Source organism: Microbulbifer maximicatervae (SeqCode) (genome assembly GCF_052468295.1).
The window spans coordinates 1,440,020-1,555,362 of record NZ_CP174340.1 but is presented as its reverse complement, the minus strand read 5'-3'; the positions used below and the strand labels follow the sequence as shown (position 1 = coordinate 1,555,362).

98 protein-coding genes and 1 riboswitch (2 of these 99 running past the window's edge) are annotated in these 115,343 nt (G+C 48.2%); of the genes, 32 read left to right on the top strand and 66 right to left on the bottom strand.

Features of this window, described 5'->3' with window-relative positions; all coding sequences use genetic code 11:
- The 3 genes from ACJJIQ_RS07145 to ACJJIQ_RS07135 all read right to left on the bottom strand — a co-directional run.
- Positions 1 to 1,056 carry the 5' portion of a S8/S53 family peptidase gene (locus ACJJIQ_RS07145; RefSeq protein ID WP_445364144.1) on the bottom strand. It extends 249 nt beyond the left edge of the window, so 1,056 of the gene's 1,305 nt are visible here — the first part of the coding sequence; its start codon is at positions 1,054 to 1,056; its stop codon lies off the left edge, out of view.
- A 256-nt stretch (positions 1,057 to 1,312) separates the two neighbouring features.
- Positions 1,313 to 2,521: an ABC transporter permease gene (locus ACJJIQ_RS07140; protein WP_445364143.1), complete on the bottom strand. Its 1,209-nt coding sequence runs from the start codon at positions 2,519 to 2,521 to the stop codon at positions 1,313 to 1,315.
- Positions 2,511 to 3,248: an ABC transporter ATP-binding protein gene (locus tag ACJJIQ_RS07135; RefSeq protein ID WP_444908153.1), complete on the bottom strand. Its 738-nt coding sequence runs from the start codon at positions 3,246 to 3,248 to the stop codon at positions 2,511 to 2,513. The genes ACJJIQ_RS07140 and ACJJIQ_RS07135 overlap by 11 nt, the downstream gene beginning before the upstream one ends.
- An 86-nt stretch (positions 3,249 to 3,334) precedes the next feature.
- Between ACJJIQ_RS07135 and ACJJIQ_RS07130 the strand changes: the two genes are divergently transcribed.
- Positions 3,335 to 3,958 carry a DUF3299 domain-containing protein gene (locus tag ACJJIQ_RS07130; protein ID WP_445364142.1) on the top strand — a complete coding sequence of 208 codons (624 nt, stop codon included), beginning with the start codon at positions 3,335 to 3,337 and terminating at the stop codon, positions 3,956 to 3,958.
- A 51-nt stretch (positions 3,959 to 4,009) separates the two neighbouring features.
- Here the strand turns inward: ACJJIQ_RS07130 and ACJJIQ_RS07125 are convergent, their stop codons facing one another.
- Positions 4,010 to 6,235: a S46 family peptidase gene (locus tag ACJJIQ_RS07125; protein ID WP_445364141.1), complete on the bottom strand. Its 2,226-nt coding sequence runs from the start codon at positions 6,233 to 6,235 to the stop codon at positions 4,010 to 4,012.
- Positions 6,236 to 6,848: 613 nt separating this feature from the next.
- On the opposite strand from ACJJIQ_RS07125, the gene ACJJIQ_RS07120 reads away from it, so the two are divergent.
- The 4 genes from ACJJIQ_RS07120 to ACJJIQ_RS07105 all read left to right on the top strand — a co-directional run bounded on the left by ACJJIQ_RS07120 (position 6,849) and on the right by ACJJIQ_RS07105 (position 11,395).
- Positions 6,849 to 7,571, top strand: a complete 723-nt coding sequence (locus ACJJIQ_RS07120; RefSeq protein WP_445364140.1) for a DUF1826 domain-containing protein — start codon at positions 6,849 to 6,851, stop codon at positions 7,569 to 7,571.
- Positions 7,572 to 7,613: 42 nt separating this feature from the next.
- Positions 7,614 to 9,926, top strand: coding sequence for a TonB-dependent receptor (locus ACJJIQ_RS07115; RefSeq protein ID WP_445364139.1), 2,313 nt, complete (start codon positions 7,614 to 7,616; stop codon positions 9,924 to 9,926).
- A gap of 165 nt (positions 9,927 to 10,091) precedes the next feature.
- Positions 10,092 to 10,307, top strand: coding sequence for a hypothetical protein (locus ACJJIQ_RS07110; RefSeq protein WP_445364138.1), 216 nt, complete (start codon positions 10,092 to 10,094; stop codon positions 10,305 to 10,307).
- 530 nt (positions 10,308 to 10,837) lie between these two features.
- Positions 10,838 to 11,395 carry a hypothetical protein gene (locus ACJJIQ_RS07105; protein ID WP_157953999.1) on the top strand — a complete coding sequence of 186 codons (558 nt, stop codon included), beginning with the start codon at positions 10,838 to 10,840 and terminating at the stop codon, positions 11,393 to 11,395.
- 170 nt (positions 11,396 to 11,565) lie between these two features.
- Here ACJJIQ_RS07105 and ACJJIQ_RS07100 read toward each other — a convergent pair whose 3' ends face one another.
- The 6 genes from ACJJIQ_RS07100 to ACJJIQ_RS07075 all read right to left on the bottom strand — a co-directional run bounded on the left by ACJJIQ_RS07100 (position 11,566) and on the right by ACJJIQ_RS07075 (position 17,036).
- Positions 11,566 to 12,051: a DUF6702 family protein gene (locus ACJJIQ_RS07100; protein ID WP_445364137.1), complete on the bottom strand. Its 486-nt coding sequence runs from the start codon at positions 12,049 to 12,051 to the stop codon at positions 11,566 to 11,568.
- Between the two features lie 107 nt (positions 12,052 to 12,158).
- Entirely contained in the window at positions 12,159 to 14,522 is a 2,364-nt protein-coding gene (locus ACJJIQ_RS07095) for a M1 family metallopeptidase (protein WP_445364136.1), read from the bottom strand.
- Positions 14,523 to 14,643: 121 nt separating this feature from the next.
- Positions 14,644 to 15,684 (bottom strand): CobW family GTP-binding protein, encoded by a 1,041-nt coding sequence (locus ACJJIQ_RS07090; protein WP_445364135.1) that lies wholly within the window; start codon positions 15,682 to 15,684, stop codon positions 14,644 to 14,646.
- Positions 15,684 to 16,151 carry a Fur family transcriptional regulator gene (locus ACJJIQ_RS07085; protein ID WP_282933007.1) on the bottom strand — a complete coding sequence of 156 codons (468 nt, stop codon included), beginning with the start codon at positions 16,149 to 16,151 and terminating at the stop codon, positions 15,684 to 15,686. Before ACJJIQ_RS07085 ends, ACJJIQ_RS07090 begins: the two co-directional genes overlap by 1 nt.
- A gap of 3 nt (positions 16,152 to 16,154) precedes the next feature.
- Complete coding sequence (locus tag ACJJIQ_RS07080; protein ID WP_445364134.1) at positions 16,155 to 16,664, bottom strand: ZrgA family zinc uptake protein; 510 nt, start codon at positions 16,662 to 16,664, stop codon at positions 16,155 to 16,157.
- A 9-nt stretch (positions 16,665 to 16,673) separates the two neighbouring features.
- Positions 16,674 to 17,036, bottom strand: a complete 363-nt coding sequence (locus ACJJIQ_RS07075; protein WP_445364133.1) for a MerC family mercury resistance protein — start codon at positions 17,034 to 17,036, stop codon at positions 16,674 to 16,676.
- 124 nt (positions 17,037 to 17,160) lie between these two features.
- Here ACJJIQ_RS07075 and ACJJIQ_RS07070 point away from each other — a divergent pair, with 124 nt between their 5' ends.
- Positions 17,161 to 17,580, top strand: a complete 420-nt coding sequence (locus ACJJIQ_RS07070) for a TraR/DksA family transcriptional regulator (RefSeq protein ID WP_445364132.1) — start codon at positions 17,161 to 17,163, stop codon at positions 17,578 to 17,580.
- 49 nt (positions 17,581 to 17,629) lie between these two features.
- On the opposite strand, the gene ACJJIQ_RS07065 is transcribed toward ACJJIQ_RS07070, so the two are convergent.
- The gene (locus ACJJIQ_RS07065; protein ID WP_445364131.1) at positions 17,630 to 18,880 is read right to left on the bottom strand and encodes an anthrax toxin-like adenylyl cyclase domain-containing protein; all 1,251 of its coding nucleotides are present in this window, start codon (positions 18,878 to 18,880) and stop codon (positions 17,630 to 17,632) included.
- A gap of 732 nt (positions 18,881 to 19,612) precedes the next feature.
- Positions 19,613 to 20,518, bottom strand: a complete 906-nt coding sequence (locus ACJJIQ_RS07060) for a LysR family transcriptional regulator (protein WP_445364130.1) — start codon at positions 20,516 to 20,518, stop codon at positions 19,613 to 19,615.
- 345 nt (positions 20,519 to 20,863) lie between these two features.
- On the opposite strand from ACJJIQ_RS07060, the gene ACJJIQ_RS07055 reads away from it, so the two are divergent.
- From ACJJIQ_RS07055 to ACJJIQ_RS07040, 4 genes are all read left to right on the top strand, one after another.
- Positions 20,864 to 21,745, top strand: a complete 882-nt coding sequence (locus tag ACJJIQ_RS07055) for an LLM class oxidoreductase (protein WP_445364129.1) — start codon at positions 20,864 to 20,866, stop codon at positions 21,743 to 21,745.
- A gap of 3 nt (positions 21,746 to 21,748) precedes the next feature.
- Positions 21,749 to 22,567 carry an SDR family NAD(P)-dependent oxidoreductase gene (locus tag ACJJIQ_RS07050; protein ID WP_444927987.1) on the top strand — a complete coding sequence of 273 codons (819 nt, stop codon included), beginning with the start codon at positions 21,749 to 21,751 and terminating at the stop codon, positions 22,565 to 22,567.
- A 33-nt stretch (positions 22,568 to 22,600) separates the two neighbouring features.
- On the top strand, positions 22,601 to 23,446 hold the full coding sequence (locus ACJJIQ_RS07045; protein WP_444913179.1) for an enoyl-CoA hydratase/isomerase family protein: 846 nt from the start codon (positions 22,601 to 22,603) through the stop codon (positions 23,444 to 23,446).
- An 89-nt stretch (positions 23,447 to 23,535) separates the two neighbouring features.
- Entirely contained in the window at positions 23,536 to 24,546 is a 1,011-nt protein-coding gene (locus ACJJIQ_RS07040; RefSeq protein ID WP_445364128.1) for a zinc-dependent alcohol dehydrogenase family protein, read from the top strand.
- A 154-nt stretch (positions 24,547 to 24,700) separates the two neighbouring features.
- On the opposite strand, the gene ACJJIQ_RS07035 is transcribed toward ACJJIQ_RS07040, so the two are convergent.
- The 9 genes from ACJJIQ_RS07035 to ACJJIQ_RS06995 all read right to left on the bottom strand — a co-directional run bounded on the left by ACJJIQ_RS07035 (position 24,701) and on the right by ACJJIQ_RS06995 (position 34,802).
- Complete coding sequence (locus tag ACJJIQ_RS07035; protein WP_445364127.1) at positions 24,701 to 25,036, bottom strand: DUF6488 family protein; 336 nt, start codon at positions 25,034 to 25,036, stop codon at positions 24,701 to 24,703.
- A gap of 45 nt (positions 25,037 to 25,081) precedes the next feature.
- A complete protein-coding gene (locus ACJJIQ_RS07030) occupies positions 25,082 to 25,630 on the bottom strand; it encodes a hypothetical protein (protein WP_445364126.1) in 549 nt (182 codons plus the stop codon).
- Positions 25,631 to 25,694: 64 nt separating this feature from the next.
- A complete protein-coding gene (locus ACJJIQ_RS07025; RefSeq protein WP_445364125.1) occupies positions 25,695 to 26,390 on the bottom strand; it encodes a HupE/UreJ family protein in 696 nt (231 codons plus the stop codon).
- A gap of 62 nt (positions 26,391 to 26,452) precedes the next feature.
- Positions 26,453 to 29,608, bottom strand: a complete 3,156-nt coding sequence (locus ACJJIQ_RS07020) for an efflux RND transporter permease subunit (protein WP_445364124.1) — start codon at positions 29,606 to 29,608, stop codon at positions 26,453 to 26,455.
- Between the two features lie 9 nt (positions 29,609 to 29,617).
- Positions 29,618 to 30,847, bottom strand: a complete 1,230-nt coding sequence (locus ACJJIQ_RS07015; protein WP_445364123.1) for an efflux RND transporter periplasmic adaptor subunit — start codon at positions 30,845 to 30,847, stop codon at positions 29,618 to 29,620.
- The gene (locus ACJJIQ_RS07010; protein WP_445364122.1) at positions 30,844 to 32,079 is read right to left on the bottom strand and encodes a TolC family protein; all 1,236 of its coding nucleotides are present in this window, start codon (positions 32,077 to 32,079) and stop codon (positions 30,844 to 30,846) included. Before ACJJIQ_RS07010 ends, ACJJIQ_RS07015 begins: the two co-directional genes overlap by 4 nt.
- An 88-nt stretch (positions 32,080 to 32,167) precedes the next feature.
- A complete protein-coding gene (locus ACJJIQ_RS07005) occupies positions 32,168 to 33,121 on the bottom strand; it encodes a M56 family metallopeptidase (protein ID WP_445364121.1) in 954 nt (317 codons plus the stop codon).
- The gene (locus ACJJIQ_RS07000) at positions 33,121 to 33,504 is read right to left on the bottom strand and encodes a BlaI/MecI/CopY family transcriptional regulator (RefSeq protein WP_445364120.1); all 384 of its coding nucleotides are present in this window, start codon (positions 33,502 to 33,504) and stop codon (positions 33,121 to 33,123) included. The genes ACJJIQ_RS07005 and ACJJIQ_RS07000 overlap by 1 nt, the downstream gene beginning before the upstream one ends.
- A gap of 551 nt (positions 33,505 to 34,055) precedes the next feature.
- Positions 34,056 to 34,802 (bottom strand): cysteine hydrolase family protein, encoded by a 747-nt coding sequence (locus tag ACJJIQ_RS06995; protein WP_445364119.1) that lies wholly within the window; start codon positions 34,800 to 34,802, stop codon positions 34,056 to 34,058.
- A gap of 169 nt (positions 34,803 to 34,971) precedes the next feature.
- Between ACJJIQ_RS06995 and ACJJIQ_RS06990 the strand changes: the two genes are divergently transcribed.
- Positions 34,972 to 35,877, top strand: a complete 906-nt coding sequence (locus ACJJIQ_RS06990; protein WP_445364118.1) for an AraC family transcriptional regulator — start codon at positions 34,972 to 34,974, stop codon at positions 35,875 to 35,877.
- A gap of 70 nt (positions 35,878 to 35,947) precedes the next feature.
- Here ACJJIQ_RS06990 and ACJJIQ_RS06985 read toward each other — a convergent pair whose 3' ends face one another.
- The 13 genes from ACJJIQ_RS06985 to ACJJIQ_RS06925 all read right to left on the bottom strand — a co-directional run bounded on the left by ACJJIQ_RS06985 (position 35,948) and on the right by ACJJIQ_RS06925 (position 48,517).
- Positions 35,948 to 36,460: a hypothetical protein gene (locus ACJJIQ_RS06985; RefSeq protein ID WP_445364117.1), complete on the bottom strand. Its 513-nt coding sequence runs from the start codon at positions 36,458 to 36,460 to the stop codon at positions 35,948 to 35,950.
- Between the two features lie 110 nt (positions 36,461 to 36,570).
- On the bottom strand, positions 36,571 to 37,494 hold the full coding sequence (locus ACJJIQ_RS06980) for a cobalamin-binding protein (protein WP_445361724.1): 924 nt from the start codon (positions 37,492 to 37,494) through the stop codon (positions 36,571 to 36,573).
- 30 nt (positions 37,495 to 37,524) lie between these two features.
- Positions 37,525 to 38,358, bottom strand: a complete 834-nt coding sequence (gene cobS / locus ACJJIQ_RS06975; RefSeq protein WP_444927998.1) for an adenosylcobinamide-GDP ribazoletransferase — start codon at positions 38,356 to 38,358, stop codon at positions 37,525 to 37,527.
- A complete protein-coding gene (locus ACJJIQ_RS06970; RefSeq protein ID WP_445364116.1) occupies positions 38,342 to 38,947 on the bottom strand; it encodes a histidine phosphatase family protein in 606 nt (201 codons plus the stop codon). Before ACJJIQ_RS06970 ends, cobS begins: the two co-directional genes overlap by 17 nt.
- On the bottom strand, positions 38,937 to 39,983 hold the full coding sequence (cobT, locus tag ACJJIQ_RS06965) for a nicotinate-nucleotide--dimethylbenzimidazole phosphoribosyltransferase (RefSeq protein ID WP_445364115.1): 1,047 nt from the start codon (positions 39,981 to 39,983) through the stop codon (positions 38,937 to 38,939). Before cobT ends, ACJJIQ_RS06970 begins: the two co-directional genes overlap by 11 nt.
- Positions 39,984 to 40,270: 287 nt before the next feature.
- Positions 40,271 to 40,819 (bottom strand): bifunctional adenosylcobinamide kinase/adenosylcobinamide-phosphate guanylyltransferase, encoded by a 549-nt coding sequence (gene cobU / locus ACJJIQ_RS06960; RefSeq protein ID WP_445364114.1) that lies wholly within the window; start codon positions 40,817 to 40,819, stop codon positions 40,271 to 40,273.
- The gene (locus ACJJIQ_RS06955; protein WP_445364113.1) at positions 40,812 to 41,594 is read right to left on the bottom strand and encodes a heme ABC transporter ATP-binding protein; all 783 of its coding nucleotides are present in this window, start codon (positions 41,592 to 41,594) and stop codon (positions 40,812 to 40,814) included. Before ACJJIQ_RS06955 ends, cobU begins: the two co-directional genes overlap by 8 nt.
- A complete protein-coding gene (locus ACJJIQ_RS06950; protein ID WP_445364112.1) occupies positions 41,594 to 42,616 on the bottom strand; it encodes a FecCD family ABC transporter permease in 1,023 nt (340 codons plus the stop codon). The genes ACJJIQ_RS06955 and ACJJIQ_RS06950 overlap by 1 nt, the downstream gene beginning before the upstream one ends.
- On the bottom strand, positions 42,613 to 44,121 hold the full coding sequence (locus ACJJIQ_RS06945) for a cobyric acid synthase (RefSeq protein WP_445364111.1): 1,509 nt from the start codon (positions 44,119 to 44,121) through the stop codon (positions 42,613 to 42,615). The genes ACJJIQ_RS06950 and ACJJIQ_RS06945 overlap by 4 nt, the downstream gene beginning before the upstream one ends.
- A 12-nt stretch (positions 44,122 to 44,133) precedes the next feature.
- On the bottom strand, positions 44,134 to 44,748 hold the full coding sequence (cobO, locus tag ACJJIQ_RS06940) for a cob(I)yrinic acid a,c-diamide adenosyltransferase (RefSeq protein ID WP_444894041.1): 615 nt from the start codon (positions 44,746 to 44,748) through the stop codon (positions 44,134 to 44,136).
- 35 nt (positions 44,749 to 44,783) lie between these two features.
- Entirely contained in the window at positions 44,784 to 46,640 is a 1,857-nt protein-coding gene (locus tag ACJJIQ_RS06935) for a TonB-dependent receptor plug domain-containing protein (protein WP_445364110.1), read from the bottom strand.
- A gap of 103 nt (positions 46,641 to 46,743) precedes the next feature.
- Positions 46,744 to 46,891, bottom strand: a riboswitch (cobalamin riboswitch).
- Positions 46,892 to 47,092: 201 nt separating this feature from the next.
- Entirely contained in the window at positions 47,093 to 47,701 is a 609-nt protein-coding gene (locus ACJJIQ_RS06930; RefSeq protein WP_413662195.1) for an SMI1/KNR4 family protein, read from the bottom strand.
- 189 nt (positions 47,702 to 47,890) lie between these two features.
- Entirely contained in the window at positions 47,891 to 48,517 is a 627-nt protein-coding gene (locus ACJJIQ_RS06925; protein ID WP_445364109.1) for a LysE family translocator, read from the bottom strand.
- A 563-nt stretch (positions 48,518 to 49,080) separates the two neighbouring features.
- Here ACJJIQ_RS06925 and ACJJIQ_RS06920 point away from each other — a divergent pair.
- Positions 49,081 to 49,449 (top strand): hypothetical protein, encoded by a 369-nt coding sequence (locus ACJJIQ_RS06920; protein ID WP_444913958.1) that lies wholly within the window; start codon positions 49,081 to 49,083, stop codon positions 49,447 to 49,449.
- A 218-nt stretch (positions 49,450 to 49,667) separates the two neighbouring features.
- On the opposite strand, the gene ACJJIQ_RS06915 is transcribed toward ACJJIQ_RS06920, so the two are convergent.
- The 3 genes from ACJJIQ_RS06915 to ACJJIQ_RS06905 all read right to left on the bottom strand — a co-directional run bounded on the left by ACJJIQ_RS06915 (position 49,668) and on the right by ACJJIQ_RS06905 (position 52,669).
- The gene (locus tag ACJJIQ_RS06915) at positions 49,668 to 50,021 is read right to left on the bottom strand and encodes a DUF1428 domain-containing protein (protein ID WP_413662197.1); all 354 of its coding nucleotides are present in this window, start codon (positions 50,019 to 50,021) and stop codon (positions 49,668 to 49,670) included.
- Between the two features lie 106 nt (positions 50,022 to 50,127).
- Positions 50,128 to 50,880, bottom strand: a complete 753-nt coding sequence (locus ACJJIQ_RS06910) for a class I SAM-dependent methyltransferase (RefSeq protein ID WP_445364108.1) — start codon at positions 50,878 to 50,880, stop codon at positions 50,128 to 50,130.
- 919 nt (positions 50,881 to 51,799) lie between these two features.
- Positions 51,800 to 52,669 (bottom strand): SPFH domain-containing protein, encoded by an 870-nt coding sequence (locus tag ACJJIQ_RS06905; RefSeq protein ID WP_445364107.1) that lies wholly within the window; start codon positions 52,667 to 52,669, stop codon positions 51,800 to 51,802.
- 514 nt (positions 52,670 to 53,183) lie between these two features.
- On the opposite strand from ACJJIQ_RS06905, the gene ACJJIQ_RS06900 reads away from it, so the two are divergent.
- Both ACJJIQ_RS06900 and ACJJIQ_RS06895 read left to right on the top strand, forming a co-directional pair.
- A complete protein-coding gene (locus tag ACJJIQ_RS06900) occupies positions 53,184 to 54,470 on the top strand; it encodes a hypothetical protein (protein ID WP_413662200.1) in 1,287 nt (428 codons plus the stop codon).
- A 545-nt stretch (positions 54,471 to 55,015) separates the two neighbouring features.
- Positions 55,016 to 56,290 (top strand): hypothetical protein, encoded by a 1,275-nt coding sequence (locus ACJJIQ_RS06895; RefSeq protein ID WP_444928032.1) that lies wholly within the window; start codon positions 55,016 to 55,018, stop codon positions 56,288 to 56,290.
- A gap of 288 nt (positions 56,291 to 56,578) precedes the next feature.
- On the opposite strand, the gene ACJJIQ_RS06890 is transcribed toward ACJJIQ_RS06895, so the two are convergent.
- The 4 genes from ACJJIQ_RS06890 to ACJJIQ_RS06875 all read right to left on the bottom strand — a co-directional run bounded on the left by ACJJIQ_RS06890 (position 56,579) and on the right by ACJJIQ_RS06875 (position 62,848).
- Entirely contained in the window at positions 56,579 to 59,725 is a 3,147-nt protein-coding gene (locus tag ACJJIQ_RS06890; RefSeq protein ID WP_445364106.1) for an efflux RND transporter permease subunit, read from the bottom strand.
- Positions 59,726 to 59,738: 13 nt separating this feature from the next.
- Positions 59,739 to 60,980, bottom strand: coding sequence for an efflux RND transporter periplasmic adaptor subunit (locus tag ACJJIQ_RS06885; protein ID WP_445364105.1), 1,242 nt, complete (start codon positions 60,978 to 60,980; stop codon positions 59,739 to 59,741).
- A gap of 14 nt (positions 60,981 to 60,994) precedes the next feature.
- Positions 60,995 to 62,371 carry a TolC family protein gene (locus ACJJIQ_RS06880; RefSeq protein ID WP_445358228.1) on the bottom strand — a complete coding sequence of 459 codons (1,377 nt, stop codon included), beginning with the start codon at positions 62,369 to 62,371 and terminating at the stop codon, positions 60,995 to 60,997.
- Between the two features lie 84 nt (positions 62,372 to 62,455).
- Entirely contained in the window at positions 62,456 to 62,848 is a 393-nt protein-coding gene (locus ACJJIQ_RS06875; protein WP_444908108.1) for a hypothetical protein, read from the bottom strand.
- Between the two features lie 222 nt (positions 62,849 to 63,070).
- Between ACJJIQ_RS06875 and ACJJIQ_RS06870 the strand changes: the two genes are divergently transcribed.
- Entirely contained in the window at positions 63,071 to 64,003 is a 933-nt protein-coding gene (locus tag ACJJIQ_RS06870) for a DUF2092 domain-containing protein (protein ID WP_444908107.1), read from the top strand.
- A complete protein-coding gene (locus ACJJIQ_RS06865) occupies positions 64,000 to 64,488 on the top strand; it encodes a hypothetical protein (RefSeq protein WP_413662207.1) in 489 nt (162 codons plus the stop codon). Before ACJJIQ_RS06870 ends, ACJJIQ_RS06865 begins: the two co-directional genes overlap by 4 nt.
- A gap of 39 nt (positions 64,489 to 64,527) precedes the next feature.
- Here the strand turns inward: ACJJIQ_RS06865 and ACJJIQ_RS06860 are convergent, their stop codons facing one another.
- Together ACJJIQ_RS06860 and ACJJIQ_RS06855 are read right to left on the bottom strand one after the other, a co-directional pair.
- On the bottom strand, positions 64,528 to 64,731 hold the full coding sequence (locus ACJJIQ_RS06860; RefSeq protein ID WP_282933051.1) for a zf-HC2 domain-containing protein: 204 nt from the start codon (positions 64,729 to 64,731) through the stop codon (positions 64,528 to 64,530).
- 2 nt (positions 64,732 to 64,733) lie between these two features.
- A complete protein-coding gene (locus ACJJIQ_RS06855) occupies positions 64,734 to 65,351 on the bottom strand; it encodes an RNA polymerase factor sigma-70 (protein WP_445364104.1) in 618 nt (205 codons plus the stop codon).
- 403 nt (positions 65,352 to 65,754) lie between these two features.
- On the opposite strand from ACJJIQ_RS06855, the gene ACJJIQ_RS06850 reads away from it, so the two are divergent.
- Positions 65,755 to 66,801 carry a methyltransferase domain-containing protein gene (locus ACJJIQ_RS06850; protein WP_445364103.1) on the top strand — a complete coding sequence of 349 codons (1,047 nt, stop codon included), beginning with the start codon at positions 65,755 to 65,757 and terminating at the stop codon, positions 66,799 to 66,801.
- Between the two features lie 25 nt (positions 66,802 to 66,826).
- Here ACJJIQ_RS06850 and ACJJIQ_RS06845 read toward each other — a convergent pair whose 3' ends face one another.
- Together ACJJIQ_RS06845 and ACJJIQ_RS06840 are read right to left on the bottom strand one after the other, a co-directional pair.
- A complete protein-coding gene (locus tag ACJJIQ_RS06845) occupies positions 66,827 to 67,819 on the bottom strand; it encodes a hydrolase (RefSeq protein ID WP_444897503.1) in 993 nt (330 codons plus the stop codon).
- 34 nt (positions 67,820 to 67,853) lie between these two features.
- Positions 67,854 to 69,107 carry an MFS transporter gene (locus ACJJIQ_RS06840; protein ID WP_413662210.1) on the bottom strand — a complete coding sequence of 418 codons (1,254 nt, stop codon included), beginning with the start codon at positions 69,105 to 69,107 and terminating at the stop codon, positions 67,854 to 67,856.
- 77 nt (positions 69,108 to 69,184) lie between these two features.
- Here ACJJIQ_RS06840 and ACJJIQ_RS06835 point away from each other — a divergent pair, with 77 nt between their 5' ends.
- Positions 69,185 to 70,432, top strand: coding sequence for an ArsB/NhaD family transporter (locus ACJJIQ_RS06835; RefSeq protein ID WP_413662211.1), 1,248 nt, complete (start codon positions 69,185 to 69,187; stop codon positions 70,430 to 70,432).
- Positions 70,433 to 70,441: 9 nt separating this feature from the next.
- Here ACJJIQ_RS06835 and ACJJIQ_RS06830 read toward each other — a convergent pair whose 3' ends face one another.
- The 4 genes from ACJJIQ_RS06830 to ACJJIQ_RS06815 form a co-directional block, all read right to left on the bottom strand.
- Positions 70,442 to 70,936 carry a DUF411 domain-containing protein gene (locus tag ACJJIQ_RS06830; RefSeq protein WP_444897506.1) on the bottom strand — a complete coding sequence of 165 codons (495 nt, stop codon included), beginning with the start codon at positions 70,934 to 70,936 and terminating at the stop codon, positions 70,442 to 70,444.
- Complete coding sequence (gene egtD, locus ACJJIQ_RS06825; protein WP_444897507.1) at positions 70,920 to 71,888, bottom strand: L-histidine N(alpha)-methyltransferase; 969 nt, start codon at positions 71,886 to 71,888, stop codon at positions 70,920 to 70,922. Before egtD ends, ACJJIQ_RS06830 begins: the two co-directional genes overlap by 17 nt.
- Before the next feature lie 2 nt (positions 71,889 to 71,890).
- On the bottom strand, positions 71,891 to 73,195 hold the full coding sequence (gene egtB / locus ACJJIQ_RS06820; protein ID WP_445364102.1) for an ergothioneine biosynthesis protein EgtB: 1,305 nt from the start codon (positions 73,193 to 73,195) through the stop codon (positions 71,891 to 71,893).
- A 361-nt stretch (positions 73,196 to 73,556) separates the two neighbouring features.
- Complete coding sequence (locus tag ACJJIQ_RS06815; RefSeq protein WP_444913971.1) at positions 73,557 to 76,106, bottom strand: TonB-dependent receptor; 2,550 nt, start codon at positions 76,104 to 76,106, stop codon at positions 73,557 to 73,559.
- A 325-nt stretch (positions 76,107 to 76,431) separates the two neighbouring features.
- On the opposite strand from ACJJIQ_RS06815, the gene ACJJIQ_RS06810 reads away from it, so the two are divergent.
- Positions 76,432 to 78,759 carry a penicillin acylase family protein gene (locus ACJJIQ_RS06810; RefSeq protein WP_445364101.1) on the top strand — a complete coding sequence of 776 codons (2,328 nt, stop codon included), beginning with the start codon at positions 76,432 to 76,434 and terminating at the stop codon, positions 78,757 to 78,759.
- A 22-nt stretch (positions 78,760 to 78,781) separates the two neighbouring features.
- Here ACJJIQ_RS06810 and ACJJIQ_RS06805 read toward each other — a convergent pair whose 3' ends face one another.
- The 8 genes from ACJJIQ_RS06805 to ACJJIQ_RS06770 all read right to left on the bottom strand — a co-directional run bounded on the left by ACJJIQ_RS06805 (position 78,782) and on the right by ACJJIQ_RS06770 (position 87,991).
- Positions 78,782 to 79,045, bottom strand: coding sequence for a hypothetical protein (locus ACJJIQ_RS06805; protein WP_444908100.1), 264 nt, complete (start codon positions 79,043 to 79,045; stop codon positions 78,782 to 78,784).
- Between the two features lie 64 nt (positions 79,046 to 79,109).
- Complete coding sequence (gene cysG, locus ACJJIQ_RS06800; protein WP_445364100.1) at positions 79,110 to 80,504, bottom strand: siroheme synthase CysG; 1,395 nt, start codon at positions 80,502 to 80,504, stop codon at positions 79,110 to 79,112.
- A gap of 92 nt (positions 80,505 to 80,596) precedes the next feature.
- Positions 80,597 to 81,880, bottom strand: a complete 1,284-nt coding sequence (gene serS, locus ACJJIQ_RS06795; RefSeq protein ID WP_282933066.1) for a serine--tRNA ligase — start codon at positions 81,878 to 81,880, stop codon at positions 80,597 to 80,599.
- A gap of 47 nt (positions 81,881 to 81,927) precedes the next feature.
- Positions 81,928 to 82,302, bottom strand: a complete 375-nt coding sequence (gene crcB, locus ACJJIQ_RS06790) for a fluoride efflux transporter CrcB (protein ID WP_282933067.1) — start codon at positions 82,300 to 82,302, stop codon at positions 81,928 to 81,930.
- A gap of 23 nt (positions 82,303 to 82,325) precedes the next feature.
- A complete protein-coding gene (locus tag ACJJIQ_RS06785; RefSeq protein WP_413662219.1) occupies positions 82,326 to 83,669 on the bottom strand; it encodes a replication-associated recombination protein A in 1,344 nt (447 codons plus the stop codon).
- Positions 83,662 to 84,273 (bottom strand): outer membrane lipoprotein periplasmic chaperone LolA, encoded by a 612-nt coding sequence (lolA, locus tag ACJJIQ_RS06780; RefSeq protein WP_282933069.1) that lies wholly within the window; start codon positions 84,271 to 84,273, stop codon positions 83,662 to 83,664. The genes ACJJIQ_RS06785 and lolA overlap by 8 nt, the downstream gene beginning before the upstream one ends.
- Before the next feature lie 93 nt (positions 84,274 to 84,366).
- Positions 84,367 to 86,709, bottom strand: coding sequence for a DNA translocase FtsK (locus tag ACJJIQ_RS06775; protein ID WP_444957879.1), 2,343 nt, complete (start codon positions 86,707 to 86,709; stop codon positions 84,367 to 84,369).
- 226 nt (positions 86,710 to 86,935) lie between these two features.
- Positions 86,936 to 87,991, bottom strand: coding sequence for a methyltransferase domain-containing protein (locus ACJJIQ_RS06770; RefSeq protein WP_282933071.1), 1,056 nt, complete (start codon positions 87,989 to 87,991; stop codon positions 86,936 to 86,938).
- A gap of 410 nt (positions 87,992 to 88,401) precedes the next feature.
- On the opposite strand from ACJJIQ_RS06770, the gene trxB reads away from it, so the two are divergent.
- The 4 genes from trxB (at position 88,402) to infA (ending at position 91,186) form a co-directional block, all read left to right on the top strand.
- A complete protein-coding gene (gene trxB, locus ACJJIQ_RS06765; RefSeq protein ID WP_444917332.1) occupies positions 88,402 to 89,349 on the top strand; it encodes a thioredoxin-disulfide reductase in 948 nt (315 codons plus the stop codon).
- 88 nt (positions 89,350 to 89,437) lie between these two features.
- On the top strand, positions 89,438 to 90,130 hold the full coding sequence (aat, locus tag ACJJIQ_RS06760) for a leucyl/phenylalanyl-tRNA--protein transferase (protein ID WP_444959403.1): 693 nt from the start codon (positions 89,438 to 89,440) through the stop codon (positions 90,128 to 90,130).
- Complete coding sequence (locus ACJJIQ_RS06755; protein WP_444957880.1) at positions 90,123 to 90,842, top strand: arginyltransferase; 720 nt, start codon at positions 90,123 to 90,125, stop codon at positions 90,840 to 90,842. Before aat ends, ACJJIQ_RS06755 begins: the two co-directional genes overlap by 8 nt.
- 125 nt (positions 90,843 to 90,967) lie before the next feature.
- Entirely contained in the window at positions 90,968 to 91,186 is a 219-nt protein-coding gene (gene infA, locus ACJJIQ_RS06750; protein WP_010130378.1) for a translation initiation factor IF-1, read from the top strand.
- A gap of 96 nt (positions 91,187 to 91,282) precedes the next feature.
- Here infA and clpA read toward each other — a convergent pair whose 3' ends face one another.
- Together clpA and clpS are read right to left on the bottom strand one after the other, a co-directional pair.
- Complete coding sequence (gene clpA / locus ACJJIQ_RS06745) at positions 91,283 to 93,562, bottom strand: ATP-dependent Clp protease ATP-binding subunit ClpA (RefSeq protein ID WP_413662223.1); 2,280 nt, start codon at positions 93,560 to 93,562, stop codon at positions 91,283 to 91,285.
- 134 nt (positions 93,563 to 93,696) lie between these two features.
- Entirely contained in the window at positions 93,697 to 94,077 is a 381-nt protein-coding gene (gene clpS, locus ACJJIQ_RS06740; RefSeq protein WP_413662224.1) for an ATP-dependent Clp protease adapter ClpS, read from the bottom strand.
- Between the two features lie 265 nt (positions 94,078 to 94,342).
- On the opposite strand from clpS, the gene cspD reads away from it, so the two are divergent.
- Positions 94,343 to 94,642 (top strand): cold shock domain-containing protein CspD, encoded by a 300-nt coding sequence (gene cspD, locus ACJJIQ_RS06735; RefSeq protein ID WP_413662225.1) that lies wholly within the window; start codon positions 94,343 to 94,345, stop codon positions 94,640 to 94,642.
- Positions 94,643 to 94,746: 104 nt separating this feature from the next.
- Here the strand turns inward: cspD and icd are convergent, their stop codons facing one another.
- On the bottom strand, positions 94,747 to 95,997 hold the full coding sequence (gene icd, locus ACJJIQ_RS06730; RefSeq protein WP_020415259.1) for an NADP-dependent isocitrate dehydrogenase: 1,251 nt from the start codon (positions 95,995 to 95,997) through the stop codon (positions 94,747 to 94,749).
- Between the two features lie 149 nt (positions 95,998 to 96,146).
- Between icd and ACJJIQ_RS06725 the strand changes: the two genes are divergently transcribed.
- The 6 genes from ACJJIQ_RS06725 to ACJJIQ_RS06700 all read left to right on the top strand — a co-directional run bounded on the left by ACJJIQ_RS06725 (position 96,147) and on the right by ACJJIQ_RS06700 (position 101,733).
- The gene (locus ACJJIQ_RS06725) at positions 96,147 to 96,749 is read left to right on the top strand and encodes a pseudouridine synthase (RefSeq protein WP_445364099.1); all 603 of its coding nucleotides are present in this window, start codon (positions 96,147 to 96,149) and stop codon (positions 96,747 to 96,749) included.
- A 97-nt stretch (positions 96,750 to 96,846) separates the two neighbouring features.
- A complete protein-coding gene (mnmA, locus tag ACJJIQ_RS06720) occupies positions 96,847 to 97,992 on the top strand; it encodes a tRNA 2-thiouridine(34) synthase MnmA (protein ID WP_445364098.1) in 1,146 nt (381 codons plus the stop codon).
- Positions 97,993 to 97,998: 6 nt separating this feature from the next.
- Positions 97,999 to 98,637, top strand: coding sequence for a high frequency lysogenization protein HflD (gene hflD / locus ACJJIQ_RS06715; RefSeq protein WP_413665869.1), 639 nt, complete (start codon positions 97,999 to 98,001; stop codon positions 98,635 to 98,637).
- Positions 98,638 to 98,652: 15 nt separating this feature from the next.
- Positions 98,653 to 100,026, top strand: coding sequence for an adenylosuccinate lyase (gene purB / locus ACJJIQ_RS06710; RefSeq protein ID WP_445364097.1), 1,374 nt, complete (start codon positions 98,653 to 98,655; stop codon positions 100,024 to 100,026).
- 128 nt (positions 100,027 to 100,154) lie between these two features.
- Positions 100,155 to 101,309 (top strand): JmjC domain-containing protein, encoded by a 1,155-nt coding sequence (locus ACJJIQ_RS06705; protein WP_445364096.1) that lies wholly within the window; start codon positions 100,155 to 100,157, stop codon positions 101,307 to 101,309.
- 1 nt (position 101,310) lies between these two features.
- Positions 101,311 to 101,733 carry a GNAT family N-acetyltransferase gene (locus tag ACJJIQ_RS06700; RefSeq protein ID WP_445364095.1) on the top strand — a complete coding sequence of 141 codons (423 nt, stop codon included), beginning with the start codon at positions 101,311 to 101,313 and terminating at the stop codon, positions 101,731 to 101,733.
- 49 nt (positions 101,734 to 101,782) lie between these two features.
- On the opposite strand, the gene ACJJIQ_RS06695 is transcribed toward ACJJIQ_RS06700, so the two are convergent.
- Positions 101,783 to 102,388, bottom strand: a complete 606-nt coding sequence (locus ACJJIQ_RS06695) for a TMEM175 family protein (protein WP_444908093.1) — start codon at positions 102,386 to 102,388, stop codon at positions 101,783 to 101,785.
- 463 nt (positions 102,389 to 102,851) lie between these two features.
- Here ACJJIQ_RS06695 and ACJJIQ_RS06690 point away from each other — a divergent pair, with 463 nt between their 5' ends.
- The gene (locus ACJJIQ_RS06690; protein WP_445364094.1) at positions 102,852 to 104,180 is read left to right on the top strand and encodes an MFS transporter; all 1,329 of its coding nucleotides are present in this window, start codon (positions 102,852 to 102,854) and stop codon (positions 104,178 to 104,180) included.
- Here the strand turns inward: ACJJIQ_RS06690 and ACJJIQ_RS06685 are convergent.
- Positions 104,142 to 104,729: a flavodoxin family protein gene (locus tag ACJJIQ_RS06685; RefSeq protein WP_445364093.1), complete on the bottom strand. Its 588-nt coding sequence runs from the start codon at positions 104,727 to 104,729 to the stop codon at positions 104,142 to 104,144. The genes ACJJIQ_RS06690 and ACJJIQ_RS06685 overlap by 39 nt on opposite strands.
- Complete coding sequence (locus tag ACJJIQ_RS06680) at positions 104,726 to 105,571, bottom strand: arylamine N-acetyltransferase family protein (RefSeq protein WP_445364092.1); 846 nt, start codon at positions 105,569 to 105,571, stop codon at positions 104,726 to 104,728. Before ACJJIQ_RS06680 ends, ACJJIQ_RS06685 begins: the two co-directional genes overlap by 4 nt.
- A gap of 191 nt (positions 105,572 to 105,762) precedes the next feature.
- On the opposite strand from ACJJIQ_RS06680, the gene ACJJIQ_RS06675 reads away from it, so the two are divergent.
- On the top strand, positions 105,763 to 106,719 hold the full coding sequence (locus ACJJIQ_RS06675; protein WP_445364091.1) for an MBL fold metallo-hydrolase: 957 nt from the start codon (positions 105,763 to 105,765) through the stop codon (positions 106,717 to 106,719).
- 235 nt (positions 106,720 to 106,954) lie between these two features.
- On the opposite strand, the gene ACJJIQ_RS06670 is transcribed toward ACJJIQ_RS06675, so the two are convergent.
- The 3 genes from ACJJIQ_RS06670 to ACJJIQ_RS06660 all read right to left on the bottom strand — a co-directional run.
- On the bottom strand, positions 106,955 to 108,904 hold the full coding sequence (locus ACJJIQ_RS06670) for a BamB-related PQQ repeat family beta-propellar protein (RefSeq protein WP_445364090.1): 1,950 nt from the start codon (positions 108,902 to 108,904) through the stop codon (positions 106,955 to 106,957).
- A 280-nt stretch (positions 108,905 to 109,184) separates the two neighbouring features.
- Positions 109,185 to 109,688, bottom strand: coding sequence for a hypothetical protein (locus ACJJIQ_RS06665; protein ID WP_445364089.1), 504 nt, complete (start codon positions 109,686 to 109,688; stop codon positions 109,185 to 109,187).
- Positions 109,678 to 115,343, bottom strand: the 3' portion of a protein-coding gene (locus ACJJIQ_RS06660; protein WP_445364088.1) for an RHS repeat-associated core domain-containing protein. Its footprint extends 2,764 nt past the window's final position; only the last 5,666 of its 8,430 coding nucleotides appear in the window; the start codon falls outside the window, past its right edge; it ends in the stop codon at positions 109,678 to 109,680. Before ACJJIQ_RS06660 ends, ACJJIQ_RS06665 begins: the two co-directional genes overlap by 11 nt.

Here is a 115,343-nt window from a genome sequence, read left to right as displayed (position 1 = left end):
TACTGCATCGCCGGCAATAGCAAAGCTCTGCCTAATAGCCAAGGGGTTGTAACCCGGAACCGTCGCCGTAAGTGAGATCTCATTTGAGAATGGCTGGAGGTTGATTGCAAAAAACAAATTCTCAGCACCGGCCTGCCCTTCGTTCTGAGCAAGGAATGCCCTGATTAAATCCAGGTCATAGGTAAAGAAGCTGCCGAGTGGTGGTAGCTCCAAGCGCTCTCTCACATCGGTGTTGTTATGCTCAAGATCTGTACCTGTATTCCCCAGTGACTTGGTAAAAATCTTACTTTGTAAAATAGCGGAAAGATGCTCTGCAAACTCTGGGTCGAGTTGGTCATTGGTGATATGAAATGCACGGCTCATATTGATCACACTAATGTCATCTCGATACCGCATATAGGCCATTGCATCATTATAAGTTTTGCTCTCGGCACTAACGGGTACAATAGTCGCCTTCGGAGCAATACCCAAAATGATATCAATTACGGTGTTACCATGAAGGAAAGTGATGGGATCACCAAAGGCAACTTCCGCTTCAATATTGGGATACTGTTCGCGCTGCTCTTGTAAGCGTGTCGGATCAAACAAATCAAAGACAGCAATTACCATACCCTCGCCATCAAAGCGTTTAGTCAAAATTTGCTGTTTCAGTTTATAACCGGGTACATGGGGAAGCAGTAACTCATTAATTGCCAACCTGAAGAGATTCAGGTCAGCAATAGCCGCATCAAATTCTGACCTATACTGATTCTGGTAATCTTCTGGCTGAAACGTGTACAGAAGCTCGGCTAATACAATAAATTCTGTGATTGACTGACCCCACTTGTGCATCAGCAGCTCATCAACCATATAGTGGGATTTTGCCATTCCCGAATATTGATCAAAATCAGCTGCCAGATACTCTTCAATAATTGGAGTTACCGGCTCTTCCCAAGGCCAGGGGGTTAATTCTTTCACAATCTCTAAGGAATCTCTGGCCTGCTCAATATCCGGGGTTGAAGCAAATATATTGAGGCTACCCAGCAACATTAAGATTGTTAGTATTATCCTATTCAAAACTATTTCCTTGTCATGAAAAATTATTAGATAGTGTTTGTAGGCTGCTACAAGCCACGGGAAAAAAAAGTCCCAGTGACAGGAAAAGCTCGCAGCCTGGAAATAGGATCACGAATGGTGTGGAAAGGCAACAAAGCAAATATATATAGAAATTACAAAACTAATATCGCCCATAAAATAAAAGATATTCGGTTACCTCTGACATCAAAATCTAGAGAAAGTCTTACTCTGAATTTGGCTCGGCCTCAGCTTCTAGTCAATGCAGAAGATCACTATCCCCCAAAGACTGGCGGCATGCACTTATAGCGGGAATAGCAGCCACAATTAATGTGCTTACCAGTACTAAAGCTAAAAGCACAATCGTATGTTCGCCTATAACAACGCCGTCCAAATAGATTCCAAATTTATCTGTCAGAATTGGCTCAACCAGCCAGCCTCCCATTACCAATCCAGAAACAGCAATTGTCGCACTTAAAAGTAAAACCAAAAATGCCTCAGTCTGGATCAATAGGAATAAAAACAAAGGGCCAGAACCTACAGTTCTCAGTAGTGCTATCTCCAGTCTGCGCTCGCGCATCGTGGAAAGTAGTAAGATACATAAGCCAAGTAATGCAGCCAAAACCACCATAGCTGAGACAAAAAATAATACCTTTTCTATACCACCGGATATCTGCCAAAGCTCCGATAGTGCAATGCCCGGCAATATTGCCAGCAGCGGCTCCTTCGAATATTCGTTTATTTTTCTCTGTACCTGAAATGTAGCTATAGGGGAATTAAGCCCGAGTAAGAAGGCAGTAATGTTATTAGGCACCAGATCATCGTGCTCCGCATCAGCACCATGAACTGCTTCCAGTCCCGCCAAGCTCACATAGAGTGCTCGATCTACTGGTGTACCAGTAGGCTTGAGTATTCCGCTAACGGCAAAGGGATTTTCACCGTGCTCAGTAAAGCGTGTTCCAACAAGGCCATGGGCTAATATTAGAGTGTCATCAAGTTGGTAGTTGAGTTCCCGAGCGACCTCCGCCCCCAATATAACACTAAAAGTATCGATAAAATTCTGGCCGGTTGATAGCTCCAATGGCCTCTTATTCCCATACCGATAGTGATCGAGAAATCCCGTTGAGGTTCCCACCACCCTGTAACCTTGGTGCGAATCCCCCAGGGATAGGGGTATCGCCCAACGTACCTGGGGTAAGTGAGTAAGTTCCTGGTAGCTATCCCATGAAATATGATTGCTGGCATTCCCAATATGGAATACGCTGTATAACAAGAGATTCAATTGTCCCGTAGGCGCCCCAACAATAAGGTCTACCCCTGACACAGTTCGACTAAAGCTGTTTTTAGTATGGCTTCGCAACTGCTCGATCCCCAACATTAGAATCAAACTGATTGCTACAGACAATACGGCCAGTGACACACTACCCTTACGCTGCATCAGGCTTTGCCAAGCAAGTTTAAAAAACATCGGCTAAAGCCTCCGGTGCAGTGTCCCACTCGGGCCTAAGTTTCCAGGCAATATTTATTTCGCGCATATCCATAACCAGAGGGAAGTGTCGTTCCAAAGAGCTATCGTGGCTGACAAAGATCAGAGTGCATTTCTTTTGCTGACATGCAGTCATCAACAACTGGACAAAAGCATCTCTCGCTTCAGGGTCCAAAGCAGATGTAGGCTCATCAACCAGCAATAACTGCGGTTCATTGATCAATGCCCGCACGATTGCCACCCTCTGTTGCTGTCCGACACTCAAGCTGGCCACTTTCTTGGGTAAAATTTCCTCTCCTAAACAGAGTCCCGTTAGCAGCTCATTAACCCTGCCGCGAAAATCGCCACGGAAACCAGAAAAGTGGGTAGCGACACGAATATTGTCCTCCACACTCAAATAGGGAATTAGGTTAAAGCGCTGAAATACAACGCCAATATGTCTCGCCCTGAAGCGATCCCGCTTGCGCTCACTCAGTGTACCCAGTGGTTGACCCAGAACCTTAAGGCTTCCAACTTTTGTTGACAGAATACCGGCCAGGAGGTTCAGCAGTGTTGATTTACCACTACCGGAGCGGCCACGTAAAAATACCTGCTCACCGACAGGCACTGACCAATAAGGGACCTCTAAAACCGAAGGACCTGTACGATAGGCGAAGCGCAGCTGCTCCACTTCAACCGCTAGTTTCAATTTCGTAGTGAAAGCATTCATCTTGCACCTCATTTGCAGCATGGATTTTTGCAAACAGATATATAATGATATATCAAATCATTTGATACGATAAATAAACCCCAGCCATGAACAGATATCTCTTCTCATCAGCCTGCACCCTGGCAATCGTACTACTCGTAGCTGGCTGTGATAGCCCAGTTGAAACCAATCAAGTTTCAGCGCCAGTCGCTGAAGATACTCAAGTCAAACAGGTAAGTATCAATTATCGTGAAGTCAGCTGGGAAGAGTTAATCCCAAAAGATGATCTGGATGCGTTACTCAACCCACCAGAATACATAGATGATATTGTTGAAGGCTCCACTGCCGACTCAATGCCTAACACATCAGCTATTGCCACTACGAGCGAAAATGAAAGCCGCTACCAAGCCGCTTTGACTTCCACCCGAATAAAACCAGAGTTCGACAACCAACAGATACGTATTGCTGGGTTTATAGTTCCAATTGAATTCAATGACGAATTAACAATTTCCAATTTCCTTTTTGTTCCCTACTTCGGAGCCTGTATCCACCTGCCGCCCCCACCCCCAAATCAGATTATCCATGGCAGTTTTCCTGAGGGAGTTCAAGTTGACGCTCTGTACGAACCTTTCTCTATAGAAGGGAAACTGAGAACATTGAAAATAGAAAGCGAGTTCGGAACTGCGGCTTACAGTATGGAAGTGGATAACATTCAACCTTACACAGAATAATGTCCCCGGCGAGCGCTGCTCACCCGGGGACACTACTTCATCGATTGCCGGCTATTGGCCCATCTCCCGAACCAGGTATCCGGCACCGTCGATATTCTCCATTACCCAGAGAATGTAAGCGATATCGACATGAATCGCCCGGGTGCTATCGGTGAAGTCCCAATCAGCATTGATGCTATCGTAGGTTCCGTCAAATACGACTCCCACCAGCTCGCCGCGACCATTCATTGTCGGAGATCCTGAGTTACCGCCCGTAATATCTACGGTACTTAAGAAATTAACCGGCACCGAATCCAGCTGCTTTTCATAGTAACGGCCATAGCTCTTCTTATCGATAGCTTCCATCAAAGCCTTAGGGGCATCAAAGGGAGCCTCACCTGTGTACTTGGCCTTAATGCCACGCAAAGTTGTAAAGGGTACAAAACCTTGCTTACCGTCATTGCCGTCAGCGGCCTTCTTAATCGTACCTGCTGGTGGCTCATAGCCTTTGACCAAACCATAGGTCACGCGGAGGGAGCTATTTGCATCAGGATAAACCGGCTTACCCAGTGAGTGGTAATAATCAATCAGCATTTCCATATACTGTGGGCGCAACTGTGCAAAGCGACCTTTCATGGACTCCTCATGCTCTTCACGCGTAAGCATGTCTTCGTACATGGCCACTGCCAGCTGGATAAACGGGTCTTTGCTCTCTTTAAAGTCTTCAGGCTTTTTACCGATCCACGCTTCACGTACCTCGACATCGGAAAGCTCTGTTTCCTTATACATTTTGTCGAGTGTTGCCTCTAAGTCTGTATTGCCTTTGCCGATATTCAAGAAACGATCAAAGCTGGCTATACGCTGCTCCTTCGGGAGTGCCTGGTAACGGTCCAGGAAGTAGAGCCAGATCTGTTTGTCGACTGATGGATGATAGCTGCGTTCAATACGACGCATGCCCTCTGTGAATCGGGTCAGATCCCTTTCCTGATAACCCGGCTTGCGCTTAGCATCAGGTTTTTCGTTCTCTTTAGCCAAACGATACAGTTTGCTCGCGGCACCCAGCATGGCTGAACGATCCATATAATCGATGGCCAGGTCCTGCTCACGGGTTGATTCTTTTTCTACAACCAGCGCCTCGAGATCATCGATCGTCGACTGGTATTTTTTCTCGCGGGCCTTGTCTGAATCCACCCAAGCTTGCAAATCTTTTTCCAGCTTTTCTTTACGCTGCAATAGATCGCTACGCTGGTAACCCTCCATCATGCCGGTAAAGTTTTTAGAGTAATTATTCAAACCTGCCACGAGGCTTGCATACTTTAACTCTGCATCTTTATTGTCGGCAGTTGCCGCACCAATCGTTTCCGACCATTCACCCAGCACCCGCTGCATGTTTGGGTAATACCAGTTGAAGTTGCTTTCCACTTCCTGGGCAGTGCGATAACGGTTTGTACGCCCCGGATAACCGGCAACCATCACGAAATCACCTTCTTTAGGCCCTTTTGCAGCTACAGGCAAATAGTGCTTGGGCTCGTAAGGGACATTATCTTTGGAATAATCAGCCGGTTTACCATCTTTGCCAACATAGGCGCGGTAGAAAGCGTAATCGCCAGTATGGCGAGGCCACATCCAGTTATCGATATCGCCGCCGAATTTGCCAATCGAAGACGCCGGCGCATGAACCAAACGCACATCGCGGATTTCCAGCTGCTTAACCAGGTAGTAATTCAAACCGCCGTAGTAGCTATAGACCTCACAGCGATGGCCCGGATCTTTTTCACACTCGGAAACCAGCGCCTTCTCCGCTTCTTCGATTGCGGCAAAACGTGCAGCGCCATCCATCTCATCTGTCAGGCGTTCGTTGACCTTGTCCGTTACTTCGTTCATTGCAACGGTGACGTAGACGCGGGAGCCCGGTGCAGCAGGCAGCTCTTCAGACAAATCTCCGGCCAGGAAACCTTCAGCCAGTAAATCCTTGGATTCAGTTGAATTGTATGAAATTGAACCGTAGGCGCAGTGGTGGTTGGTAATCACCAATCCCGTGGGGGAGACAAAGGAAGCGGAACATCCCCCCAGGCTGATCACCGCGTTCATTGGAAATTCGGTAAGCTTGGTCATGCTGGCTGGGTCCAACTCCAGGCCATGAGTGCGAAGCTCTTTGGACAGCTCAGGCAACTGGTGAGGTTGCCACATGCCTTCAGTCGAAACACTCTCTTTCTCTGCGGCGAGGCTGGCGCAACTCGCTCCAGCAAATAATGCAGCAGTTGCAACCCCGTAAACAATAGAATTATTTATTTTCATATTTACTCAGCAATATTTAAAAAAATAACAGGTTAATTATGAGTGCTTCCCAACGCTAACCCTGTCTTTTCCGGTACACCGAAAATTCACTCATAAACACGGCAGGCTGACAGAGTAACACACCCTCCCCAGCTGCACCCCTAGCTAAATCCTGCCAATCATTGTCATTATTTCCCTGGCTCCTCCACTCAAGTGGGATAAACCATAAATACATAATTGATATACTGTATCATTTTGATCCAATCAAATCTGAGCAAAATGTGAATTATGACGACAGCAAGAAAGAAATCTGCGATAAACAGTTTTGCTGCTAAAAAGAACATCGCCGAATAATCTACTTGCGCCAGGCAGTGGTCAATACGCCTCACCAAGGTTCCCTCCAGCTATCAGAACTCCCGATGAATTCGGTCTTCAAGCTTGATTCACCCCAATGTTGGAGGTTGCCTAGGCCGACCATTCCCGGCGTGATATGTTATATCATACTCTGTATAAGGAAGTGGGTAGTGCGAGTGAGGAATTTAGGTATTGCAGCGCCCGCCACAGCAGAGAGCAAAGCAATTAAAGCCTCTGAAAATAGTGTTTATTAGCCGAAGTTACTTAACTGGAGATTAGCTTGAGCCTGAATGACTTTACAGAAAGAAGCCATGAGACACTTATCACACAAACTCCAAGTGCTGAACTGGCTCCGAAAGAGGAAGGACTGTCAGAGGCAGACCTGCCAAATATCCGTCGGGCCGTGTCTGCAGATAATGGAGAAGTTTTAACAGATATTTTCCAAGCTGATATCAATATGGCCATCTGGCAACGGGAACTGCCCAGTAGCATAGCCAGTGATTGCCGCACCCTCTTAAATAGTGGTGTACACCCCAACCGCAGGATTCTATTACCCACCTCCAAGATCGAGCGCCTCGGTGAAGCATTGCCAGAGCTTGTTCCCTACCCGCACTTGTGTGCTGATATCCAGCTACTGGCAGACATGTTCAGTTACCTATTTGAGCTAAGTGGAGTCGGTATTCGTTTAACAACCCTGAACGGTGCAATGTGCCCCAAGTTTCATGTAGATCGGGTGCCCTGCCGATTGATTACGACATATTTAGGTACAGGTACAGAGTGGCTGACTCCAGACTCTATTGCCCCTCATACACTCGACTTGAAGGCCAACCAGGAATTTCCTTCTACTTCCATCAATCACCTGGCATGCGGCTCGGTTGCCCTTCTCAAAGGCGAACTCTGGGAGGGCAATGAAGGGGCCGGTCTAATCCACCGCTCGCCGAGTGTCGAGCCCGGCCAACTGCGACTGCTACTCACTTTCGATTTCGGGTCCGCCGACGAGTGAGGAGCACTTACTGGGACGTAAAACTCTTATTAGGAATAACCCATGAAATTTACCGCGAACCTTTTCGCACTGATGACTCTTTCAAACTTGGCCCATGGAATTTCCGGACAGGTATTAGATACTTCTGGAGAGCCCATCTATGGCGCCAGTATTGAAGTCGCGGGAAGTCGACTACAGACCCAAACAGATGCCCAGGGCCGATTTTCACTTGAGGTGAATACTTCACAGCTCCGCGAGATCCATATCAATGCCCCGGGGCACAGCCATAAGACAGTAATTTTACAAGCTGGTCAGGATGAGCCCCTGAAGGTTACCTTGCAATACACTGTTATCGAACAAATTGACGTAACAGCCACGCCATTACATGCTTCCACTATTGAATCAGCACAACCAGTAACAGTGGTAGCCGGTGAAGAGCTGCGTCGAAAACAAGCCTCCACTTTGGGAGAAACCCTCAAGAATGAAGTGGGGGTTCATTCCAGCTACTTTGGGCCAGTAGCCAGCAGTCCTATTATCCGGGGACTCAACGGCCCCCGTGTTCTGATTACCCAAAATGGGCTCGATAGCGCTGATGCCTCCCGAGTTGGCCCAGACCATGTCGTCGCCACTGAGACCATTACTGCAGAGCAGATAGAAATCCTGCGGGGACCTGCCACTCTATTTTATGGTTCAGGAGCCATCGGTGGCGTAGTCAATGTGGTAGATGAGCGGATCCCTACCTCTAGTGAAAACAGGACCGCTTACTCGCTGGGCAGCAATACCGTGGCAGATGAGCGCGAAGCCTCGCTGGCTCATACCGGCGGCAATGATCAGCTGGCGTATCACGTGGACAGTTTCTGGCGCAAAGGTGACAACTATGAAATTCCCACCTCAAGCGACTATGGCGAAGAATCCAGTGGGGTATTAGAGAACAGTGACTCAAAAAGCAAAGGGTTCAACATCGGTGGCAACTGGTTTTTAGATAATGGTTCAATCGGCCTTGCCTATGGACGCCTGGAGCGAGTTAATGGTATTCCTGGGCACGGTCACTCTGATGAACACGAAGATGATGAATCAGAGCATCATGATGAACATGAAGAAGAAATAGAAGTAGTTTCTGATTTGAAACAGGACCGATGGCAGTTGGTCAGTGAACTGTCCCTGGACAACGTATGGTTGAGTGGTCTGGACGCCAGAATTGGATACACAGACTACGAACACTCTGAAATCGAAAACGACGCCGTCGGTACAACATTCAGTAATCAGACACTTCAAGCTCGGGTCAACCTATTATTGCAAGAAAGGGCTGGATGGCGCGGCGCAATAACCCTGGAAAGCAAAACCACTGATTTTGAAGCAATAGGCGAAGAGGCGTTCACTCCGCCGAGCACAACGGAAAGCTCAGCGATTGGGCTAATACAGGAAAAGCACACGGGAGAGTTCCTATGGCAGTTAGGAGCCCGAATCGAAAGAGTCACTATCGAAGCCACCGATGATGACTGTGAGGGGGGAAATCTCGATAAGTTAGCTTTCACACCCTATAGCTTTTCTGCCGGCTTGGTCTGGGACATTGCTGCTAATTACAATGCCGGCATCTCTTTTACTCACGCCCAACGAGCACCCAGTGCCGCTGAACTTTTTTCTTATGGTCCCCATATTGGCACCAGCACCTTCGAAGTCGGCGCACTATTTAGACTGGATGACACAGAAGAGCCCTATTTTTACTACGAGAACAATGTTGAGGAAGAGGTTTCCAACAACATTGACCTCAGTTTTCGCCGGCATTCCGGAAATATCGGCTGGGTGCTGAATCTATTCTACAACCAGGTTGATAATTTCTACTACGAGCGAAATACGGGCTACACCAGCGAAGATATTGAAGAGCATGGTCACGATGAGGAAGAAGAGAGTCACGATCATGGCGAATTACCCGTTTATGTCTTCGATCAAGCGGATTCGACACTCTACGGGCTAGAAGCTGAATTTGCCTGGCAAATATCCAAGCCACTCACATTAACACTGTGGGGAGACACTGTTCGTGGAAAGTTAGATGACGGAGGTAACCTGCCTCGCATTCCACCTGCACGATTGGGCAGTATGTTAAGTTATAACTCCAATGGATGGGATGCAGGAATTGAGATTACGCACGCGTTTGAGCAAAACAAAGTATCAGAACTGGAAACCAGCACCGCTGCTTACACACTTTTGAATACTGAGCTTGCATACACTTTTCAAGGAAGCCAACACGACCTCACCGTTTACCTGAAGGCTAACAATCTAACTGACGAGTTAGCTTACGTGCATTCATCCTTCCTAAAGGAACTTGCTCCACTGCCGGGGCGGAACTTTAATGTTGGATTGCGAGGCATGTTTTAGTCAGGGAAAGGCTTTAGTCAATCAATGAAACCACCAGCAGTAATCATTGCCGGTGGTTTTTCCATTTTATAAATTGCCCTCAATAAGAACTTAGAAAAATCCCTGCGTTTTCACAAGAACTTCCCTTAGGGCCCGTAGGCACCAAGAAAATAATTAGGAGTTATTATGACCCAGCCAGTAGTGCCAGAGAATTTCAACGCTTGGCTACATTGCATTACGGTAGAGTGCGGCATCGAACTAACACCAGAATTTGTTGATGAGCGCATCAATGCACTGCAGGACAACAAGAACTACCACACCCGTAATTTTATTCTCTTATACGGGCAAGAACACCACCAGAAAGTACTCAGCTGGTTTAAACAAGTACATGAAGGAATATAACCCCGGAGACAACCAAAAACCACCAAGACCAAAGGACACAATAGCCTCGACTGGCATTATGTGACTCCAGATTAATAGTTTTATAAGGAAATCCAAACACCCTACCCATCGATGCGGATAATTTAAGAAAGATTTACATCTAGCTATTACTCCAACCTAAAACAACCATAGCGACCTCAACTCAACTGCCTTTACAAGCAACATGAAGCCGTTAATAACATCCAGAAATTGATACCAGAGATCACAGTTACTCAAACTAAAGATCTGAAACGGAAATTACGAAAATGAAACCCCTGATACCAAGTAGGGTTTTACGACTTGCCGCCCACAAAGCGCGGCCATTTAATCAAAAAATATAAAATAAAGAGTCGCATCTAGAGATTGCCATTAGCCGACTAAAATACAGCATTACAAATAGCACTTTTTTCTAACAGTTAGGTCCGCCATTCATTTATCATGGCTTCAATGCGATTCATTTGGTGCATTAACATTTAGAAAACAACTTCTAAGCATAAAAATAAGGAACAAAAATGCCACTAATGACCTTAATCCCTGAGGGGCAAACACCAGGTAGAAGAACGCGTCTGTTAGCTGAGGCGATGGGAAATGCGAAACCCGCTTTCATGAACGGCACTCTGACAGGACCAGAGCTTTCCCTTTATACAAAACTAAGCAGTTTGCAATGCTGGGACGCTGCGCTCTACTGTGCCTGGAGCGCCAAGGGTGTAAACTGCCCAAGTGTAACCATGGACAACAAAAACTATAATGTTACTGGTAACAATAACTACAATAGAATTTTTGGAGCCACCCCCAGAACCCGATCAGTTAATACTCTACACGATTTGATGACCTTGCCGGAGGGCTGCTTCGTTGGTTTTCTATCAAATTTAGGAGTTATGAGACATGTAATGATTCATACCTCAAATGGTCATGGAGCAGGCAATAAAAGTGACTGTGTTTTTACTGATGGAAATACAGGCGGTTGGGAGCTACTAGATATGGCTCATTTTTTTGGTAAAGATAGTAATCATAACGGCAACTCCCATACAACCATGATATATATGCCGGTAACGGGGCAAGTAATTTAACTCTTCTCAAGAGTGGACGTATAGCCTATTGAGCTATTCTGCTTTTGACTGCATCAGTTCAGATTTGATCTGACAGTTACCGGTTTTCAAAAGGTCTTCTGTCAGGTCAACCCTGAACTACAGCTCTTCAGACAAGCACAAAATTAGATGCTATCTGATAAATTTCCAGCTTATAAGGCAAACTCTACCCTACTCCCACCTGGTTTTAAGGTGTAACTTTGGGTTTTCTTACCTCGATTGACATTTATAGTATTCACTTGATCCTGCTCAATTTCCATGAGCATTGATTGCTTAACACTCAATTTTTTGCTGGAAATATCTACCAAAGGTATTTCCTGATATATCCAGATGTCATGAACATCGGACTCCACACCTACCCAATTGAGCTTCAACAACTCACCATTTTCCTGGCTAATCTGGAATCTTGAATTGACATAGCTCTCCATCTGTTTTTGTGCTTCATTCAATTCTTTACTGGCACTTATTGATAAGGCCTTTTCAATATCAGCAACAAAAAAACGATGGGAGACCTCCAGTGTTTGAGTGCGCTCGTTTACGGAGAGGTCGGTCAAACCAAAATGATAGCGATGTGCATTTGCCTGGAGTGTAAATATCGAGGTCGTTACTATCAACAAGAAGGAAAATAAAATTTTCATCAATTACTACCACAACACAATGAATGTTTCAGGTGGATACGTTAAGTAAAGAGCACTAAGTGCAGCTCTCCAGGCCCACTGCCGCAGAGCTGCACTTCTTCCAAGGCTTAATCTTCCTCTTTAAGCTCTACGTCCCAATCCTTCATCAAGTTACGCGGCTTCTCATCCTTAAATAGCTCCAGGCGAGACTTGATAATTCGGCGTGGGTAGAAATTGTTCTCCACATTAACATCTGCTGTTTCCCAGTGGGGGTCGAGCACTACTGACTTGAGTACCTTGCTCTTGTCCCGCACCAGCATTTTGGAAGTTTTCTTAGCATTGCGAGTCCAGATTTCCGCAGGGATACGTAAGTCCTCAATACTTCCATCTTCATATTCCAGGCGCAGGAGTAACGGCATTACCAGGCCGCCAATATTGCTAAAGTCCATTACATAGACATTGCTCTCTACTTTGAGCATGTCCTTTTCCCAGTCCTCAAGCCCTTCAAGTTGGCTTTGGTAGCTATTGCGGTCCGCATTGGAGACATCAAATTCATCGTGCTTGTTGTAGAAGTCTTCCAGCTCCGGCTTACCATCAACGATGCGAGTCAGCTTTCGTTCGCGGTTTTCAATTACAGTGATAGTGTCTGGCTCATTTTTATGCTGGGCCCGTTTCCAGGGACCTTCCACTTCAGGGTTCTTGGTGCCTACTGTGTAATGATGGACCGCATCAAGGCTGATATCGACATTATCGGTAGTATAGAACCAGCCACGCCAGAACCAATCAAGATCCATACCTGATGCATCTTCCATAGTGCGGAAAAAGTCCGCAGGCATAGGGCGTTTGAACTTCCAACGCTGGGCATATTCCCGGAAAGCAAAATCGAACAACTCACGCCCCATAATGGATTCACGCAGGATATTCAGTGCAGCTGCAGGCTTACCGTAGGCATTGTTACCAAGCTGAAGCACAGATTCCGAGTTCGTCATAATCGGAACCTGGTTTTCACTCTTCATATACTCGACAATTTTTCGTGCATCGCCACGGCGGGATGGATACTTCTCTTCCCATTCCTGTTCAGCCAAGAACTGTACGAAGGTATTCAGGCCCTCATCCATCCAGGTCCACTGACGCTCATCAGAGTTGATGATCATAGGGTAATAATTGTGCCCCACCTCATGAATGATCACAGAGATAAGCCCATACTTGGTGCGGCGAGAGTAAGTACGCTTGCTGCGGTCCTCCTCATCAATTTCAGGGCGCGGACCATTGAAGGTGATCATGGGGTATTCCATTCCCCCCACAGGGCCATTGACGGAAATAGAGACCGGATAGGGATAGTCAAAACTGTAGCGGTTATAGATATCTATTGTATGAATAATGGACTCTGTTGAGTACTTGTCCCATAGCGGAGTCCCCTCTTCCGGGTAAAAGGACATCGCCATTGTGTCGGTGCCGCCCTTTTTATAACCCTGTGCATCCCACAAGAACTTACGCGAAGATGCCCAGGAAAAGTCACGGACATTTTCCGCTTCAAAAACCCAGGTCTTGCGCTTGGAAGAGCGGCTTTTCTCGTTTTCGAGAGCCTCACTCTTTGTGACAATCATCACTGGCTTACTTGCAGTACGGGCCTTTCGCAAACGCTCACGCTGCTTGGAGGTCAACACATCCTTCGGGTTTTGAAGAACACCGGTTGCAGCAACGATATGATCCGCCGGCACCTCGATAGCAACACGATAATCCCCAAACTCCAGCGCAAATTCGCCACGCCCCAGGAATTGCTTGTTTTGCCAGCCGCTAACATCGTTATATGCAGCCATACGAGGGAACCATTGGGCGATCTCGTATAAGTAATTATCGTCGCGCTCAAAATATTCATAACCGGAACGACCACCCAGTGCTTTCTGCTCAATAACCTTGTAAGCCCAGTCAATCTGGAAACTCACGCTGGAACCTGATGCCAGAGGCTGGGGCAAGTCAATTCGCATCCCGGTATCGACAATAGTATGGCGAAGCTCCCTACCCCGAGTGTCGGCCACCTTGGTAATCTGGTATCCGCCTGGAAATTCGTCGGATACGACGGCACGACGAAAGCTTTTGAATGGAATGGTATCTGGAGCAATCGCCTCCATATCAACTGGCGTGGCCAAATTACCAGAGGAATTCGGCTTGAAACGGTTTTGATCCAGTTGCACCCACAAATAACGCAGGGTATCTGGTGAGTTATTAGTGTAAGTGATGGTCTCTGAAGCAGTTATCAGTTGTTTATCATCGTCTAGTGAAACTTTGATATCGTAGTCCGCTTGCTGCTGCCAATAGGCATGGCCCGGAGCGCCCGACGCTGTTCGGTAACTATTCGGTGTCGGCAGCAGTTCCTCCAGCTGGCGGAACTTATCACCGGTTACATTTAGGGGATCTGCGGCAAAGCTGCCCGAGGTTCCGGACATAGCAAGCCATGCCACAGTTAAGCGGCCGAGTAATTTTATATTCATTGGTTTACTTCAGAGATTTACGTCAGATTAAAACTTTACGGAATACGGCCGCGAAAAAATGACCGAATTTATGCAAAAATTTCTAATAAGCCAGGCCAGATTTGAATACCTGGCCATATAGCTATTTGGATTCGTAAAACACTTTTGTTTCGGTACCCTGGTTATCCGCCAGGGCAGCGATCCAGGAGCTCTCCATTGCATCCCAATCCAAACGCGCTTGGTTAATCGCCTCTACCCGGCTTTCCAATATGTCATCCAGCTCTAAAACTGTAAGCACTTTGTCAGCCTTATTAAATCCAAATACACCTTGCTCGGTAATAAATACCCCCTTGATTCTCTCAGCGTCAGTGCCACTGAATAGTGAAAAGAGCGCATCATAATCAAATATAAATTCAGGGCTAAAACGCCAGCCACAGCTGTAGTATCCCTCTCCGCTATTCTCTGAGCGGAGATAGCCACACTCCGGTAATAGCTCAACCTCATCCACCGCCTGGGTTACTGAGTGGTGGTGGTCACTCCCTGACGAGACCTGAAAACTGCAGGGCAGCTGGAGCCAATCCAATTCGATACGCCCCTGCTCCACCACTTGCAGCGGTTTTTCAGCGCCCTCACCTAAGAACGAGAGAAATCGCTGAAGGTTTTGCAAGTCTTCGGGGCCGTAGAGATCAGACTTATTAGCCACTACCAGATCAGCAACTTCTAATTGCTGCCGAAAAGTCTCACTACTTAAGTAGCGATTATCTTCAATACAGCGAGCATCGACCAAAGTTAGCGTACCGCGAAGGTCCAACACACCGCCGCGCACTGCATCAGACAAAGCCGCCAGCACCTCTCTAGGGTGCCCCAGGCCCGTCGGCTCAATTATTAATCGATGGGGCCTGGCCTTAGCCAATAACTGGTTTAAAGCGACCTGCATCGGCAAACCAGCAGCACAGCACATACAGCCGCCAGGTACCTCTCGAATATAAATATTGCCTTCCTGTTCTGGTTCAAAAAGTGCGCCATCAACGCCCACTTCTCCAAACTCATTGACCAGAACAGCCCAGCGCTCATCAGCGGGCTTACTTTCCAGGAGATGCCGGATAGCCGTTGTCTTGCCGACGCCCAAAAAACCAGTGATAACGTTGGCAGGTACCCCGCGTATTAACTGACTAGCTGCCACTAAGCTGCATCCCGGCTGCACTCATCACAAACACAATCCAGCTCCAATTGGGATGTCTGGAGATGATATCCAGCACTTTCAACCGTATCCCGCAATGCATCAATGACTTCGGGCCTAATGCCAATTTCCCGCACTTTGCTACAGCGATTGCAGATTAAAAACTGTGGAGTCTGGTGGCTGTGGTCACAGGCAATATGAGCACAGGCCAGGTACTTGTTTTCTGAATTGAGTTTGTGAACCAGGTTCTCTGCCGCCAGAAAGTCCAGCATTCGATAGACTGACATGGCGGGAATTGAGTCGCCAAAGTCACCATTGTAATGCTCCGCTATTTCATAGGCAGAGAGCGGAGTTTTTGACCGCAACAACACGGTAAGAACGTTCTTACGCTTTTCAGTCAGGCGGGCACCTGAACTGCGACAGGTTTGTTCCGCCACACTCAGGGTCTGTTTGATTTGGGATGCTTTCATAGCCTATTTCATTTGCAATTTGTTGTCTTTACCAGTGAGCAGTTCAGCCCCCTGACGACCGGAGCTGATCCATTGCACTGCAATCCCATGAATACCGGGAAACCTCTCAAACAGGGTAACAATGACACTGTTGAACTCTGCCAGATTATCACACTTGAATTGGTAACTAGCACGGAAACCACTGTGCACCGAGTTGTCACTGGTAACTTCTGCGCTATATGGCGCTTTAACTTCCACACTTAAGGGTTTGCACTGGGCACCGACAAACTCAAGAAAATGATCTGGCTTGGATAGCTCGTGAGCAACCTGCTCTAACCGCTGCTTTTGAACATCGCTACGTGGCGCATGCTCAAATCCCACTAGATCGACTGTGGGTGACTCCAGCTCGACGATGATTTTGTCTGCTTCGGCCACCAGGTACATCATCGCCTTACCGTGAACATGACTTCCCATTTCCCCAGCGACTGGGCCGGCCCAAAACAACGCAACAAACAATGCTCCTGCAAGTTTCATGACCCTCACCTACTCGACTAAAGCATCCCGATAAATCAAGCGCAGGTTTACCCAGTGGGCAACAATCAATAAGCCTGCACCAAGAACACTGGCAACTAGCTCCCATACTCCCTCGATATATAGCGCACCAACCAACAGCAATGCCCCGGAGAAACCAACAATCATTACCGCGTAGCGCTGATGGCGCCGGCAAGAGGCTGGGAAGCTGGCCAAGGCCAGAATTACCACAGGTACAAGCAACAGCAAGTGGAGAAACTGGTCCTCTTGTAAAGCACCCAATATCCCCAAACCTCCCAATAGCGGTAACAAAGGAGTCAAAAGACAGTGCAGCAAGCAAAGCCCAGAAGCCAAAATTCCTAAAGTATCTCTCACAACAATCCTTTTAATCTACGAGAACCCAAGACAACCACATACACTTCAATCAACTTAATGATATGTTATATCATAAATTTAATATTTCAAGTCAACACGAGCTATGCAACAGGGGATTCATGGAATGCCAAAAATCGGTGAACAAGAACTGCTGGGGATGCCTGCATCAGACTATATGAACGAAAAGCAATTACTCTTCTTCAAACAGCTTCTGATGGAATTGAGAAATGACCTGCTAGCCGAGCTTGCACACGGGCAACAGGCTATTGCTACCACGAAACTTGCCTTAGCTGATGACCTGGACCGGGCGACCGCAGAGCAAGAGAACCAGCAACATCTGCGCTTTACCGGTCGAAAGAACCTGCTGTTGAGAAAGATCCAGCGGGCTCTGGAGAAAATAAAAGATGGCAGCTACGGTTACTACGAAATCAGCGGTGACCCTATCGGGCTGCAGCGACTATTGATAAGACCCACCGCAGAGCTTTCCTTTGAAGAGAAAGCTCGCCAGGAAATACTGGAGCGTAACTACAGTAAGCGAAGATAAGGGTCACCTTCTAAGAGACCACTAATATTTCTTTCATACAGCCCGATAGTTACGCATTGTACCAAGGTGGGACGATCCACTGACCAAAGTGCCAGTCGCGAGGTACAAACCTTCCGTAGCCTTGTCCCAATCGGTCTGGCTTATTATTGGTAGGGTTCATTGCCCAGCCCTCTGCCAGAGTGACATTGACACCATTTATTCTGCACATTGCTATAAGCTCTCTGAAAGCCTGCAAAGTTTGAATAACCACTTCACTGCGAGCAGGAGTAAATGCAATAAGGGGTAAATCTATGTCGTTCACATATGGGCGTGCGGCTTCATCACTGTGCCATAGTACATTTCTTCTGGGGAATGGCCCCCAATGCCCAGCTCCAGCTCTCGGGTTGCGAATGCCACCAATAGTGGAATTGAGTGTCTGGCTTACTTCATAAATCCGATTAGTTATATTTCCCAGCTTGGTGCCTTGCCTTTGGGTAGTGAAATTTCTCTCTAATTGGGTTTCGATATGCTGACGCTGCGACCAAGCTTGAGCAGTGCCGAGAATACGGCGATCATCTCCATATCGATCAAACTTCTTTGCGCCCCGCTTAAATGGCCAGATAGCAAACAGATCATAATCTCCAGTAATCGCATTAAGGGGGTGCTCATTACGAAAATGACGATGCTCCACGGGGTTGGTCATTGCCAGTAGCGGCTCATACATATCCTTGTACTTAGTGTCATACTGAACAACAATGTTGCCACGCTCCTGAATAAAGCCTGACTGCCTACTTTTTTCCTTATCGACATAGACACCCCACATGTCTCCCAAGCATGTGTTAACCCTGATAAGTGAGTAATGGAAAGTAATGCCACTGAGGTGGTTAGCTACTCCTTCGTAACGATCTTGAGTTTTTCTTGTAACATTGATCTTTCCGTTCTGAATAAGCCAATCAACCCGTTCCTGATGTAAGCGAAGTGGTGTTGTTGATGCAGTCCATCCTGCGCCAGAGTTGTTATCAGTGAATGCCTCTTGATGCTGAGCGCGGTTATAGCCCGCTTTTCTCATCCCGTGTTTATTTAACCGGGGGTCTCGTAAGACAAAGCCTGCCATCGGCCCCCAATCACATGACTTCCCATGAATCCTAAAGCCCTTTGTGTCATATCCCTGCTCAAGCAACTGTGTGCATGTTGGCCCGGTTGCGCGAACGATGATAACGCAACGGTGAGAAGCAGCCGTTGCCTTAAATGCATCAGCGTGACTTGCCGGGCAGCCTATAAGGTTTTGGCGCAATGCAGCATTGTTAAATATAAGGTCCATGTATTAACTTCCTGTTTCGGGGCAGCCTACATATAAATTTCGATTAGCTAAATAAATGCTATTTATAGAAATTTATTACGATGAATGTAAAACTACTAAATCTATATTTTGTGCCTCTAAAAATAAGCACTAGTCCAATTACTATTATCAAACACGCCAAGATAAAGATTTTGCTCACCGCCCTTAACCCTGACTTATTTATAGGCCTGCATCTGTGAACACAAACTGAATTAATCTTTTGAATCCAATTAATAAAGCCAAATTCTCAGGAAGCTTGGCTTGAAAAATACCTTACACAAAATTCATACGTAAAGGAAAGACTACAGAAATACCAAAGTCCGTAGATCGTATTACCTAAAGTATCCAAAAGATTCCCAGTTTGCCCTAAAACTAAAGACTACACGCAGTTTGCAGTGCGGCCTTTAGGTTTTGGGCATATTTTTTTAGATTTTGGCCTTTTAAATTGAGAGGGGCTGGTTTATACAACTGAAGTATCACTACTAGACGTAAAAGATATCCTGTAAATGGATATATTCTTAACAGATTGAGAATTTACTAGATTAGAAAAGGGAGGCCGCATCAAGCCGTGAATTATTACCTGAAAAAAAAGACCTCTAGCAGGGCACCGAGATCTTCCCCCTTAAGGAGCGAAATTAACCTACCTATCCTATGCAGAACAGAGCTTGTACAAACCCATGTAAAATGGAATCCTTTTGATGAAGCAACAATCTACTATTCCCAAACCGGCGGTTTTCCGATTTTCTCAATCAGGTAGTCAATAAAGACTCGCACTTTAGATGTCAGAACATTGGACTTGGGGTATACGAGCCAAATGGCTGATTGATCATCTATATAATATTCTGGCAGCACTCGAACCAGGGAACCCTCCAAAATTTCTGCTTTGATATTCCAGACAGAACTCATGCAAATTCCCACCCCTGCTTTTGCAGCGATACGCATGCTGGCACCATCATCACAAGTCACCCGAGATTTGCTGTTTGAAGGTGGGAATTGATAAGTAGTCTGATCGCTCGCAGATATGAGTTTCCTGGGTTTTGAATTGATAAAGGCCAAAAGTTGATGCGCAACTAGGTCTTCCGGCTTTTCGGGAACACCATATTTTTTCAAATAACTGGGAGAAGCGCATAGAACTAGCTTGTCATCCGCAAGCTTCCTACCAATTAAGCTGCTGTCTTCAACCGCATAATTGCGCAGCGCCAAATCAAAGCCACCCTCGATAAGGCTGACTTGTGTGTCTGAGAGCTTCAGCTCAACATTGACGCCAGGGTACCTTTCCAGGAATTCAGGCAGGATAGGCGCGATAAAACGCTGAACGAAAGTGCTCGATGCCGCAAACCTGAGTGTTCCGCTCACGGAGGAATTTCCACGCCCCAGCGCAGCAAATGCCGCATCCTCTTGTGCGATGATCTCCCGGGCAAAAGGCAGGAACTCCTCCCCCTCTATGGACAGTGAGACCTTGCGGGTAGATCGATGAAAAAGGTCCGCCCCCAGCTGAACTTCAAGCTTCGACAAGCGGGCGCTGGCTACAGAGGGAGCCAATCCAAGCCTTCGCCCCGCAGAGCTTATATTCAGCATCTCTGCGGCCAGCACGAATAGCCGAACCCCATTTGTATCCACTTATTATCTCCAAAAACCGAATTCTAATTCCATTTATACGTCGTTTATACACCAATTCCAATGATTTAGTCTTGAATAATAGATCGAGCCAGTACTGATTGACGACTGGCCTAGGCTTTGTGGGAGATAAAAGATGCATGTGCGAGTGTTTATGAACGGCGGCACAAAAAATGGCCAGGCCCAATCCGCTGATAGTGATCTAGTTAGCACCTTTGGCCGCCAAGCCTCTCCTATCCGGTAAGCATAGGAGCTACCTCAGTGCACTCTCAATACCAAGCTCAAGGTGGCTCTTTTGCTAGTATCAATGCCGGTTACAACGCTGTATTTAGGCCAGGTAAGCTCACGGTGGGACTTGTGGTTCCCATAGAGAATTACGCCACGAATCCGGTTCCAACAATGCTTAATCATGTTGAAAAGGTTCGACTTGCGGAAGAACTGGGGTTTAGTGCGATTTGGCTTAGAGATGTCCCCTTCAATGTGCCTTCTTTTGGCGATGCGGGTCAAACTTTTGACCCATTCGTCTACCTTGGGCTGCTCTCAGGCCAGACATCGAAAATTGCCCTCGGCGTAGCCAGCATCATTTTGCCCTTACGTCACCCAGCGCATATCGCAAAAGCTGCTGCCTCTGTTGATCAAATCTCAGGCGGGCGCTTAATTCTAGGGATCGCCAGTGGCGACCGTCCGGAAGAATATCCTGCGATGAATGTTTCGTATCAGGAGCGAGGGAAACTGTTCCGGGAGAGCTATAAATATATTCGCCGTGTAGCAGAGCCCTACCCCCAACTTCAGAGTTACTTTGGAGCAATTTCGGGCGATCTGGACATATTGCCCAAACCAGAAAAAACAAAGCTGCCTTTATTGATAACGGGCTCCTCTCAGCAGTCCCCAGACTGGCTCTTTAACAACGGGGATGGTTGGATCACCTATCCTCGCCCACACATCACGCAAAAACAATTTATTGGCCAATTGAGAGATAACTCTGCCATTGACAAGCCAGTGATGGAACCTCTTTATATTGATATAACTGAAACTCCGGATGCCCTACCACACCCCATACACTTGGGATATCGACTGGGAATTAACCAATTATACCAATACCTTAAATCGCGAGAAGAGATCGGAGTTAACCATGTTGCTCTTAACCTCCGATTTAACCGGGTAAATATTGAAGAAACACTTGGAGCAATTTCGGAGTTAATTCTCCCACATTTTAATGAAAAGGAATAACAAATGCGAAAGACCATTTTGTTGACAGGCGGTACTGACGGTATCGGATTAGAAACTGCAAAAATACTGGCAGCAAAGGATCATACTTTGCTCTTACATGGCCGCAGCGATACAAAACTAGAAAGTGCAAAAGAAGCAATAAAGCAAAGCTACCCCAAGGCCCACATAGATACATTCCTAGCAGATTTATCCAATTTATCAGATGTATTAGCACTGGCCTCAATGGTAAAAGTTCAATATTCAAATATTGATGTTCTTATCAATAATGCCGGCGTATTTAAAGTACAGAACCCAATAACCGACACGGGTTACGATGTTCGTTTTATCGTAAATGCTATTGCCCCCTACTTGTTAACGACACAGCTATTGCCGCTGTTTAGCGCCAATGGCCGCATTATTAATCTATCCTCTGCAGCGCAAGCAACTGTGAACATCGAAGCGCTCAAAGGCCACCAACAAGTATCCGACAGCGACGCTTATGCTCAAAGCAAATTGGCTCTCACCATGTGGACCTTCCAGCTAGCCCAATCACTTGGTAACAAGGCCCCGCAATTTATCGCAATCAATCCCGCCTCATTTCTGGGTAGCAAAATGGTGAAAGATGCCTACGGAACTCAAGGGAAAGACTTAAGTATCGGCGCCAACATATTGGTACGGGCGGCACTCGATGATGAGTTCTCAAACGCTAGCGGTAAATACTTTGACAATGACATAGGCAATTGGTCCCAGCCGCACCCAGACGCGCTTGATGTGAAAAAGAGAAAGGTACTTATTGAAGAAATTGAGAACACTCTCGACAAACTCGGCATTAAAAATACCTAAGACGTTAACGTATTCAATTAAAAGGAATTCACCATGAAATATGAAGGTTTTACCACATTCACGGCGAAGCAAGATGACGGAATCCTAACTGTGACATTTGACTTTGGTCCCGTGAATGTCCAAGGGCAAGAAATGCTGGCCGACTTAAACAGCCTGGCAATGCGCCTGGAACGGGATCGAGAAACCAAAGTCGTTGTGTTTCAGTCGGCAAATCCGGAAGTTTGGGTATGTCATTACGATACTGAGTTACTGAAAGATATGTCTGACGAAGCTGTATCTCGCGAAGAAGCCCAACTATTGGATTTACAGGCTATCTGTGAACGCATCAGTAAGGTGCCCCAAGCAACGATCGCCAAACTAGAAGGCTTCGCTAGAGGTGGTGGCCATGAACTGGCCTTGGCACTCGATATGCGTTTCGCAGCCCGAGGAAAATATAAATTCATGCAAATGGAAGTGGGTATGGGAATCCTCCCCTGTGGGGGAGGCGCATCAAGGATGGCTCGGCAGACAGGACTGGGTAAAGCGCTGGAGATTATTCTCAGCGCCCGTGATTTCGATGCTGACGAAGCGGAAAGCCTCGGCACAATCAACAAAGCACTAGAGCCAGATGAAATTGGCGAGTATGTCGATAGCCTAGCGAAGAGAATCGCTCAATTTCCAGCAGAATCAATCAATGCCTGTAAGCAGGCGGTCTATGAGTCCATCGATAAACCTATCGGTGAAGCGCTAAAAGCGGAGGCCTATTGGCTGTATCAAGCAACCAGTAAAACACCTGCGCTAAAACGCTTCTCTATCGCAGATGAACAAGGGTTGGAACACGATATTGAAAATCAGCGGAACTGGAACCAACTGGTTATGGATGTACAAAAAATAAACTAGCAGTAGCAATTGGGCATTCGATGATTTACAGACTGCGATGCCCTACTTACTTCGGACACTTAGACAAAACTCTACAGAAAGTACACTTTTTGGGAATCAAAATGAGAGCAATGATTGTAAATACCTTTGGCGGCCCAGACGTATTTGAAGCTGCTGAAGTACCCAAGCCGACCACCAAAGTTGGCCATGTGCTGATTAAAATATCAGCAACCAGCGTCAATACCGTAGATACCATGATTCGCCAAATGGGACCTGCATTACCCCTTTCACCGAAAGCCCCGGCAATATTGGGTATGGATTTCGCTGGTGTTGTTGAAGAGATTGGCGAAGGTGTAACCGATTATCAAGTGGGCGATGAAGTCTATGGCTGCGCAGGTGGACTGGCTGACTTGCCGGGAACATTAGCCGAATATATTGTTGCAGACGCGAACTTAATTGCCCTGAAACCCGAGAACCTGACCATGCGGGAAGCAGCAGCTTTGCCCTTAGTAGGCATAACCGCCTACGAAGGGTTACAGCGTGCGGGGGTTAAGCCTGGACAAAGTGTTCTTGTTCACGGTGGCTCGGGCGGTGTGGGTCATATAGCTGTACAACTGGCTCGTCACTTTGGTGCTAATGTTTACTCAACAGGTTCCGGAGATCCTCAACTGGCGATGATTGAAAAACTGGGGGCAACGCCTATTAACTACCGGACTGAATCGGTTGAGTCATATGTACTGAAGTACACCAACGGAGCAGGCTTCGATATGGTATTCGACTCCGTCGGCGGTGCAAATATAACGAACTCTTTTGAGGCAGCAAAACTCAACGGCCAAGTAGCTACTACCGTTTCCATGGTAGAACTTGACCTGATGCCTGCTCACTTTAAAGGCTTGTCTTTGCATGTCATTTTTATGTTAATTCCAATGCTACACAATTATCACCGTGAGGAACACGGACATATTTTAAAAGCACTAAAAGCCATTACTGAAGCAGGCGATCTCAAACCTGTGCTTGATGAAACTTCCTATAGTTTGTCTGATATTGGCAAGGCCCATGAGCGGCTGGCAAGTGGGCAAGCTATGGGAAAAGTTGTTGTAAGTATTGAGTCAACTGAGTAACTGGCAAATTGGATAGTCACCTCTATCAACAGGGTTTATTACCAAATCTACCTACTTAAGAACACAAAAAAACAGCTATAACTCTTGCTCGAGCCATGCTATTAAAATAATAGGTAGCGGCGAATCTGCCGCTACCTGAACATAAACCTATCAGTTAACGATTCACCACTTCGAAAGAAAGAAAATATCCTTCAGCACTCAGGAAGACTTGCAACTGCTGGTTCAAAACACCGCTCTGCTCTTTCGCTGTAACAACCCACTGTCGCTGGTTATCAACACGCTGTATTGCAGCATTGAGTGGCATGTCGGCCCAGGACTTGTTGAGCTTGCCCTCTTTGATTAGGCGAGCCACTTCCTGGCTGGCGATGCCCTTAGCTTCAGCCATCGATACGGTAGCAAAATTGTCTCTCTCGTGATCACCATGGGCGAAAGCAAGATTTGGGAAGCCTAAGGTAACTGATACACAGATGACTCGAATAAGTTTGTTCATAATGCTCTCTTTCTTCTCGGTTTTAGCGAATGTTGATAAAAAACGTTACTGTTTGAGTCCAACAACCTCGTAGAACCCCTTTGTTTTTAGAGTGATCTTCACAGATTCCTGACCGTTATTCTTCCAATACCAGCCATGGGAACCATCAAAAGGCGTAGTGAGAGAGCCACTCATTTTATTTGCGGTAGCAATAGCAAAGCTCTCAAAGTAGCCGGTAGTATCGCCTGTGGGTTCGCCGTGAAAATCAAAGTAAAGTTCACCACTCTCCGTTACCCACTCATATTCCAGATGGCCGTATTTATCCAATTGAAATTTGTATTCAATCCCACGGCCAGCGGGCACTTCAATAGTTGTGGTGTCAGTCCGATAAGCAAAGGTCTGCTCACCGCGCTGCACTATTTCTGGTACAGCAATTCTCTGCTCTTGACTGTTTAATTCAGTCAGCCCCAGTGCTCTGCCAATTCCAGTAGGATCTATATTATATTCAGCTGGCAGGATTACTGTGGTCAACATAATGGCTGCAAGCACGCCAGCAGCAAGTGTGGATTTAATCAGCGTTTGTGCAGTCTGCACTGGCATTTCAGTTGTATTCATTCTGTAAGCTCTAAATCTGTGTTCTTTCTGTTCAATTAACTTTATAAAGTCACTTTCTGGCTATCTAACCTACGAAGTAGCCTGTCATCTGGTAACCCACCAACATCAGTCCACCACTCATTAGCAAGGTATTTGTCATGGTGGAAAAGCGCAGGAAACTGTCAAAGCGACGCCAATAATTGATGGCGAGAAGAATAAACAGCAACGCAACAAACTGACCAATTTCTACTCCGACATTAAAGGCCAGGATATTCTCCACCAACCCATCGCTGGACAGCTTGAATTCCTGTAATTTGGTTGCCAAACCAAAACCGTGGAAGAGCCCAAAAATCAGTACGGCAGCCTTGGTATTAGGCTGGAAGCCAAAAACCCGTTTGAAGCCGCCGAGATTATCGAAGCCTTTATAGACAATGGATAATCCAATAATGGCATCGATCAAATAGGCATTCACATGGGTGTCGTTTAGCACTCCAAATAAAAGGGTCAAGCTATGACCGAGCGTAAAGAAGCTTACGTAGATGAGAATATCTTTTGATCGATATAAAAAGAAAATGACTCCCACCAGGAACAGCAGATGGTCATAGCCAGTCACCATATGCTTGGCGCCAATATATAGAAAGGGAATAATAGATACCCCTTCATTGCCGGCAAGAAAAGTCTTGGTAGCATCGTCCACCCCATGGGCAAATAGCGGCATGGATATCACCATGCCTGCTATCAGCGTCATCAGGCCGAAAACTGTTTTTAAACTATTATGCAACGTTACTATCTCCCATTATTAAAGTTCTAAATTTTTGTAAGCCAGAGCACACACAGGCCCAGTTAACTGGCTCCAGCCATAGCCACTTCAGGGTTATCTTGTAAGCTCTCCAACTTGGCATTCCTGCCATGTAAAATTCTGTAGAGTGCCGGCAACACTAAAAGTGTCAGGATTGTTGATGAGACAATACCGCCAATAACCACCGTAGCCAGTGGGCGCTGTACCTCAGAACCAATACCAGTATTCAGGGCCATGGGCACGAAACCGAGTGAGGCAACCAGTGCGGTACTAATGACCGGACGTAAGCGGATCAGTGCGCCCTCAATAATGGCCTTTTCTATGCTGTAACCTTGGTCTTGCAGGTCGCGAATAAAGGAAACCATCACCAGGCCGTTAAGGATGGCAATCCCGGAAAGTGCAATAAAACCAACGGCTGCGGAAATGGAGAAAGGGATATCCCGCAACATTAAAGAGAGCACACCGCCGGTTAATGCGAGGGGTATACCGGTAAAGATAATTGCCGCATCTTTTATGGAACGAAGCGCTAGCAGGAGAAGCCCCATAATTAACACAAGGGTCAGCGGCACTACAATCGATAAGCGTTCAGTAGCAGACTGTAGCGCCTGATAAGTTCCGCCGTATTCAACCCAGTAACCGGGTGGTATTTCCACTTTATCGGAAACGGACTGCTGTACATCAGCAACAAAGCTACCCAGGTCCCTACCCCGCACATTGGCCGTTACCACTACCCTGCGTTTACCGTTCTCGCGGAAAACCTGATTGATACCGGCAGTGAGTTCCAAGCTGGCAATTTCCTCCAGGGGCACATAATTGCCATTGGGTCGATAAATCGGCAGTTTCTTTAGCGCATCCAAATCCTGGCGCAATACCTCTGGCAAACGCACAACAATATCGGTGCGGCGGTCTCCTTCATAAAAGCGGCCAGCAACCGTACCTCCCAGGGCGGTTGCCAGCTGCTCCTGTACCTGATTGATGGCCAGCCCATACTGGGTTAGTGCGGCCTGGTCAGGAACAATGGCGAGAACCGGTAAACCGCTGGTTTGCTCCATCTGTATATCAGCAACGCCTTCTACACTGCCTATAGCCGCTTCAATTTCACTGCCCAAACGCTCTAATTGCTCGAAGTCATCGCCAAAGACTTTGATCGCCAATTCCGCGCGTACCCCTGCTAAAAGCTCGTTAAAGCGCATCTGGATTGGCTGGAGAAATTCATAGCGGTTGCCGGGAATTGGCTCTACCAGCTTTGCCAACTCTTCTACCAATTGCTCTTTTGGCTTATCCGGATCTGGCCACTGAGACCTGGGTTTCAGGATAATAAAGTTATCGGCAACACTTGGGGGAACGGCATCGGTAGCCACTTCCGCAGTCCCAATTTTGGCGAATACACGCTCCACCTCGGGCAACTCTTTAATCCGCTCCTCCAGGGATTTTTGTAGTACAATCGCTTGTTCCAGGGATGTGCCAGGAATACGCAAGGCATGCATGGCAATATCGCCTTCATCCAGATTCGGCACAAATTCGCTACCCATTCTGCTTGCCGTATAGCCGGAAACCAACACCAGTAGCGCAGCAATAGCGACAACTGTGCCACGCTGGCGCAGTGCAAACTCTAGGGCCGGGCGATAAAAGCTATTCAGCTTCTCAAGTGCAGGGTTTTTCTTTTCGATCACCGGTTTGCGGAATAGCAGCGCTATGCCGGCTGGCACCAAAGTGATGGAAAGAAACATCGCAGAAAGCAGCGCAATCACCACGGTGATAGCCATTGGATGGAACATCTTGCCCTCCACTCCAGTCAGGGCAAAAATGGGTAAATACACGGCTGTGATAATGAACACACCAAACATGGCCGGGCGAATCACTTCCCGCGTCGATTGAAATACCAGGGTAAGCCGTTCTTTTAGATCTAACTGGCCACGCTCGCGGGCGGATTCGCTAAGGCGTCGCAGGCAGTTCTCGACAATAATGATGGCCCCATCCACCAACAAGCCAAAGTCCAGCGCCCCCAGACTCATCAGGTTTGCACTTACGCGGGCCTGAACCATGCCGGTGATGGTCATTAACATGGCCACCGGAATTACCAGTGCAGTGAGAATTGCTGCGCGAACATTCCCCAGCAGCAGGAAAAGAACCGCGATGACCAGCAGCGCACCTTCCATAAGATTGGTTTGGACCGTGCGCAATGTCTGGTCAACCAGACCGGTACGATCATAAACCGCAGTCAATGTGATACCTGGTGGTAGACTCTGTTTGATATCCTCTAACTTTTCACCAACTGCACCTGCAACGGTGCGACTATTTTCGCCAACCAGCATGAAAACGGTGCTCATCACCACTTCCCTGCCGTTCTGAGTAGCCGCCCCGGTGCGCATTTCGCGCCCCTCTTCGATCTTGGCCAAGTCGCCAAGGCGAACAGCAACACCATTCACTTCCGCAACCAGGAAATCCTTCAGTGTCTCTAACGAGCTTGCCTGCCCCGGAACCCGCAACAACCACTGGGCGCCACTGTGTTCAATAAAGCCTACACCGCGGTTACGATTGTTCTCCTCGATCGAGCGAATCAGGTCTTCCTGGGTCAGGCCGAATGCCAGCAGTTTCTCTGGCTCTATAGCAATTAGAATTTCTCTCTTGAATCCGCCGATCGGATTGACTTCCACCACACCAGGTACACGCAGTAACTGCGGGCGTACAATCCAGTCATGCACCGAACGCAAGTCCTTAGGTGTTACCGCACTGCCATCAGCATTGGTGGCTCCGGGTTCGGAGTCCACTGTGAACATAAAGATTTCACCAAGACCTGTGGCGATGGGTCCAAGCTCCGTCTCCAAACCAGCAGGCAGTGCGCCACGTACACTAGTGAGCCGTTCATTCACTAACTGACGGGCAAAATAAATATCGGTGCCATCTTCAAAAATCACCGTAACCTGCGACAATCCATACCGCGAAACGGAGCGTGTATAAGCAAGGCTCGGCAAACCAGCCATTGCATTTTCCACTGGGTATGTAACCCGTTGCTCAACTTCTTTAGGGGTATACCCCGGTGCCTCCGTATTAATAACCACCTGGATATTGGTGATATCCGGTACCGCATCAATGGGCAGCCGGGTGAAATTCCAAATGCCCAAACCGCACAGTAAAAGCACAAGGGCAATAACCAGCCCGCGATTTTGAATTGAGGTTCTTATCAAGTACTCAAGCATGTCGAACCCTCAGTGATCGTGGGATGCACCGGACTTTTCAATGTCCGCTTTAATGATGTAGCTGTTACCGGTGACATATTCGATTCCCGGTCTAATCCCCCCCAGCACTTCAACCCAGTCGCCTGCTTCACGCCCCAGCTCCAACATACGCACTTCATATTGATCGCCCACCTTGGCATAAACGACAGTAAAATCGCGGAACGCCTGTAAACCGGAACGCTTGACGGCGAGGGGCACCTCATACTCAGCAACTTGGATATCGCCGCTTACAAAAGAACCTGGTGCGAGGCCTGCGGGAATATCTTGCAGTGACACTCTAACGGCGGAGGCCTGGTTGGGTTTTATCAAAGTATCAATTTGTTTCACTACCCCGAGCAGAGGAGTTTTCAGAGACTTGATATTTACGGAAACGGGCGCGCCCTGGTGAATCTGGGGGCGTATCGAGGGAAAAACATCCAGCTCTGCCAGCAAGGCAGTATCATCGGCAACCGTTAATAAAGCTCTACCTGCGGTCTGTTCACCAGGGTTTACATTGCGCTGAATTACCACACCGGTAATGGGGGATTTAATACTGTAAGTTTTCAGGTTTTGATTGCTGTTAATTGTAATCAGGGGTTGCCCTTTTTTAACGCGCTCCCCCAATCCCACCTGCACAGTTTCTACAAAGCCATCGAAACGCGCACTAATTTCACGTACCTGCTCTGGATCTACAATAAGCCTGCCATAAGCGCGGCTGGTCTCACTCATCCTGGCGGGGCCGACGGTTTCCGTATCAATTTCCATGGATTTAGCAATACCGGATTCGATACGGGTTCGCCCCTCAAAATTATCGTATTGCCAACGGTATTCGTGCCCCTGGTACTTGGCTGTTAGAGTCACAACAAATGAGTGGGGCTCATAGATCACCATATCGCCACGCAGATAATTCCCCTCAGGCCTGAACTCGATGTGATCCTCTCCATCTCCAAGCCTTGTAAGAACCACTTTAAGATCAACCTGCCGAGGATTAACCAGCTCTCCATCGTTACTCACCCAAACCCGAAACTCCGGGGGAACACCAGTTTCATAAATACTTAGCTCAACGGCAAAATCACCTTCTCTCAACATGCGCCCACGATTGGGCCCTTTTTCCGGCTCCACCTCCGTGACAGCTCCGGCCGCATATACGCTGCCGCTGCCACTTAGGAATAAGGAAAGTAAAGCACCGAATATCAGGCTGGAAAAAACTGCGGATCTCATATCTCGCTCTCGCTTATCTGTGCCAATGACAGGCCGGTAAGTTTTTCAATTTCAATCAGGCTAAGGTGTGCGTTGTACTGTGCCTGGAGCAGTGAAAGCTGCGCATCGCTAAGCCCCTGTTGGGCTAGAGCCAACTCCGAGTAGTTATAGCGGCCACGTCGATAGGCTTTTTGCGTAGCGATGAGCGCTTTATCCAAACTGGGAATCATCTTTTCATTCAAGGCGGTAGCTACGTGCCGGTGATGCTGTAGCCTTTGGGTCATCACAAAGAGCTGTGTATCCAACTCAATCTCTTTCGCATTTCTTTCTGCTCGGAAACGATTTTTTTCTGCCCTCAAAGCAGATACCTTGCCGCGATTACGGTCACCCTTACCTAGTGGGATTGCGAACCCTGCCACCAACCCATAATCTCCGCTCGCTTCGTTGCGACGAATTCCTGTATCAATCCTCCACTGAATACCAGCTTCTGCACGTGCCAAATCAATTTCCGCCTGCGCCACGCGCTCGCGGCTCATGAATATTTCCAAATTTGGGTTGCTCGCCACCAAGCTTCGCAATCTAGATAAATCAACTTCTGGAAGGACACTGGAAAGAGAACCAGCCACCGCACGAAAAATGGGCTCTCTGGAGCCCCACTGGGCAGCTAATTGATATCTGGCAATATCCAACTCGTGCTCGACATCTTCCACAACTAAGTGTCGACGCTGTAAGTCGACTTCCGCCCGAAAAGCATCGGCTTCATTCGTTCTGCCAACACTAACTTGGCGATTAATTTCGGCGGATATCCTGCGAGCCAGGTCGACTGCTCTTTTAGCAATTTCCAGGCGTTCCTGCTGAGCCAGGACCTGGAAAAAGTAACGCGCAGTATTAGCGGCAACTTCTAACTCAAGAACCTGCTTTTGGGCCTCAATCACAGAAGTCTTACTGCGTGTAGCCAATACACGTTTTTCTGCGAGATCACCCTGTAATAGCCAACTGATGCCTACTGTTATCTGGGAACTGCCGTTGCCATCGCTGCCCTTTTCCTCCCCCACCCCCTCGGCGGCAACACTAAGCTCCGGGCGTGGTCCTAGCTTGGCGTGCTCGGATAGAGCATCCACAGCTTCAAACTGATATCGGTAGCCCGCCAGTTCAGGATGATTTTGCAAGCTTTTAAGAATTGCCTGCTCATAAGTAAGTCCCGATAACTCCTCGCCCTGTTCTGCCCTAAGGGACCCACTTAATGCGGCCAAAAAGAACACAGCTCCGGCCACAAAAAACCGATCTATAATCGGTTTTTTAGTTATGACTAAACGCAAACAATTAAACACTTCGGCTTCCTTAGTGGGAGAAAAGGGTTTCGACGGTGTGGTGGAGCGCATCCACCGAAACAAGGCAAGTGCCTGTAAGAGCCACAAACATTCCAGCTAATAACAAGGGGGGTAAGCTGCGCCCCTTATCATCAGACAGCAGGTAACGAATACGAGCATCCAATTGGTCAAGAGCGAAATAACAGACCATTGCTGAACTTCTCTCTTTGGGATGCAACCCATTGGAGATACGGGTTACTTTAAGTAGGGTTTGGGCGATAAAAGTCTCACTCCACCCCTGCCTATGAGCATATGCATCTGCACGCTGCTCCATACACAGCGCCATCTGCCGATTCAGGTAATTCCCCAAACGCGTAGGGAAAAAGCTGGCAAATAAAGCGAATATTAATTTCTTCAGAGGATCAAATTTTTGCGCATGGGCTTCCTCATGCAGGCGCACCACCTCAAACTCTTCCGCTGTTAACTGGTCTCGCAGACCGCTGGTATAAAACCCTTGCGGACGGAGCAGACCACTGGTGAAAGCCTGGGGCCCCTTTGCCTGGATAATACTCTGGTCAGACTTATCCCTTTCGCAAAGTTGCATTAACAAACGGAGCTGCGCCAAATGGCGATGAGCTCGTTTAAAACTTTGAAACGCCAAAAAACCGCTAAAGAAAAGAAACGCAATAGTAAAAACACCGTGCCAACTATAGAGGTTAAAAGCGTTGATATGGTGCCAGTGCGCCAGTGATGCAACGCCTCCCAAAAGGCTGGGGAAAGCCAGAATAACAGCGGCAGTGGAAGCCGCGAACCACGGCAGCAATACCGCACTCCACAGCAGTAAACGCCGGCTACTGACAGACAAGCTAAGTGAATGCCGGGAAGCAGAAAGGCAGGCAGCTGATACCAGTAAAATACCGACAAACAGGCCAAGCGCTGCAATAGTCAGCAGGTTTAGCCAGAGTGCAACCTGCCCCAAAATCATTAGCGATCACCCTGCTGGCGCTTTATCTTCTGGCTTTCGATCAACTGCTCCAGCTGCTCCAATTGGCATTCGCTCAACTCTGATGAGATGGAGGTAAATGCGGCTACCAGCCCGTTCTCATCATCAACGAACTCACGAGTAACGTCTTGAATCAGCTGCCCGACAAACTCGTAGCGTTCCACTGCCGGGCTGTATTGGAATGCATGCCCCTGCTTCTCCCGGGACAGCAAACCTTTCTTGTAGAGGCGGTCCAGCGTGCTTTGGATCGTATTAAGAGAACCTCCACGGGCCCTGCTCAAGTCCGAGTGGACCTGCTTGGCATCCGCAGATTTTCTATCCCAGAGGTATTGGAGCACCTGTTTCTCAAGATCGCCAAGTCGCATAGACCATTATTCCAGAGGTTAAAACTATTCTTTGAATGATGGTAGAGCAGCAAAAACCGATCGTCAATAGGTTTTTATGTCAGACTTCTCCGAGCTTAGAAGTTCAAAGTGAAATTGTTAAGAGAATAGTGAGGCCAAGATATCCTGCAAACTTAACCTTCTGAAACACTGCCCACAGTTATTTAGAACCTTTGTCACCGTATACCTGACATTCCTATGTGTAATCAGGTCCAAACCAGTATTTTTTTACGCCTTTTCGCAGCACCCACAAGGATGTCAAAAAACGACATCCCTGAAATTGATCATCAAAGTAGAGAAAGGCACCTACAACTGGGCTTTTTTCAAGTGCCATATTTCAGCCGATAGCAAACAATCTGCTTATTCAAATCGACTGCACTACACATGAATTCGGAGAATGTTTTATACCTCAGACCTAAATCCAGGTAGCCAAAGAGCCTATCCATTAAATGTCTGCAAACATCCTTTGTAGGCATAACCACTCACTATAAACCAGATTTACAGTGAATTTGATTATGCCTACGTTTACTTACTTAGAATTCCTTTTTAATCAATTTAACCGCTTCTTTTGTGGTAAGTATATCATTAGCCATATATTTGAAGTTAATCATTGCTGCTTCGTAGCCATTGCCCTCAGGCAAATTTGCACCAGCTGTTGCATCGGTTACAATAGCCACTTCAAATCCCTGTTCTAATAATTCGCGCATATGAGATTCTGTGCATAGATTTGCAGACATCCCTGCAAGAATTACTTTATCAATCCCCTGTTTTCTCAGTTGGAGTACTAAATCATTTGTCTCAGGGCCATAAATTTTATGCGGGCCGGTCACAACAGTCTTACCATTATTTATATATGGCTTATATTGCTCCAACCAATCAGCTCCAGAGTTTTCAAACCCGTTTAAGCTTAGAGGGTCTTCTCGGTTGAACATACCAAGTTTGTGCATTACCACTTCGAGGTTCCCCTCAAACTTCCACTTATGATCATGAGGGTAGTAATAGTGTGGGGAAATAAATAAAGGCACATCCTTTTTCCCTGCAACTTTCATTAACCGTTCGAGGTTCTGAACTGTATTATTTTTTTCTACACTTTCCCCCACTACACCCCAGGTTACACCATTAGGGCTTAAGAAATCATTCTGCGGGTCGGTAATTACGATTGCCGTCCGCTCTGGATCAATCTTCATACCAGGCTCGACTTGATCGGCAAAGCTATTTAATGAGAAAGAGATAAGCCCTAGTGCCACAACTGGCGCTACTAGATTATTTAAAAAGTTCATCAGCTATTTTACTATCCAAAGCTCTTAAGTTATGTAGGGTAAGTAAGCGGGATATTGCTAGCACTCAACCTGGGGCGTATAATATCTTCACAATCTGTACGATAAATGCTTTAAAATATGTATTTTATGTCAGATCGTATGACTGTGTGGTTTTTAGGTGTTTGCCGTTATGGACGTGTTAAGTGATTTGCTCAGGGTTTTCCACTTAAAAGCACATGTTTTTTTACACAGCCAATTTTATGGCGCGTGGCGGGTAGACACCTCCGGAGAGCAAAAGGCCACCTTTCATCTTGTTACTCGTGGTGTTTGCTGGTTACATTTACCCTCTCAGGATGTGCCAATACCATTAAGGGCCGGTGACTTGGTGGTATTTCCTCATGATGCTATTCATACAATAACCCATAGTCAGGACACACCAGATCCTAAACTGGAACTAAACCAACCTAACGAAGAGGGACAGGCTTTAGGTAGGGCTGCGACAAGTTTAATATGTGGTTATTTTGAGCTCGATCACTTTAGCTGGAATCCTCTTCATGAAGATTTACCTGAGGTTTTAATCGTTCAGAATGATTTGGCTGAAGGTGCTGCACTAATTGAAACGGTGACTCGCTTTATAACATTTGAGATAGAAAACAATTTGCCTGGCGAGAAAATTGCAATTGATCGCTTGTCCGAAATATTATTTATTTATATTGTGCGCGCTCATATGAAGAGCTCACAATTTACCGATGGATACATTAAAGCACTCGCGGACCCCAAGCTGGGAAAAGTTTTACAGTCTATACATTCTGACCCCGGTTACTCGTGGACAGTTGATAAATTATCCAAACTTGCTGCTATGTCTCGATCCTCATTTTCTGAAAAATTCCTGTCTTTGGTGAAAAAAACACCAATGCAGTATGTTACCAATTGGAGAATGCAGCGTGCTCACCAAGAGTTTTATGAGAAGAAAAATTCAACTGCTCAAGTAGCCCATCAGTTTGGCTACCAATCCGAGGCCAGTTTTAGTAAAGCATTTAAAAAACATTTTGGCTATGGCCCTGGAGCAGCAAGAAGGAAAGGCATCGAATCTTGACATTTCTAGTTGTTTTTTTAATAACTCAATAGCCTCTACAGCCTAACAGCCTTCATAAAGGAGGGCTGAGTTAGATTTTACGTGATTTCCCCTCTTCTCTGGCTCTAGCTCGCTCAGCCTCCAGAATGACCTGCTCTACAGAATACTTTATTGCACAAATCATAGTAGCTATAGCGCCAATAAATGTTGTAAACCAAAATGAAACATTTAGCGCAACGAGAATAAGTGACATTACACTCACAGCCAGCAATTTCATGTTATCTAAATGAAAATCAAAAAATTTACGGTCAAGCAAACCCATATGAAAAACAAGGAACAAGCCAATTGCAGCACACGAGACAATGGCTAAAATCGCAGAGGAATCATCTCCAACTTTTACAAACTGATAGAATCCATAATAGACAAACCATCCTAAAAAAGGGCTTAATAAGGCTACCTTTCCAGCAGCTATATCTTTAGAGATATAACGCCAAAAAATTGACCACCGATTTTGTCTATCCTTCTCAAGATTAGTTAATTTAACTACCCCAAAAGGAATAGCTAGCAATCCACCAATGATCACTAAGAAAACTATAACCCCCAATACTGTTTCCAGTATACACCTCCTTCCTTAAGCTGAATTTCATCACAGCCTTATATATGAATTACTTTAATATACCCGGGAATATTTTATTTTTCCTACGTCATTGAGAATTACAGACCATTTTTAGCTGTAGCACCTGCATCAACCTTCATTCGCGCATTGTTCAGATGATCACAAACCATCTCCATACCATCCAGCACCCGAAAAGTATGTCGCTGGATGATATCCGGTGGTACATGGAACAGGTTTCCCTCTTTAACTGCATTAATTCTTGGGTATGCTTCCCAGGCATCCAACCAATCTGGCCGCTCCTCCCCCATTCCGCTGGCGATAATTACTCTCGGGTCTCTATCCAGTACAGACTCAATACTAATCTTCGGTGCTAATACCAATGCATCGGCAAATATATTACGGCCGCCACAGGTTTGAATAACATCGCTAATCAGGTGGTCGCCATTAAGTGTTTGCAGTGGCTCATTCCAAACCTGATAAAAAACACTGACCGAATCCAGGTCCTTATGGCTAAGCTGTATCTGATTCAGTCGCTCAAGCCACTCTCCGGCAGATTTATCTGCATAGTCACTTGTACCTGCAAGTTTACCGAAGCGCTTTACATTCACAGCGATATCTTCAAGAGCATTAGATTCAGATACGAAAACTGTAAAACCGAGATCCTCCAGTTTATTAATCATCTGATCGCCATTTCCCGATCCCCAGGCAACAATCAAGTCAGGATTTAGCAATAGTAAACTCTCATAGTTTACCGCTTTATAGTTACCTATCTCCGGTAATTGCTTGGCTTGCTCGGGGTAATCACTGTAGCTTACCGCAGCAATTAGCTTATCCCCCGCCCCAGCACTGTAAAAGTTCTCCACGATATTTGGCGCTAGCGCAACAATACGCTCTGCTGGTGCAGGCAGTTCAACCCATTGGCCACGGGCATCTTTTACCCGCACGGAATCATCCGCCCAAGTATTACTCACCAATAACAGATTCAAGGTTAAAACAACACGGACAATACTGCTTCGAGACATCTCTTTAACTCGACTATAACTGAGGAGCTTCTAAACAGCTCCGTAACTCACATTGGCAGCCACTGCCACCCATAATATCAATATCGACAATTCACTTATCTCGACCAAACCGCCCAAACAATCGCCGGTATAACCACCAATAGTCTTATCCCACAGGCGACGCCAGAATAAGACCAGGGCAATCAAACTACAGACGATGCCTATGGCAATGGGTATTGGCGCCGCTAAACATCCAATAGCAACTACGATTGCAACTACCGGCAATAGGTCCCATCGGCGCTCGGAGCCAGCGGGCGGTACATGGCCTTCAACACGTGCGTATTGTGAAACTCCCATTAAAGCCAGGGCCGCAGCCCTGGCTAACATAGGTGAGAGCACTAACGGCAGATAGACCCAAGCATCTTTTGTTACTGGGTTTATTAGCTCTAGCAGGGTTGCTATTGCAGCGAACTTTATCAGTAGGAAAACAACAACAGCCGCTACCGCAATAGAGCCGCAGTGGGGATCGTGCATTACTCTCAGAATATGCTGACGTTGTTCTTCAGGATCCGCACACTTATGTCCAGCAAAGTAGGCATCAGTACAGTCAGCAAGGCCGTCGAGGTGTAGTGCACCTGTCAGGACCACCCAGAAACCCAATAGTATTGCAGCTTGCAACTGGGCACCTAAAGGAGCCAGAAGGTAGGCGGCCCCGGATAACAGTACACCAATCACCACTCCAACCAGGGGGTAAAAATATATCGACCGCTTCACCGTTTCCTTGTCCACCTCCCGCAGCAAACCCGCCACCGGCAGCCGGGTAAGAAATACCAGCGCATACAGAAATGCTTGGGATAGGTTGTACAACTTACGGGCAATAAACATAAGCTGACTGCTCTGGGTAGGAAACGGTAAAGGTCTTATTGTCCGAGTCGTATCTCAGCGATGCGGCAAACCCGTAGTTAACTTGCAGTGAAATCATTTTCACTGGGAGCCAGTTATTCGCATACGCGAGCAACAACTTGATAACGCCACCGTGAGTAACGAGCAGCAGGGACTCTCCCGAGTATTGCTGGGCTAGATTATCAATAGCTTGAAGAACTCTGGATCGAAATACGGGAAAGGGCTCACCTCCCGGCGGTGCGTGCTTTTCTGGGTCACGCCCCCAGGCTTCACACAGTGCTCGTTGCTCAGTCCAGATCTTATCGACTGACTGCCCCTCCCAGTCCCCGAAACCAATTTCCCGGATATCAGGAACTTCAGTTATCGGCAGCTTTTTCTCTCGGGCAAGCTGAGCAGCAAAGCGTTGGCAGCGTTGTAAGGGTGAAGTAACAATCCGGTCCCAGGAGTCATCGAGCTCGGCAAGCCCTCGCAACATCTGCTCCCTACCCTCACTGGTTAGGGGCACATCGATCTGCCCGCGAAAAATATTTCCACCTTCGCAGGCACCGTGTCGTAAAAGATCAATCCGCAACTGGCACTCCTGCCTCACTGAAAGTGAACATTTTGTTATGCAGGTTCAGCGCTTGCTTGATAATACTTATGGCCAACACTGCACCTGTGCCCTCGCCAAGGCGCATATTGAAGCTCAGCAATGGCTTCACCCCCAGGCACTCGAGGGCTAGTTTATGACCAGACTCGTCAGAGAGATGGGCGTAGAGCAACCAGGGTTTCACTGACGGATTAATAGCACCGGCAATAGCTGCCGCGGCAGTCGCCATAAAACCATCAACCAATACAGGGACACCTCGCTGGGCACTGGCGATAAACGCTCCTATTAAGGCTGCAATCTCAAAGCCACCAAAAGTTTGCAGAATAGCAAGTGGTGAGCCCAGCGCTGCCCGATGCTGCTCCAAGGCAGATTCGATCAGTTCCACCTTGTGGGCGAGCACTGCATCGTCGACACCTGTTCCTCGCCCCGTAATGCTGCCAACCTCTAGCTCAAAAAGGGCAGCAAACATGGCAGCGGCGGAAGTGGTATTGCCAATACCCATATCACCGCCGACAAAGCAATCTGCATCGGTAGACTGGCGGCGACCGGCATCAAGAGCAAGAGCCAGCTGCGTTTGGGTCATAGCTGGGTTACCTTGGGAGAAATCCGCAGTAGAGGGAGCTATAACTTCATCAATCAAGTCGGGGTGTTCAGCGGGGACCACACAACCCAGGTTAATTGCGGCAAAGTCCGCATTCTGCTCGCGGCTCAACACATTAATAGCCGCCCCACCCTCGCAAAATAGTTTCAGCATTACAGAAGTGACGGCCTGAGGAAATCGGGAAGTTCCCTGAGCTGCAATACCGTGATCAGCACCGAATACGCGCACCGACAATTTATTCAGTTGGGGTTGCTCTCTCCCCTGGAATCCGGCGAAATCCACGGCAATGCTCTCGAGCCGGCCGAGCGCGCCCTGCGGCTTAATCAATTGCTTCTGGCGGGCAATCGCAGCATTGCGAGCACTCTGGTCCGGGGTTGGTGCAGGCTTATCGAGCCAACTGAGTTCATCTGTCATCATTATCGGTCTCAGGTGATTCTTTAGGAGCCTCTGAATAACTCCGTGATACCTCTGGCTTGCAGAGCGGTTCACAATCAAGGCGCGGCTTCGCAGGAATGTCTAGACCTTTCAAGAAGTCGCAACGCGGAGTGTGAATCGCTCTGCAAGCCCCGAAGGGCGAGTCTTGAAGGCCGCACCTGCTGCGTTGCAGCTCTTGCAAAGGGCTACGGCCATTCGCGGCGAGCTGCGCCTAACATCTGCAGCCTTCAAGACTCGCAGAGGCATTACGGAGTTATTCAGAGGCTCCTTTACTTTACAGTGAGCGGCAAACCAGCAATTGCCAAGGTGACGCTATCAGCTCGCTCGGCTAATGCCTGATGAAGCCAACCTGCAGCATCCACAAATTCCCGCGATAACTGCCCAAGGGGCACAATACCCGAACCGACTTCATTACTGACAAAAATCCAAGGTGGGGTATTACCGTTAGCGAGAGTACGCCTCTGATCGATACATTGCAGAAGCGCCTCTTGCTCACGCTCCCAAACGCCCTGATGAAGGCAGTTGCTCAACCACAAAGTGAGGCAGTCCACCAGTACACAGTGGGACTCAGCAGCTGTAACCAGAGCCTCTGCCAATGCAATAGGCTCTTCCAGGGTCTGCCAGCGATGATCCCGGTCTTCCCGATGTCGAGCAATACGGGTAGACATTTCTTGATCGCCCGCCGTAGCCATTGCCAGGTAGGTAAGTCCACCATCGCTACTGCTATTTAGCCACTGCTCCGCGCGCTGTTGTGCAAGCCGGCTTTTTCCACTGCGGGCGCCCCCTAGTACCAGATGTACACCACTGGCGCTAGACATCGGCAATCACCAGGGATTGACCGGTTACCGGGTGTGGCATCACCGTGACACTGTAACCGTAAAGCTGCTGCATATTCTCCCCAGTCAATACATCCTCTGGATTTCCGTAGGCCATACTGCGCCCCTGCTTTAAGGCGAGGATTCTGTCGCTATAGCCGCTGGCATGGGCCAGATCATGGACCGTCATTACCACAGCTACGCCACTTCGCGCGAAGTCTCTTACCGCTCTCATCATTCCATATTGGTGTGCAATATCCAGGCTGGCAGCGGGCTCATCTAATAAGAGGAGCCGCTCTCCCCCATCCTCTGCCCGCCAGATCTGGGCCATCACCCGAGCCAATTGCAAGCGCTGCTGCTCGCCGCCGGATAATGTTGGGTACAGGCGCTCAGACAAATGACTAACATCCAGCGCTGCCATGGCTTCCAGGCAGATTTCTCGGTCCCGGTCAGTGCCAGTGGAATGCGGAGTTCGACTGAGGGCGACCAATTCCAGCCCGGTAAAGGCAAATGTCAGTGGGTTATTTTGCGGCAGGACGGCAACTTGCCTGGCTCGATTGCGGGCGGACAACTTTGCAAAAGGACTGCCTTTAAAGTGGGCCTGCCCGGAATCCATCCTGACTTCGCCGCACAGGGCACGCAGCAGAGTCGACTTACCCGCGCCATTGGGGCCAATCACACAAACCAGCTCGCCGACATCTACCTCCAGGTTGATATCTTGCAACAGCGGCCGATTATCGACACTAACCGCAACTCCCTCCACCTGTAGCAGAGCCATTAAATTGCCCCCCTGCTTTTACGCAACAAGGAAACAAAAAAAGGCACCCCAATCAGTGCGGTAATCAGCCCTACCGGGATCTCCACCGGGGCAATAATGGTTCGTGCCAGGGTATCGGAAACTAGTAATAAACTGGCTCCAGCCAGGGCAGAAAGCGGCAACAGTTGCCGGTGATCAGGTCCTACCCACAAACGCACTATATGGGGCACTACCAGCCCCACAAAAGCTATACTGCCGGCTACAGCAACCGAAGTGCCCACTCCAGCCGCAACAAGCACTATCAAACGGGTTTTTACCCGCTCCACATCAATACCGAGGTGCCGTGCCTGGGATTCTCCCAATAAAAGAACATTTAGTGAGGTGCCGAAGCGGGACATACTGGCAAGCAAAGCGCCCAGCACGGCCAAAACCAGAAAAGCGCGAGGATAGCTCGCTGCATCCAGCCCCCCCATTAGCCACAGGCTCATACGGCGCAGAGTGTCATTATCAGCAAAGTACTCCATTAGCCCGATCAGGCTTGCGGAAAAAGCGGTAACGGCAATCCCCATTAGCAACATGGTGGCCACGGAAGTGCCATTAATACTTTTCGCCACTTTGTAGACCAGTGTCACCGCTAAAAGGCCGCTGAAAAAAGCAGCTATGGATACAACGGGCAAACTCCCAAACGCAGCGGCAACCTCCACTCCTAGCAGGATGGCCAAACAAGCACCGAGAGAAGCCCCTGCGGTAACACCAATCAGGGATGGGTCAGCTAGAGGGTTTCGAAATAAGCCTTGCAACATTGCCCCGCAGATGGCGAGCACAGCACCCACTCCAGCGGCCAATAGCGCCCTTGGCAATCGTATTACCTGAACAATATCCCCAGCGAGTCCACCATCGCCCTGACCACTGATCGCGGCAATTAGTTGTGAGGGTGAGAGATACACTGCACCTATAGCAACGGCAGCAGAAAAACTAAGGGCAAGTGCTGTGGGCAGTAACCACCAGGCAACATTTAATGCTTTGATACGGGCAACAGTCACTGGGTATCCTCTTGCAGCACTGCCGTCTCCTTAGCTCCCTCAAATTGCTCGAGCCAGTTTCCCTGGATATTCTCGGCAATAGTCTCAGCCAGCCTGTTCAATTGTTGCTGTCGCTGTTCACCCACATCCAGCGGCGTAGAGTCTTTCAACCCACCCCAGGCAAAAAGTGCGCTCAGCGCTTCGGGTGAATCGAACAGCCCATGCACGTAGGTCGCGAATATCTGTCCATCAGCACTTATTGCACCATCAGGCCTGGAATTTCCGTCTTTATCACAGATATATACCGCTGGAGTTTGCAGAGCTACACCTTCTGTTATGCCACAGTGGATTTCGTAGCCCTGAACAGGAGTAGCTTCTTTTACTTCATTTTCCAAAGCTAAAAAGCCGGTAATATTTTTCAGTGCTTTGACTGGTTGCAATCGAGTTGTGAAATCCAGATAACCCAAGCCCGGTTCGTTGCCCGGGGTATCCTCTACCCCATCCGGGTCCTGTACCTCGCTCCCCAGCATTTGCAAACCACCGCAAATACCCACTAGTTTGCCGCCATAGCGCAGATGCCGATCCAACTGTGCAGGCCAATCGTTTTCTTTTAAGTAAGCCAAGTCTGCCCGCACATTTTTACTGCCGGGAAGAATAATCCAGTCGCACTGTGGGACTGGTTCACGGACACTGACAAATTGCAGATCGATATCCGGATGCAACCTCAGCGCATCAAAATCTGTATGATTGCTTATGCGCGGCAATACCGGCACTACCACTTTCAATCGAGCATCAGCACCGCTCTGTTGGGTGCTAATGGCATCCTCCGCGTCAAGGTAGAGGTCATGGAGATAAGGTAAGACTCCCAGAACTGGCTTGCCCGTATACTCCTCTAACCAGTCGAGCCCCGGCTGAAGTAATTGCAGATCGCCACGAAAGCGGTTGATCACAAAACCAACGACACGCTCTCGCTCTGAGGAAGACAGCAATTCGAGGGTGCCTACCAAGTGGGCGAACACGCCTCCGCGATCGATATCGGCAATCAGTACAACCGGGCAATCAACGGCCTCGGCAAAGCCCATATTGGCAATATCGTTTTCCCGCAGGTTAATTTCTGCCGGGCTGCCAGCCCCTTCAACTAACACCAACTCATATTGATCATCGAGCTGTGCGAAGGAGCCCAGCACTGCATTTTGCGCGGTAGCTTTGTAGTGGTGGTAATCCAGCGCCTGCATATTCCCCAGCACTTTACCCTGGATAATAACCTGAGCCCCGGTATCTGAAGCGGGCTTAAGTAACACCGGGTTCATATCGCTGTGGGGGTCGATCCCACAGGCCTGGGCCTGCAGCGCTTGTGCCCGCCCTATCTCACCACCATCCACCGTAACGGCACTATTGAGTGCCATGTTTTGCGGCTTAAAAGGTGCGACACTGACTCCGCGCTGGGAAAAGTAACGAGCGAGCCCAGCCACCAAAGTACTCTTGCCGGCATCGGAAGTCGTGCCCTGAACCATCAACGCGGACATAGTAAAAACAACCTAGTAATCTACGCCTTTGCGGGCTTTGATTCCCGCTTTAAAAGCATGCTTAACATCTTTCACTTCAGATACCGTATCCACGAGCTCCTGTAGTGCACTACCACCACCTCGACCAGTCACCACCAAACTCTGTTCCTGTGGCCGCTGGGCTAGAGTCTCCAATACTTTGGACTCATCCAGGTATTTGTAAGCGAGCATATAAGTGAGCTCATCCAACACCACTAAATCATAGGTGGTATCGGTGAGCATTTTTTCTGCCTCTGCCCAGGTTCTCTCTGCAGCAGCAATATCACTGGTGCGATCCTGAGTATTCCAGGTAAAGCCAGTGCCCATTTGATAGAGAGTAACTTCCGGGCAATGGTTTGTAAGGAAAAGCTCTTCCCCAGATTGCTGTGCGCCTTTAATAAATTGCACAACGCCCACTTTCTGCCCGTAACCCAGTGCGCGTATGACCATGCCGAAAGCTGAGCTCGACTTCCCTTTGCCATTTCCAGTGAGAAGGACAGCAACTCCACGCTGGATATCGGCTGCTGCAATGTTGGCATCAACCTTCTCCTTGTGTTTTTGCATTGCCTGCTTGTGCTTGGCATTTCGTTTTTGCTCGTCTTCCGACATGGCCACCTCAGTTCAAGAACCTATAAAAAAGTGTTTTAGAAGCTGAATTCCACACCAGCATAACCGGCGAGGCCTGCGGTGTTATAGCCAGTAACTTCCACATAGTCGTCATCGGTGAGGTTTTCACCGCGAACAAATACCGTTGTAGAATTATTCAGCTGATAACGAACGCTGGCATCCAGGACATGATAATTATCCAGCGAGGAGCCATCTCTATCGACAACATCTGCGCTGCCGCGCAGGTTCATAACCAGACTCAAGTCACTGGTAGGCTGATAAGTGAAGCCGAGATTGGCTAGGTGCTTAGGGCTGCGAGCCCGGGGAGAATCATCGGCCTCTTCAGCGTCGGTGTAGGTGTAGTTGGCAGAGAGTAACAGGGTATCAGTTATCTGTGCTTCCGCTACCAATTCGACCCCACAAGATTTGCTTGTTCCACTACTTTGCAAGTAACCAGAAGCGTCCGAGTTCCAGCCAATTGCATTTTCAATAATCTGGTGAAACAGCACCAATTCAAGGTGCAGAGCATCTTCATTAAAGTACTCGACACCAAGGTCTAGACCCTGACTCTCTTCCGGCTTAAGAGACGGTAAGTCCAATGGGGCATAGGTCAACCAATCAATTGCGGTAGCGTTGTAGTTGACTTCATACAGGCTTGGGGCACGGAAGCCTGTTCCAAAACTGCTTTTTATCTTTACAGTACCGTTGGCAACATCCTCAAACAAATAGGCTGAGCTGGCGCGGAAGCTGTTGTAGCTGCCAAAATCGGAGTTATTGTCATGGCGAAGGCCAAGGGTGATATAGGCCTGATCGGCATAGCTTCCCTGATACTCTGAGTAAAGGGCCCACTGATCTCGATCCAGATCTCCCGCAGTATCTTCACGATGCTCTACCCCGTAGACCACCCCATGCTCGCGGCTAAACCCGTGGGAGCCCATTAGGTTTAACTTTTCGATATCACCTTCTACTTCATAGGAAGTTACACCTTCATCGATATAGGTACGCTGCAATTCAGACCGTGTATAGGCTAATTCCTGTTGGCTGTCCTCACCTTTGTGAGCCAAGCTAACGCGAGCACTTTCCTGATTAAACTCAAAGTTGCAATCGTCATGGAGAACAAACCAACCGCAACGATCATATTCACCAGAGGCATCTGTATCTCGCGCTACCGCTTCAAATCGCCACTGCTCAGAGATATTCCAACCTACACGGCCATGCAAGGTTTCATTATCGTAACCGTCGTCATCTCTCAATTCTTTGTCATTGCTGCTGGTATTAAACCCATCGGTTTCTGCCGCCGCTGCAGAAACAAAATAATCCAATGTTTCATTGGCACCGCTAGCGCTGGCATTGTAGCGTTCAGTATCGAAGCTACCGCCCTCAGCTGACAGCTCAAAGCGCTGTCCTTGATCTTCGCGACGCGTTGAGATATTCAGCACTCCACCCGCATCGGCCCCGTAGAGCATTCCCTGCGGGCCACGCAGCAGTTCCACACGCTGTAAATTGCTGCTCATAATATGTTCAACATGGGCACCGGCCTGAAGACCAGTTGGGTCAGAAATGTCGATACCGTCTATCTGAACCAAGGTTCTGAAACCGGACTCTCCACGTACCCTTAAGGAGGTTGTCTTGCCCATACCCCCTGTATTAGTAACAGACACGGAGGGCACACTGCGCAAGACATCGGCAAGGGACACCAATCCCCGCTCTTTTAGCTGTTCTTCATCCAATACAGTTACTGAAGTAGCTACCTGGCGCAGCGGCTCACCCTGACGGGAGCTCACAACAACCACGGTTTCCAGGTCAGGAATTGAAGATTCGGTAACAGTGGATTCAGCAAAAGACGGCGCGCTCACGGCTGATAAAACAGCCAGGCTCAATATAGATTTTTTCAAGTTTCAACCCCTAAGACAAAAGCACATGGGATCGAGGGAGGAATAGCAATGCGGCACGCCGAAGCGCGAAAGATCGTATTGCAAGATGGTAGCCCTCCGCTCCATCGTGTTTAGAAAAGAGGCCGGTATCGGGCTTACCACTCAGAATACAGGTGGATCACCGTTGCGGGGGCAGCGCCGGATTTCCGGACTTCCCGTTTAACCTTCTCAGCCAATTCAGGGCAGAAGGCACCTCTAATCGTGGTCGCGAAACTAGTGGAAAGGTACCGGAAAGTCAACAGAAGCCAAAAAATGTGAGGGAAGCTTGTTCGTGAGTCGGGTATTCCCTCACTACATAAGTACTAGTTATTCATGAGCAAGATTTCAAAAGCGCTTAGCAAGGTACCTTCACATAAACTGAGATCAACCTTGAGTTGCAGCCATAATAAAGAATTTATCAATAAATCATTCCGCTAACTATTATCAAATACTGCAAGCCAATCTGTGTAATATTTATCCGCATATTGACGAAAGAATGGAAACAACCAAGATGCACTTCTTTCATGAAGATTAAACCCACATCCATCATCAACAAGTACATCTTTGTCAACTATTCCGGAGAGCGCATGATGTAGAGCTGAAGCGCATAGTAGAAATTGCCCTATTGAATCGGCGATAGGCCTAAAATCCCACCCCCCAGCCCCATGCATGGCACGATATACCTTTGAATTTCGGTTGCTTTCGGCCAAGTCTACAATGATTGGATCTGCACCCTCATCGGCGAATAAAAACCAAGTTTTATCCCAACCGGGTATTGGCTGATTATCAACCGGGTTGTAGTTATATCCATTCATCACCCATGACAAGCGCCTGGCACTATAAAGATCAATTGGATTGCCCACGCCATCAAGATATTGGCTGTGGGCAGGCGCATAGTGAACTATATACTCTTGAAACTCTTTCGGAAAAACAAAATCCCTTTCCTTTTGCAACCGAAAACAGATAGAGTTTCCACCTCCCTGAAGTTCAAAATCTGTCTTTGAAAAACTATGGATCAACTCAATATAATCTTTAATATCCATACTACGTAACTCGCGAAACTACTTGCTGTATTTTTTTTTGGGGGGGGTACATATTAAGCAAAGGGTGCGGCTTACCCTACTCATCTAGCTGCTACCTACTTACCACCTTGCTTCTGACTGCATAAGGAATACTGTATATTTTACAGAAGCACCCAAAATAGATTTTTGTATATTCTTATATACATCTTCCTATTTTGATGTGCCAACTAAAATACAACCAGCACCAACAAAAGTGGAACCAAATATCCGACCGAGAAATCGACTTGAAGCCATACTCCTTGACCATTTTTTGGTACCGAAAGCTAATAAGGTATAACAAAATAAACAGCTAAAAGATAATGCCATAAAAGTGAAGACTAGCAAGGAAAACTGAGGTAATAGTGGGTCGGACAATGAAATAAATTGTGGGAAAAGCGCGGTTGTAAATATTATCGCTTTAGGGTTCGTTAAGGCAATTAAGCCCCCTTGAATATACAAACTCAATGCACCTCGCCTAGCATTACAAGTTACCTCAGAAGAATCCACTCTTCCTATTCCATTTTTCCAAAGCTTAACTCCCATATAAATCAGATATCCAGCCCCAACCACCTTTACCACAGTAAACGCCAAAGAAGAGTTAAGGACAAGTACACTCAATCCAATAACTGAAAGCCCGGACATAACAAACAAGCCAGATATATTGCCCAATGCCGCGAACACACCTCCTCTAACACCATTCGATAGAGTATTGATAGAGACCAGTAGTGCCGCTGGGCCAGGGGTAGCAGTTGCCAAGAGTGCGATTGCGCAAAAGGCCAACCAATTTTCAAACGCCATTTAACTCACCCTAGCAACTATTACTATCTCAAGGAAATGGAAATCACTGACAGGGCTAACCTTACCTACCATATGCTATATAAGCAACCAAGAAAGACCGAAGGAGCTAGCTATTATAAACCAGTCTAAATTACCCCATCTCCAAAACTGAAAAGATAAAGAGCACTAACTTTATAGGAAACAATAGAGATCACTCAATTATCCTTACCCGGCCACTAAAAGCTCTCTTTATATACCCTTCAAATTTTATCAGCCATTTTTCGTCTGGCGGCGCACTATTCTTTATACGGCCGGTATTTACCAATGCAACCATAAGAAATTGGCAGAAAATATCTACAAACCTAACAACCAGCCACAAATTGGGACCTACGTACAACCTGAATAACAAAATATTTACCAGCAGTACTCTACAAGCCCTTAAATATATAAACGCCATCACATAACAAGAAAAACCATCAAACAAAATACTTGTGTATTGAAAAATTATGCGTATACCATTCAATCGTGGTAAGTAATTTGGAATACCCTCACAAAAATTAAGAAATCATTTATAGGGAACATTTATGAAAAGATTACTGGGCACAGGAATAATAGCAGCCCTCTTTTTTATCAGCTCTCACACAACAGCTGCAACAATGGAGTGCTATGTCGACACCATTAAGTTTGATACATACAGACCAAATGTTTGTTTCGCATTAGTATGGGGTGCGAATACAGCAACTGCGGCATTTAGAATAGAAGAAGATACAAGCAAAGTAATTAGTTCCGTAATTTGGTCAGATGATGCTCATAGTTGTGGAACCACTTCTGACAGGTATTGTTCTTTTACGATTCGTGCATTTAGGGCATATACCGCTAAGGCAACAATACTTTATCAAGATGGTTCATGGGACACAGCATCTGCTATCGCCTCATTTGAAGATGGAAGCTAAGTGATAATTTAAAATTAACAAAAAAGGGCATACTTGAACTATGCCCTTTTTTATAGTTGTAGAAGAAAGAAAGTACACATTACTAACCAATACTACTTTTCCCCGACATGACCACCTAGCCTTAAAAGCATCCTCAATATAATCTGACTCCGTACTTATATAGGGTCAAAATTCAACAAACAGTCCTTATCGACCCACAATCAAACTATAGATAAACTTTATTTATCAAGAATAATATTAAAGCCACCATAGATTAACCTCTTACCATCAAATGGCATAGGGTTTTGATCTGGATTCATCCTCGGATCATCCATAACCGCCTGCCATCCAGAGTCTCGAACCTCTTTAGAAGGCCAGAGGACCCAGGAGAACACTACAGTTTCATTGCCAGCACACTTTACGGCCAAAGGAAAAGAGGTTAATTCGCCTTCTGGAACATCATCACCCCAAGTTTCAACAACCTTTAGAGCCCCCTGCTCTTTAAATACCTCTGCAGCAATTTTTGCATGCTTAATATATTCTTCTTTGTTATCTGAGGGTACAGCTGCTACAAATCCATCTGCATAAGACATTTTTAACTCCCCGACATTTTCTAATTTAATAAGTTACTATTGAAATTAAATACAGATTTACAAAGCACTTCTACTGCCCTAATCTAGTGATAGCGATATCTCTCTATCACCAACCCTTCTTACACCCTACATAGAGCACAAAATCAAATGCTACCACTCGTTTCTCTTGTGGTATTTTCCAAACCTCCCTAGCCTTACGGTAGGCCCACTCCATAAATTCACCACCCATGCCATCTATACATCTCCGCACAGCCGAAAAAGTATGTATAAAATTAAAAAACTCATTCAGGTCCCAGACTGCTTCCATAGTTGGCTTCGAAACCTGTATAGTACTAAAAGGAAAGTCTATATCCTTAAAATGATTCCAGAGCAATTTGTTTTGTGGAGCCCAGTACGTCTCTATTGGACCCAAAATAAGATCATTGAATATTTGAGCCAGTTCTCCATCTAAGACTGGCCAGTTATAGCCCCAAGCTGAAAAAATACCTTTTGGCTTCAAAACCCTTAGAACTTCGGGCCAAAAATCATCAAGGTCAAACCAATGCAACGCCTGGGCTACACAAACCAAATCACAACTCTCATTTGCCAGGTCAAACTGCTCAGCAAGTCCTACTTGATAGTGAATATTAGGGTGAGCTTTAGCCGCTTTTATTTGCTCGACACTAATATCAGTTGCGTACACACTACTAAATAGTTTCGCCAATCCTATCGCTGCCTGACCACTACCGCAAGCACAATCCCAGGCAAGTTTATTTGATGGAGCCAAGCTTGAGAGGCACTTATAAAGCTCTGGAGGATAGGTTGGCCTAGCAGGCTTATAAAGCTCACTCTTGTCACTGAATAGTTTGTGATGGTGCATTTCCGCCCCCGACAAATAAGGTTCTTTAAGCAGCCGCGGCAAGATAATATATATGAGCTACTATAGCTGCACCTCTTACCCTAGCTCTTAGATCAAAATCAAAAAAACCATATTATTCTTATTTATTAGCAGCTGGGACCCCCTCCAAGCATTAAACTACCAATAACTTCTTGAGGTGCAACAATTCATGTAAGACCAATACTGGCGCGATAGTGGACATCAATACTCCTGCCCAATACCAACAAACTACAAAATAGCGATACCTTGCCCTTCCGAGACATAAAACGAGCATCATCTTCCAGGTAAAAACTTGACAGCTTCGATATCACGTATAATTTTCCGCCACTAACTATGCAGACCAAATACACATTAGGAGTCATAATAGAACTTCGAAACAGCAATAGCACAAAATACTCTAAGAGCTTTGCTTCAACGGCCTTCTAAACAGGCGAAACATAATCCTCCATCCAGGGCCAAAAATAAGCCAAAAAAATAAGAGTGCTTTGGAAATATCATCCCACATATATAGTGCAAATGATTTACCTGGATTACCGATCATTCATGTCATTGCTCGAATGAGAGCTAGGGTGATTACACGGGCTAACAGTGCTTTTATAAATACAATCAGTTCATACCTTAACTTGGGCCAACCATAGTCGGGACTAGCCGGCTTGGACTCACCGGTAAAACGCCTAGCAAAGATCATATCGGCCCATTGAATCAAATTACGACCAAAGACAACTGATAAAGCAATATAGGCAGCACCAGGACCGTGAAAAAATGTTGTAGTTGTACCACTTAGAATATCAAGCACTGTAGCGCTGAGCAGTACGACATCGACTATCGGGGTAAAGTACTATCTAGATACCCCGAAGCTACCAAAGGATAAGCCCATAGGCTTACCCCTCGGATGACCTTACTAGACAGGCTCGGGCTCTCTCAGCGGCCGTTGTTTTGCTACCGCAGCCGACTTATCAGGTAACGGCAAAGCGACAGGTACTTGCTGCGCCTGGCTGGTAGCCATTACCACAGTACTACCGTGACGTGCAGCAGTTACCAGTGCATCATTATCTGCAATGGCAGTCATAAAGCGCAACGCTTCGTCTGCGCTGGTACCAGCGCTGGTAAGAACCTTAATAGCCTCGGCTGCACTTTGTGCATATACCCGTCGTGCCTCCCCCATTTTCTCCATACGAATCTTTACGGACTCGCCATCAGCTTTAGCCTTACCCACTTCGCGCTCCCGGATCGCCTCAGCCTCGTAGGTAGCGGCCTGCTTCTCCCGCTGCATTTCCATAACTTTGTTAGCCTGAACCTCTACCGACTTGGGTAGCCGCGGCTCATCTGATAATACATCGACAATCTCTACACCAAAGTCGTGGAAAAATTGGCGAAGGCGCTCTTTAGCCTTATCAGCTATATGTTCTTTTTTGTTATAAACGTCTTCAAGCTCAATGCCGTTGGCAACAGGAATAGCTGCATCTGTCGCAAAAGACTTCAGCTGTGCCTGGTAATTCTCTAGATCATAGAGAGCTTTGTATGCAAGCTGCACATCCGACGACACCTGATGCTGAACCTTTAGAATCAAACCAAATGTGACATGATTACTGGTCTTTAGACTCAACTCAACAGGGGTTTCGTGTAGAGCCGTTGAGGCTTTTTTGTCTACCCAGGAAAGGTAGGGAATAATCAAGTTGAAACCAGGGGTGGCAGTTTTCCAGTACTTACCAAGAAATAGCACGAAGTGGTACTGCTTTGGCTCCACTATCACGATGGATTTAGCTAGCAAAAAAAGTACTACAGCTCCAAGTATCGCAGGCCAAAAAGGTAAAAGTGTAAAGAGTTGTTCCGGCATATTTTAAAAGCCCAGTCAGAATAAATTATATAAGATGTGCAAATTATCTTACTCAGCAAGGGGCAACCAATGGATAAGCAAATATACCCCCCCTACTAAGAGCACTCACCCACAGCTTACATCAACTACAACATGCTGGCCACAAAGCTACTGTCCAAAACCCAACTGTAAGTCTACTTCCCCCCAGTAGGGTAAAAGCAAATGTAAAGAACTTCACTAAAACCGCTACAGACCAATAAACAACAATTTTCCTGGAAAAACCCTTAAATAAAATCCGCACCAATAAAACCATTGTTAGTACAACTTACCATCACTTAACTACTCTTCTGCAACAAAGTATCCAAAATCAAATCTACAGCCATTTATCTTTAAGCAATTGTTTTTTGCGATTCAAGCCTATTCAAGTTACTTTACATGATATGGATGGGCTTTAAAAAGGAGGTACTTTGTGCCGGCTACAGAGCTCTCCAGAGTATTAGGTGCAGAGGAGGCTATGTTCACCGAGTTGGCAAGGCGAACTTGCGGGGGGACATTAGTAATCTCCTTTATCAAAGTACTCACTCCTCTTAGCGTTGAAAAATTGATAAGTGGTTTCGCATCGGCACATAAAATCTACCCACTTTTACAGGCAAGAGTTGAGTCCGGCAACAAGCTTCGATGGCGCTGCGACGTACCATTCGAGTCAATTCCAATTGAGATTCGAAAATTGAAGGAGCCTCTTGATTTCGAGGCTGAATTCAATCGTCGGGGTAAGACGGGCCTTGATGTTGAAAAATGCACATATACACTTTCTTTCTATATTAATTCCCATGACGAAGTTGAATGGATCTCACTAGTCAGCAGCCACGCAGCTTTGGATGGCCGATCAGTGATGACTTTATTCTGTATTTTGGACATATTCTTTAAAGATGAAGGAACATTCAGGTTGGGCGGACAACCACTTTATGAAGCTGTCGAAAGCTACTTTAGCTCCTCTAAATACTTTGCCCATGAAAAACCATCTTCTCAAAAAGATGAACTTTTTAATTGGCCCGTAGAGGAACCTGCTTTTGTATCAGAACGTGAAGGTCATGCTATATATCGGCAATTTCCGATTGCAGAAATCTCACAACTGGTAAAAATAGGGAAAAGTCACAAGGTAAGGCCAAGCGCCCTGTTTTGCGCCATTGCGATTCAAGCATCCAAAATATTACCCAACCATAAAGATTGGATAAAAATTTTACTACCCATGGATGTTCGTGAACTCTGCGGCACTGAAATTGGATTAAGTGCAGTAGGTGCTTTTTCATCAGCAACCACTCTTGAAATCATGCCCAATATAGACATAGAAGATACTTGGCAACTAGCGCGCCACTTACAGATTGAGCTTGATAAACAGGCGGAAGAAGGAGAACCATTCAAGTTCATGTTTCCCAAGAAATATAAACTCGAGGATATTATTGAATGGGCTCAGGATTATGAGGAAAAGAAATCTGTCTTTTCTGAAGGAATGTGTATATCTAATGTAGGCAGCATGAAAGCGCTTGGCACGGCAATGAAGTACTTTGAAATCATCACGGCAATTCCATTTCAAACACATGGGGCTCACCCTATCTCACTACTAACCTATTCAACGGTACGTAATTCAGTATTTATATTTTCGTACTGTGATCCACTCACAAAACGAGATAGCGTTTTGAATTTTGCAGAAAAATTCATTAACACTATCAAGAGGCTTTTAGAACCTGAGAACTAACCCTTGACTTAAAAAACGAACAAAAGCAAAAGTAAAGCAAAGGCGCCCATTACTCCCTAATCAGCCAAGGCCACCCCCCAAACAATTTTACCTTATGTACGATTCTCCAATAAAGAATCAATTGGTCACTACAAGTGACCACCAAAAATCAATGCAAGGAAATATTGGCAACGCCAACCAAGTACAGTCAGTCATATCATATACATCTCACAGATTTCACCAAACATCAACCTTAAGCCAATAAACCATATAAAATTCAGTACTTGATTTTTAATGTAACCTGCCAAAAGGAGGCGACGTTACTAGCTTTATTGAAAGGCATACATGTATTCCAAAGGAGCTATTGCCCCATACCCCCACTCAAGTAATGCACCTCAAACCAGTCAACATTAGATCAAGCCACGACAAATCTTAGCCAACACTTATGTATTCCGAACATGTATATATAGATAAGCAAGCAATATTTAGGTATCAATATTTTTGCATCTTAACTTCTATTTTATTAAGTTTGACATTAAGTCAATCTGTTCTTGGAAAGAGCACCTATGTCCAGCCGAGAGTTCTCCAGGGTGCTGGGGCCTGAAGAAGCATTATTTACCGAGCTAGCCAGGAGAACTTGCGGGGGAACCTTGCTGGTTTCCTTTTATAAAGTTCTAATTCCACTGAGTGTTGAGCAACTTAAAACTGCCTTTTCTTTAATCCATAAAATTTACCCCCTTCTACAGGCTCGTGTTGAGTCAGGTGAGCAACTGCGCTGGTATTGCGACGTACCCTTTGATGATATCCCTTTAGAGATAAGAGGGCTTTCAAAACCCATTAATATTGAATACGAATATACTCGCAGAGGTAAAACAGGACTCAACGTTGAAGCATGTACATATACTCTTTCCTTCTATCTAAATTCACTAGGTAAAGTCGACTACATATCTATGGTCAGCAATCATGCTGCATTGGACGGCCGGTCTGCCGGGATCATATTCTACATTTTAGATTTGTATTTTTTGGATCAAGGAAGATTCAGGTTAGATAGACAGCCGTTATACGACCCTGTTGAGACCTACTTTGATTCAAGCAAGCATTTCTCCAACCAGCAAACATCTGGAATTAAAGAAAATTTATTTAAATGGCCAGTAGAAGAAGCCGCTTTTGTTACTGAACGGGAGGGCCATATTTTATATCGCAAATTTCCTATGGAGGAACTCTCTCACGTTGCAGCTATTGGCAGAAAACACAAAGTAAGACCTAGTGCGCTTTTTTGTGCTATTGCCATCCAGGCATCAAACATACTGCCAAATCACAGAGAATGGATCAAAATCTTATTACCCATGGATGTCCGCGACCTATGCGGTACCGGAATCGAGTTAAGCGTTATTGGTACCTTTTCTGCAGTTACCACTCTTGAGGTTACACCAGATATCGATATCGAGAACACCTGGGAGCTGGCAAAGCACTTACAGATTGAACTTGATCGGCAGGCAGTGTCCGGCGAATATTGTAAGTTTAACTTTCACAAGAACTATGATTTAGGGAATATTATTGAGTGGGTTGAAAAATACGAAACCAACAATCCCTACTTTCTTGAAGGATTATGCGTATCCAACTTGGGTAACCTGGAATCCCTGGGTGTGCACATGAATTTTTTTGAACCTATCATAGGTACCTCACTCCAAACTCACGGCGCCCATCCAATATCATTGAGCACTTATTCAACAGAAAAAAGTTCCGTTTTTGTCTTTTCATACTGTGACCCACTGACAAAAAGAAATAACGCTTTAAATTTTGCTGAAAAATATATCAACACTCTAAAGAATTTGATATGAATCAGCTGCACATAAACTAGACGTCTCAAGCTATCGAGTCACTTTCGGCATGTACCACTCACAAAAACACAGCGCCATAAAAGCAATGCATTTAAACCATACGCAGTCTGTATATTAAACACTAAGATTATCTTACAGACTCATAGGGGAGTTTATTAGGAAGCCGAACGACCTGCACTCATACCTTTTGTTTAGAGCGTCACTAGGAGTCAATAAATTAACTGAATCTTGCCTCATTGGTTCTACACCTACTTCACCTCTTTTGTGAGGTGAAGTAGGCAGAAACATCTACTTAATAGAGTTTTTAGCCATCTCGTCTCCTCCCCTGCCATGCACAATCCGATAAAGTAACGGAAGTACAAACAGAGTTAGAAGTGTGGAAGAAATAATCCCCCCAATCACAACCGTGGCCAGGGGCCTTTGTACCTCTGCGCCGGTACCCACATTCAATGCCATAGGCACGAACCCCAAGCTGGCGACCAGAGCAGTCATCAGTATAGGACGAAGACGAATCATTGCTCCGTCAATAATCGAAACCAAAAGCTCACCGCCCTGTTGCCGCAGCTGACGAATAAATGACAGCATTACCAGGCCGTTTAAAACCGCAACACCAGAAAGGGCAATAAACCCAACCCCTGCAGAAATCGATAGAGGCATATCGCGCAGCCATAGAGCTAGCACCCCGCCAGTTAGCGCTAAGGGAACTCCTGTAAAAATGATCAAGGCATCTTTGAATGAGCCGAAAGCCATTACTAGAAGGCCGAGGATTACCAAAAGCGTCAGCGGGACAACGATAGAAAGACGCGTACTTGCAGATTCCAGTTGTTCAAATGTACCTCCATATACCAACCAGTAACCGGCAGGCAAAGACACCTGTTGTTGGATTCGGGCTTTTGCCTCCTCTACAAAAGATCCTAAATCGCGATCGCGTACATTCGCGGTTACCACTACACGGCGCTTGCCATTTTCACGACTGATTTGATTGGGAGCCGGTGTCATTTCAAGATTGGCTACTTCAGACAAGGGCACATAGCTACCTAGCGGGCTACCAGCGGGTAAAGGTACAGGTAAGTCACCAAGGTTTTCATAGTCCCGGCGCAGCCCTTCCGGCAGCCTTACTACCAATTGGAAGCGACGGTCACCCTCATAAATCAGCCCTGCAGATTCCCCACCAATTGCGGTTGATACCAAGTCCTGTAGGGTTTTCAGGTCGATACCATAGCGGGCAAGCGATATACGCTTGGGGACTACAGAGAGAACTGGCAGACCTTCAACCTGCTCTACTCGAGCATCGGCTACACCCTCAATCCCATTTAACACACCCAGGATTTGATTAGACGAAGCGACCAGCTGGTCCAGGTCATCACCAAATACTTTGATGCCCAGATCTGCACGCACACCAGAAATCAACTCGTTGAAACGCATCTGGATTGGCTGGGTAAATTCGTAGTTATTACCTGGAAGCTCTCGAACGGCTGCTTCGATTTCTGCCACCAATTGCTCCTGAGGCAGTATTGGATCGGGCCATTGATTTCTGGGTTTCAGGATCACAAAGTTATCAGCCACATTCGGAGGCATTGGATCTGTAGCTACCTCTGGAGTACCAATTTTTGCAAATACCTTGTCTACCTGGGGGAACTCCTTAATGCGCTGCTCCAGTAGACGCTGCATTTCCACCGACTGCTCGAGGCCAGTCCCCGGAATACGTAAAGCGTGTAGTGCAATATCGCCCTCATTAAGCTGAGGGATAAACTCAGAACCGAGAGTAGTAGCTAGCCAACTACAAAACAGTACTAAAGCAAGAGCCCCTGATAGTACCAGCCAACGCACTTTCATTGCGGCAATTAAAAGCGGCTTGTACAGTGACTTAGTAGCAACAATCACCTTATTTTCTTTTTCACTGACTTTCCCGGTGAGAAAAACAGCAACTGCTGCAGGTACTACGGTGAGAGAAAGAACCAATGCAGCCAATAACGCCATAACCACAGTAGCGGCCATAGGGTGAAACATCTTTCCTTCGACACCAGTCAGTGTGAACAAAGGAATATACACCACCGTGATAATCAACACTCCAAAAAGGCTCGGGCGAATCACTTCATTGGTGGCCTGGAATACCAGCTCCAGTCGCTCTTGCAGAGGTAACTTACCGCCCTTGCGCTGTTGGGCTTCGGCGAGCCTGCGAATCGCATTTTCTACGATAATTACAGCCCCATCGACAATCAGACCGAAATCGAGCGCACCGAGACTCATCAGGTTGGCAGAAACACCGGTTTGCACCATACCAAATATAGTGGCAAGCATGGACAGCGGGATCACAGCGGCCGTAATAAAGGCAGCCCGAATATTTCCAAGCAGCAAGAACAGCACGACGACTACCAGCAACGCACCTTCAATAAGGTTTTTCTGCACGGTAGCGATGGCTTTGTCCACGAGCGTCGTGCGATCGTAAACCGCTTCCACCTTTACACCTTCAGGTACAGTGGATTTTACTTGCTCCAAAGCTTCCGCAACATTGCGCGCCACCTCGCGGGAGTTTTCCCCCACCAGCATCATAGCGGTGCCCAATACGGTTTCTTCACCATCTCGCGTAGCAGCACCGGTACGCAGCTCTTTACCAATAGCCACTTCAGCAACATCAGAAATTTTAACCGGCACCCTGGATCGGCTGGTAATTACTACGTCTTCAATTTCTCCGATATTCTGTAGTTGTCCCGGTGAACGCACTAACAGTTGGCGTCCATTATTTTCCAGATAGCCAGCACCTCGACTTTCGTTGTTGCGACGCAAAGCCTCGGCAATGTCCTCCATAGATACGCCGAAGTTAAGCATCTGGCGGGGGTCCGGTGTTACGTGATACTGCTTGTTATAGCCACCGATAGTATTTAGTTCCGTAACCCCCGGAACGAGAGACAATTGCGGTTTAATAATCCAATCCTGAATCTCCCGCAGTGCAGTGGCGTCGTAGGGCTGGCCATTGGACTGGGTTGCTCCGGGCAGAGCCTCCACGGTATACATAAAGATCTCACCGAGCCCGGTGGCAATGGGCCCCATTTCCGGCTCCAACCCAGGGGGCAGATTGCTCTCGATGGTACCCAGACGACTGTTTATCAAGTTTCGCGCGAAATAGAGATCTGTCCCCTCTTTGAAAACCACGGTCACTTGGGATAGCCCGTAGCGAGAAATCGAACGGGTGTACTCCAAGTTGGGAAGTCCGGCAAGTGCCGCCTCTACCGGATAGGTGATTCTCTGTTCAGCTTCTAAAGGCGAGTAACCAGGTGCTTCAGTATTAATCTGCACCTGAACATTGGTGATATCGGGGACTGCATCAATAGGGAGTTTCTGGTAACTCCAAACCCCGAGCCCCACCAGAATAAAAATTAGGGACAATACGAAATAACGCCGCTCAATGGAGAAGCGCAGGATGCTTTCAATCATCTTCTGGCCTCAATTAATGGTGGTGAGCAGCGCCGGATTTCTCTATATCCGCCTTGATTAAGTAACTGTTTTCAGTGACGTAGCGGTCTCCAGGGTTGAGTCCACTTAATACCTCTGTAACCCTGCCATCGGTCCGCCCAAGTTCCAGTGGGCGAATCTCATAAGCATCCCCTACTTTTACAAACACAACGGTCCAATTGCGGAAGGGTTGTAGCGCTTGATTTTCCACCACTAAAGGCGCGGGACTCTCATTGGTGACAACATCAGCTTGAACCATCAGGTCTGTTGTCCATATGTCCTCTGGATTCTCAATCATCGCGCGGGCTATTGCGAAAGGCGTGCCATTGCCCCCCGGTGCCAAGCTGACAATTGTCGAATCAAATGAGAGCCCATCGGCGGTAATAGAAACTTTTTGCCCGCGAGCAATTTGTCCCCGGCGAGTGGGGAATACTTGAAGCTCTGCCCATATTTGCTTGTAGTTCGCAATCGTAAACAGTACCCGATCACCGCTAAACTCCCCTCGACTGGCCTGCTTATCGATAATCTGACCGCTGATAGGCGCTATCAAGGAATAAGTTTGCAAGCTGTCATTGGACTCAATTGTTGCCAGCTTTTCCCCCTTTTGTATGGAATCACCCAATGCTTTTTCAATCGTCATAATTGTGCCCGGATAGCGGGCGCGAACATGGCTGAGGCTGCGATGATCGATAGCGGTTTTGCCGTAAAGAGTGACGCGCTCTTGAATAACTCCCGGTGCGGCAATCGCAGTTTTAATACCGGCTTTTGCTGCCATATCCTCGGCTATCTTTACGCGGCCCTCATAGGATTCAAACTTCCATTCAGCACTACCCCCCTTGTAGGTCAGGGAGAGTTCAATATCGAATGAATGGGGCTCAGGCAAATCTCTGTGGCTGCGCCAGTAATCAATATTTGTATCGCGGTGTAAGGCAATATGTTGTGACTCTCCCCCTAGTCGAACCAGAGTTAGGGTCAATTCTGCATTGTCTAGCGCTTTTCCGTCTTCCTGAATCCATACGCGAAACTCAGCCTTACCACTCCGCTCTACCAGAGCCAGCTCAACCACAAGATCCCCCTGCTCTAAGAGGCGGCCCCCATGTGGCCCTTTACTTTCTTCTTGATGATGCTCTCCACCGTGGGAGCCACTGGCATAACTAAAATTTGCCACCCACCCTTGAGGTACCAAAAGGATTAGGAACAGCATCGCTAGCTTTAAAGTTCTATTTAATCTGCTCATTTTTAAACTCAACTTCATCTACTGCTCTCGACAGCCACGACACCTAATGGCCGGGCAGTTAATCTCTCAATTTCCGCTCCGTACACATGAACAGAGCGTGCCGCCACAATTCTCGAGCGCTCAGCATCGAGCAATTCCTCGCGGGCAGAGATCAACTCAACATAGGAATAGCGCCCCCGGCGATAGGCCCGGTCAACCTCAGAAAGCGCCTTGCGCAATGTGGGAATAACAGTATTTTGCATTTCGTCAACAATGGCCAGCGCTTGTTCACGGCTCGTTACCGCCAAGAAAAGCTGGGGATAGAGCTTTAGCAATGCCGCCTCTCTATCCAACTGAACCTGTTCCAGCTCAGCCATTGCAGAAATCTCTTTACCCCGGTTACGTCGCCCGGTAAAAAGCGGCACGTTAAAGCCAACAACGACAGCATTCTCATCATCTTCTTTGTCGTTCCGATAGCCTGCATACCAACCAATATCAGGTATCGACTTCGCTTGTGTCAGATGCAGGTGAGATGCGCGCAAGCGCTCTTCAGAGGCAAAACGGGCAATAGAAGGGTTTTCCTGAGCTCGCTCGTACAGAACATCAAAGCTGGCATTTGGCTCAAATCGGAAGAGCACGCTGGAGTCAACTGCAAAGTCCTGGGTAGGTTGCCCCCACAGCGCGGATAGTGCGTACTTGTAGTAGCTCAGCATTCGCTCCTGTGCCTCGGCGGCCAAAATGGCATTCGCCAGTGCAGACTCAGCCCGCATGCGTTCAGCTATGGGGGACGCAGCAGCATTGACCCTTGTAGTTACAGCGTCCAACGCTTCTTGCGCCAGCGAGACCTTCTCTTTTTCCAGAATCAGTAATTCTGCGGCAGCGAGTACTTGCGCATAACCACGAACCACCTCGGCCAAGACATCCAGTGCTGTCGCTTGCTCATCGGCAATTAAGAGGTCCCGCTGAGCATTGACAACATCGATTCGAGCCTGGCGTTTGCCCCCCAACTCAATAACTGATGACAAAGAAGCAGTCAGCTCAAGTTCCTTGTCATCATCATCATCGTCGTCACTTGGCGGACCGGGCCGACCGGGGGAGCCTGAGCTTGAGCTTGAGCTTGAGCTTGATGAACCATCATCTCCGTATACCGCATACTCAGCTTCGAAACCAAAATCCCATGCAGGACGTAGGCCGGCTGTGAACTCAGCACCATCCAATGCCCATTGCTGGAGTGGAAAAACTGCAATCTGGGGATTTTGTGCCAGAGTTTTCTGTATTGCCTCTGGCAGCGTCAATACTTCTCCCCTCTGCGCAGAGGTAGCTTGCGCAGATATAAGTAGAGCGGTCGTCAACAAAAATCTAAAGGATGTACGACCAATCACGCTCAGCGAGAGCGTGGAAAAAAAATCCATGGAATTCTCCCAAGTCACAACTCGATCATCGTGTGCGAGCAAAAGCTACATACTTCTATAGCGGCACACGCAGTATTTAACTAATCAGACTTGGGTTATAGGTGGGCGTAAAAGTGGAGAAAAATAACCTGAGGGCACAGCTGCACTGATTGTGTCGCTGTAACTGATAGTGCCCCGAAGAAGAGGTTGATAAGACTGCCCCAAAAGCCCGGTTGCATTAATTCCGTGACAATGGCAACAGTGATTACAGAAATCCAACGTCGGTGTAGATTGCTCTTCACCGGAGGAAGGCAGCGAGAAAGTGACGGAACCCCCATCAGGCTCGTCAGTAGGAGCTACTCCCGGGAGTTGATCAATATGATTTGAAGAGAAGTGGATGGTGATATCTTCTAGCTCATCATGACTGTCATAGAAGGCGCCAGCTGTCTGGAAAATCAGCAGCGCAATCAGTAAAAATGACAGACGAACCACATTCATAGGAGCAGGCTAGTATCAATAATGGACCGACTCTAGCAAACATAACCCAGGGCCTCAATTAAATACGGCAAAAGTTTTGTAAAACAACAGCTTATTGACCAGCAATTCTGGATAGCCAGTCTCGTTTCAATACTCGTTTTTACACAACAGCAGGCGCGAAGGTTCTCCTCTACACTGATTCAGATGCCACAACTATGGCTATGTATTGGGAGGTACCGGTAAATGCTTGCTTTTCAACCCTTTGGTGGCTTGGCTAGGGCGCTGATTCTTGCAGCGACGGTGGCATTAGCCCCTGCGATTGTCGCTCAAAACCCGACACCACCCCCGCAACCCGATAGCACTGGCTCCCAAGGCCAAACCCCGCCACCAGGGCACCCCACTCAATCGACCGATGACAGCAATCCCCCCCAGCCACCAGGGCAAATGCAGCAAGGCAAACCTCCTCAAGGCCAAATGGGGGCCATGGAATCAAACGAGCCCCTAGACCCCAAGGCGATGGCAACCTTGAAACGAATGGGTGACTACCTCGCCAGCCTCAAAATGATGATGTTTAACGCCGATATATTCACAGAAGTCGTTCTGGAAAATCAGGAAAAGCTCCTGATTGGCGGTACCGTCAAATATATGGCAATGCCACCAAAGCAACTGCGTGTAGACCTGAAAACAGATTCTATTACCCGTCAATTTATTCACAATGGCGACAAGTTCACCGTGATTGCTCCCCGCGATGGTTATTTCGCAGAAATGGAAGCACCCCAGCCTACAGCGGAAGTTTTGACCAAAGCCGCCAAGGATTACGGCATTGAGATTCCTTTTGCCGACCTCCTCGAATGGGGAAGGAAGGAAAATGTTTGGTCCGGTATCAAAGAAGGCTTTCTGGTAAACCGGCCTATGGTTGACGGCCAAAAAACCGAGCACTGGGCATTTCGCTCTGAAAACCTGGACTGGGAAATCTGGATCAAGGCTGGTGACAAGCCCCTGCCCCTGCGTATTTCAACAGTGAATACCCGCGACCCCGCCAAGCCGCGCTTTATTGCCACCTTGAAATGGATGGAAGCCAAACCTGGTGCCGCCGGGCAATTTACCCCTTCCACCGACAAGCTCAAGCAGATCCAGTTTAAGAAGGCGGAACCCAATAAGGAGGCCACACCATGATGCATCGCAACGGTCAAAAGACGGGTTTCCTTGCACAACTGGTTGTGCCTGCCCTGGTCACGGGGGCACTACTGACTGCATTGGCCAGTCCCTCAGCCGAAGCCTTTGGTCGGTTTGGTGGTGGTGGGGCTCATTTCAATATTGGGGGACATTTTAATGGGATGCGTCCGATGGGTGGAGGCTTCCACGGTGGCTATGCCCCGGGGGAGTTTGCAAGGCGCTTTCCCAATCACCCCCCATTTCACCCCCATCATCCACCCTACCCACCGCCCCCTTGGCGCCCCCACTACTGGCCCTACCCGGGACCAGCATTTTGGGGTACGGCAGCAGCCGTAGGTGTCGGCGGGTGGTTATATACGTTGCCTCGCAGCTGTGTTGCAGTAACTGTTGGTAACGTTACCTATGAGCACTGCGGGTCCTACTGGTATGAACCGCACTTTGTCGGTGGCCATATCGCCTACCGCCCGGTTCGCCCTCCCCGCTAGGAACGCCAATATTGGATAAGTGGCCCCAAGTGCTAAATGCTATTTTTCGTTGTCTGCTTTCTCGGGGCCACCCTGAGCATAAGATTTGGTGATATGCCTGAGGGTCTTCATCTGCTTGCCGAAATTGCGGCAAGGTGTGCAAACCGCCAGATGTAACTTCAGGCTCGCCTTCTCGGAAATGAGCAGGTCCCTCTCCTGGGACTCAGACATCAGCCTCGTGGCTTCCCGGCAGGTCTTCATCATTGTCACTTCTCCACACCAAACCAGTTATCTTCCAGACACTCGCGCAAGCGAAGGCGCGCCCTGTGCAATGTGACATTTAAGTTGCTAACGGTAATCTCCATGGCAGCACAGATTTCATGGCTTTCCAGCTCAATAAATTCCCTCATCATAAAGATCTGCGCTTGGCGCGAGGGAAGATGGCTGAGACAGGCCTCGAAGATCCGCCAGAAATGCTTGTCGTGAATTGCCGACTCAGGATCAGCCCAGCGCTTGGGCTTTTCATCCTTCTGCCAGTGCCCCGTCTGATCAAACAGCTCATCGTGATCATATTCTTCCCTATCCCCACGAACCAATTGATCCGCATCTACGAAGCGCTGTCTCTGTCGCAATATGTCGGCAATCTTGTTCTTGAGAATGGCGAAGACCCAGGTCTTCAAAGCCGAGCGACCGGAAAAGCTACGCGAGTTCTTTAGGGCACCCATCAATGCTTCTTGAACAGCATCTTCAGCCAACTGCGTATCCTGCAACTGCAAACTGGCAAAACGCAGCATCTGCTGGCGCAAATCCACCAGGAACTGCGAATTCTGTAAAGAATCCTTGGCAGACTCTGTCGAAGCACTGGGAGCTAGGTGATCGCTCAATTACGTTCCCTCATAATATCGAAGCGGAGAGAGTCGATATTAACGAAAATAATGCGATTCTCTACAAACCAATTCCCACTGGCGCCAAAAGGCAATTTTGCTGATTCTGAAATATCTAGTGCATCATGCTGGTATTTTTGTGCCAATTGAGACTTTTCTGCTTCACCCCCCCTCTTGAGCCAGAATAAGTGAAATATCATGCCAGTATAGATCTCTGCATCAGTTTCGAAAGCGGAAACCTTTGGCCAGAAGAACCTCTAACTCCTCGACTCTTCCCTGATTCCTCTGGTTTTTAGTCGCGGGAACCGCAGACTTGTTACACTTCCTCAGCAAAATTACAAAGAGCGCCAATACCGGCGCAACTGCGCCTTTTTGGTTAACCCCCGCAATAGGTAAAGAGCCAATGCACGATTTAGTACAGGACTACTACGGACGCCAACTAAAGAACTCTTCAGACCTGAAGACCAATGCCTGTTGTGATCCCAGCGATATGCCAGAGTGGCTAAAACCATTGCTGTCCAATATTCATCCCGATGTCCTATCCCGCTATTACGGCTGCGGACTTGTCTGCCCTCCACTTTTGGAAGGCTGCCGGGTACTGGATCTTGGCTGTGGCTCAGGCCGGGATATTTACTTGCTCTCCCAGTTGGTAGGCCCAAATGGTGAAGTAGTAGGTGTCGATATGACGGAAGAGCAGTTGGCTGTGGCCAGGCAGCACCAAGCCCATCACGCTGACAAGTTTGGCTATGACAATGTCCGCTTCCTGCACGGCTACATCGAAAAGCTGGAGGAACTGGAATTAGAGCCTGAAAGCTTTGATGTGATCATTTCCAATTGTGTGGTTAACCTCTCCACAGACAAAGATGCTGTACTCAAAGGCTTGTTCCGGCTGCTGAAACAAGGGGGAGAATTTTACTTCTCCGATGTCTATGCCGACCGTCGCATTCCCCCCGCAATTAGCTCTGACCCCGAGCTGTTTGGCGAGTGTCTTGGGGGCGCACTTTACTGGAATGACTTTCTGGAAATTGCTCAGGGCAGCGGCTTCCGCGATCCACGCCTGGTGGAGAGCCGGCCATTACTTATCACCAACCCAACCCTGGCCCAGCGCTGTGGTTCAATTCGGTTTTTTTCTGCCACTTATCGCTTGTTCAAATTAGCGCAACTGGAAAAAGACTGTGAGGATTACGGCCAAGCAGTGATTTACAAAGGCACACTACCGGGCTCTGCCGATCAATTCGTTCTCGATGGACACCACATTATTGAGACCGGACGAGTATTCCCTGTGTGCGGTAATACTTGGAGAATGCTCGCAGAGACCCGTCTCGCACCCCACTTCGAGTTTATTGGCGATTTTTCACGGCACTTTGGCCTGTTTCCCGGCTGCGGCAAGGAAATGCCATTTGCCAGCGACACTCCCGAAGCGGATCAATCGAGTACCCAGTGCTGTTAACCCTGAGCCTGGAAATGGGAGCCCCCTAACGGGCTCCCTTTGGAAACCCAACGACTGCCCCCAAAAAGTAGGGTATTTTTTTCTCCAGCCAATAACTGGGGCTCCATACCGTCCCATCTATAAACCCTACATGCCCCCCTCGATCACTCACCGCCAAATCGACAGCAGAACTAACTTCGCTGGTTACAGGTATCGCTGATGGACAAATAAAAGGATCATCAACGGCGTTGATAATCAAAGTCGGCGTGCGAATATCTTTGAGTAAAGGCTTACTGGATGCCTGGGTGTAATACTCATCCACATCACGAAAACCATGTAACGGCGCAGTGAAAGCATTGTCGAAATGCCTGAAATCGACAAAGTCCTCACTGCAATTGAGATCGGGTAAGGCCGCAGCCAACTGTGGGTCTTTCGCCTTATGAAGCAGGCTCAAACGAAGCCCGCTAATCAGGTGGCGCTCATAAAGGTGGGATATACCAGTGTTGATGTAGCGACTACAGGCATGGAGGTCCATTGGCGCCGAAACAGCAATCCCAGCGGCTACCTGCCCGCGGCCACCATCTTCACCTAACATTTTCAGAACAACATTTCCGCCCAATGAGAAGCCAACCACGGCAATCGTCATTAATGGAAACTGTTTCTTAAGTTCACTAACCAGCCAGCGAGGATCTTCAGTGTCACCACTGTGATAGGCCCTCGGCAACTTGTTAGGCACACCACCACAACCTCGAAAATGCATTACAGCGACCTGGTAATGGTATGCCAGAAGGGTTTCCATCAGCCCCTGCACATAGGGCGACTCTACCGAACCTCCCAAACCGTGAAGTATCAATACCAGAGGATAATCGGGATCATTGCGTAGCGGCCTGGGAAAATGCAAAGAAAGGCGATCGCCATCAGGCGTTTCGTACCAGCGGCAATCTGTCTCAATCCAGGGGGTGGCGCGGTGAAAACGACTGAATACGGTCTGAATATGTCGATTGCCAAGGCCTGGGGCTGGAGAAAAAGAATTAACCATAGATTTCTATCAATAGTCGAAACAACCGGGGCTATCAGTTTCCTGCTGATGGTTTAGGGATTGTTGCCCCTTTCGTTTCTGGGACAAAAATCAGAAAAAATGTACCGGCGATCAGAGCAATAGCTCCCAAAGTAAGAAAAGCAACGCCATAGCCAAAATACTGAACAATATATTCCGCAGAAAAATTACTACATGCCGAACCAATTCCCACCAAGGCGGCCATAGCGCCCTGAGTAACATTGAAACGGCCCGTACCACGTGTCAGGTCGGCACACATTAAAATAATAATGACGCCAAATATACCATTAGCCACGCCATCCAGGGATTGAATTGCTACCAGGAAGTACGGATTGTCCGTAGACATAAACAACAGCGCCCGTACCGGATTGATAAAAAAACCGATAAGGAAGATTAGCTTGCGCCCCCAGGTATCCGCTTTGGCCGCACACAGAAAGGACATCAGCATCATCATAAACTGGGCGGCGATGATACAAGCTGATGTAAAGGCAATAGCTATATCGGCATTCGAGTTAATCGACAGTTTCTGACTCACCAAGGGCAACATCGCGGCATTGCCAAAGTGGAATAGAAACACGCTGACAGCCAAAGCGACCAGGCGCCTGTCAGACAGCAGTGACTTGAAACCCGACGGCTGTGCTTTGCCCTCTAGATCCTTGTGCTCTCCGCCCCGAGCACGGATATGATCGATAGATTTTCCCGGAATAAAGGCTACCGAGATCGCCATAAGGGCACCCATAACCGCCATCAACCAGAACACCCCCTGCCCGGAAATAGTCAGGGCAAGAATCGCTGCAAGCCCAGCAGCAAAGACATTGCCCGCATGATTGGAGGCCTGGTTGGCACTGGTTTGATAGGTAAAGTTCTTATCGCTGGTAACCCCGAGTGTGATTGCCGCAATAGAAGGAGCCACGAAGGCAATTGCGCCTCCCATCAAAACCTGAGAGAGATAAATCAATGGCTTGTGGCTGGTAAATTCCACAATAGTGATAGAAACAATACCGATAATGATCCCGCAAGTGGCAATAAGCCCTCTCTTAAAGCGAGTACTATCGATAAATGCGCCAGCAGGTGTCTGCAGCAGTACAGTGGTTACCCCGCCAATTGCCAGGACAACCCCAATATCTCCCGGCTTCCAGTGCATGGCTGAGAGCAGGTAAATAGCCAGGTATGGTCCCAAACCCGCAACCACATCTCCAGCAAAGAAATTCGTAAAGAGAAGAGGTTTGTTTAAACTCTTATGAATGGCCTTGTTGGCACTCTGCTGCACTGGATAGAGCCTCAGAAAAATAGCAATGCTGAAAACCAGAGTAGCAGTTGGGACTAGCGACACTCGGATAACGATAGATGTCTATCAGCTTAACCGTCTCGGCAATCATCTTTATCCTAATAGCCGTGCGCCAATGGCTACCATCTGCCGTTCGTATCTGGCACATCATGACCCTTGGCGCAGTAGCACTTTTGGCCTTGAGGCAAATCACACTTAAAGATGCATTCTTTGCAGTGGATTGGGACTTAATCCTCTACTTATTCTCTGTATTTTCGATTGCATCCGCTCTGTACGACACAGGGATTTCAGCACAAATCAGCAGGCGAATACTCTCCCGTAAAAACCCCAATACCATACTGGCAAGCTATGTCCTGATCATGGCCGTCTGCGCCGCCCTTCTCACCAATGATGCTGCAGCAGTGATTGGTGTACCCATCGCTCTATTGATGGCTCGGGATATGAACTGGGGTGTTGTACCCCTACTTATTTTACTTTGTGCCACCGTAACGATCGGCAGCATGATCTCCCCAGTCGGCAACCCACAAAATATCTTGATTGCCAACGCAGGGCAGTTTGACAATATGTTTCTGGTATTTGCCGAGTGGATCTTTATCCCGGCAGCAATCACCATGCTGCTGTCGATTCTTTGGTTAAAAAGGTTTCTTAAAGTTGACGAACCCAGTCACAATGTAGGCATTCAGCATCGAGAGGACAATGAGATAGCACAAAAATGGCCACCTCTATTGTCGGCAGCCCTTCTGGTAATTCTAATAGCATTAGGCAGTGTACTTCATAACGTAGAAGGTATTTACCACCCAACCTTGGGTCAAATAGGCTTGGTCGCCTGCTCACCCATTTATCTGGCGAGTCATGAAAGAAGAAGAATACTGAGAGAAGTAGACTGGCCCACCCTCTTTTTCTTTATTTCTATGTTTATTGTGACCGGCTCACTACTCAAGTCCGGATCACTACAGTTTTTTCTGCACAAGAGCGGGATTAATCTGGCTGAACCTGAAACCGTAACTTTTGTCAGTTTTTTTGCCAGCCAACTGTTTTCCAATGTTCCCGTAGTGGAAATCTACCTGAATCTGCTACATGAACACGACACTCAAACACTTATGATGCTATCAGCCATATCTACAGTTGCTGGTAACCTATTTATAATCAGCGCAGCCAGCAATGTAATAGTGCTGCAGCAGGCGGAAAAATTTGGTGTGCAACCATTTAACTTCTGGCAGTTCTTTTTATTGATGTTGCCGGTAAGTGTTATCAGTGTGGCAGCGAGTTATCTCTATATTATTTGGTACAGCTCGCTACAGACCTAAAAACAAGAGCTAACTCTGGGGCTTCTCGACTCGGACAAAGGGGCGATAGTCTCCCCCTTCCAGCAGCAGATAAATATTGTAAGGTTCAAACTTTCCATCCACTTCCATTCCTGGGCTACCAACGGGCATCCCGGGTACTAATAGACCGATTCCATCCTCTGGAGGAGAGGAAATAAATTGCAGGATATGTTTGACGGGAACATGGCCTTCAAAAACATATTTGTTGTGCCACACCGCCGTATGGCAACCCTCCATCCCCCGAGGAACACCCCATTGCTGCCGAATTTTGGCCATATTCAGCTCAGAACTGGTAGATACGGCAATGTCGTTACCCCGTAGATAATCCACCCATTTGTTACAACAGAAGCAAAGCGGATGTTTATACACAATAAAACTATCGGCATCCCACTGTTTTTTTTCCTCCGCACCAGCAAAACTTGCTGGTGCGGCCAATATCACCAGTGAGAAAAGGAGACCTAAAACCTCCCTAGATAGCCTGGGCATAGTGAATAGCATAAGATTCAGAGGAATCAGTCCAGTGGCGAACAGGTTTAAAGCCGCCTTTCATCAACAGGGTATTAAAACTACTCACTTTATATTTATGGCTATTCTCGGTATGAATAGTCTCCCCTTCCGAAAAGACGATTTGTTCCCCAGCGATTGCGACGCTTTGATCCCGGAGGCTAACTAAATGCATTTCTACGCGTTGTCGCAATGGCTGATAGAAGGCGCGATGAGAGAAAGATGACAAATCAAAGTTGCCTCCCAACTCACTGTTAATTCGTTGCAGGAGGTTCTTGTTAAACTGCTCCGTAATATGCTCACTATCGTGATACGCCCTCTCCAGCACAACTGAATCTTTAACTAAATCAGTTCCGATAAGCAGGCCGTCTCCCGCTCTCAAATTTGCCGCAAACGTCTCCAGCAATTGCTCCGCCCTATCCGGCTCAAAGTTTCCAATTGTCGAACCAGGAAAAAACACCACACGTTTTTTTGACTCAATATTCGACAGATTGTCCCATACTTCGGCTTGAGTAAAGTCACCCACTTCCGGCCAGATAGAAATATGAGGTAAGCCTTTTTTAATTCGTTGCCCCGCCAGATAGAGAATCTCCGGGGAAATATCGATGGGATAGTATCCGCTAGGGCTTTTTAATAGATGCAGTAGGCCCTCTACTTTTTCGCAGTTGCCTGCACCGGGCTCCACCAGTAGCGCCCCTGGGCCAATTTCCTCAGCAATATCCGGTAGATACTGACTGAATATCTTCGCCTCAGTACGGGTTAAATAATAATCGTCTACATCACATATTTTCTCGAATAACTGAGAGCCAAGTTCGTCGTATAGGTATTTACACGGTAGTGTTTTCTGATCTCCGGCCAACCCCCGTAACACATCATTGAGAAATTCATGGTCTTGTTGTGAACTTTCCTGCATCGATGATACGGCTGCTTTCACATTTAGTCTCCTGCCAAACGGATACCGGTAAATTGCCACGACTGGTGTGGATAAAAGAAGTTGCGGTAACTGATCCGGATATGGTCAGCCGGGGTTGCAAAAGATCCACCGCGAAGAACCTTTTGGTTACACATAAACTTTCCGTTGTACTCCCCTACTGCATCCTCCCGGGCTCTGAAGCCCCGATAAGGTAAGTAAGCGCTGGAAGTCCACTCCCACAAATCCCCTAAGAACTGCGTTTGCCCCCGCTGCGCCTGCAATGGCCTAAAGTGACGTTTTTCCAGGAAATTAGCTGATGCCATCTGATTCGGCTGGCGTAAATGGCAAGCAGCTGCCTCCCATTCAAATTCAGTAGGCAATCGTTTTCCAGCCCAGGTTGCGAAAGCATCTGCCTCATAGAAAGAAAGATGGCAGACAGGCTCAGCTGGATTTAAGGGTAGCAACCCATAGAGGGAGTACTGATACCAACCATCACTATTCAGCCGCCAATAGAATGGGTGCTTTTTCTGATTTTTCTGCAAATGCAGCCAACCATCCGAAAGCCACAGACGATGCTGTTCATAGCCACCATCCTCTATAAATTCAAGATACTCGCCATTGGTAACCAGTCGGGAGGCAATAACAAAGTCATCGATAAACTGCTGATGCTCAGGCTCTTCATTATCAAAGCAGAAAGCATCCCCATTACTCCCAATCCCATAGAAGTCCTTGGGTATGCTCAACCAACGCAGTGGCTCCAGTGCCCCGTCTTCATCTTCAGGAAACATATCCCGGTAAGCTGGTGCCATGGGGTTAGTTGATAGAGCATGCTTAATATCGGTCAATATCAATTCCTGGTGCTGCTGCTCATGATTCAACCCCAGCTGGACCAACGCGGCCAAATTTTCAGGAATCGGGTACTCACTGAGCAACCGGTGCATGGAGTCATCAATAAACTTTCGATATTCATAAACCTGGGCACTATCTGGACGCGAAATTAGCCCCCTGTTAGGGCGTGCAAAGGGGGTACCCAAACTGTTGTAGTAAGAGTTGAACAGGTGGTTGAAGTGTGGGTTAAACGTTTGATATCCCCGCAACCGGTTGGCAAGGATAAAGGTCTCAAAGAACCAGCTCGTATGTGCTAAATGCCATTTGGTAGGACTGGCATCCGGCATAGACTGTAGCTGCATATCCTCCGGGGATAACGGCAACGCGAGGTTCTCTGTCTCTGCACGAACTTTCTGGTAATCACTGAGAAGTTGATGTTGTACTTCCTCTAAAGTTACTTCACCGACGTGTATTGCCATATTAGTAATCAACTGCGACACATTTCTTCTCTATTGAAATCATCATACGCAGTTTTAGGTGTAAACCTAGAGGGTAGCTATTCAACAGAAGGGTATATGCGCCAGTTTATTTTTCTCTTGAAGGGTCAATAAAAAAAGGGCCGGATAAACCGGCCCACTCTCTCGTCATGCTGACAGGAATAACTTAATAAAATAGAGCAAAAATTGTTTTATGTAATATTTCTTTCAAAATTTAGACGCAATTTTCTCAATCTAAACGTTTTTTATAGGCTACTGCCGGAATAAGGGGCTCTAAATAATCCCACACTACTCTTGTGGCCTTTAAATGCCCTCCCAAGGTCGACAACAGCACATCCCTGTGCCGTATTAACCCATGGGTTAATTAAAATCGGACAGTTAAATCCGCACCGTACATTCTCGGCATAAAGCGCCAAGCGGGACTGGCACCAATGGCTGCACCGGTACCACCATAGCCGCCAGCGATTTCTTCATCCGTCAAATTTTGTATCCAGAGCGCCAAAGAATAACTATCTGAAGGGCTGTTCCAGGCCGCCCGCAGGTTGAACAACTGATAGTCTTCCACGATACGTGTCCGATCAGTAATCGAACCAATTCGCTCATCTGTCCAGTTATAATCGCCACGGAAAATAAACTCCCCGCCAGATGCAAGGTCCACTGTGTATTCAGCCATTAGGTTGAATTTATTCTCTGGCGTTGATACCCGAGACTGACCTACTTTCGAGTCCTCTTCAGTCTCACCAATGGCTTCGATGATCTGGTAGTCAGTAAACTCTGTATCCAGGTAGGAGTAATTACCGGCAATAAACAAGCTCTCTGTTACTGCCCACTGTACTTCGATCTCCGCCCCAGTACCCTCCGCATCCGAATTCCGCAAGTTATAACTGGGAATAGGAGTACCCACCAGATCCAACTCCTGCAAATTGTTGTATTCGTAGGTGTAAATAGAGGTATTCAAGCGTACTCGGTTGTCGAACAGGCTGCTCTTAAGACCAACCTCCAGGTTAACGACATCTTCCTGATCGAAAGACGACTCAACCCCGGGACCAAAGTTCAGGCTATTGAATCCACCGGCTTTAAAACCATCCGCCAGGGAGACATAGGTCATCACATCGTCATTCCAGCGGTAATCCAGCACTATACGACCGGAAAGGTCGCTCCAGCTATCACTCAATTTGGAGTCCAAAACCGGCTGGCCATTGTTGAAAAACACAATGCCAAACAACTGGGACCCCAAGTCGACCTCAGGCAAAGTTACAGTGCCGATCACATTGCCATCTCCGTCAACCAAGCGCACATCTCCGCCGGATAGTGACAGAGGAATACTGTTGCCATAAGCCGTCTGGATGGTGAAATCTTTTTGATCGTAGGTATAACGAGCACCGACAGTCAGGTCCATCTTATCGGTAAGGCTCCAGGTCATGTCGCCATAAATAGCACTGGAACGGTAATCACCTGTGTTGCGAACGCTCTCCCCCCAATGTGCATCCGAGGCTATCCAGGGATTGAAACCCGCCATCATCTGTCCGACTACATCTTCCGCATAGAGCATATCGCCGGTTATACCAGTGGCCCCTAACTGAGCGAGTAACGCATCCACTTGGCCTGTTTGCAGCATTAGGTCATAGACAAAGGAAGCGCTGGCAATTCCCTCCAACCCCGCCTGCTGCAGCTGCGCACGGGTGATAACCGCTAAGTCCTCTTGCTCGGTTTGGGTCAGGTCCGGATAGGCAGCCTTTACCCCTTCATAAACGGCGAAGGATTCTACCGATCCGGTAGTGAAATTGGCATAAGTGGTGTGATCCACCTCTTCTTCGGAGTAAGAAGCTCCCAGAGTCCATTTGATGGTATCTGTAGCACCATTGAGACGGAATTCTTGAGAAAATTGGCTTTGATCATCAGTATTAGCGGACCCAAACATATAGTCCGGGTTGGCGGTACCATCCTCATCCTGCTGCAGGTGGGCATCGAATTCGCTGTAGGCAGTAATCGAAGTAAAAGTGAAATTATCGAAATCTTTGGTAATTGTCAGTGATGTGCCAAAGGAATCACGATCCTCAATGGTCGGGGTATCCAGGGCATAGTCGCCAAAAACATCCGTTTCATCTTTAAGGCTGGGCACTATGGTTGTTCGCAAAGCGCTGCCTTGATCCATAATCCCGTAATTGGCGCGCCACAGCACCTCGGTATCCGTCGCCGGCTCCCACAACACAGAGGCGCGGTAGGTCTGAGTATCCTGATCCCCTACAGAGAATCCATTTGCTAAATTATCAGCAAATGGATCGCGACGATTTGTCGACGCCGAAAAACGGCCATACAGGTTGTCACTAATCTGGCGATTAACCAAAAGATCCGACGACTGGCGCCCATAATTACCGGCAGTTAGATTTAATTCCGTAGAATCATCCGCCTGCGGTTTGGTGGTAATAATGTGGATCGCACCACCGGTGGCATTGCGACCGAATAGTGTACCCTGAGGCCCTTTGAGGACTTCAACCCTCTCAATATCGGTCAGCGGTATCTCGGCACCTGCACTGCGGCCGGTATAAACCCCATCCACATAGACCGCCACTGCTGGATCAGAGCCTATGGTCCAGTCATTAGTTTGCACGCCGCGAATACTGTACGTTGGTTGCAGGGCGGTATCATTGTGCATTTCCACGCCCGGCGTATATTTCCCCAAGTCAGTCAAATTTTTGACACCGGCTTCTTTTATATTTTCCCCGGTGAAGGCGGAAATCGCGATAGGTACGTCCTGTAGGTTTTCCGCTCGCTTCTGCGCAGTAACGACAACCTCCTCAATTTCCGCAGCGTGAACGTGAGAGCCGACAGCGGTGAGGAAAGCAATGGTTCCAGAAAGAATGGAAAGATTGAATCTACGGTTTGTTACATCTCTACCAACATCGTGCATCATCGCGTCCTCGCGTTTATTGTTATACAGCCTGATGTTTTCGATTTATTGTTGTTTTTGTTATTGCACGCCATCTTACGGTTGCGTTTTCATATTGAAAACCCTGCGATGACTTTTTTCTTGTGACCAGTCAGTTCTTCGAGAAATAGCAGTGAATGACAGGAAAATCCTATAATTTAAAGCTTGGGTTTTGTCACTAAAAGTTACTCCTTGTATCGCTTAGTAACTTTGCGAGTGAAATTAAAATTGCACAATAAAGTGCTACCGACATTAACTCAGAGATTTTGCGGCCACCACAATGACAACATTTCCATTTCTCAAGCGGTATATGACAGCACTAATTATCAGCCTATTGGGTTTGATAATTATATTTTTAATTGGCTCCTGGATCTGGCTCCGACAGAGCTTGCCTATTCTCGATGGAACCATTACCACGGGTAAATTAAAAGACCCAGTTGTTATCGAGCGCGATTCACAGGGAGTGCCATTAATTCATTCTGAAAACCGAAACAGTTCGGCCTTCGCATTGGGCTTTTTACACGCGCAGGAACGTTTTTTCCAAATGGATCTGTTGCGGAGAAGTTCTGCCGGGGAATTATCAGAATTACTGGGCGCGTCCACTATAAAACACGATCAAAAGGTACGTTTGCATCAATTTCGCCAGCGAGCAGAGCGAAACATTGCTGCGATGCCGGCGGAACAAAAGGCCCTTCTGGATCAATATATCAACGGTATTAATTTTGGCCTCAACCAGCTTCCCGCAAAACCCTGGGAGTATTTGTTATTGGGTCAGGAACCGCGCCCCTGGAATTCTGCCGACAGCCTGTTAACTATCTACAGCATGTACCTGACGCTACAAAGTGAACGCGGTAGTTATGAACTTCGCGACACCGCTTTAGCCGAATTGCTTCCAGCAGATCTCTACGCTTTCTATTTTCCCCAAGGCGGGCGGTGGGACGCACCACTATTTGGAGAAGCACGAGAAAAGGTCAGCCTCCCAGAAACACCGATTTCTGCACTTTTAGATGAACAGGACACTATCGTTTATCAGGCGATGGAGAGTGATGACAAGATTTACGGCAGTAATAACTGGGTGGTCGGCGGTAATTTAACAGCGCACGGTGGAGCCATTCTTGCCAACGATATGCACCTCGGGCTGAGTGTTCCCAATATCTGGTTCCGAGCAGGCTGGAGCATACCAGGCACCAACCGATTTGTTCGTGGCGTAACCCTTCCAGGCGGCCCAATTATGGTTGCCGGAAGCAACGAATTAGTTGCCTGGGGATTTACCAACACCGGTGGCGACTGGAGTGACCTGATTCCACTGGAACTCAGCGAAGACGGCAATCAATATAAAACGCCTGAAGGCTGGAGGAATTTTGCCTATGAAACAGAATCTATCGCCGTCAAAGGCAGCGACCCAAAAACCATAGAAGTTCGCACAACTATCTGGGGTCCCGTTATCGGTACAAACCACGATGGCGTTCCTCTCGCATTCCGCTGGGTTGCTCACGACACTCTGGGCGGCAATATGAACTTGATTGATATGGAAGTTGTTCGTACTGCCGAAGAAGCTCTGGAGCTTGGCCCCGCCATAGGCATCCCCCACCAGAACCTAGTGGTTGGCGATAGTAACGGCAATATTGGTTGGACTGTGGCTGGCGCTATTCCCAAGCGAGTCGGGTTTGATGGCAGTCGATCAGTCAGCTGGGCAGATGGTAGTGCCTATTGGGACGGCTATTTAAGCCCCCAGGAGCACCCCCGCCTGTATAACCCGGAGTCCGGCCGAATCTGGAGTGCCAACGCTCGAATCGTTGATGGGGGCTATCTCAAACTCATGGGCAACCACGGCTATGCGCTCGGCGCACGTCAGCAACAAATTCGCGAACGGCTTTTCGCTCAAGAGAAATTCAATGAGCAGGACCTTTTAAATATCCAACTCGACGATCAGGCAGTATTTCTCGAGCGGTGGCAGCAACACCTCCTCACCTTACTTGAAGATCAGCAAGACTACCGCGAGGTATATAAACAGATTCAAAATTGGGGAGGCCGAGCCGCCATCGACTCCGTAGGCTATCGCATCGTTCGCAACTATCGCCTGAAGTTGATGGAGCTTACGACAGCGCCCATTTTGACTTACATGCGCCGCTATCAGCCCAAGTTTTCTTTCGGCCAACTCAAACGCCAGTTTGAATATCCACTTTGGGAAATGGCTCAGCAAGAGCCAAAACAGCTTCTCAACCCGGATTTTGAATCCTGGAACGCGATAAAGCTCGCCGCTCTGGATCAAGTACTGGAAAAAATGAACCGCAGCAATCAGCCCCTTAAGCGTCAATCCTGGGGTGTTGAAAACACGGCAAAGATCCAGCATCCACTAGGCAAAGCAATACCACCACTGAACTGGTTCCTGGCAATGCCTGCGGAGCCTCTCGCCGGAGATACCCATATGCCCCGCTTCCAGTCTCCCACTCATGGCGCATCCCAGCGCTTAGTGGTTTCACCGGGCCGGGATGCAGACGGTATTTTCCATATGGCCACAGGTCAAAGTGCTCATCCACTCTCACCATTTTTCGGCAACGGCCATCAGGATTGGGTAAAGGGAAACACTTCATCATTTATTGAACGCGAGCCTCGCTACCGACTCACGTTAAATTAGAGGTACCGCAGGGACGCTAAAGTCAGGCAGTCTCATCGAGAATTGCAAAAGACAGAAACGTGGTGAAGAAGGCAAGACTCACAACGAAAGGCAGCACTGGAAAGCACAACATCAGTGCCGCCGATGTAATCCAGAGATTTCTCACCCAACTCTTCTTTTGCTGGTAGTGGTAGGTGTAGCGCCGGGTGTGACTGTCTAGCTGTGCAGGAATTGCTATTTCACGGACCGGTGGGAGAAAAAAGCGCACAGCATTGGTGCAATAAAAGCGAATAAATGCAAGCAGCATATTGAACACCACTCTGAGAGTACCTTTTCAGTATAGGTACTCTCGGCGTCATTGGGTGCCTGCCTTAATCCTCTCGATTAGGCTGATACCACTGAAGCTTTTCATGCAAGCTCACTACCCCACCAATGATGGTGAGTGTTGGCGCTCGAACTTCACTGTTTTCAGCAAGGGCCGGCAAGCTGCTCAAGTCACCGACAACTACTCGCTGGTCTCGCGTAGTGCCCTTTTCAACCAAGGCAGCCGGCGTATTCACATCGAGCCCGTGTTTAATCAATTCAGCACAAATAGTTTGTAACCCCGTAAGCCCCATATAGAAAACCAGGGTTTGTGCTGGGCCCGCAAGTTCTTGCCAAGGGAGGTCCAACTCACCCTCTTTCAGGTGCCCGGTAATAAAGCGCACAGATTGAGCGTGATCCCGGTGAGTCAGTGGGATACCAGCGTAACTGGCGCAACCAGAGGCCGCAGTGATTCCCGGCACTACCTGAAAGGGAATCCCCGCCTCTGACAACTTGTCTATTTCCTCACCGCCTCGACCAAAAATAAAGGGATCGCCTCCCTTAAGTCGCAAAACTTTTTTACCTTGGCTGGCCAAATCTACCAACAGCTGATTGATATCGTCCTGTGGCACCGCGTGGAAAGCCTTGCGCTTACCCACATAGATCCGCTCTGCATCCCGGCGCACCAACTCCATCACTTCCGGTGAAACCAGCCGATCGTAGAGCACCACATCCGCCTGCTGCATCAAGCGCAGTGCGCGAAAAGTCAGCAGGTCTGGATCTCCCGGACCTCCACCTACCAGGTAAACCTCACCCACCGGATTCGGGCTCCCCTGCCAGTCTTGAAGCGCATCCACCAGCGCCTGCTCGGCATCTGCTGGTTGCCCGGCCTCCATGCGGTTGGCAACGGGGCCGGCAAAAACCCACTCCCAAAAATTCTTGCGCCGAGACTCTGGAAGCGCTGCCTTAACCCTATCGCGCATCCCTGCCGCCAAAGTTACCAGCGGTCCCAGCCCCGGCGATAGCAGGGCTTCGAGCTGAGCCCTGATTCTGCGCGCCAGTACTGGAGCCGCGCCACCACTGCTGATGCCGATCGATAGATCTCCCCGCTCCACAATGGCCGGGAAAGTAAACGTGCACAACTCTGGCGCGTCCACCGCATTGACAGGTAGGCGCTGAGCCTGGGCATCGGCTGAAACCTGTGCATTCACGGACTCACTATCAGATGCAGCAACGACCAGCCCCGCTTTCTGTAAATACTCGCTCGAATAAACTGATTGAAACCATTCCCCACCAGAATCAGTCACCATTTGCTGAAGCTCATCGGTAATTTCCGGGGATACCACCAATATCCGTGCACCCGCTTTGTGCAATAAGCGAGCTTTACGGGTGGCAATGGAGCCGCCTCCAACAATCAAACAGGGATGATCTTTGACATCAAATGCGAGGGGTAAATAACGCAACTTCTTATTCCATCAAATAGCGGGCAAAGTGAAACTCATTACTACAAACAAAAAAGGGCGAACTCTACGCTCGCCCTTTTGGAGTGCTACGCTCAGGAAGCTGAGATCACTTCCTGGCCTCGCATATAGGGCCGCAATACTTCCGGCACCTCAATACTGCCATCCTCGCGCTGGTAATTTTCCAGAACAGCGATGAGGGTACGACCCACGGCAAGGCCGGAGCCATTCAGTGTATGCACCAATTCGGGCTTATTGGTTTCCGGGTTGCGCCAGCGTGCCTTCATTCGGCGCGCCTGGAAGTCACCTACCAGGGAGCAAGAGGATATCTCGCGGTACTTATCCTGGGACGGAATCCAAACTTCAATATCGTATGTCTTTCGAGCAGAGAAACCGATATCGCCACCGCAGAGAATCACTGTGCGGTATGGCAGGTTCAGCTTCTGCAAAATGGTCTCCGCATTTTGCGTCAGGGTTTCCAGTGCCTCTTCAGACTGATCCGGGCGCGCCACCCAAACCAGTTCTACCTTTTCAAACTGGTGCTGGCGAATCATGCCACGAGTGTCGCGGCCGTGAGAGCCAGCTTCAGAGCGGAAGCAGGTAGTGTGAGCAACCAATTTATGCGGCAGGCTAGCACTGTCTTCAACAATATGATCGCGATACATATTGGTGAGGGGCACTTCCGCAGTCGGGATCAGGTAGAAACCACGATCATCCTCGAGCTTAAACAGGTCTTCCTCAAATTTAGGCAGCTGGGAAGTGCCGTACAGGGAATCAGCATTCACAACAACCGGCACATTGGTTTCCTGGTAACCATGCTCTTCGGTGTGAGTATCCAGCATAAACTGTGCCAACGCGCGATGCAGACGCGCAACATCACCACTCATTACCGCAAAGCGGGAGCCGGTTAGCTTCACTGCCATCTCGAAGTCAAGGCCACCAAGGTGTGTGCCCAGGTCTACGTGGTCTTTAACTTCAAAGTCAAAAGTACGCGGCTGGCCCCAGCGGCGAACTTCTACATTATCGTCTTCACTCTCGCCTTCAGGCACTGAGGCATCCGGCAAGTTGGGAATCGCAGACAAGATTGCATCCAGCTCTCCCTGCAATTCTGTCAGTGCATGTTTGGCATCTTGCAACTCACCTCCGAGGGACTCCACTTCTTTCAAAAGCGGGGCAATATCTTCACCATTCGCCTTGGCACGGCCGATATTTTTCGACTTGCTATTGCGCTCGTTTTGCAAACTCTCGGTGCGCACCTGCAATTCTTTGCGGCGTTCTTCAAGGGCTTCAAGTTTGGCAGTATCCAGTTCTACACCGCGCTTTTTCAGGGCAGCGGCCACCTGGTCCATATCCGTGCGAATCAGTTTGGGATCGAGCATCGTTTCCAGTTCGCCTGTTATCAGGCTCCTACAACAGAGAAGTTAAATTAAAAATACCGTGTCGCCAAAGCGACAGCAGCAGCGGTGGCCAACAAACAACCAACAAGGCTGCCAACAATATAGCCAAGGGCCACCAGCGGCTGGCCATTGTGCCACAGTATCAGGCTTTCGAGGGAGAAAGTGGAAAAGGTTGTCAGTGCGCCAAACATGCCGGTCATCAACAGTAGACGCCATTCCTCCCCCAACATGGCGCGGTGAGCGATCAGTACATAAACAATACCGATCAAAAAAGAGCCTGTTAAATTGACAATGATGGTTCCTAGCGGAAACCGACCCTCAAATACCGGAAAGCTCCAGATACTCACCAGGTGGCGAAGAACTGCCCCAAGTGCGCCGCCCAGGGCGACTGCCAGCCACTGCATTTAGCTGCTTCCTTTCTATCTATCTATTTAGAGTTTCTGTAACGCTGCCTGTCACTCTCGCGATTTAGTCGGCGCAGAGTCTGCAATTTTTCTGAAATTTTTAACTCCAGCCCTCGGGGAACCGGCTGGTAGTACTCGCGCTCGGCAATCTCTTCGGGGAAGTAATTCTCTCCCGCAGCAAAAGCATCGGGTTCGTCGTGGGCGTAGCGATACTCCGCACCGTGGGACAGGCTTTTTGCCAGTTTGGTAGGGGCATTGCGCAAATGCACTGGCACTTCATAACTGGGCTCGCGACGAACATCCGCCACGGCACGATTGTAAGCGGAGTAAACCGCATTGCTTTTTGCCGCAACCGCCAGGTAAGTAATGGCTTGGGCAATTGCCAGCTCGCCCTCGGGGCTCCCCAGTCGTTCCTGCACATCCCAGGCATTCAGCGACAATTGCAAAGCCCTCGGGTCCGCATTGCCGATATCTTCGCTGGCCATACGCACGACACGGCGAGCGATATATAACGGGTCGCAGCCTCCATCCAACATCCGCACAAACCAGTAGAGCGCCGCATCCGGGTCAGACCCCCGCACTGATTTATGCATGGCGGAAATTTGATCGTAAAAATAATCGCCGCCTTTATCAAAACGGCGAACATCGGCACTGAGCACCTCGGCGAGCACGTCTTCATCGACAATCAGTCGCCCGGCCTCCTCTTTGGCCAGGTCGCAGGCCACTTCCAGCAAGTTCAAAGCACTGCGGGCATCCCCATCGGCAGCCCGGGCAATCTTACCCAACACTTCTTCGGGAATGTTGACGCTCCGCTCGCGCAATTGCTGGTCGGTTTGCAGGGCGTAGCGCAGCAACCCCAACAACTCCTCTTCGGGAATACTGCGCAAAAGATAGACCCGACACCGGGACAGGAGCGCATTGTTCAACTCAAAAGCCGGGTTCTCCGTAGTCGCCCCGACAAAAGTCACAGTGCCCTCCTCCACGTAGGGAAGGAAGGCATCCTGCTGAGCCTTATTAAATCGATGCACTTCATCGACAAATAAAATAGTGTGTCGGCCCGACTGTATCCGGTGCTGCTCAGCTTCGGCCACCGCCTGACGAATATCTTTCACTCCGGCGAGTACCGCAGACAGTGTGGCAAATCGAGCATCGCACTCTTCTGCTAGCAACCGCGCAAAAGTGGTTTTACCCACACCGGGAGGGCCCCACAAAATCATAGAGTGCAGCTGGCCGCGCTCTACGGCCTCCCGCAGAGGTTTGCCCTCCCCCAATAAATGCGACTGGCCCACATAGTGGGCCAGGGAATTCGGTCGCATACGGGCCGCGAGGGGTTGGTGGGTTTTGGGAGTATCGAACAGATCACTCATCTTTAATAATGTCAGTACCGGCCGGGGGCTTAAAATCAAATATAGAAGCGGATAGTTTTGGATTCGCCTCCATACCACTGAACTGAATTTCAGTGGTTTGTCCCATACCATCGCGCACGGTCATTGCCGACGGCAAGCCATTTTTGGCAAATCGAATTTCCATGGCTTTAAAAGGGGCCGAGGGGTTCTTGGGGGTCAGGTGATAAACCCCTTCTTTCTGGCTCACATTAAACGAGCCCCGAATTTCCTCTACTTTGCCCCCCAGCAATAGGGCTGGGGTATCCTTAATACGGGCATCCACTGGGCGAACTGTCACCTGCTCCAGATCCGGATCGTACAGCCAGAGCGTCTTGTTGTTTGTCACCAGTAACTGGGGGTAAGGCTCACCGGTTTTCCAGCGCAATTTGCCCGGGCGCTGCACAGAAAAGCTACCATTGCTCTTCTGTGTGACCTCACCGCGCTCGTCGATCAATGTCTGTTTGAAATTACCCGAAATCGCCTCCAACGGCTTGAGTAAATCGCTCAGGTCATCGGTGGCATCAGCCCAGGCCGCGCTGGCGGTAACACTGATTGAAAGCAGCAGACCCTGCAGAATTCTTTTCATAGTGGAGTCCCAACGTATTGATTTCCTTAAAGATTAACCCCGACTAAGTGAACAGTGGCTTAACCCGCCACTGCTCCAAGGGCCAAACTCCTATCAGGCTGGCGGCGGTGCCAGCACCTCTCGATTGCCGTTGTGGCCCGCCGCAGATATCACCCCAGCAGCCTCCATGGCGTCAATAATTCGAGCCGCGCGATTGTAACCAATCCGCAGCTGACGCTGCACAGAGGAAATTGACGCCTTGCGGGATTTAGTGACGAAAGCTACGGCTTCGTCGTAGAGCGCATCGGCTTCAGGGTCTTCATCCTCACCGCCTTCAGACTGTAATCCAGGCACGGGAATACTGTTATTACTATCGTCGACAATACCATCGATATAATCAGGCTCACCGCGACGGCCCCAATCCGCGACAACTTTATGCACTTCGTGATCGTCGACAAAAGCGCCGTGGACACGAACGGGAACACCACTTCCAGGCGGTAAGTACAACATGTCACCATGACCGAGCAGCTGCTCCGCGCCGCCCTGGTCGAGGATTGTGCGGGAGTCCACCTTGGACGAAACCTGGAAACCGATTCGAGTAGGTACGTTGGCTTTAATCAAGCCGGTAATAACATCCACCGACGGACGCTGGGTTGCAAGCAGTAAGTGGATCCCAGCTGCACGGGCTTTTTGTGCGATTCGCGCGATCAGTTGTTCGACCTTTTTACCGACAATCATCATCATGTCGGCAAATTCATCAATCACGACAACAATGGCAGGCAGTGCTTTCAGTGCCGGTGCGGTTTGTTCATCTTCCGGCACGCTGGAGGCGGGATCTGGCTGCCAGATAGGATCGATCAGCGGCTCCCCGGCCTCTTCCGCTTCTTTCACTTTGCGGTTAAAGCCTGCGAGGTTTCTCACCCCCATTGCCGCCATCAACTTGTAGCGGCGTTCCATTTCTCCAACACACCACCGCAAACCATTGGCGGCATCGTTCATATCGGTGATGACCGGGGTCAACAAATGTGGAATGCCCTCGTACACCGAGAGCTCCAGCATTTTTGGGTCCACCAGAATCAGGCGGACCTCATCGGGCGTCGATTTGTACAGCAGGCTCAACAACATAACGTTGATACCCACAGATTTACCCGAACCGGTGGTACCCGCTACCAGCAAGTGAGGCATTTTGGCCAGATCGGCCACCACCGGCTGACCGGAAATATCGTGACCGAGCGCCAGAGTCAGCGGCGATTTGGCATTATCGTAGACATCTGCCGACAGCACTTCACTGAGGCGCACCATCTGTCGATTTTCGTTAGGGATTTCAATACCCACAACCGACTTGCCTGGGATTACCTCAACCACACGCACACTGATCACCGCCAGTGAGCGCGCCAGGTCTTTTGCCAGATTGGAAATCTTGCTCACCTTTACGCCGGGAGCTGGCTGAATTTCAAAGCGGGTTACTACCGGCCCCGGCAGAACAGATACCACTTCGGCAACAACACCGAAGTCTTTCAGCTTAAGTTCCAGCAGGCGCGACAGCGCTTCCAGGGATTCCCGGGAGAAGCCGGCCTTCTTGTTTTGATCTGCTGGATCGAGAAGACCCAGCGGCGGCAGGGCTCCAGTAACCGGGCCACTTTTGAAAAGCTCTCGCTGTTTTTCCTTTGCTGCCCGAGGACTCTGCTTCGGCTTGGGGGCTGCGGGCTCAATCTTCGGGGGAATTCGTTTGGCAACTCGCTGCTTCTCTTCCTCCACAGCGGCCTTGCGCACGACGATCGCCTCTCTGGCCACCCTCCGCTCATTGCGCTTTTGGCGCCAGCGTTGATAGAAACTGCCCAGCAAGGCAAAAAAGCCGAGCACATTCTTGCCGATTGCCTCTGCCAATTTGAGCCACGACAACCCCGTAAAAACAGTGACACCGATAGCAAATATCGCCAGCAGTAAAATGGTTGCCCCTACATAGCCGAGGCTAGAACCCAGGGCAGAAGCCATCGCGCTGCCGATGATGCCCCCGTTGGTAAACGGCAACGGGTTTTCTGCGGGATCAAAACAAAGAGTCGCCATTGCCGCCCCGCTGACAAGAACCAGCAGCAGACCAAATACTCTCAATGCAAACAGCGGTAAATGGAAGCGGGCATTGCGATCGCGAAGAATGTGATAGGCCCGCAGACCAATCAGCAAGGGGAACAGGTAAGCCATCCATCCGAGCAATGACAAACACACGTCTGCCAGCCAAGCACCGGCTGGGCCAATGGCATTGTGCACTTGTTGGGAACTGCCAGTTTGCGACCAGCCCGGATCTTCTGCGCTAAAGCTTAACAGGCTAATGGCGAGCAACAGGGCACCAGCCAGCAAACTGATCAGGGCCCCCTCGCGAACGAGTCGGGCGATCAATGAGTCTGGCAATGCATTGCTCTCTGCAGGGCTTTTTTCAGTTGCGCTTTCGGCCTTCAATGGCTTACCTCAATAATGCTGTACTTTTTATGTCTACATGAACTTGGCGGTGTCTACCTGGGGCCTGAATCCCCATGCCGCCTGACAAAATTCTGTATTGCTTACAGAAGAAAGCAACTCAATCAGGCTATTTTACAATCTACGCTTTCAGATTGCGCCTTACGATCCCTGACACCAAGTAGTTTTTTGTTGTTTGGCGGCAGTATCGGAAAACCTGGAGCGATTCCTAGCCAGTATTCTCTTCTAAATTTATCGGTTTGTACGTGCGATAGATGCAATTTGGAATCATCATCGAGATATCTTGCCCTGAATCCTCCCAGCAAACCTCATCAATAATCGCCTGGGTAACTCTCTCGCGGAGGTAACTATTCAGAATTTCCAATTTGTATTGATCCCCGCCCAACTCTGTTTTTAATTTGTCTTGAGTACTATCCCGGTAATAGGTTCTGGATACCCGCTCTGCTTGCGAAAAGCCTGCATCGCTGAGCAATTGTAACAACTGGTCTTCCCGCAAAAAGAACCGATCCAAGAGCAACGATTCACGGTGTGTCAGCGCTGACAGTTTTCGCTTTTGGGCACACAGTAAATCTTGGACCCCGGCAGATGCCGGCATCAAGTCCCAAACCAACAGCGGACCTCCCGGCTTCAAAACCCGATAACACTCCTGGAGAACCAGGGGCTGATCTTTATAAGGCACTTCGTGCAGGCCCATTCTGATTGCCACAGCATCAAATAATTCACTGGGATATGGCAAGTTTCTTCCATCCCCTATAGTGATATCGGCAGCTAGCAATTGAATATTTGGGTCAAGGTTTTCAAGCTGCGAAGGGTGGGAATCGCACAAGCTACATTGAATAATAACCCCATGAGCTTTGGCAAACTTAAGCAGGTAGCTACTCAGGACTCCCCTTCCACACATCAAGTCGAGAACTCGACAACCATTGCTGAGGCCCAGCGCCATAGCAAACTTCTCGAGTTCTTCTGGCTCACCCGCGCAAGTAACCGCCCCACCTCCTGTATCACCATATCCATCAGAGACAATTTCACAGCGTATTTGCAAGTTGAGCGCGGTAAATAGATCCAGCAGGTGGGGTGGGCCATGTAAGCTCGCCCGGTGATCGCCATCGGGCTCCAGATCAATGGAAAAACGCAACGAATAACTATCGTCGATAATTTCGGCTACGAAAGCCTGGGCCTCCTCACTAAGGGTCAGAAAAGTTTTAGGATGCCCCAACTGCTCTCGCTTCAGGTTTAAGGGTATGAACTTTCTTTTGTAGCGCATAACGATCCTCAACCCACTGGGGTTTGGGCACTTACTCGAAGTCACTGGCCTCTATGACGCTCACACACTCAATACATCTAACAGTCCGTAATTTTAATTTGTGACACCCCATTCTCCCCCTAGCAGTGCCAGCAGCAGCTGCCCCAGATTGGAACTTTTTTACATTTTTCCAGCTCTTACGGCCAGCTATGGCGCAAACTCCGATTTGAGCCAAACCTCTAGCCAGGTCAAAGAGAGTTGAATAGGTACGATCAATCGAACAAATTAAGGCAAACTATTTCGCCGAATGGTAAATATCGCCTATTATATCGCCCAATTTAATAGTCTCGCCTGATCAAAAAATGGACGGGCATATGGACTCCCAGCCCATTGGGTAAACTTCGCAAATTGAGAGTTTTAAAGAGTACTTCATGAGCAATAACCATCATCGACTGATCATCCTCGGCTCAGGCCCTGCCGGCTACACCGCGGCTATCTACGCTGCACGGGCAAACCTGAACCCGGTTGTTATCACTGGTATGCAACAGGGTGGGCAGCTGACCACCACCACTGAAGTCGAGAACTGGCCGGGTGGTATTCCGGAGCTTCAAGGTCCGGACCTGATGGTGCAAATGCAGCAGCACGCAGAGCGCTTCGAGACAGAAATCATCTTCGATCACATCGAATCGGTTGACCTGAAACAGCGTCCTTTCACCTTGAAAGGCAACGAAACTTACACCTGTGACTCGCTGATTATCGCCACTGGCGCCTCAGCTCAGTACCTGGGCCTACCTTCTGAGGAAGCCTTCCAGGGGCGCGGTGTCAGCGCCTGTGCGACCTGTGACGGATTCTTCTATCGCGACCAGAAAGTTGCTGTTGTCGGTGGTGGCAACACCGCCGTAGAGGAGGCCTTGTACCTCTCCAATATCGCCAGTGAAGTGACCCTGATTCACCGCCGCGACGAGCTTCGCGCAGAAAAAATCCTTCAGGACCGCCTGATGGATAAAGTGGAAAACGGCAATATCAACGTCTGCTGGCACAACACCCTGGACGAAGTGCTCGGTGACGACAACGGTGTAACTGGGCTGCGCCTGCGCAACACCCAGGACGACACCACTTCAGAGCTGGACGTTTCCGGTGTGTTTATTGCTATCGGTCACAAACCGAATACCGGCATCTTTGAAGGCCAGCTTGAAATGAATGGTGGTTACCTCATTGTGGAGAGCGGCCTGAACGGCAATGCCACCCAGACTTCTGTTCCCGGTGTATTTGCCGCAGGTGACGTATCCGACCATATTTACCGCCAGGCGGTAACTTCTGCGGGTACCGGCTGTATGGCCGCCCTGGACGCCGAGCGCTTCCTCGACGCCGAGAAGTAAGCCAAATCCCCGGGCAGAGCTTTTCTGCCCGGTATCCCCCTCTACCGACAGGAGTCAGATCGTGGCAGGGAACACCCAAAGCCGCCTGATGTGGCTCGACCACACCGTTATAGACTTTCCCCCAACTGAATTCGCACTGGATGACCCCAATGGCTTGCTGGCAGCCGGAGGAGATCTGACTCCCGAGTGGCTGGTTGAAGCCTATCAAAGAGGGGTCTTCCCCTGGTATTCAGATGACCAGCCGATCTTGTGGTGGAGCCCCTCCCCTCGCTGCGTGGTTATCCCGCATAACTTTCGTATTGGCCGCACTTTGCGCAAAGTATTGCGCCGAGGAACCTTTTCGGTCACCTTCGACCAAGCCTTTCCCGAGGTAATTGAGGCCTGCCGCGCCCCCCGGGCGGATGAAACCGGCACATGGATCACCGATGAGATGTGCGACGCCTATATCGACATGCACCATCAGGGGTTTGCCCACTCAGTGGAGGTTTGGCGCGACGGTCAACTCGTTGGCGGACTCTATGGTATTGCGCTGGGGCGAGTGTTCTTTGGGGAGTCGATGTTTCACCGGGAGACAGACGCCTCAAAAGTCGCTTTTGTCCACCTCGTTCGGCAATTAGAATTGTGGGGCTGCCCACTGATCGACTGCCAGGTGAGCAATCCTCATCTCAGCAGCCTTGGGGCAGTGGAAATGTGTCGTAAGGATTTCGAACAACTGCTGGCAGACGGCGTTAAGCAGCCGCCTTTCCCGCAGCCCTGGAAGCTTTCGTGGACTTATGGGTAAATACTCTCAGCTGGATTCAGTGCGCCTACTGGCCACCCTGCCCCACCCCTGCGGTTACCTGCCGGATCGGGAGGCAACAACGGTGTTTGTCGATCCGCAAACAGAAGTGGATCAGCGTCTGTACAACCGTCTGTCAGAGCTGGGATTCCGGCGCAGTGGTGCCTACCTCTATCGCCCCCAGTGCGCGACCTGTCGCGCCTGTATACCGGCTCGCGTACCTGTGAGCCTGTTTGTCCCCGACCGCAACCAGAGACGCTGCTGGAAGCGCAACAAGGACCTGGACATATTCCATATCGAGTCCATCGATACAGATGAGCATTACGAACTCTACGCCCGCTATATCGAGCAGCGCCACGCCGATGGGGAGATGTACCCGCCCAGCCGGGAACAATACCGCAGCTTCCTGAGTCAGGCTTGGGGGTCTACTCGCTATATTGAGCTAAGAGCCCGCGGCAAGTTGGTGGCAGTGGCTGTAACAGATATCCTGACTGCCGGGTTATCGGCGATCTATACTTTCTTCGATCCCGATGAGGACAAACGGAGCCTGGGCAGTTACTGCATCCTCTACCAGATCGAATGGGCCCGGCGCTTGGGACTATCTAATCTCTACCTGGGGTACTGGATTGAGAAGTGCCACAAAATGGCCTATAAAAGCCAATTTCGCCCCATCGAAATGCTAAAAGAAAACCGCTGGAGCCTTAAATCGCTCTAGTTCAACACACTCTCCCTTTGCTCTATCTTGCCTTTTCGTGCAAAATGCTCGCCCGTCAAGCCGCGGCTAGGCCAAAGAGCCTCCGGGGTAAAGGTCTGATCAAGTTATTGTAAGGTTGCTGCCGCATGGCAAAAGACGATTATATTGAAATGGAAGGCGAGGTGATCGACACCCTGCCGAACACCACTTTCCGCGTAAAGCTGGAAAACGGACACGTGGTAATTGCGCATATCTCTGGAAAGATGCGTAAAAACTACATTCGCATTCTCACCGGCGACAAGGTGAAAGTGGAGCTGACTCCATACGACCTGAGCAAGGGCCGCATTACGTACCGCGCGCGCTAATTCGCTCAGAGGCCAAATTCCGCAAGGCAATTTGACCTGAAATAAAAAAGCCACCTCTCGGTGGCTTTTTTATTGCTTGGCTGAAGCTAATTTACTTTAGGCGGGCACCGCCGTTTTAATCGCCAGCTCATCATCTTCAATAGTGACGCAAACACGCCCACCCTCTTCTGCCAACTCACCAAAGAGCACGGCTTCTGCCAGAGGCTTGCGCAGCTTGTCGCGAATCAGACGGGACATAGGCCTCGCACCCATCTTCTCGTCATAACCCCGCACCGCCAACCACTCTCGAGCCTCATCATCAACGACCAGTGTCACCTTGGAGTCATCCAACTGGGCCTGCAACTCAACGATAAACTTATCCACCACCGTCTTCACGACATCCAGAGGCAGAGAACGGAATTGAATAATATTATCGAGGCGATTGCGGAACTCCGGGGTAAACATCTTCTTGATCTCCTCCATTCCATCTGTGGAGTGATCTTGATGGGAAAAACCGATTGAACGACGGCTCATCACCTCAGCGCCCGCATTGGTTGTCATAATCAGGATGACATTGCGGAAGTCCGCTTTGCGGCCGTTGTTATCAGTTAGAGTACCGTGATCCATCACCTGCAAAAGCAGATTGAATACTTCGGGGTGTGCTTTCTCAATTTCATCGAGCAGCACAACACTGTGAGGGTGCTTGGTAACCGAGTCTGTCAGTAAACCACCTTGGTCAAAACCCACATACCCAGGGGGCGCGCCGATCAGGCGGGAAACCGTATGGCGCTCCATATACTCAGACATATCGAAACGAATCAGCTCGATACCCATCACCTTCGCCAACTGTCGGCAGAGCTCTGTCTTACCAACTCCGGTGGGGCCCGAAAACAGGAAGGAGCCGATGGGTTTCTCTTCAGAACCCAGACCGGCACGACTCAGCTTAATCGCCGTACCCAGGGCATCAATCGCGCTGTCCTGCCCAAACACCACCATTTTGAGATTGTCATCCAGACGTGATAACTGCTCCTTGTCAGAAGCAGACACGCTCTTGGCAGGTATTCTCGCCATCTTGGCGATAACCATCTCAATCTCACAGACCCCAATAACCTCTTTGCGGTCCTCTTCAGGCAGCAAAGATTGGTAGGCTCCTGCCTCATCAATTACATCAATGGCCTTATCTGGGAGGAATCGCTCGGTGATGTGACGACTGGATAGCTGCGCAGCAGCATCCAAAGCTCCATCGGTAAAGCGAACCTTGTGGTGATCCTCAAAGCAGCTTCTGAGCCCCTGCAATATTTGCACGGTCTCTTCCACTGAGGGCTCACTGACATCGATCTTTTGAAAACGGCGCGACAGCGCGCGATCTTTTTCAAAGATACCGCGATATTCAGTAAAAGTAGTGGAGCCTATGCAGCGCAATTGGCCGCTGGAAAGTAGCGGCTTAAGCAGATTGGAGGCATCCATGACGCCTCCTGAAGCGGCGCCGGCCCCGATGATGGTGTGGATCTCATCAATAAACAGTACGGCGTGCTCACGCTTCTTGAGTTCCGCCAGCAGCGCCTTAAAGCGCTTCTCAAAATCACCGCGATACTTGGTTCCTGCCAACAGGGAGCCGAGATCCAGAGAGTAAATAGTGCTCTCCTTCAAAGGTTCGGGGATATCCTCATCGACAATACGCCGTGCCAAGCCCTCAGCAATTGCCGTCTTGCCGACACCGGACTCACCCACCAACAGTGGATTGTTCTTGCGGCGACGAGCGAGAACCTGCGTGACACGCTCCACCTCAGGTGCACGCCCCACAAGCGGATCAATACGGCCAAGAATTGCCTCTTGATTGAGGTTGGTGGCGTAGCTTTCCAGGGGGTCGGAACCACCTGGCTCAGCGCCCCCACTAATTTCCTCATCTACCTGCTCAGGTGCAGTATCGGAACCGTGATGGTGATTATTACCACTGGAGCCAACGCGGGAAATTCCGTGGGTGATGTAGTTAACTACGTCTATCCGGGCAACACTCTGCTGCTTCAAGTAGTAAACAGCCTGGCTCTCCTGCTCACAAAAAATGGCGACCAGGACATTTGCCCCTGTAACTTCCTTTTTACCGGATGACTGGACATGGAATACGGCCCTCTGCAGGACCCTCTGGAAACCCAATGTCGGCTGGGTTTCTCGATCTGTATCGGCCTCCGGGATCAACGGTGTTGTGGAGTCCACAAACTCCAGGAGTTCACGGCGCAATGCACTTAAATCCGCCCCGCACGCATGTAGAACATCTGCTGCGGATTCGTTATCCAAGAGCGCCAGCAATAGGTGCTCAACGGTCATGAATTCATGCCGTTTCGCTCGAGCACCTTTGAACGCTAGATTAAGCGTTACCTCTAAGTCCTTGCTGAGCATCTAAACCTCAAACCCTAATCGCCAATATTTCCCGCCGACTCCGCTGGTAGGCGCGCACCCTTCGCCGGCGTTTATATCCTGGCTGATTCCCTTCAGGTGACGGGACCCTTTGTTCAAAGCAGTTTTTGTCAGAATCAATCCTCTTTGCTTTCGTCCGCTTCAATTTCACATAACAGGGGATGCTCATTCTCTTGAGCGAACTGATTGACCTGTGCGGCCTTTGTCTCCGCTATATCCCGAGTATAGACACCACACACTGCTTTTCCCCGTGTGTGAACCTGCAACATTAACTGTGTGGCGCGCTCCCGGTTTACTGAAAAAAACAACTCCAAAGTCTCAACAACAAAATCCATGGGGGTGTAGTCATCATTGAGCATAACGACTTTATACATCGGCGGCCGCTTCAGCTGCGGCGGCGCCTCCTCAAGGGCCAACCCACCATCGAAATCATCGAAGTACGGGTTGTCTCCATCGGAGTCACTGGAGCTTAGTTTAATGATTCGCGAAGTACTCATAACAATTATCAATGAATTCTATCGAGCCTGAAAATTGCACCCAATGCAACCTTCAATGACGTGACATTGTAACCTTATTTGACCTTTGACACAGCGGTCAGCGGGGAACCTTGACAATCCCCCAGCTGTTGACTACAAGAGGTAGTGACCGCTACATCAAACGTTAGTCGCAGATAGGATCGCAGCCGACTAACCAGCAGGTCAAATAAATATAAAAACTCTGTAAGGTGGCCAGGGGCCACTCAGGCAATTAGAGGGAATCGTTATGCCTACCGGTACTGTAAAGTGGTTCAACAACGCTAAGGGATATGGGTTTATTCTTGCAGATGAGGGAGGGGAGGATCTGTTCGCGCACTATTCCGCAATTCAGATGGAAGGCTACCGAACCCTGAAGGCCGGCCAGCAAGTCACCTTCGATATTATTCGGGGAGACAAGGGCTACCACGCTGCAAATATCTCCGCATTGACCTCCGAAACCACTTCACCCAACACTTCGAGCAAAAGCGAATCTGATGCGGTACACACAGAAAAGTCGAGGGAGAAGGAAGCGGAAGCTGTCGGCTAAGCGAGCCCAGCAAACAGACAATAAAAAAGCCCTTCACCAATGTGAAGGGCTTTTTTCATGGGACTCGGGCCAACTTAAAGCCAGCCCGGCCTCACGGATGTAGCTTAAGCCATGTGCTTGATAACTTCGTCACCAAACGCAGAACAGGACTTCAGCTCAGCACCGTCCATCAGACGCTCGAAATCGTAGGTTACGGTTTTGGCTTCAATAGCACCTTCCATACCCTTGATTACCAGGTCAGCAGCTTCGTTCCAGCCCAGGTGACGCAGCATCATCTCAGCGGAAAGAATCAGGGAGCCCGGGTTAACCTTGTCCTGACCAGCGTACTTAGGCGCAGTACCGTGGGTTGCTTCGAACAGGGCAACGTCGTCGGACAGGTTTGCGCCCGGAGCGATACCGATACCACCAACCTGTGCAGCCAGTGCGTCAGACAGGTAGTCACCGTTCAGGTTCAGGGTAGCAATTACGTCGTACTCAGCCGGACGCAGCAGGATCTGCTGCAGCATAGCGTCAGCAATTACGTCCTTAACAACGATTTCCTTGCCAGTCTTCGGGTTCTTGAAGCTGTGCCAGGGGCCGCCGTCCAGCGGCTGAGCGCCAAACTCGTCGCGAGCCAGCTCGTAACCCCAATCAGCGAAGGCACCTTCGGTGAACTTCATGATGTTGCCTTTGTGTACCAGGGTTACAGAATCGCGATCCTGGTCCACAGCGTACTGGATAGCCTTGCGCACTAGACGCTTGGTACCTTCTGCAGAAACCGGCTTAACACCGATACCACAGTTCTCAGGGAAACGGATCTTCTTAACACCCATCTCGTCCTGCAGGAACTTAATAACTTTCTTAGCTTCGTCAGTGTCAGCTTTCCACTCGATACCAGCGTAGATATCTTCGGAGTTTTCACGGAAGATAACCATGTCTACCTTGTTCGGCTCTTTAACCGGAGAAGGTACACCGCTGAACCAGCGCACCGGGCGCTGACATACGTACAGATCCAGCTCCTGACGCAGGGCTACGTTCAGGGAACGGAAGCCGCCGCCTACTGGAGTGGTCAGGGGGCCTTTGATGCTAACAACGTAGTCTTTGATCGCTTCCAGAGTTTCAGCCGGGAACCAGTCGCCAGCGTAAGTCTCTGCTGCTTTCTCACCGCAGTAGATTTCCATCCACTCGATTTTCTTTTCGCCGCCGAAAGCTTTTTCTACAGACGCGTCGATCACCTTGCGCATTACCGGGGTGATATCCACACCGATGCCGTCACCCTCGATGAAAGGAATAACCGGGCGATTCGGAACATTCAGCGAACCGTCGGAATTGACTGTAACTTTTTCGCCGTCTGCCGGCACTTGGATATGACCCATATTGCGTAAACTCCCAAAATTCTATGACTTTTTAGGTCCAGCGTTGCTTGCACCGCTCCCCCGGGACCTTAGGGCGGGGATGAAAAACGGCGGGATTATAGCAGCCTCGGCTAATTTTTGTAGTTGGATTACAATACTCAATTTTTCTTATGGCAAAGATTATTCTCCTCAACAAGCCTTTTGGCGTATTAAGCCAATTTACAGATGATCAGGATCGCGCCACTTTGGCTAACTTTATCCAGCACAAGGGATTCTATGCGGCGGGCCGCCTGGACTACGATTCTGAAGGATTACTACTACTGACTGATGATGGAGCGCTACAACATCAAATCAGTCACCCCAAGCGGAAAATGCCCAAAACCTATTGGGCCCAGGTGGAGGGTGAAATTACTGATGATGCCCTTTATATGCTCAGGCAAGGGGTCAACCTGAAGGATGGCCGAACCGCACCTGCCAAGGCCAAGCGCCTGCCTGAGATGGAGCCCTGGCCCCGCACGCCGCCAATTCGCGAACGCAAATCGATCCCAACCAGCTGGCTGGAGCTGACTATCTCTGAGGGGCGGAATCGCCAGGTAAGGCGGATGACTGCGGCGGTAGGCTTCCCTACCCTGCGGCTAATCCGGGTGGCGATAGGCAGCTGGAAGCTCGACTCATTAAAGCCTGGCGAGTATCGAACGGAGGAGGTTTTTAGCGCTCCCAAGCCCCGAACAAAGCCGGCAAACAACCGCAATCGACCGCGCCGAAAGCGATAATCTATAACGGAAGATCAAAGCGGTCTTGGTCAAATGGGGCGTTCGCAGGTAAAATTCGCCCCCCTTTCATACCAGTGAAGTAGTGACTGTCCTTCTTATGCCTGATTCCACCCACAACAAACAGCCAAAGCGCATCATCGTCGGTATGTCCGGCGGTGTGGATTCCTCTGTAGCCGCACACCTGCTGATCCAGCAGGGCTATCAAGTGGAAGGCCTGTTTATGAAAAACTGGGATGAAGACGACGGCACAGAATACTGTACTGCCAAGGCGGACCTGGCGGATGCCCAGGCAGTTTGTAAGAAGTTGGGCATCAAGTTGCACACCGCCAATTTTGCTGCGGAGTACTGGGATCACGTATTCGAGTACTTCCTGGCAGAGTATAAAGCCGGGCGCACTCCCAACCCGGATATCCTCTGTAACCGGGAAATCAAATTTAAGGTCTTTCTTGAGTACGCCGAAGTGCTGGGTGCCGATGCAATAGCCACCGGGCACTATACCCGTCGCCGCGATATCGATGGCCGCACCTATTTATTGAAGGGCCTCGACGGTAACAAAGACCAGAGCTACTTCCTGCACGCGGTGGGAGAAGCCGAATTTGCCCGCTCGCTCTTTCCCTTAGGGGAGCTGGAGAAGCCCGAGGTTCGCCGTATCGCTGAAGAAAACGGCTTTATCACCCACAACAAGAAAGACAGCACCGGCATCTGCTTTATCGGCGAGCGCCGCTTCAAGGATTTCCTCGAGCAGTACCTGCCCGCCCAGCCGGGCGATATGGAAACCCCAGAGGGTGAAGTCATGGGGCGCCACGCGGGCCTGATGTACCACACCATTGGCCAGCGCCAGGGGCTCGGTATTGGTGGCGTCAAAGGTGCAGGCGAACAGCCCTGGTACGTTGTCGGAAAAAACCTGGAGCGCAATGTATTGATTGTGGCCCAGGGTGCACACCACCCCCTGCTTTATGCAACGGGGCTGGAAGCAACACAGACCCACTGGATTAATGGCGCAGCACCGGGCAAAACATTCCGTTGCCAGACCAAGACCCGCTATCGCCAACCAGATCAGGATTGCACCGTGCACCTGCAGGATAATGGCAATTTGGTTGTAGAGTTCGACGAGCCACAACGCGCAATCACACCGGGACAATCTCTGGTACTGTACGATGGAGAAACCTGTCTCGGTGGTGCGGTGATCGAGAAAGCCACGGGAGTTGGCGCCGCAGTACCGGAAAAATACAAGAAAGATTAAGGAGTAATTTTGAATAACTGGCGGGATCAGGCACTGGCACTGGCAGGAATATTCCAATCCGCAACACTGGTGGAGCGCCTGGCCAAAACAGGCTCTGCACCGCAGGAACAGCTGGAAACCGGGGTATATAGCCTCTTCCAGCTAAACCCTGATCGCACTGAAGATATATTCGCCGGTGCAGACAAGCTGCTGCCCGGTTTAAAAGTATCGCAGCAAATACTAAAGACCCGGCAACACCCGGAATATACCGACGGTCTACGCTACGCCCTCTCGGTGATCTACCTGCAGCGACAACTCAGCAAGAATAATGACCTGCTATCAATCATTGGCAGCCGATTGGATAAGGCCAAGACTCAAGCAGAGCACTTCGAGCTGACTCACGAGAATGTATTTTCCAACCTCGCCAGCATCTACAGCGATACGCTAGGTACCTTCCGCTTCCGGATTCAAGTACTGGGTGACTTCAATTACTTGCAACAGCAGCGTATCGCCAATCAAATTCGCTCCATGCTATTTGCCGGCATCCGCTCGGCAACTCTATGGCGACAGTTGGGTGGGCGTCGCCTGCACCTTCTGTTCCAGCGCAAAAAGCTTTTGAATGCGACCAACGAATTGATCGCACATATCGAATCTATAGAACACTAATCCCGGAGATTTACTATGACAGTTGAGCTTTCCGCACTCACAGCGGTATCCCCTATTGATGGTCGCTACGAGAGCAAGACTGCCCCCCTGCGTGAAATTTTCAGTGAATACGGCCTGATCCGCGCCCGCGTTGAAGTGGAAGTACGCTGGCTGCAAAAACTTTCCGCACATAAAGAGATCGCCGAAGTTGAGCAGTTCGACGAAGCTGCCAACAAGCTGCTCGACAGCATTGTGGCCGACTTCTCCCTGGAAGATGCTGAGCGCATCAAGGAAATCGAGCGCACCACCAACCACGATGTAAAAGCGGTTGAATACTTCCTCAAGGATAAAATCAGCAGCAACGCCCAGCTGGCAAAAGTGAGTGAATTCGTACACTTTGCCTGCACCTCTGAGGACATCAATAACCTATCCCACGCCCTGATGCTTCGCGCTGGCCGCGACAACGTCATGTTGCCTGCGATGGAAGCCCTGATTGAAGCTATCGTAGGCCTGGCCCAGGACTTTGCCGACGTACCCATGCTGTCCCGTACTCACGGCCAGACTGCCAGCCCGTCTACTGTTGGTAAAGAACTTGCTAACGTGGCCGCGCGCCTGCGCCGCCAGGTAGCCCAGATTAAAGCGGTGCCGCTGCTAGGTAAAATTAACGGTGCGGTAGGTAATTACAACGCTCACCTGTCTGCATATCCCAATATTGATTGGGAGCAAAATGCTGAAGAATTCATTTCTTCTCTGGGCCTTAGCTGGAACCCCTACACCACCCAGATCGAGCCCCACGACTACATTGCTGAGCTGTTCGATGCTGTTGCCCGCTTTAACACCATCCTGATCGATTTTGACCGCGATGTATGGGGCTATATCTCCCTGGGTTACTTCAAGCAAAAAGTCGTTGCCGGTGAAGTTGGCTCCTCCACCATGCCGCACAAAGTTAACCCCATTGACTTCGAAAACTCCGAAGGCAACCTGGGTATCGCCAACGCCGTATTCCAGCACTTGGCAGCCAAACTTCCAGTATCCCGCTGGCAGCGCGACCTGACAGACTCCACCGTGCTGCGCAATATGGGGGTGGGTGCAGGCTATTCCGCCATTGCCTATGCCGCCACCATGAAAGGCCTGGGCAAACTGGAAATCAACCGCGAGCGCCTAGCGGAAGACCTGGATAATTCATGGGAAGTATTGGCAGAGCCGATCCAAACGGTTATGCGTCGCTACAACATTGAAGAGCCTTACGAAAAACTGAAGGCCCTTACCCGTGGCCAGGGCATCACCCGTGAAACCCTGAAAGTATTTATCGAGAACCTGGAGATTCCCGCAGAGGCCAAGAGCGATCTGCTGGAAATGACTCCGGCATCCTATATCGGTAACGCCGTGGAACAGGCTCGCAAAATTTAATCGAGCCCAGCTACCAGCCGCACCCAGCGCGGCTGGTCATCTTTTAAGAAATACAAAAGTACGCTGGATAGTTTTCGAACCTCAGAATATCCAGATACAACCCCAGCCTTCTGACAGTGAGAGTTACCGTGGCCAGCCCCCTTACCCATCTTGGCGACATGCCCATCGAAGTTTTTATGCGCGACTACTGGCAGCAGAAACCCCTGCTGATACGCAATGCTTTCGCCAACTTTGAATCACCCATCTCGGGTGAAGAACTCGCAGGTATGGCCCTGGAGGAAGCGGTCGAGTCTCGCTTGGTATTGGAAAATGGTGAAAGTGGCCCCTGGGAGCTGCGCACCGGTCCATTCACTGAAGAGGATTTTCTCTCCCTCCCTAAAACCCACTGGACCCTGCTGGTACAAGCTGTCGATCAGTGGATGTCAGAAATTGCTGAACTAAAAGATTTCTTCCGCTTTATCCCCGACTGGCGGCTGGATGATGTGATGATCAGTTACGCCGCCGATAAGGGCAGCGTTGGTCCCCACTACGATCACTACGATGTGTTTCTTCTCCAGGCCGAAGGCAAGCGTTTGTGGCAACAAGGCCCCAAGGTGGATGAAAGCAATCCCCGCCTGGAAGGAACGCCCCTCAATATCCTGAAAGATTTCGAAGCAGAAAACAGCTGGGTACTAGAGCCCGGCGATATGCTTTACTTGCCGCCCCAATACAGCCATTGGGGAATAGCCGAAGGTGGGTGCACTACGATCTCTATTGGTTTCCGCGCGCCTTCCGCCGCGGCGATCCTCGAAGATCTCGCCGCTGAAGTCGCTATGGATTTGCCGGACAGCCAGCGATACACCGATGCCGGTGCTGAAGTGGCGAAAAACCCAGCGGAAATTGACCCCGCCTCTGTTGCCCGCCTGCAACAACAGCTCGGCAAATGGCTGCAGCAGCCGGAGAAAATCGCCCAGTGGTTTGGCGCAATTATGACCGAAGCAAAATACCCGGATACTGTCGCCCTGGACGCTGACGACGCTGCAGACTGGCGCGAACAAATGCCCCAGGGGGCACAACTGGTTTTAAATCCCGCTTCCCGCACCGCCTTTTGCCGCGAGCCAGCCACTTTGTTTGTTGATGGTGAAGCCTTCCCCTGCCCCTTGGCGTTTGCCGAGCAGTTTGCTGAATCCCATGAAATTTCCTGGGATGATATCGAAGCCTTCCCGGAAATAGCGGAAGACAGCGGCCTTCTCGATCAGCTGGTTGCACAGGGCACCCTGATCTACCCTCCTGAGGATTTCTGAGATGCCAGTAGCTATACGCCTAGCGGATTGGGATACTGACCGAGAGGCAATTCGCTCAATACGCGAGGCCGTTTTTGTGCAGGAACAACAGGTACCCGCAGACCTGGAATGGGATGATCAAGAGGAGGCATCCCAGCACTTCCTCGCCTACCGCGAAACAACACCGGTTGCCACCGGGCGCCTCACCCAAGGCGGAAAAATTGGTCGTATGGCTGTACAGAAATCTTCACGCGGATGCGGCATCGGGGCCCGGCTATTGCAGGCCATCTGTGAGCGGGCGAAGGAACAAAACTTTCAGCAAGTCCATTTACATGCACAGCAACATGCTGAGGGGTTTTACTTGCAGGCTGGGTTTGAGGTGGAAGGCGACGTGTTTTACGAAGCGGGAATTCCCCATATCAAAATGGTGCGCAGCCTGATTTGACCATTTTGAGGCCTGCCACCAGCAACCATATGGCAGGCCCGGCCCCACCTCAACTCTCTGCAGGGACATAGCGCTTCTCGACAAAGTGAGCCAAAGGCGCTATCCCCAACACATACACTATCCAAAGCCCAAGCCCCCAATAGGGATTGAAAAGGGTCAACAAGCACGCCAGGATACTGGTACACAACATCACCATGCTGACCACTAGTACACGGTGCGCGGATACGTTCGTTCGATTGGCAGCGACACACCACATACCCGCAATTGCTATAGCGGCCACCGCATAGCTTGCTGACAATAAGATCACTGACCAAACCTGGTCAGGATATTCCCCCATCAAACTTGCTGGAAAAGGAATAAACGCCACCGCCCCCAATAGCAAAAAGTTAAAACTGGTAAAGGCAACCGATTTAAATTGGTGGTCCGACATCAGATGATTGTGGGTAAGCCATAGCCGACAGAGAATCGCAAAGCTCAGTATCCAGGAAAAAAAATGGGGCAACTGCTGAAGAATATTGCTGTGGAAATCCTCGCCGGGCTTTATATCCTCCAGATCGGGAATCTGGATATTAAAAACCAACAGCGTCATAGCAATGGCAAAAACGCCATCACTGACGGCATTAATACGGCTAGCCAAGAAAGACTTTCGACGCATGGGCCACCATCGATTGCCAAGGTTGGATACTCATTAAAGCCCAGTCCCGAAGCAGGATCTCACCTCTAGTTTCAAGATGCCAACAGCGTTCACGCCACTCACATCCCTTCCACCTGATAACGAGCCACGGAATGTTTCTATTGGGGAGATGAAATCATATGGTAACGACTTTGTAAGTGCATTCTTTTAAATAAAGGGTCTATTAAAGCTCCTCGATACGGCACCGCCTAGTAAATAGCATTCAACTTCAACAGCCGTTGGCGATACTTTGATCAAACCTAGCTGCCTGATCGATTTCAATCCTGCTTACTATCAACTACTTGTGTTCGGGCTACGGCTCCTAATTGCTCTAAGATCTATCTAATGCGACTTGTTTCATATCCATTTAAAACCCTAGCGCTTTATCCCTATTGGTCGCTGCAATCATAAGCAGGAGCTGAGGAGTGAAGCCCAAGGCCGAGACGTGGCAATAGACACCGATAAAGAAAAGCCTATGGGGCAGAAACACTTCCGCTACGCGTCTTGGACAGTTGCAGTCATATTTTTCAGCGCCAGCGTAACCAACTCAATCCTATTTGCCCTACTATCACCTAGCCTCACTCAAGAACTCAATCTCAACCATCAAAGCTTAGGGATGCTGGGAGGATATTACTTTGTCGCCTATTCTATTGGTCAACTGACACTTGGCTCACTATTGGGCCCTATAAGTCCACGGTATTTACTGAGTATCTCAGCCGCCCTCGCCGCTAGCGGCTGTGTAATTTTTGCCAGCAGTCATTCTTTCGGAACAGCCCTTACAGGGCAGCTCTTAGTCGCACTTGGATTATCCAGTAGCTTCTTGGGAGTTATCTATGTTATCGGACGGGATTTACCTAATAAGTTTTCACTAATGGCCGCTGTTAGCCAAGGACTAGCTAATTTCGCAGCAGCTTCACTCTCATTACTTATCGGTTTGTTAGATACCGAAGTCTCATTCCGGGAGCCCTACTTCATCGCAGCGATATTTTTTATTTGTCTTGCTGTGCTGCTATTTATTTTAATTGGCAGCAATCAAAACTCTTCCCATGAACTCTCTGCCAAAAAAGCCACTCAATTTGACAAGCTAAATTCATGCTTCAAATCAAGAGCTTTTTGGCTGGCCCTCACCTTCTATTCCTGCCTTTTCGGCGTAATTATCGCCTACTCTGATTTATGGAATATACAGTTCCAAGTTGATTTTTTTCGTGAAACATCCAGAGAAAGTGCCCTACTCAATGCGATGATTTCAACGGGTATCATTATCGGCAGCTTTATTGTCGGTGCTTGGTCTCATTATCGGGGAGATTATGTAATTCCAGCGAGAACTTTTAGTTTCCTCTCAATTATTGCTGTCACAGCTTTACTGAGTATTCACTTGTCGGACTCCTGGACTTTGACGGCAAATTTTCTCTTAGGATTTGGCCTCAGCAGCTCAATTCTATCTCTCTCGATAGTACAATCTGAACTTCCTGAAAAGGCGCACGCCATTGCCTCTGCCCTTATTGTAACTGGGGGCTTTGTTTTAGGAGGGGTAATTCAAACCCTCATAGGGCTCTCACTTGATCAAGATATAGAGTTCGCTTATATCCGCTCCCTCAGCGATTTATTAGCCAGACTTTTTGACTTTGCTCCACAACCAACACAGCAATTCTACAATTACCAAGCTGGATTTCAGCTAATCGGGATTATCGTCATCATAGGCTGCATCAGCAGCCTACTTTTGGACAGCAAAAAGCTAGTCAAGAAGCGTGGTCCTAAAATCGGAAGTTCGTAGTGCTAAGCCTGCGATTCGACGACCTAAATGTACGGCTGTGAGTCGGTCCAACTGATGAATTTCACCAGTTCCCTCAGCGACAGCTACCAAGCCCGACTGACAACCACCCCGGTTTCTACCCAGGGAATCTTGACTCGGTAGAATATCCAGGGGAACCCACAACATGCCCATTTGTGCAGCAAAGACCTGTAGAGTCCTGATGGTACCTAGCTGATCACCACTAAAATTACTACCAACAGTAAATCCTGCAGCTAACTTATCCAGCCAGCACCGATCTCCATAGCGTTCACTTGCTGCATCCATAAATGCTTTGAATTGAGCGGAGACAGTACCCATAAAGGTCGGCGAACCCATTACTATGGCTTCACATTGATCCAACTGAGCTAATAATGACTGGTCTTCGTAACGCCCGTGACGAATGCTCTCTCCCTGAATCTCAAGGGCAACACCAATACACTTCTCTAGCGTGTTAACCCCCTCCACCACGGACTCCGCAAGAACTTTACTGCAGCCAGATACAGAATGGTAAACAACACCTACCCTCTTCATATGACTCGCTCCGCTATGCCGTCTGACTCAAATATCCGGCCTAACTTTTGATCAATTTCTCTGCCAGCCGGCACTTCTATCCCAAAGATATCAAGTAAAGTAGCCCGAAGCTCATCAACATCCGCTAACATGACAACACTCTTGGAGCCTAAAAGTGGTTGATAGCTTAACTGTCTATTGAAAAGTGTATGCCGCCCCTCTGGGAAAGACCGAGCAACAATCAAGTGCTCTACAAACCTGGATTTAGGGTGCGTTGAACAATACCAACTACCAATTTTATAATCGCCATGAGTTTTAGGTTTCAAGTCAAAGCTGTACATAGGTTGCCAACCACTATCGGTTGTAACCTCTAACAGGTACTCATCATCTATTAAAGTAAAGCGGTAAACACCGTGCGGTGCGCTCTGACGATCACTGGAGTCTAAATTGAGTGGTGCAGTCAAAGTGTTACTTCCAAATCCCGCATCTATCAGGAAGCGTGTACCCTCAAGCTCCACCATCAGAATCATATGCGACTGAGCGGGTTGATGCCCTATCGGCATTTGCCACAGTATCCGTGCGGCGAGGTTCGTAACTTTAAAACCGATTTGCCCTAACACTGCCCCTAATAAGGCATTTTGCTCGTAACAATAACCTCCACGTTTTTGTTGTACCAACTTGGCCTCAATAGATTCCAACTCAATATCCACGGGGCTTCCCAAAAATGAAGTGGCGTTCTCGAATGGAATCGTACGGACGTGCTGGGTCAACAACAGCTGTAGACACTGCAAGTTAGCACCCGGGGTTCCATCAAAATTAATACGGTCTAAATATTGCTGCAAGTTAATACCAGGGGTACTCATCTCGATTGTCTCCTCAAAATCCGGGCTCATAATCAATAGACAAGAGCTTAATACCTAAACCTAACTTGAGGTCAATAGCTTTTTTCATCTTCTACACTACTTATCAATCAGAAGTTAATCAAAGCCAAAGCTCAGGAAGACCCCTAGCCAGCGTAATCTTCAATATTGCTAAACAATCAGGTAGCGACTAAGTGGAAATACTGTTTTTGGGGACATCATCAGGCACTCCGACCAAGCAGAGGAATGTTTCTGGTATTGGGCTAATAGAAAGCCTGGGAAAGAACTGGTATTTGATCGACTGTGGGGAAGGTACCCAGCAGCAGATTCTACATACAAACTTATCACTAAATAGGCTAAGTGCAATCTTTATCACCCATAAGCATGGCGATCACTGCTACGGACTCCCTGGTCTACTTGGTAGCTCAGGAATGCAACGAAGAACAGCACCACTGACACTTATTGCCCCTCGAGCCGTTTATGAGTGGCTTCTATCAACTCAAAGAATCACCGAACTCTATTTCCCATTTGCGCTCGGCTTCATTCCTGTAGAAGATCTACCCCAAGTAGACATCGGGCAATTCACTATTGACACTGCACAACTTTCTCACAGGGTTCCTTCCTATGCATATAGTTTTACTGAAAGAAATATTGAGGTTACTCTTGATACGCAGAGACTAATTTCTGCTGGTATCCCCAAAGGGCCCCTATGGGGAAAACTAAAGGCCGGTATCGATGTCATCCATCAAGGTGAGACATACGCTGCAACCGACTTCGTTCTGAAGCCAAGGTCTCCACGAAAAGTAACAATTTGCGGGGATAATGATAACCCGCAGTTATTAAATGATACCTGTATTAATAGCAGCGTTTTAGTGCACGAATCAACCTATGCAAAAAAAATGGCTGTAAAAGCAAGGCATGTGGGGCATAGCTACTCCACCCAAGTAGCTTCATTTGCAGAAAGTCTTTCAATACCTAACTTAGTTCTCACCCACTTTAGTACACGCTATCAAAAAGATATCGATGCAGATTGCTCAATTGAGACGATCAGAAACGAAGCTCAGTCCGTATATAAAGGGCAGCTGTATTTAGCCGAAGACTTCATGAACCTTAAGCTAGAAAAATCTGGGAATCTCATTCAAAAAAATTAGCCACCCATACACTAGGACAGCTAGCTAGCACTAGCTGACTCCCTCGGATGTAGTGGCACACTTGTTTCTTACCTAGATAGTAGAACGATTAAGTGAACTACACATAAATAAAGATGAAACGAATTAGTTTGCTCAAACTTTACACATCTTATTGACAAAGAGAACTGCCAGATTTGATGGCATTGCCCAAACGTCAAAACAAAGTCTTAGCTAAAACCGACCCAGTTAATCCTACTCATTCATCATCCAAACCAATATCACTTTGCCAAATTAATGGCCCATCTATTTGCATTTGGTTATCACCCGCTGAATCACTATTAAGCATCATCTGAGAATTCTGTGACATCATCGACGAGGTTGTACCGACCTTCAGCGCATATACATTATGAGTATTTCCGTGCACAAATAAGATAGATCCATCTTCACTAAGTGCTGGGGTAGCGCTAATTGTCTCGCTTTCCGGCAACTGATAACTCCAAACTTCATCACCACTATTTGTATCTAGACCAAATACAGAGCCATTATAAGTGACAACATAGAGGACACTTCCATCGTCATTAAGTACAGGACCCGCGATCACTCCATCTGCCATTTCATTCTTCCACTTTGTAGTTTTATCAGCTCCCAATGCAACAACACTCCCACCAGAAGCATTGTTTGTACCCACATAAATGGATCCACCAAAAGTTGCAGCTTTATTCATCACTATTCCGAGGTTTTCCAAAGTCCAATCTAGATCACCACTGGGTGTGAATCGATAATAATTATTATCAAAAGCTCCCAAAAATACCGTTCCATTTTCGGTAACAGTTAACGAGGCGCTAATTGCATCTTCAACTTGATCTATGGGGGACTCATCCCATTGGTTCTCAGGTACAGAAATCGAAACGGAAACTTCAACCTCTTTACTAGCACTACCACTTGGTCCCTTAGCTGAAATCATATACGTTGTAGCGAACTGAGGAGCAACACGCGCGGTCCCTTCATTAGACAACTGACTAAAAGACAAATCATTTGCATCGTTACTCAAAGAAATAGAAGTGGCCCCAGTAACAGACCAGCTCAATCCAACACTATCACCCGCCCGCGAAACTTGTTCTGGCAAGGCTGTGAAAAAATCAATATTTATTGCGGGATAACTGTTCATATCAAATGGATCACTACCAACTGCGATTTCTTCTAAATCGTAAATCCCATCAAAGTCTGAATCAATTTGAGAAGGGCCACAGCCCAAGCTATTTGCCTGCTCTTGAAGCTTGGTAAATGAACAGTGATCTTCAAAGTTTGCAATACCATCCTCATCAAAGTCTGCCGCGATTGAAATAACACTACGAGATATAAGGACATCAGACTTAAATAGGCTGGCTTCGACATCTACCCAATAATCACCAATAGAATGAGCTAATTCACATTTACCGACACCAGTTGTGGTGTCAAAACTACAGGCGGCATCATTACTCGCCACAGAAACTGTCAATAAGGCGCCATCTAAATCCGGACCAGAACTAGCCCTCAATCTTAGTGACGGTTTATCTGTACTAACTAATGACTTATGAACTGGAGATTCAAAAAATAATCCATCCTCGATCGCATTTTCTATGGGTTCAGGCACTTCAGGCATCTGATCGGAAGAGGCAAGAAGCATATTTATTGCCGGTAATATCTGAAGAAACTCATCTACATTAGATATACCATCCCCGTCACTATCTAGCTGAATAGGGCTACATCCATCTAAATCTGCGGCTAGTGGATCTAGTGTTCCTGAACATTTATCTTCGTGGTTTGGGATCTTGTCATTATCTTCATCTACGGCTATGGAGATCTCAATCTCATCTAGAAGGTCACTGCCATCAAACAACCAGACTTGTATAGATTGCCAGCCGTCAGAAAGGCTAATCGCCAAAGAGCAAAAAGCCATACTCAAATCTTCATCGATCAAACAGTTGCTTTCAGGTAAGCCATTTCTGCCAATTCTTAGACGGAGATCAGACAGACCTTGGGTATTCTCCAGCTTTATACTGAAATCTGGGAAACGGTTTACTACTAGAGATTTATCTACTGGTGATTCAAACTGCATGCTGGGGGGCAACGCTGCCAGTATTGACTTCGAGGTAAGGATGCATAAAATTGTAGTTACCCCCAGGCCGAACCTAAATCCACTAGGATACAGAAGAGAAAAACCCATTTTCCACCCCAATCATGATCAACATTGAATCTTGCTTGGTGCGTTCAACACCAAAAGCCAAGAACTAGAAACTTAACTAAAAATATATAAAAATGAAATTTAGCCTAAAGTTTGAGAGCTCAAATTTAATACGGCACCCACATAAACCGCCAAACTACAACAAACCCTCACATTTGAAAATGCTATACAGATAAATAGACTCAACATCACATCAATATATCTCTGCTAGTACAAATAAAACACCTCACAACCTCTCCAGGAGCTTAAATTCAAAAAAACATCACTTTTCTCCAAGTAGCGACCTATACTCATCAAATCTATCAAATGACACACCTAGAGATTCCTCTAGATTGATTTTTTGAAATATGAAGGGTTTGAAGAATCGAATATAATCCTCTTTATCTTCCTCACAAGGAAAACATGAATACTGACGTAAGAAAAGCTGTTCATAGCTTTCCACTTCAACCACCCCCTTATTTTCAAGGTCCACTTTTATCGAATACAAAAGAAAATTAGATAACTCCGACAGAGTAATATTAAAAATATTTTTACCATGGCTAACACGAATCTTTTCTTCCTCCCCCAAAAGAGGAACTAGACATGGAACCGCATATACACCAACAAAATCCAACTTCCTATCTAAATCTTTAACTGCCAAGTTTCCGCCCGACCTAAGATCCATACAGAAACCTTCCCCGACACTAAAGCGAGACTTACCTCCAGCTTCGACCTCACGAACAAATAAAATTAACAATATACCAAAAAGCAATAATCTAAAATCCATATTTCACCTGCTCGGTACCTGGATTCGGAACAAGATAAATGTTTCCGGTGGATGGGGGCCTAACTCCATCTCCAATTAAGTACTTCATATCAGGCCCCCTAAAAGAAAGCCCTTCGGTGTAACCAATAGTTCTCAGACCTGATACTTGATGTAGGCTTTTGGCAAAAATGCCCCAGTCTTCAGAAACCATTCCTGAGTTACAATGTCGAATATCTACAACTGCACCTCCAGAAAAATTAGAAAAATTTAGTGACGCGATATTGTCTGGAGTAATATTTGCATTCGACGCCCTACTGTAAAAATCCAAAGTAACTGCCCCCCCCAAACCAAAACCATGGCCAAGCATTGTCATCCCATAAATTTTTCCACCCGTACTTATAGCCACATTAAACTCGTCAATTGTATTCACGTGAACTATATCTACGGTGTAACCGGCAGCCTCGAGATCTATCGCTAGCGACTCAGCGGCTCTAGAAAAGTTTCGTCCATCTTTGCTTGTCTCTGCCACAACAATTAAATATCTTTTGTTAGTTTTTGCTTCACCAGCCTCATGATTTAAAGCCTGACTGAACGAAGCACTAATAGCTCCATTAGAAAATTTTCCTCCCGTCAACTTAGAAACAGTCCCACCAAGCACAGCAGCAATAGCAATTCTAAAAATGCTAGGACCATCCCCGCCAATATATGCCGAGTTATTATAAGCTGTTGCCAAGGCCGTAAAGCCCGCTGACACAAATCCGTTCCCAAAATGTCCCCCCTGTAATTTCGCCATGACGCCGCCAGTTAAACTATGCAGAGCAACCTTTAACGCGAATCCCTCCTTAGAGAGTTTGGCCGCGAATGTTCCAGGATAATTAGCCCTGAGACCCCGACCGATGCCGGCAAATGCCGCAGCAGAAACCCCCGCTATAAGACCACTTCTAGCCGCGTCTTTAAAACTAGCTCCTTGTAGCATCGCATCTGTAAATGCAGCAGCCGCCATCACAAGTGCAATTGTCCAAATTGATTTTGCCTCAAAAGCAACCAGTAAAGCTGCCGCAAACATTTGCACTATATACCCACTTGGGTCAGTCGCATTTAGTGGATTATTCCAAGCATAGGCGTAACGGTTGTAGGACTGGCTATACTTCGGTTCCTGCACAAAAGGGTCTGCTTGAAGAAACTTCGCTAAACGCGGGTCGTATATACGGCCATTCATGTGGATCAGACCAACTTGATCCAGCATTTCATGGCCAGTAAAACCACGAGTCGTTATTTCTGTAGCAAAGCCAGTAAGCTCAGAACTCAGTAGTGTTCCCCAATCCAAGGCGCTACGACGCTGGCCCCAGGCGTCAAAACTAAATTGCTGTTTGTTTCCGTTTTCATCCTCTGCAATCTGCCCCAAGCTATCTGTAATTACATCGAGAGACCCAAGGTGATCCTTGTGAATATAGCGGCTCTGGCGTCCCGTAGAAGATATCGTTACCAATGCACCGCCAGGCAAATAACGCTTGATTTCGGTATTACCTCCTTGAGTGACTTTCTCAACATTACCGATATAACGGGTTTCAGCAATTTGCCCATTCTTAGCGATATCCTTGCGAAGGTAACGCTTACGCTCTGGGCCATACAAAAACTCAGTTTTATGACCATCCTTGGTGATTTCCGAAGGCTTATCAAAAGTGGTGTACTTCAATGAACGCCCACTAGAGTCACTGATCATGCTACCATTTCGATTATATTCGTAGCTGACCCCATCCGTAGTTTCACATACTGCGTTAGGTCCAAAAGCTTGAGCGCATTCATTGCCGTAACGATACTCGCCAACATCTGACTTATAGATAATATTTCCCAAATCGTCATACTCCATTTCCAACGTATCCCGCCCACTGACTTGGGATTGCTTCAGCCTATTCAATTCATCGTAAACAAAATCTTCACGCAGATTTTTATCACCACTACGGTCTACACGGTATTTAAGGTTGCCTAAATCATCCCAAAAGTATGTGAGGTCCTGAATAGTTTGAACTCCGAGAATATGCGCAACTTGGTTGGTTAGACGGCCATTGGCTGGTGCAAATATCTTTTCCGTAATAACGCCATTACCGGTCCTAAACTCGGTCACATTTCCACGGGCATCCATTCTCAATACGGTATAAAACTCTTCGACAGCGGCAAGATTTACTCTTTCGGCGTCCACTACTTGCTCAAGATAACCGTAATCATTATATTTGTACTGAATAGCACTGCTCTTCCAATCACCGACACCGCCAGCATCAAATATCTGGAATGGTCGGCCATACTGATCATAATTACTTTTCTCAAAGTGATCATCCCCTTCAGAAAAACTAGTTATCTTTTCACTCCGTCGACCAAATTTATCGTAACCGTGCAATTCAATATAACCAGAATTAAATGCTTCTACTTCCCTAATCGCAGCGGGCGGAGTCCCATAGCCATCCGTTTCCATGCTATTGTTATAGCGCCACTCTGTCGTCTCTACAGTATTCCCATTGATGTCAATATCATTACGTTCAATTAGACGTCCAATCCGGTCATAATGACTCACTACGACCTGGTCTTCAGCATTTGTCTGATGAACTAAATCACCAAAAGCATTGTGCCTATAGAACCAAACACCCTTATCCGGATCTGACATTGATGTTTTACGACCGAGTAGGTCATATTGAATTTCCGTGACAATATTCCTTGAGCCATATCCACGGTTGATAACGAATCGCTGATTACCCTGGGCATCATATTTGAACTCCTGCACATTACCAAGGTTGTCTTCCACTCGTACGGTTTCTCCAGCCGCATTGCTTGTAGTTCGGTGAACCTGGCCTATAGGGTTTATTGTTATCGTAGTATAGCCATCATACACAATTGCCAAGTCAAAGGCAGTGCCATTGGAACTGTCAATACCTGGCAAATTAGAACCGATTACCCTCCCTGCCAAATTATAGAACTGAGCCCTCCAATATCTAACATCACCAGATTGATAAGGTTCTGATTTATGCTTGATACGGCCAAGGTTGTCATATTCAGTATCTAGATAGTTCCAATTACCATCAAAACCAATGTTAGCCTTGCGTACTTCTCTAGATAGCCCATCAAAGCAGGTTATTGACTTACCTCCACCAGCAATACGCTCCACTGCCTGGTAGATAGCACTGTTGGGACATTGCTCACCTGCCCAGGCAAGTAGATTGATCTTATGCGCACCTGTAACACTATACTCAAGAACTTTGCGCCCAAAGACATCGTAAGTCGAATAGGTATCTACACCGGCGATATCTTTAACTAATGTAGGTTGGCCTAATTGGTTACGCTCGAGCACAGACATTATTGTTTGACCATAACTATTTTCTTCACGAGCTAAAAAACGGCCATTAACATAAACCCAACGCTGTAAACGCCTCTCTTCATTGTCCGGTATTTGCTCGATAAGAACTTTGTTTCCAAAGTGGTCATATTCATAGTTAGATGTCAAACGCAACTCCAGTGAATCTGAACCACCATTATCTGGCTCAACTACTTCACTACGCAATAATCCCGCCTCACTACCGCTATCATAGTAAGTAAAATTACTCTTACGTGTCGCCTGATGAGATTCACCAGATTCAACTCGACTATGAATAACTTCTGTCTTAGTCAGGCGCCCTAATTCAGCATAACCACTAAGATTGTGATCAGGGTTATTAAAGCTAATTTCCTGGCCTTCACCATACTCATTTAATGTTTCTGTTGAAAAATTATCCCCGCTAGGTGCATCGATAACAACATAGATACGCTTGGCATTGCCATGCTCATCCTGTTCATTTACGGTAGTTACTGTTTTTAGAAGCTGCCCTTGTACCTGACCGTTGTTTTTGAACTCATAAACCTTTTCTATACTTTCAGAAATATAAGGCTGTAAGGCTCCAAGAGCAGCTGTGCCATTGGATATTGAAATCTGCGGCCAATTTGACTGCCATCCATTAAGATTCCAGTTATTTTTTGCTTCACTCATCAACATACCTTCCCGCGTACGCTGCTCCGTAAAAACCGGATAACCGATATACGGGAAGTCCTGACGATAAGTCGTTGTGGTCGTAACACCAGACTGCTCATCTAGCGTTTGCACTTTTTCAAAGCCAAGATAGCCTCGCCCACCCGCTTGCATTCGCCCCCGACCATAAAAATAGCTAACAGCGCTAGTTGCTGTAATATCGACCAGACCCGGACTACTACCAGCGGCTGGAGCCGTACTTTCTACACGAGTGACTAGGAATTGGGGGCCCTTCATATCCATAACCACAGAAGATCTCCCAAGTGTATTATCTTCACTCCAATCGCCGTTAGTAGCCGTGTAAAAACCGTTGAGATCTGATGCTTTATACGTTAAACACCAGTCCTTAGTAATAGTAGAATTATTACTTTCTTCATCACAGTAATTATCTAACTGAGTTCCAATTGCTAACTGAGCATAGTGTGCACTCGAAGATGTAGAGCTATATTCAATCGTAGTTTTTGCTCCAAGCCCATTGGTGATTTCATTAATAACATTTGGTGCCACCTTACTATTTGGCGATAAGTACAAATGAAGAATATTACCCAAGAACTCGGCATGATCAGTAACGCCATCACCATTCATATCTACGAAGAAATCCTTTCCTTCCGGAAATATATATGAATGTTTAAATGTCTCTGGGCTTAAATACTTGTTTGACCTTTCTTCCCAGCGCCTCAAATATAAGCTCCCCATATATTTTCCTGGCTGCCTGATAATTAAATCCAGATCTCCGTCGCCCTCAAAATCAAACCAATTAAAATCATCCTCTTGCTCATAACTCCCTAAGCTGACGTATCCCCCAAAATCAATACCGGTATTTAGTTGATACGAAACTTGATTTTCGTCCCGAATAAATAAATCAACGATCCCATCTGAATTAATATCGACAGTTTGCATGGATTTATTAAGATACCCATGCCTTTCATTTGGCAAAGCCTCAAACTTTCTACTATCCCCTTTAAAACCATCAGACTGCTGAAAATCAAATAACTTTTGATTCAGTATTAATTTGCTATCTTTAACTAGCGCCAGGTAGAAACGAGCATGCACCGACTCTAGCTCTGGTGTTTCTCGTGTAATCGGGTCAATTACCGAATCCCACTTTTGTTTGGTATTAACCAGCACCAGATCTACTTGTCCGTCTGCATCAAAGTCACCCAATGCCTGCGGATCCAAATAAAGTGAAGTGCTTTCTCGAGTTTCATCAATCCCTGACCAAGATTCGAGGCCAACTATGCTCCAGTCAACATGATCGCCGAAATGATAGAAGATTCTTGATGACTCCGATGCACTTGTGTCCCGCTGTAAAAGCCGATATCCACTTGCGCTAACCGCATCAACCAATCCATCTCCATTAATGTCAATAAAGCGAGTATTTTCCTCCGTTATAGGAAGTTCTAATGGCTGCAATGACGAAGGAGGTAAGCTCCATTCACCACTTATCGAGTCGGCCTGGCTGATATGGAGTACCCAATGACCGCGCTCTCGAACATAGATAGCCAAATCCGAACGGCCATCTGCGTTGTAATCAATCATCTCCCACTGATATGGGCTAGATAGATCCTCTCCATACTTGAAGGCTAACTTCTCACTTCCATATCCATTACCATCACTAAGAACAT

Bases quoted from the DNA above. Each gene is read 5' to 3' on its own strand.
- ACJJIQ_RS06925 (WP_445364109.1), bottom strand. From the start codon at position 48,517: ATGGCGTTTGAAAATTGGTTGGCCTTTTGCGCAATCGCACTCTTGGCA.
- ACJJIQ_RS06880 (WP_445358228.1), bottom strand. From the start codon at position 62,371: ATGGATTTTTTTTCCACGCTCTCGCTGAGCGTGATTGGTCGTACATCC.
- ACJJIQ_RS06995 (WP_445364119.1), bottom strand. From the start codon at position 34,802: ATGAACTTTTTAAATAATCTAGTAGCGCCAGTTGTGGCACTAGGGCTT.
- ACJJIQ_RS07050 (WP_444927987.1), top strand. From the start codon at position 21,749: ATGCGAAAGACCATTTTGTTGACAGGCGGTACTGACGGTATCGGATTA.
- ACJJIQ_RS06865 (WP_413662207.1), top strand. From the start codon at position 64,000: ATGATGCATCGCAACGGTCAAAAGACGGGTTTCCTTGCACAACTGGTT.
- ACJJIQ_RS06670 (WP_445364090.1), bottom strand. From the start codon at position 108,904: ATGGGTTTTTCTCTTCTGTATCCTAGTGGATTTAGGTTCGGCCTGGGG.
- ACJJIQ_RS07065 (WP_445364131.1), bottom strand. From the start codon at position 18,880: ATGGACCTTATATTTAACAATGCTGCATTGCGCCAAAACCTTATAGGC.
- ACJJIQ_RS06695 (WP_444908093.1), bottom strand. From the start codon at position 102,388: ATGCGTCGAAAGTCTTTCTTGGCTAGCCGTATTAATGCCGTCAGTGAT.
- ACJJIQ_RS06830 (WP_444897506.1), bottom strand. From the start codon at position 70,936: ATGCCCAGGCTATCTAGGGAGGTTTTAGGTCTCCTTTTCTCACTGGTG.
- ACJJIQ_RS06785 (WP_413662219.1), bottom strand. From the start codon at position 83,669: ATGAGTGATCTGTTCGATACTCCCAAAACCCACCAACCCCTCGCGGCC.
- cspD (WP_413662225.1), top strand. From the start codon at position 94,343: ATGCCTACCGGTACTGTAAAGTGGTTCAACAACGCTAAGGGATATGGG.
- trxB (WP_444917332.1), top strand. From the start codon at position 88,402: ATGAGCAATAACCATCATCGACTGATCATCCTCGGCTCAGGCCCTGCC.
- cobO (WP_444894041.1), bottom strand. From the start codon at position 44,748: ATGTCGGAAGACGAGCAAAAACGAAATGCCAAGCACAAGCAGGCAATG.
- ACJJIQ_RS07135 (WP_444908153.1), bottom strand. From the start codon at position 3,248: ATGAATGCTTTCACTACGAAATTGAAACTAGCGGTTGAAGTGGAGCAG.
- ACJJIQ_RS06685 (WP_445364093.1), bottom strand. From the start codon at position 104,729: ATGAAGAGGGTAGGTGTTGTTTACCATTCTGTATCTGGCTGCAGTAAA.
- ACJJIQ_RS07030 (WP_445364126.1), bottom strand. From the start codon at position 25,630: ATGAATACAACTGAAATGCCAGTGCAGACTGCACAAACGCTGATTAAA.
- ACJJIQ_RS07105 (WP_157953999.1), top strand. From the start codon at position 10,838: ATGCCACTAATGACCTTAATCCCTGAGGGGCAAACACCAGGTAGAAGA.
- ACJJIQ_RS06680 (WP_445364092.1), bottom strand. From the start codon at position 105,571: ATGAGTACCCCTGGTATTAACTTGCAGCAATATTTAGACCGTATTAAT.
- ACJJIQ_RS06665 (WP_445364089.1), bottom strand. From the start codon at position 109,688: ATGGATTTTAGATTATTGCTTTTTGGTATATTGTTAATTTTATTTGTT.
- ACJJIQ_RS07020 (WP_445364124.1), bottom strand. From the start codon at position 29,608: ATGCTTGAGTACTTGATAAGAACCTCAATTCAAAATCGCGGGCTGGTT.
- ACJJIQ_RS07035 (WP_445364127.1), bottom strand. From the start codon at position 25,036: ATGAACAAACTTATTCGAGTCATCTGTGTATCAGTTACCTTAGGCTTC.
- ACJJIQ_RS07095 (WP_445364136.1), bottom strand. From the start codon at position 14,522: ATGAATATAAAATTACTCGGCCGCTTAACTGTGGCATGGCTTGCTATG.
- crcB (WP_282933067.1), bottom strand. From the start codon at position 82,302: ATGCAGTGGCTGGCAGTCGCCCTGGGCGGCGCACTTGGGGCAGTTCTT.
- aat (WP_444959403.1), top strand. From the start codon at position 89,438: ATGTGGCTCGACCACACCGTTATAGACTTTCCCCCAACTGAATTCGCA.
- ACJJIQ_RS06850 (WP_445364103.1), top strand. From the start codon at position 65,755: ATGCACGATTTAGTACAGGACTACTACGGACGCCAACTAAAGAACTCT.
- ACJJIQ_RS06915 (WP_413662197.1), bottom strand. From the start codon at position 50,021: ATGTCTTATGCAGATGGATTTGTAGCAGCTGTACCCTCAGATAACAAA.
- ACJJIQ_RS06890 (WP_445364106.1), bottom strand. From the start codon at position 59,725: ATGATTGAAAGCATCCTGCGCTTCTCCATTGAGCGGCGTTATTTCGTA.
- ACJJIQ_RS06770 (WP_282933071.1), bottom strand. From the start codon at position 87,991: ATGCGCTACAAAAGAAAGTTCATACCCTTAAACCTGAAGCGAGAGCAG.
- ACJJIQ_RS06835 (WP_413662211.1), top strand. From the start codon at position 69,185: ATGTCTATCAGCTTAACCGTCTCGGCAATCATCTTTATCCTAATAGCC.
- ACJJIQ_RS06870 (WP_444908107.1), top strand. From the start codon at position 63,071: ATGCTTGCTTTTCAACCCTTTGGTGGCTTGGCTAGGGCGCTGATTCTT.
- ACJJIQ_RS06700 (WP_445364095.1), top strand. From the start codon at position 101,311: ATGCCAGTAGCTATACGCCTAGCGGATTGGGATACTGACCGAGAGGCA.
- ACJJIQ_RS07110 (WP_445364138.1), top strand. From the start codon at position 10,092: ATGACCCAGCCAGTAGTGCCAGAGAATTTCAACGCTTGGCTACATTGC.
- ACJJIQ_RS06860 (WP_282933051.1), bottom strand. From the start codon at position 64,731: ATGATGAAGACCTGCCGGGAAGCCACGAGGCTGATGTCTGAGTCCCAG.
- cobT (WP_445364115.1), bottom strand. From the start codon at position 39,983: ATGATGACAGATGAACTCAGTTGGCTCGATAAGCCTGCACCAACCCCG.
- ACJJIQ_RS06875 (WP_444908108.1), bottom strand. From the start codon at position 62,848: ATGAATGTGGTTCGTCTGTCATTTTTACTGATTGCGCTGCTGATTTTC.
- ACJJIQ_RS06920 (WP_444913958.1), top strand. From the start codon at position 49,081: ATGAAAAGATTACTGGGCACAGGAATAATAGCAGCCCTCTTTTTTATC.
- purB (WP_445364097.1), top strand. From the start codon at position 98,653: ATGACAGTTGAGCTTTCCGCACTCACAGCGGTATCCCCTATTGATGGT.
- infA (WP_010130378.1), top strand. From the start codon at position 90,968: ATGGCAAAAGACGATTATATTGAAATGGAAGGCGAGGTGATCGACACC.
- ACJJIQ_RS06755 (WP_444957880.1), top strand. From the start codon at position 90,123: ATGGGTAAATACTCTCAGCTGGATTCAGTGCGCCTACTGGCCACCCTG.
- ACJJIQ_RS07130 (WP_445364142.1), top strand. From the start codon at position 3,335: ATGAACAGATATCTCTTCTCATCAGCCTGCACCCTGGCAATCGTACTA.
- ACJJIQ_RS06885 (WP_445364105.1), bottom strand. From the start codon at position 60,980: ATGAGCAGATTAAATAGAACTTTAAAGCTAGCGATGCTGTTCCTAATC.
- ACJJIQ_RS06895 (WP_444928032.1), top strand. From the start codon at position 55,016: ATGTCCAGCCGAGAGTTCTCCAGGGTGCTGGGGCCTGAAGAAGCATTA.
- ACJJIQ_RS06805 (WP_444908100.1), bottom strand. From the start codon at position 79,045: ATGCTGCTTGCATTTATTCGCTTTTATTGCACCAATGCTGTGCGCTTT.
- ACJJIQ_RS07005 (WP_445364121.1), bottom strand. From the start codon at position 33,121: ATGATTTTGGGGCAGGTTGCACTCTGGCTAAACCTGCTGACTATTGCA.
- ACJJIQ_RS07100 (WP_445364137.1), bottom strand. From the start codon at position 12,051: ATGAAAATTTTATTTTCCTTCTTGTTGATAGTAACGACCTCGATATTT.
- ACJJIQ_RS06910 (WP_445364108.1), bottom strand. From the start codon at position 50,880: ATGCACCATCACAAACTATTCAGTGACAAGAGTGAGCTTTATAAGCCT.
- ACJJIQ_RS07000 (WP_445364120.1), bottom strand. From the start codon at position 33,504: ATGCGACTTGGCGATCTTGAGAAACAGGTGCTCCAATACCTCTGGGAT.
- ACJJIQ_RS06725 (WP_445364099.1), top strand. From the start codon at position 96,147: ATGGCAAAGATTATTCTCCTCAACAAGCCTTTTGGCGTATTAAGCCAA.
- cobS (WP_444927998.1), bottom strand. From the start codon at position 38,358: ATGTTTATTGCCCGTAAGTTGTACAACCTATCCCAAGCATTTCTGTAT.
- ACJJIQ_RS06845 (WP_444897503.1), bottom strand. From the start codon at position 67,819: ATGGTTAATTCTTTTTCTCCAGCCCCAGGCCTTGGCAATCGACATATT.
- ACJJIQ_RS06815 (WP_444913971.1), bottom strand. From the start codon at position 76,106: ATGATGCACGATGTTGGTAGAGATGTAACAAACCGTAGATTCAATCTT.
- mnmA (WP_445364098.1), top strand. From the start codon at position 96,847: ATGCCTGATTCCACCCACAACAAACAGCCAAAGCGCATCATCGTCGGT.
- cobU (WP_445364114.1), bottom strand. From the start codon at position 40,819: ATGTCTAGCGCCAGTGGTGTACATCTGGTACTAGGGGGCGCCCGCAGT.
- ACJJIQ_RS07080 (WP_445364134.1), bottom strand. From the start codon at position 16,664: ATGAAACTTGCAGGAGCATTGTTTGTTGCGTTGTTTTGGGCCGGCCCA.
- ACJJIQ_RS07140 (WP_445364143.1), bottom strand. From the start codon at position 2,521: ATGTTTTTTAAACTTGCTTGGCAAAGCCTGATGCAGCGTAAGGGTAGT.
- ACJJIQ_RS07125 (WP_445364141.1), bottom strand. From the start codon at position 6,235: ATGAAAATAAATAATTCTATTGTTTACGGGGTTGCAACTGCTGCATTA.
- ACJJIQ_RS06955 (WP_445364113.1), bottom strand. From the start codon at position 41,594: ATGGCTCTGCTACAGGTGGAGGGAGTTGCGGTTAGTGTCGATAATCGG.
- ACJJIQ_RS07115 (WP_445364139.1), top strand. From the start codon at position 7,614: ATGAAATTTACCGCGAACCTTTTCGCACTGATGACTCTTTCAAACTTG.
- ACJJIQ_RS06810 (WP_445364101.1), top strand. From the start codon at position 76,432: ATGACAGCACTAATTATCAGCCTATTGGGTTTGATAATTATATTTTTA.
- ACJJIQ_RS07085 (WP_282933007.1), bottom strand. From the start codon at position 16,151: ATGAAAGCATCCCAAATCAAACAGACCCTGAGTGTGGCGGAACAAACC.
- ACJJIQ_RS06980 (WP_445361724.1), bottom strand. From the start codon at position 37,494: ATGTCTCGAAGCAGTATTGTCCGTGTTGTTTTAACCTTGAATCTGTTA.
- ACJJIQ_RS06945 (WP_445364111.1), bottom strand. From the start codon at position 44,121: ATGTCCGCGTTGATGGTTCAGGGCACGACTTCCGATGCCGGCAAGAGT.
- icd (WP_020415259.1), bottom strand. From the start codon at position 95,997: ATGGGTCATATCCAAGTGCCGGCAGACGGCGAAAAAGTTACAGTCAAT.
- lolA (WP_282933069.1), bottom strand. From the start codon at position 84,273: ATGAAAAGAATTCTGCAGGGTCTGCTGCTTTCAATCAGTGTTACCGCC.
- ACJJIQ_RS07070 (WP_445364132.1), top strand. From the start codon at position 17,161: ATGCCAAAAATCGGTGAACAAGAACTGCTGGGGATGCCTGCATCAGAC.
- ACJJIQ_RS07045 (WP_444913179.1), top strand. From the start codon at position 22,601: ATGAAATATGAAGGTTTTACCACATTCACGGCGAAGCAAGATGACGGA.
- clpS (WP_413662224.1), bottom strand. From the start codon at position 94,077: ATGAGTACTTCGCGAATCATTAAACTAAGCTCCAGTGACTCCGATGGA.
- ACJJIQ_RS06990 (WP_445364118.1), top strand. From the start codon at position 34,972: ATGGACGTGTTAAGTGATTTGCTCAGGGTTTTCCACTTAAAAGCACAT.
- ACJJIQ_RS06930 (WP_413662195.1), bottom strand. From the start codon at position 47,701: ATGGATATTAAAGATTATATTGAGTTGATCCATAGTTTTTCAAAGACA.
- ACJJIQ_RS07015 (WP_445364123.1), bottom strand. From the start codon at position 30,847: ATGAGATCCGCAGTTTTTTCCAGCCTGATATTCGGTGCTTTACTTTCC.
- clpA (WP_413662223.1), bottom strand. From the start codon at position 93,562: ATGCTCAGCAAGGACTTAGAGGTAACGCTTAATCTAGCGTTCAAAGGT.
- serS (WP_282933066.1), bottom strand. From the start codon at position 81,880: ATGCTCGATCCCAAACTGATTCGCACGGATATGGACCAGGTGGCCGCT.